79 protein-coding genes and 2 tRNA genes are annotated in these 83,301 nt (G+C 41.3%); 48 read left to right on the forward strand and 33 right to left on the reverse strand.

Going from position 1 to position 83,301, the window contains the following annotated elements; translation table 11 throughout:
• Positions 1 to 447: 447 nt before the first annotated feature.
• Both gppA and rhlB read right to left on the reverse strand, forming a co-directional pair.
• A complete protein-coding gene (gene gppA / locus L1D46_RS02095; RefSeq protein WP_178926480.1) occupies positions 448 to 1,941 on the reverse strand; it encodes a guanosine-5'-triphosphate,3'-diphosphate diphosphatase in 1,494 nt (497 codons plus the stop codon).
• Positions 1,942 to 1,986: 45 nt separating this feature from the next.
• Positions 1,987 to 3,264, reverse strand: coding sequence for an ATP-dependent RNA helicase RhlB (rhlB, locus tag L1D46_RS02100; RefSeq protein WP_130050027.1), 1,278 nt, complete (start codon positions 3,262 to 3,264; stop codon positions 1,987 to 1,989).
• 90 nt (positions 3,265 to 3,354) lie between these two features.
• Between rhlB and trxA the strand changes: the two genes are divergently transcribed.
• The 3 genes from trxA to L1D46_RS02115 all read left to right on the forward strand — a co-directional run bounded on the left by trxA (position 3,355) and on the right by L1D46_RS02115 (position 6,535).
• Positions 3,355 to 3,681: a thioredoxin TrxA gene (trxA, locus tag L1D46_RS02105; RefSeq protein WP_054554679.1), complete on the forward strand. Its 327-nt coding sequence runs from the start codon at positions 3,355 to 3,357 to the stop codon at positions 3,679 to 3,681.
• A 181-nt stretch (positions 3,682 to 3,862) separates the two neighbouring features.
• Complete coding sequence (gene rho, locus L1D46_RS02110; protein WP_062566226.1) at positions 3,863 to 5,122, forward strand: transcription termination factor Rho; 1,260 nt, start codon at positions 3,863 to 3,865, stop codon at positions 5,120 to 5,122.
• Positions 5,123 to 5,284: 162 nt separating this feature from the next.
• Positions 5,285 to 6,535, forward strand: a complete 1,251-nt coding sequence (locus L1D46_RS02115) for a methyl-accepting chemotaxis protein (protein ID WP_239976686.1) — start codon at positions 5,285 to 5,287, stop codon at positions 6,533 to 6,535.
• On the opposite strand, the gene L1D46_RS02120 is transcribed toward L1D46_RS02115, so the two are convergent.
• The gene (locus L1D46_RS02120; protein ID WP_239976687.1) at positions 6,508 to 9,342 is read right to left on the reverse strand and encodes a tetratricopeptide repeat protein; all 2,835 of its coding nucleotides are present in this window, start codon (positions 9,340 to 9,342) and stop codon (positions 6,508 to 6,510) included. The two genes, L1D46_RS02115 and L1D46_RS02120, sit on opposite strands and share 28 nt — an antisense overlap.
• Before the next feature lie 158 nt (positions 9,343 to 9,500).
• Between L1D46_RS02120 and L1D46_RS02125 the strand changes: the two genes are divergently transcribed.
• Positions 9,501 to 10,082 carry a DNA-J related domain-containing protein gene (locus L1D46_RS02125; RefSeq protein WP_239976689.1) on the forward strand — a complete coding sequence of 194 codons (582 nt, stop codon included), beginning with the start codon at positions 9,501 to 9,503 and terminating at the stop codon, positions 10,080 to 10,082.
• 9 nt (positions 10,083 to 10,091) lie between these two features.
• Here the strand turns inward: L1D46_RS02125 and dbpA are convergent, their stop codons facing one another.
• Positions 10,092 to 11,480 carry an ATP-dependent RNA helicase DbpA gene (dbpA, locus tag L1D46_RS02130; protein ID WP_178926476.1) on the reverse strand — a complete coding sequence of 463 codons (1,389 nt, stop codon included), beginning with the start codon at positions 11,478 to 11,480 and terminating at the stop codon, positions 10,092 to 10,094.
• A 187-nt stretch (positions 11,481 to 11,667) separates the two neighbouring features.
• Here dbpA and L1D46_RS02135 point away from each other — a divergent pair, with 187 nt between their 5' ends.
• Positions 11,668 to 12,624 (forward strand): tetratricopeptide repeat protein, encoded by a 957-nt coding sequence (locus L1D46_RS02135; RefSeq protein ID WP_130050032.1) that lies wholly within the window; start codon positions 11,668 to 11,670, stop codon positions 12,622 to 12,624.
• Between the two features lie 278 nt (positions 12,625 to 12,902).
• On the opposite strand, the gene L1D46_RS02140 is transcribed toward L1D46_RS02135, so the two are convergent.
• Both L1D46_RS02140 and L1D46_RS02145 read right to left on the reverse strand, forming a co-directional pair.
• Positions 12,903 to 14,861, reverse strand: a complete 1,959-nt coding sequence (locus L1D46_RS02140; protein WP_239976690.1) for a S9 family peptidase — start codon at positions 14,859 to 14,861, stop codon at positions 12,903 to 12,905.
• 108 nt (positions 14,862 to 14,969) lie between these two features.
• A complete protein-coding gene (locus L1D46_RS02145) occupies positions 14,970 to 15,875 on the reverse strand; it encodes a DUF808 domain-containing protein (protein WP_239976691.1) in 906 nt (301 codons plus the stop codon).
• Positions 15,876 to 15,988: 113 nt separating this feature from the next.
• On the opposite strand from L1D46_RS02145, the gene L1D46_RS02150 reads away from it, so the two are divergent.
• The 4 genes from L1D46_RS02150 to L1D46_RS02165 all read left to right on the forward strand — a co-directional run bounded on the left by L1D46_RS02150 (position 15,989) and on the right by L1D46_RS02165 (position 19,191).
• Positions 15,989 to 16,279, forward strand: coding sequence for an MliC family protein (locus tag L1D46_RS02150; RefSeq protein WP_239976692.1), 291 nt, complete (start codon positions 15,989 to 15,991; stop codon positions 16,277 to 16,279).
• A gap of 82 nt (positions 16,280 to 16,361) precedes the next feature.
• Positions 16,362 to 17,828: a 4-hydroxy-3-polyprenylbenzoate decarboxylase gene (gene ubiD, locus L1D46_RS02155; RefSeq protein ID WP_130050036.1), complete on the forward strand. Its 1,467-nt coding sequence runs from the start codon at positions 16,362 to 16,364 to the stop codon at positions 17,826 to 17,828.
• A gap of 87 nt (positions 17,829 to 17,915) precedes the next feature.
• Positions 17,916 to 18,629 carry an NAD(P)H-flavin reductase gene (gene fre, locus L1D46_RS02160; RefSeq protein ID WP_167658816.1) on the forward strand — a complete coding sequence of 238 codons (714 nt, stop codon included), beginning with the start codon at positions 17,916 to 17,918 and terminating at the stop codon, positions 18,627 to 18,629.
• A 145-nt stretch (positions 18,630 to 18,774) separates the two neighbouring features.
• Positions 18,775 to 19,191, forward strand: a complete 417-nt coding sequence (locus L1D46_RS02165) for a CBS domain-containing protein (RefSeq protein ID WP_054563674.1) — start codon at positions 18,775 to 18,777, stop codon at positions 19,189 to 19,191.
• A 9-nt stretch (positions 19,192 to 19,200) separates the two neighbouring features.
• Here the strand turns inward: L1D46_RS02165 and add are convergent, their stop codons facing one another.
• From add to cyaY, 8 genes are all read right to left on the reverse strand, one after another.
• Positions 19,201 to 20,202 carry an adenosine deaminase gene (add, locus tag L1D46_RS02170; protein ID WP_130050038.1) on the reverse strand — a complete coding sequence of 334 codons (1,002 nt, stop codon included), beginning with the start codon at positions 20,200 to 20,202 and terminating at the stop codon, positions 19,201 to 19,203.
• A gap of 103 nt (positions 20,203 to 20,305) precedes the next feature.
• Entirely contained in the window at positions 20,306 to 23,002 is a 2,697-nt protein-coding gene (locus L1D46_RS02175) for an ATP-binding protein (protein ID WP_239976693.1), read from the reverse strand.
• A 30-nt stretch (positions 23,003 to 23,032) separates the two neighbouring features.
• A complete protein-coding gene (locus L1D46_RS02180; protein ID WP_239976694.1) occupies positions 23,033 to 24,142 on the reverse strand; it encodes a heme biosynthesis HemY N-terminal domain-containing protein in 1,110 nt (369 codons plus the stop codon).
• Positions 24,139 to 25,959 (reverse strand): uroporphyrinogen-III synthase, encoded by a 1,821-nt coding sequence (locus L1D46_RS02185; RefSeq protein ID WP_239976695.1) that lies wholly within the window; start codon positions 25,957 to 25,959, stop codon positions 24,139 to 24,141. Before L1D46_RS02185 ends, L1D46_RS02180 begins: the two co-directional genes overlap by 4 nt.
• Position 25,960: 1 nt before the next feature.
• Entirely contained in the window at positions 25,961 to 26,899 is a 939-nt protein-coding gene (gene hemC, locus L1D46_RS02190) for a hydroxymethylbilane synthase (protein WP_130050042.1), read from the reverse strand.
• Between the two features lie 36 nt (positions 26,900 to 26,935).
• On the reverse strand, positions 26,936 to 27,826 hold the full coding sequence (locus L1D46_RS02195) for a DUF2914 domain-containing protein (protein WP_239976697.1): 891 nt from the start codon (positions 27,824 to 27,826) through the stop codon (positions 26,936 to 26,938).
• A 21-nt stretch (positions 27,827 to 27,847) separates the two neighbouring features.
• Positions 27,848 to 28,504, reverse strand: coding sequence for an alpha/beta fold hydrolase (locus tag L1D46_RS02200; protein ID WP_130050044.1), 657 nt, complete (start codon positions 28,502 to 28,504; stop codon positions 27,848 to 27,850).
• Entirely contained in the window at positions 28,501 to 28,824 is a 324-nt protein-coding gene (cyaY, locus tag L1D46_RS02205; protein WP_036974421.1) for an iron donor protein CyaY, read from the reverse strand. The genes L1D46_RS02200 and cyaY overlap by 4 nt, the downstream gene beginning before the upstream one ends.
• Before the next feature lie 148 nt (positions 28,825 to 28,972).
• On the opposite strand from cyaY, the gene L1D46_RS02210 reads away from it, so the two are divergent.
• The 8 genes from L1D46_RS02210 (at position 28,973) to L1D46_RS02245 (ending at position 35,130) form a co-directional block, all read left to right on the forward strand.
• Positions 28,973 to 29,152, forward strand: a complete 180-nt coding sequence (locus tag L1D46_RS02210; protein ID WP_130050045.1) for a lipoprotein — start codon at positions 28,973 to 28,975, stop codon at positions 29,150 to 29,152.
• A complete protein-coding gene (gene lysA, locus L1D46_RS02215) occupies positions 29,153 to 30,406 on the forward strand; it encodes a diaminopimelate decarboxylase (protein ID WP_239976698.1) in 1,254 nt (417 codons plus the stop codon).
• A gap of 64 nt (positions 30,407 to 30,470) precedes the next feature.
• Complete coding sequence (dapF, locus tag L1D46_RS02220; RefSeq protein WP_130050047.1) at positions 30,471 to 31,301, forward strand: diaminopimelate epimerase; 831 nt, start codon at positions 30,471 to 30,473, stop codon at positions 31,299 to 31,301.
• The gene (locus L1D46_RS02225) at positions 31,298 to 31,909 is read left to right on the forward strand and encodes a DUF484 family protein (RefSeq protein ID WP_239976699.1); all 612 of its coding nucleotides are present in this window, start codon (positions 31,298 to 31,300) and stop codon (positions 31,907 to 31,909) included. The genes dapF and L1D46_RS02225 overlap by 4 nt, the downstream gene beginning before the upstream one ends.
• Positions 31,906 to 32,859: a tyrosine recombinase XerC gene (locus L1D46_RS02230; protein WP_178926468.1), complete on the forward strand. Its 954-nt coding sequence runs from the start codon at positions 31,906 to 31,908 to the stop codon at positions 32,857 to 32,859. The genes L1D46_RS02225 and L1D46_RS02230 overlap by 4 nt, the downstream gene beginning before the upstream one ends.
• A gap of 12 nt (positions 32,860 to 32,871) precedes the next feature.
• Entirely contained in the window at positions 32,872 to 33,582 is a 711-nt protein-coding gene (locus L1D46_RS02235) for an HAD-IA family hydrolase (RefSeq protein WP_167658810.1), read from the forward strand.
• Between the two features lie 66 nt (positions 33,583 to 33,648).
• A complete protein-coding gene (locus L1D46_RS02240; RefSeq protein ID WP_239976700.1) occupies positions 33,649 to 34,761 on the forward strand; it encodes a retropepsin-like aspartic protease in 1,113 nt (370 codons plus the stop codon).
• 9 nt (positions 34,762 to 34,770) lie between these two features.
• A complete protein-coding gene (locus L1D46_RS02245; RefSeq protein ID WP_130050052.1) occupies positions 34,771 to 35,130 on the forward strand; it encodes a HopJ type III effector protein in 360 nt (119 codons plus the stop codon).
• 14 nt (positions 35,131 to 35,144) lie between these two features.
• On the opposite strand, the gene L1D46_RS02250 is transcribed toward L1D46_RS02245, so the two are convergent.
• Positions 35,145 to 35,552 (reverse strand): GNAT family N-acetyltransferase, encoded by a 408-nt coding sequence (locus tag L1D46_RS02250; protein ID WP_178926466.1) that lies wholly within the window; start codon positions 35,550 to 35,552, stop codon positions 35,145 to 35,147.
• Positions 35,553 to 35,599: 47 nt separating this feature from the next.
• Positions 35,600 to 35,905, reverse strand: a complete 306-nt coding sequence (locus L1D46_RS02255; protein ID WP_063700650.1) for a DUF6482 family protein — start codon at positions 35,903 to 35,905, stop codon at positions 35,600 to 35,602.
• Between the two features lie 81 nt (positions 35,906 to 35,986).
• Between L1D46_RS02255 and L1D46_RS02260 the strand changes: the two genes are divergently transcribed.
• The 3 genes from L1D46_RS02260 (at position 35,987) to L1D46_RS02270 (ending at position 38,331) form a co-directional block, all read left to right on the forward strand.
• Positions 35,987 to 36,673 (forward strand): pseudouridine synthase, encoded by a 687-nt coding sequence (locus L1D46_RS02260; RefSeq protein WP_130052216.1) that lies wholly within the window; start codon positions 35,987 to 35,989, stop codon positions 36,671 to 36,673.
• A gap of 68 nt (positions 36,674 to 36,741) precedes the next feature.
• Positions 36,742 to 37,116 carry a BlaI/MecI/CopY family transcriptional regulator gene (locus tag L1D46_RS02265; protein WP_054554650.1) on the forward strand — a complete coding sequence of 125 codons (375 nt, stop codon included), beginning with the start codon at positions 36,742 to 36,744 and terminating at the stop codon, positions 37,114 to 37,116.
• 9 nt (positions 37,117 to 37,125) lie between these two features.
• Positions 37,126 to 38,331: a TonB family protein gene (locus L1D46_RS02270; protein ID WP_239976701.1), complete on the forward strand. Its 1,206-nt coding sequence runs from the start codon at positions 37,126 to 37,128 to the stop codon at positions 38,329 to 38,331.
• A gap of 79 nt (positions 38,332 to 38,410) precedes the next feature.
• On the opposite strand, the gene L1D46_RS02275 is transcribed toward L1D46_RS02270, so the two are convergent.
• The gene (locus L1D46_RS02275) at positions 38,411 to 38,794 is read right to left on the reverse strand and encodes an MAPEG family protein (protein WP_178926464.1); all 384 of its coding nucleotides are present in this window, start codon (positions 38,792 to 38,794) and stop codon (positions 38,411 to 38,413) included.
• Between the two features lie 235 nt (positions 38,795 to 39,029).
• On the opposite strand from L1D46_RS02275, the gene L1D46_RS02280 reads away from it, so the two are divergent.
• Positions 39,030 to 39,908 (forward strand): DMT family transporter, encoded by an 879-nt coding sequence (locus tag L1D46_RS02280; protein ID WP_239976702.1) that lies wholly within the window; start codon positions 39,030 to 39,032, stop codon positions 39,906 to 39,908.
• Between the two features lie 46 nt (positions 39,909 to 39,954).
• On the opposite strand, the gene L1D46_RS02285 is transcribed toward L1D46_RS02280, so the two are convergent.
• Together L1D46_RS02285 and L1D46_RS02290 are read right to left on the reverse strand one after the other, a co-directional pair.
• Complete coding sequence (locus L1D46_RS02285) at positions 39,955 to 40,272, reverse strand: multidrug efflux SMR transporter (protein ID WP_130050057.1); 318 nt, start codon at positions 40,270 to 40,272, stop codon at positions 39,955 to 39,957.
• On the reverse strand, positions 40,272 to 41,804 hold the full coding sequence (locus L1D46_RS02290) for a carbon-nitrogen hydrolase family protein (RefSeq protein WP_239976703.1): 1,533 nt from the start codon (positions 41,802 to 41,804) through the stop codon (positions 40,272 to 40,274). Before L1D46_RS02290 ends, L1D46_RS02285 begins: the two co-directional genes overlap by 1 nt.
• 263 nt (positions 41,805 to 42,067) lie before the next feature.
• Here L1D46_RS02290 and L1D46_RS02295 point away from each other — a divergent pair, with 263 nt between their 5' ends.
• On the forward strand, positions 42,068 to 43,168 hold the full coding sequence (locus L1D46_RS02295; protein ID WP_175580476.1) for a GGDEF domain-containing protein: 1,101 nt from the start codon (positions 42,068 to 42,070) through the stop codon (positions 43,166 to 43,168).
• Here L1D46_RS02295 and L1D46_RS02300 read toward each other — a convergent pair.
• Positions 43,161 to 45,443, reverse strand: coding sequence for a penicillin acylase family protein (locus tag L1D46_RS02300; protein WP_239976704.1), 2,283 nt, complete (start codon positions 45,441 to 45,443; stop codon positions 43,161 to 43,163). The two genes, L1D46_RS02295 and L1D46_RS02300, sit on opposite strands and share 8 nt — an antisense overlap.
• Before the next feature lie 178 nt (positions 45,444 to 45,621).
• On the opposite strand from L1D46_RS02300, the gene L1D46_RS02305 reads away from it, so the two are divergent.
• The 3 genes from L1D46_RS02305 (at position 45,622) to nadE (ending at position 50,535) form a co-directional block, all read left to right on the forward strand.
• Positions 45,622 to 48,987 (forward strand): ATP-binding protein, encoded by a 3,366-nt coding sequence (locus L1D46_RS02305; protein WP_239976705.1) that lies wholly within the window; start codon positions 45,622 to 45,624, stop codon positions 48,985 to 48,987.
• A gap of 17 nt (positions 48,988 to 49,004) precedes the next feature.
• Positions 49,005 to 49,631, forward strand: coding sequence for a DUF480 domain-containing protein (locus L1D46_RS02310; protein WP_130050061.1), 627 nt, complete (start codon positions 49,005 to 49,007; stop codon positions 49,629 to 49,631).
• A gap of 67 nt (positions 49,632 to 49,698) precedes the next feature.
• Positions 49,699 to 50,535, forward strand: a complete 837-nt coding sequence (nadE, locus tag L1D46_RS02315; protein WP_130050062.1) for an ammonia-dependent NAD(+) synthetase — start codon at positions 49,699 to 49,701, stop codon at positions 50,533 to 50,535.
• Here nadE and L1D46_RS02320 read toward each other — a convergent pair.
• Entirely contained in the window at positions 50,532 to 51,326 is a 795-nt protein-coding gene (locus L1D46_RS02320) for a sulfite exporter TauE/SafE family protein (RefSeq protein WP_239976706.1), read from the reverse strand. The genes nadE and L1D46_RS02320 overlap by 4 nt on opposite strands.
• A 305-nt stretch (positions 51,327 to 51,631) precedes the next feature.
• On the opposite strand from L1D46_RS02320, the gene folM reads away from it, so the two are divergent.
• Genes folM through folX form a run of 3 tightly spaced genes read left to right on the forward strand, consistent with a single transcriptional unit; the run spans position 51,632 to position 53,286 of the window.
• Positions 51,632 to 52,351 (forward strand): dihydromonapterin reductase, encoded by a 720-nt coding sequence (gene folM, locus L1D46_RS02325; RefSeq protein ID WP_130050063.1) that lies wholly within the window; start codon positions 51,632 to 51,634, stop codon positions 52,349 to 52,351.
• 18 nt (positions 52,352 to 52,369) lie between these two features.
• Entirely contained in the window at positions 52,370 to 52,924 is a 555-nt protein-coding gene (gene folE / locus L1D46_RS02330) for a GTP cyclohydrolase I FolE (RefSeq protein ID WP_063700628.1), read from the forward strand.
• A gap of 2 nt (positions 52,925 to 52,926) precedes the next feature.
• On the forward strand, positions 52,927 to 53,286 hold the full coding sequence (folX, locus tag L1D46_RS02335; RefSeq protein ID WP_054554637.1) for a dihydroneopterin triphosphate 2'-epimerase: 360 nt from the start codon (positions 52,927 to 52,929) through the stop codon (positions 53,284 to 53,286).
• On the opposite strand, the gene L1D46_RS02340 is transcribed toward folX, so the two are convergent.
• Both L1D46_RS02340 and L1D46_RS02345 read right to left on the reverse strand, forming a co-directional pair.
• Positions 53,283 to 53,717, reverse strand: a complete 435-nt coding sequence (locus L1D46_RS02340; RefSeq protein ID WP_167658820.1) for a YqaA family protein — start codon at positions 53,715 to 53,717, stop codon at positions 53,283 to 53,285. The genes folX and L1D46_RS02340 overlap by 4 nt on opposite strands.
• 57 nt (positions 53,718 to 53,774) lie before the next feature.
• On the reverse strand, positions 53,775 to 54,146 hold the full coding sequence (locus L1D46_RS02345; protein WP_130050064.1) for a DUF4870 domain-containing protein: 372 nt from the start codon (positions 54,144 to 54,146) through the stop codon (positions 53,775 to 53,777).
• Between the two features lie 205 nt (positions 54,147 to 54,351).
• Here L1D46_RS02345 and L1D46_RS02350 point away from each other — a divergent pair, with 205 nt between their 5' ends.
• Genes L1D46_RS02350 through L1D46_RS02365 form a run of 4 tightly spaced genes read left to right on the forward strand, consistent with a single transcriptional unit; the run spans position 54,352 to position 58,050 of the window.
• Positions 54,352 to 55,053 (forward strand): spondin domain-containing protein, encoded by a 702-nt coding sequence (locus tag L1D46_RS02350; RefSeq protein ID WP_239976707.1) that lies wholly within the window; start codon positions 54,352 to 54,354, stop codon positions 55,051 to 55,053.
• Positions 55,054 to 55,062: 9 nt separating this feature from the next.
• The gene (locus L1D46_RS02355; RefSeq protein WP_130050066.1) at positions 55,063 to 55,791 is read left to right on the forward strand and encodes a spondin domain-containing protein; all 729 of its coding nucleotides are present in this window, start codon (positions 55,063 to 55,065) and stop codon (positions 55,789 to 55,791) included.
• A gap of 58 nt (positions 55,792 to 55,849) precedes the next feature.
• Positions 55,850 to 56,575 carry a response regulator transcription factor gene (locus tag L1D46_RS02360; RefSeq protein WP_130050067.1) on the forward strand — a complete coding sequence of 242 codons (726 nt, stop codon included), beginning with the start codon at positions 55,850 to 55,852 and terminating at the stop codon, positions 56,573 to 56,575.
• Positions 56,575 to 58,050 carry a HAMP domain-containing sensor histidine kinase gene (locus L1D46_RS02365; RefSeq protein ID WP_239976708.1) on the forward strand — a complete coding sequence of 492 codons (1,476 nt, stop codon included), beginning with the start codon at positions 56,575 to 56,577 and terminating at the stop codon, positions 58,048 to 58,050. Before L1D46_RS02360 ends, L1D46_RS02365 begins: the two co-directional genes overlap by 1 nt.
• 21 nt (positions 58,051 to 58,071) lie before the next feature.
• On the opposite strand, the gene L1D46_RS02370 is transcribed toward L1D46_RS02365, so the two are convergent.
• On the reverse strand, positions 58,072 to 60,237 hold the full coding sequence (locus tag L1D46_RS02370; RefSeq protein ID WP_239976709.1) for a S9 family peptidase: 2,166 nt from the start codon (positions 60,235 to 60,237) through the stop codon (positions 58,072 to 58,074).
• A 129-nt stretch (positions 60,238 to 60,366) separates the two neighbouring features.
• Complete coding sequence (locus L1D46_RS02375) at positions 60,367 to 64,068, reverse strand: S8 family serine peptidase (RefSeq protein WP_239976710.1); 3,702 nt, start codon at positions 64,066 to 64,068, stop codon at positions 60,367 to 60,369.
• A 248-nt stretch (positions 64,069 to 64,316) separates the two neighbouring features.
• Between L1D46_RS02375 and L1D46_RS02380 the strand changes: the two genes are divergently transcribed.
• Together L1D46_RS02380 and L1D46_RS02385 are read left to right on the forward strand one after the other, a co-directional pair.
• A complete protein-coding gene (locus L1D46_RS02380) occupies positions 64,317 to 64,787 on the forward strand; it encodes a DUF2721 domain-containing protein (RefSeq protein ID WP_063700612.1) in 471 nt (156 codons plus the stop codon).
• Between the two features lie 158 nt (positions 64,788 to 64,945).
• Complete coding sequence (locus tag L1D46_RS02385; protein WP_239976711.1) at positions 64,946 to 65,398, forward strand: cytochrome c; 453 nt, start codon at positions 64,946 to 64,948, stop codon at positions 65,396 to 65,398.
• Positions 65,399 to 65,459: 61 nt separating this feature from the next.
• On the opposite strand, the gene L1D46_RS02390 is transcribed toward L1D46_RS02385, so the two are convergent.
• Positions 65,460 to 66,110: a cytochrome b/b6 domain-containing protein gene (locus tag L1D46_RS02390; RefSeq protein WP_130050072.1), complete on the reverse strand. Its 651-nt coding sequence runs from the start codon at positions 66,108 to 66,110 to the stop codon at positions 65,460 to 65,462.
• Positions 66,111 to 66,261: 151 nt separating this feature from the next.
• On the opposite strand from L1D46_RS02390, the gene L1D46_RS02395 reads away from it, so the two are divergent.
• A complete protein-coding gene (locus L1D46_RS02395; protein WP_239976713.1) occupies positions 66,262 to 66,969 on the forward strand; it encodes an AzlC family ABC transporter permease in 708 nt (235 codons plus the stop codon).
• Positions 66,966 to 67,265: an AzlD domain-containing protein gene (locus L1D46_RS02400; protein WP_130050074.1), complete on the forward strand. Its 300-nt coding sequence runs from the start codon at positions 66,966 to 66,968 to the stop codon at positions 67,263 to 67,265. The genes L1D46_RS02395 and L1D46_RS02400 overlap by 4 nt, the downstream gene beginning before the upstream one ends.
• On the opposite strand, the gene L1D46_RS02405 is transcribed toward L1D46_RS02400, so the two are convergent.
• Entirely contained in the window at positions 67,262 to 68,416 is a 1,155-nt protein-coding gene (locus L1D46_RS02405) for an iron-containing alcohol dehydrogenase (protein WP_130050075.1), read from the reverse strand. The two genes, L1D46_RS02400 and L1D46_RS02405, sit on opposite strands and share 4 nt — an antisense overlap.
• Positions 68,417 to 68,576: 160 nt before the next feature.
• Here L1D46_RS02405 and L1D46_RS02410 point away from each other — a divergent pair, with 160 nt between their 5' ends.
• Positions 68,577 to 69,443 carry a LysR family transcriptional regulator gene (locus tag L1D46_RS02410; protein ID WP_167658795.1) on the forward strand — a complete coding sequence of 289 codons (867 nt, stop codon included), beginning with the start codon at positions 68,577 to 68,579 and terminating at the stop codon, positions 69,441 to 69,443.
• A 67-nt stretch (positions 69,444 to 69,510) separates the two neighbouring features.
• On the forward strand, positions 69,511 to 69,993 hold the full coding sequence (locus tag L1D46_RS02415) for a glutathione peroxidase (protein ID WP_167658794.1): 483 nt from the start codon (positions 69,511 to 69,513) through the stop codon (positions 69,991 to 69,993).
• Between the two features lie 52 nt (positions 69,994 to 70,045).
• On the opposite strand, the gene L1D46_RS02420 is transcribed toward L1D46_RS02415, so the two are convergent.
• Positions 70,046 to 70,234: a hypothetical protein gene (locus L1D46_RS02420; RefSeq protein WP_082389337.1), complete on the reverse strand. Its 189-nt coding sequence runs from the start codon at positions 70,232 to 70,234 to the stop codon at positions 70,046 to 70,048.
• Between the two features lie 391 nt (positions 70,235 to 70,625).
• Here L1D46_RS02420 and L1D46_RS02425 point away from each other — a divergent pair, with 391 nt between their 5' ends.
• The gene (locus L1D46_RS02425; RefSeq protein ID WP_167658793.1) at positions 70,626 to 71,426 is read left to right on the forward strand and encodes a YggN family protein; all 801 of its coding nucleotides are present in this window, start codon (positions 70,626 to 70,628) and stop codon (positions 71,424 to 71,426) included.
• 74 nt (positions 71,427 to 71,500) lie between these two features.
• Here L1D46_RS02425 and L1D46_RS02430 read toward each other — a convergent pair whose 3' ends face one another.
• The gene (locus tag L1D46_RS02430; protein ID WP_130050079.1) at positions 71,501 to 72,943 is read right to left on the reverse strand and encodes a PLP-dependent aminotransferase family protein; all 1,443 of its coding nucleotides are present in this window, start codon (positions 72,941 to 72,943) and stop codon (positions 71,501 to 71,503) included.
• A 101-nt stretch (positions 72,944 to 73,044) separates the two neighbouring features.
• On the opposite strand from L1D46_RS02430, the gene L1D46_RS02435 reads away from it, so the two are divergent.
• A complete protein-coding gene (locus L1D46_RS02435) occupies positions 73,045 to 73,974 on the forward strand; it encodes an EamA family transporter (RefSeq protein ID WP_239976715.1) in 930 nt (309 codons plus the stop codon).
• Positions 73,975 to 74,028: 54 nt separating this feature from the next.
• On the opposite strand, the gene L1D46_RS02440 is transcribed toward L1D46_RS02435, so the two are convergent.
• Positions 74,029 to 74,877: a YegS/Rv2252/BmrU family lipid kinase gene (locus L1D46_RS02440; protein ID WP_239976717.1), complete on the reverse strand. Its 849-nt coding sequence runs from the start codon at positions 74,875 to 74,877 to the stop codon at positions 74,029 to 74,031.
• A 323-nt stretch (positions 74,878 to 75,200) separates the two neighbouring features.
• Here L1D46_RS02440 and L1D46_RS02445 point away from each other — a divergent pair, with 323 nt between their 5' ends.
• The 5 genes from L1D46_RS02445 to L1D46_RS02465 all read left to right on the forward strand — a co-directional run bounded on the left by L1D46_RS02445 (position 75,201) and on the right by L1D46_RS02465 (position 77,248).
• Positions 75,201 to 75,341, forward strand: coding sequence for a hypothetical protein (locus tag L1D46_RS02445; RefSeq protein WP_166341396.1), 141 nt, complete (start codon positions 75,201 to 75,203; stop codon positions 75,339 to 75,341).
• A 227-nt stretch (positions 75,342 to 75,568) separates the two neighbouring features.
• A tRNA-Ser gene (locus L1D46_RS02450) sits at positions 75,569 to 75,659 on the forward strand.
• Positions 75,660 to 75,712: 53 nt separating this feature from the next.
• Positions 75,713 to 75,805 (forward strand) — tRNA-Ser (locus L1D46_RS02455).
• A gap of 109 nt (positions 75,806 to 75,914) precedes the next feature.
• Positions 75,915 to 76,415 (forward strand): DUF4124 domain-containing protein, encoded by a 501-nt coding sequence (locus L1D46_RS02460; RefSeq protein ID WP_239976719.1) that lies wholly within the window; start codon positions 75,915 to 75,917, stop codon positions 76,413 to 76,415.
• A 68-nt stretch (positions 76,416 to 76,483) separates the two neighbouring features.
• Positions 76,484 to 77,248 carry an MBL fold metallo-hydrolase gene (locus L1D46_RS02465; RefSeq protein ID WP_130050083.1) on the forward strand — a complete coding sequence of 255 codons (765 nt, stop codon included), beginning with the start codon at positions 76,484 to 76,486 and terminating at the stop codon, positions 77,246 to 77,248.
• On the opposite strand, the gene L1D46_RS02470 is transcribed toward L1D46_RS02465, so the two are convergent.
• Both L1D46_RS02470 and L1D46_RS02475 read right to left on the reverse strand, forming a co-directional pair.
• Positions 77,220 to 78,338 (reverse strand): aminotransferase class V-fold PLP-dependent enzyme, encoded by a 1,119-nt coding sequence (locus L1D46_RS02470; RefSeq protein ID WP_167658789.1) that lies wholly within the window; start codon positions 78,336 to 78,338, stop codon positions 77,220 to 77,222. The two genes, L1D46_RS02465 and L1D46_RS02470, sit on opposite strands and share 29 nt — an antisense overlap.
• Positions 78,338 to 79,507 carry a monodechloroaminopyrrolnitrin synthase PrnB family protein gene (locus L1D46_RS02475; protein WP_239976721.1) on the reverse strand — a complete coding sequence of 390 codons (1,170 nt, stop codon included), beginning with the start codon at positions 79,505 to 79,507 and terminating at the stop codon, positions 78,338 to 78,340. Before L1D46_RS02475 ends, L1D46_RS02470 begins: the two co-directional genes overlap by 1 nt.
• A gap of 113 nt (positions 79,508 to 79,620) precedes the next feature.
• On the opposite strand from L1D46_RS02475, the gene L1D46_RS02480 reads away from it, so the two are divergent.
• The 3 genes from L1D46_RS02480 to L1D46_RS02490 all read left to right on the forward strand — a co-directional run bounded on the left by L1D46_RS02480 (position 79,621) and on the right by L1D46_RS02490 (position 82,654).
• Entirely contained in the window at positions 79,621 to 80,082 is a 462-nt protein-coding gene (locus L1D46_RS02480; protein ID WP_130050086.1) for an Lrp/AsnC family transcriptional regulator, read from the forward strand.
• A gap of 68 nt (positions 80,083 to 80,150) precedes the next feature.
• Entirely contained in the window at positions 80,151 to 81,518 is a 1,368-nt protein-coding gene (locus L1D46_RS02485; protein WP_239976722.1) for an alpha/beta fold hydrolase, read from the forward strand.
• Positions 81,515 to 82,654 (forward strand): GNAT family N-acetyltransferase, encoded by a 1,140-nt coding sequence (locus tag L1D46_RS02490; RefSeq protein ID WP_239976724.1) that lies wholly within the window; start codon positions 81,515 to 81,517, stop codon positions 82,652 to 82,654. The genes L1D46_RS02485 and L1D46_RS02490 overlap by 4 nt, the downstream gene beginning before the upstream one ends.
• Here L1D46_RS02490 and L1D46_RS02495 read toward each other — a convergent pair.
• A complete protein-coding gene (locus L1D46_RS02495) occupies positions 82,631 to 83,221 on the reverse strand; it encodes a DUF938 domain-containing protein (protein WP_130050089.1) in 591 nt (196 codons plus the stop codon). The two genes, L1D46_RS02490 and L1D46_RS02495, sit on opposite strands and share 24 nt — an antisense overlap.
• Between the last annotated feature and the right edge of the window lie 80 nt (positions 83,222 to 83,301).

Raw genomic sequence — 83,301 nt, forward strand, 5'->3', positions numbered from 1 at the left:
GTGCTGAAACAAGTAAACTTGTTTCCGTTGGTCACTCAGTTCAATTGAGACTCTAAATTTGTTTGTGTCATCTAGCGAACTAGAATCGGCTGTTAGAACTCAATCTGTACGAGTGCCCACACAGATGATTGCTTTATATTGTTAAAGAACGTTTGAGATACTTTCGCGTCTCAAGGGCTGTGCATTCTACGCAAGCCGTTATTTTTGTCAACACTTAATTTTGAGAAAAGTTTATTTTTTCAAAACTCAGTTTTACTTGACTCAACCAACTCGTCGTTTTGCTTTTTTGTAAGCAGTCCGCCGTGTCGGTGGATGCGCATTATAGGGAGATCCGAATTCAGATCAACTGTTTTTTGCAGTTTTTATTAAAAAAATGACTGTTCGCGCAAAATACGACCGAAACGCGTAAAAACAATACTAAAAAAGGCCCCAAAGGGCCTTTTGACGTTATTTTACTATGAGCTTCCAACCTACTTTTGCTTGTAGCTTGGACTCTAGTTGCAGCTCACTGGCCATTAATGGGTGATATTTTAACCAATCACCATCAAATGTCAGTGTTAGGGTGTTTTCATTAACACTGAGATCGATTGCTGGCAGTACATCATCTTGGCGGCGCATTGATAAGATTACTGCAATCCGCAAGACTCTTGTTAAACATTCAGCTAACTGCTGATGGCAACCTAAATGAGCAAAGCTGTTTTTTAGCAGATCAGCACGATGTTCATTAGCAACAGCCGTTATCAATTTATGTTCAGATTGTGAGAAACCTGGCAAATCGGTATTTTCTATAATGTAAGCTGTGTGCTTATGATAAAGCTTATACTCTATTAACAAGCCAATCTCATGCAGTTTTGCTACCGTTCTTAATAATGCTATTGCGTTATCATCGATTGATTGCCATTGCTGCGCTACATTTTTTGCCAGTTGCTCTGCAAGTTGCGCAACGCGACAGGCTTGTTTTTGATCAACATGATAGCGATTCATTAAACCATCAACAGTACGCTTACGAATATCGTGGTTATGAAGCTCTGGCACCATGCTGTATAAAACACCTTCACGCAAGGCACCGCGAGCAAGGCCCATTTGCTTAATATCTAGCGATTCAAACAATGCGATTAAAATAGCGAGGCCAGATACAAACACCAAACGGCGCTCTTCACTCAACCCTGGAAGCTCAAGATCAGCAATTGTTGCAAATTGCACTGATTGTTCTTTAATGGCGAGTAGTTTATTGAGAGTTAATAGCTCATCTTGATTTTGTGCAACCATGATCTCTTGAATCGCTTGCACAGTACCCGATGCGCCACTCGCTATTTGCCACCCGCTCGCTTGGTATTCATCAACAATTTCTGAAACGACTTCACTGGCAGCTTTAATTGCAGCTGCAAAGTTTTCGTTGCTGAGTTTTTGATCTTTGAAATAACGCTCTAAAAAGGTGACACAACCCATATGCAGGCTTTTATAGTGCAATGCATCAAAACCCTTACCGATAACGACTTCGGTACTTGCCCCACCGATATCAATAACGAGTTGTTTTCCGCTACAGGCAGAGGTATGCGCCACACCTTTATAAATTGTCTTAGCTTCTAACTCACCGCTGATAACATTGATTTTATGACCAAGGATCTGTTCGGCTTTTTCCTTGAATACATCAGCATTGATAGCAAGACGTAAAGTTGCGGTCGCAACAATTGTGATGTTTTTCTGTGGTATGTCTTGCAAACGTTCAGCGAACAAGGCTAAGCATTCCCAACCTCGTTGCATGGCTTCTGTGCTTAGGACGTTATTTTCATCAAGCCCTGCAGCAAGCCTTACTTTACGTTTAACTCGACCGATCGTTTGTAGACCGCCAGCAATCGATTTAGCGATCAGCATATGAAAGCTATTTGATCCTAAGTCGATTACTGCATACACATTTTTTTGCGGTTGAAGTTGCCCCACCGTTCAAAAACCTCTAGTTACTACTAAGTCTTCAATAACGGTCGTTTATTGCGACCGCGATTTCTGGTAACTATTATTTGGTCGACGTCCGTTGTTATTACGATTACGTGGGCCTGTAGAATAGTTCCGCTTTTTCTGAATAGTAGGCTTAGTTAAATCATCAAGCAATGCACTTTTATCATAATGTGATAATGGAATGCTGTGTTCTATATATTGCTCAATTTCGTGGAGATTATAGGCATACTGCTCACAGGCAAAGCTAATAGCGTGTCCTGATGCACCAGCACGTCCAGTACGGCCAATACGGTGTACATAGTCTTCACAATCATCTGGCAAATCAAAATTAAATACATGACTTACTTCTGGGATATGTAAACCACGTGCAGCAACATCTGTTGCAACTAAGAAATCTAAATCACCTTTGGTAAATTGAGCCAAAATTGATTGACGCTTTTTCTGGTTTACATCACCGGTTAATAAACCAACTCGGTGACCATCTGCTTTCATCCATGCATAAACATTCTCACAACTGTGTTTCGTGTTTGCAAACACAATTGCTTTATCTGGCCATTCTTCTTCAATCAATGTTAACAGTAACTTAATTTTGTCATCTTGTGATGGATGGAATAGCTCTTCTTGAATTCGCTTACCTGTTTTTACATCAGGTTCAACTTGAACATGCTCTGGGTTAGTCATATGTTCAAATGCTAATTCCTGAACACGATAAGACAAGGTTGCTGAGAATAGTAGATTTAAACGCTCAGACGCTTCTGGCATACGTCTAAACATATAACGGATATCTTTTATGAAGCCTAAATCGAACATTCGATCTGCCTCATCAAGCACCACAACTTCAATTTCGTTCAGGGTATAGCAGCCCTGTTTATATAAATCGATAAGGCGTCCAGTGGTACCAATTAAAATATCAACACCTTTTTCTAGTTGTGCACGTTGTTTTTCGTAATCTTCGCCACCATATACTAAACCTAAGTTAAGATTACAGTGTGGCGCTAAAATTTTTGCATCTTTGTGTATCTGAATCGCCAGCTCCCTTGTTGGGGCCATGATCAGGGCTCTTGGATGTTTACTAGGTGCTTTGCTAGATTGTAATAACCGATGGCACGTGGCAGTTAAAAACGCCAACGTTTTGCCCGTACCTGTTTGTGCCTGGCCCGCAATATCGCGGCCTTCACAAATAAAAGGTAGGCATTTCGCTTGAATGGGTGTGCAATATTCAAACCCATTTTCGGTTAAACCGGCAACCACTTCCGGTGCGATAGCAAAGTCTGAAAACTTTTTATCGGTCAAATGTGTCTTAGTCATAGCGTTTAAGCATAACGTTTAAACTTGCAATAAGAAACAAGAGTGTTTAAATACGCATTAAATATTTCGCCTAACTAATCGGAGATCGCAATGAGCGAGAAAATTATTCAATTAACTGACGATAGCTTTGAAGCTGACGTACTACAATCAGACAAACCTGTACTTGTTGATTTTTGGGCTGAATGGTGCGGACCTTGTAAAATGATCGCCCCTATTCTTGACGAAGTAGCTGGCGAGTTTGATGGCCGTGTTACCGTTGGTAAACTTAACATCGATCAAAACGCAGGCACACCACCTAAATTTGGTATTCGTGGTATCCCTACGTTACTTCTTTTCAAAGATGGTCAGGTTGCAGCAACCAAAGTTGGTGCACTTTCTAAGACTCAATTAGTAGAGTTTTTAGAAAACAACATCTAATGAAAATATAAAAAAAGGGCTTTTTGCCCTTTTTTTAGCTTTATTTTGTTTAAAGACTGGACGCCTTGCTAGTGACCTGCTAGTTTATAAAGCCAACTAATCCTTAGTTATACCAACAAACCTCACTCATGTATCAAACGATGATTTTGAGTATGACAATTGTAATAAAGAACCCACCAATATGCATTTACGCGAATTAAAAGACAAGTCTATTAAAGAGCTTGTAAACTTAGCTGAGTCCATGGGGCTCGAAAACGTAGCCCGTTTAAGAAAACAAGATATTATTTTCGCCATCCTAAAAGCGCATGCTAAAAGCGGTGAAAACATCTACGGCGGCGGTGTACTAGAGATCTTACAAGATGGTTTTGGTTTCTTAAGATCATCAGAAGCATCTTACTTAGCCGGCCCAGATGATATTTATGTATCACCGAGTCAAATCCGTCGATTCAGCATGCGTACTGGTGACTCAATTTCAGGCCTTATTCGCCCACCTAAAGACGGTGAGCGTTACTTCGCACTATTAAAAGTAAATGAAGTAAACTTCGACAAACCTGAAAATTCTCGCACTAAAATCCTATTTGAAAACCTTACCCCACTTCACGCTAACGAACGTTTACGTATGGAGCGTGGTAATGGTAGTACTGAAGACATCACGGCTCGTGTACTAGATTTAGCATCACCAATTGGTAAAGGCCAACGTGCACTCATCGTTGCTCCACCAAAAGCGGGTAAAACGATGCTACTGCAAAACATTGCGCAGTCAATCAGCTACAACCAGCCTGATTGTGAGCTAATGGTGCTTCTAATTGACGAACGTCCAGAAGAAGTTACAGAGATGCAGCGCCTTGTTAAAGGTGAAGTAATTGCCTCAACGTTCGATGAGCCAGCAAGCCGTCACGTTCAAGTTGCTGAGATGGTAATTGAAAAAGCGAAGCGTCTTGTTGAACACAAGAAAGATGTAGTTATCTTACTTGACTCAATTACACGCCTTGCTCGTGCCTATAATACTGTTATCCCATCATCAGGTAAGGTATTAACCGGTGGTGTTGATGCGAATGCATTACACAAGCCAAAACGTTTCTTTGGTGCGGCTCGTAACGTAGAAGAAGGCGGTAGCTTAACAATTATCGCAACAGCGCTTATCGACACTGGTTCGAAGATGGATGAAGTTATCTACGAAGAGTTCAAAGGCACAGGTAATATGGAATTACACTTAAATCGTAAGATTGCTGAAAAGCGTGTATTCCCAGCGATTGATTTTAACCGTTCAGGTACCCGTCGTGAAGAATTACTAACTAAACCTGATGAACTACAAAAAATGTGGATCTTACGAAAAATCGTTCATGAGATGTCAGAAATTGACGCAATGGAGTTCTTAATTGATAAGCTCTCAATGAGCAAAACCAATGATGAATTCTTTGACTCAATGAAACGTCAGTAAAAATTACTTTGTTTTTACAAATGCCTGTCTAATACAGGCATTTTTTTTATGTAAAACTAGGACATAACTCTTTAAAAGTTATACTTTTAAAGTGTTAGTTTATTGGTAATTTATAGAAATTTGTTCTATATATTAAAGGATTAAACGCTAAGGATTTCCTCAATGACTCGCATTAGAGTAGTTGTAGCTCTATTTATAATAAGCTTACTTAGTTGTATTGCTAGTTTTGCCATATTTGATTTTTCTATCACTGTTATGGCTGTACTTATGCTTGTTGTTGTAATCCCATGGCTTGTTCTAATTAGCTTTATTTATACAACTGATAAAAAGCAACAAGATTATTTAAGCTACTTTATTACGCATACCGCTTCTGAAAAGGGGATCGATTTTACTTTTCGCTTTGACGAAAATGACACCCAATTACCAAAAGAGTGTCATGCACTTAACGCAGGTTTAACAATGGCTGAGCATATGATAAGTGAAATATATGTATCATCAGCCCGCTTGTTACCAATGGCCGATGCATTACGTGATACTTATGCGTCAATGACTCAAAAAGCGACAATTCAAGATGCCCATGGCATTGACCTAGCAAACACAATTAATCGTATGATTGAGGTATCTAAAGAACTGGATAGAAGTCTTGAACAAATATTAAGCTCGGTATCAGATGCGACTAAATCAGTTCAACAAACTCGTTTAGACACTGATAAAAGCCAAGCAAGTCTCATAAAACTTGCCGATAATATCAACCTCACCAGTGAACAGATTATTTTACTTAAACAAGATAGTGATGCGATAGGCTCCGTTATTGACGTTATCAATAGTATTGCAGAGCAAACTAACTTACTTGCGCTAAACGCTGCAATCGAAGCCGCTCGAGCTGGTGAACAAGGCCGCGGTTTTGCAGTGGTTGCTGATGAGGTACGAAACCTAGCTGCTCGTACTAGTAAGTCGACACAAGAAGTGCGTGAGATGGTATCTAAAATTCAACATAGTACTGAACAAGCAAACTTATTAATGCAAACAGCACTTAAAGAAACGGAGCGCACGGTTGAGCTTTCTGAGGCTTCTACTAAAGAAACCAATAAAATTGAGCAAGCAATGCTAGAAATTAATGCGTTTTCTGAGAGTGTCCATGAGCAGGTAGCTATGCAAAGCCAGATGTCAGATGAAGCACAAGTTAGTATAGATGCAATGGTTGAGCTTAACTCTGATGCACTTTCAAGTTCACAAATACAAGCGGTGTCGAGTAAAGACTTAGTGCGCCTTGCACACTCTCTGGACGAAAAACTGTCAATGTTTCTTATCACTCCACCTGAAACCGATCAAGAGCAGCGTATTGATCATTCTAGGTTTGAAATGACTCAAGAGGTTGAACAAGTTCAAGACGGTGATATTGAGCTGTTTTGATCAACCGAAGCGTTGTGTAGATGCTCTAGTAATTGAGCAACCAAACTAGTTAAGTCAGCAGTTTTATCTTGCTTCAATGCCGATTCAAGTGCCATAGCACTATCCGCGATATCATCCAGCGCAAACATTTTCGCAGCACCACCGATTCGGTGAGCATCCTGTTGTAAATTAAATAGCTCATGGGCTGCAAAGTGCTGCTGTATCAACGCGCTTTCATGCTCAAAGCTATTAATAAAGCTTGCAACCAAATCACTCATATCTTGCTGAGATTTAGCTACTGCGCTGTCCTTTTTACAATGCTTAGCAAGTTGCGTATAAAATACTTTCTTATCAATTGGTTTAGCAAGGTAACCGGTGAACCCTGCTTGAAGATAACTGTCGATTTCGTGGCTAATAGCATTAGCCGTTAACGCATATACTGGCTGTGTAAAGCCGCACTCTTGTAATAACTTGAGCGCTTTTAAACCATCAAGTACTGGCATTTGAATATCCAGCAGTACCACATCAGGAAATTCCTTAAGGCACTGCTCTACAGCTTGCTCACCATTTTCTACCGCAATTACTTCAAGGCCCATAGATTCTAAATAACGAGAAATTAAACGGCGATTATCAGGGTGATCTTCAGCGAGTAGAACTTTCCCAGATAAACCTTTTACAACTGGCTGTACAAACTTTTCAGACTCTATCACATCAGAGCTTGGAGTACGTTCTTTACATGGTAAGTAAAACGAAAATATGCTGCCTTTATTTAGCTCACTTTCAACACTAATATAACCCCCCATCATCATTGCAAGCTGTTGCGATAAGCTTAACCCAAGCCCTGTCCCACCAAAGCGTCGGCTAATACTGTTATCTCCTTGCCTAAAACACTCAAATATTTGTTTTAGTTGCTCGGTATTCATACCAATACCGGTATCAGTTACACGAAACCACACGCCTTGCTCTACTTTAGAGACTTTTAACTCTACTTCGCCTTGGTTAGTGAATTTAATTGCATTTGCACATAGGTTGATGAGTATCTGTTTTATGCGGGTAAAATCTAGCTGACAGTAAAACTGCTCGCCAAGCACATTATGAAAAGTAAAGTTAAGGCCTTTATCTTTAGCCTGGCCACTGAGCATCGAGTGGACGTCGGTGAGTAATCGAACTAAATCACCTTCTTTTAGGCTTAACTCAAGCTTGTTAGCCTCGATTTTACTAATATCGAGAACGTCGTTAATCAGCTCTTTTAAATGATCGCTTTGTTTTTGAATCACGGCAAGCTCATCGTTTAACTGCTCTGGTTTATAATAACCATTCATTAAATTATCGGTTTGGCCCAGTATTGCGGTTAAAGGAGTACGAATTTCATGACTAATATTTGCTAAAAACTGACTTTTAATTTCGTTAGCACTACGTAGTTGCTCTGCCGTTTCTTCAAGCTCCTTGGTCCGCTTAGCAACCATTAACGAAAGTTGCTCTTTTGCACCTTTTTCAATACTGCGACGGTAAATAGTAATACCCGTTACCACTATCATCACAAATAAGATAAACAACATAATGCCCAACTGACGCTGTTTTGACATTTCGAGCTCTTGTACATGCTGTAGCTGCTTCAACTCAACTATTTCTTGACTGAGCTGACTTGCTTGGATTTGGCTTTGTAGCTCGCTCATTGACTTTAATAATCTGATGCTTTGCTCACTTTTAAATGAACGAACAAACTCATCAAAACTAGCAACAGCTCCGGCATAATCTCCTTTTCCGGATTTAATCAGGGCCATCATTCCGGCGCCATCTTGCACTCTAAGATCGTCTTTATATTGTTTAGCCATAGAAACAGAGGTGGTGAGAGTTGCTTCAGCTTTATTTAGCTTACCTTGTAATAACTCGATTTTTGCCTGTGACAATAAGCCTGCAAGCTCTAAGGTTTTATTATCAATACTTTTTGCAAATTCAACTGCTTTTTCTGCATGACTTAAGGCAAGCTCTAAATCACCGGTGCGTAAATATACATTGGCGATATTAGCGTGGCGAGATGAGAGAAAGTAAGCATTATTCGTTTCTTGGTAGTATCTCAAGGCTCGCTGATAGTAGTGCAAAGAAAGTTGATACTGACCAAGTTCAGAATACGCAACCCCCATATTGCCATAAGACTGAGCTATGCCATCTTCATCGCCTAACTTTTGGAAAATCTCTAGCGTTTCTCGATACATTTCTAATGCAGTATCATAACTAGATAAACGAATATAAATACCTGCAATGTTGTGTAATATATCGGCTTTATCTTGTGCATTACCATGTTCTTCGTAAATATCTTTCGCTTCTTTGTAATATTTCAGCGCTTGCTCCATATTGAACATATCAAAGTAGGCAAGGCCAATATTACTTAGCAAATTAGCCTCAGCAATTGGTTCAGGTAGCTTTTTGGCAATACTTAATGCTCTGCTGTAAGCAATTACCGCTTGCTGCATCAAGCCTTGATAATAATAAGTTACGCCCTGCATTTTTAGGGCAAGGAAATAGCGCTTTGGGGTCGCAGCAAAACTAGTTGCTTGCTCTGCCAATTGGTAATTTTTTACTGCCGCTGAGAAATTACCTTTAGCTAGAGCAAAGTCCCCAAGCTGCATGTATATATCGAGGCTTTGTTCTTGATTTGTTGTATTTTGATTAAGCAGTTTTTTGGCAAGCTGTTGCTTTTCTTGCCATTGCTCGGATTGGCTAAATTGCTCAAGTAACGAAGTGGATGCAAAGCTAGACTGCGAAAAAAACAAACTACAACTGAACATTAAAGCAGTGAGCAAGCTAACACGCAGTGATGTGAACATATGGCGAAATCCCTTAATATCAACTTAGCCTGAAAATGAGGTTATTTAAGCTCGGCTAAATGCATTCCCTAGTATCTAAAAACATTAGCGTAGTTTCAAAAAAGCAGCTGTGATAGCGTATACCACTGTAGATTACACTAAAGATAGGCTTGCGAACAATGGTTAACCCACTGATTGATGAGATTTTTTACCTTCTTTTGGAACAACCTGTTTGGAAGGTTCATACGCTTACCAGCGCACTTAGCGAATCAGGAAAAATTGAGCAATTAGATAATGACCCACAAAAAGATCTGTTTAAGCGCAACTTTCTAGTTATGAATGCTCTATATCAGCTGCAAACACAACTTGCACCAGAGCAACAGCTACAAATTGCCTCATTACATATTGAGCTTGTTAATGAGCAGATAAGTAACGCATTAGAAAATCACGATCCGCTGCGAGATTATTATTTAGATTGGCAAAACTATGATACAACGAGCGATGAGATTGATGCGATGTTAACTGATTTTTGGCAGCGCTTTTCATCATATAGTCCAAAAAGGGTCATTCTCTCGCTATCTCAGCAGCAGCTGTTGGAATTACAACAGGCGTGGCAGCTACCTACTAATTTTTCGGAAAAACAGTTACAAAAGCGTTGGCGACAACTGGCGCTAAAACACCACCCAGACCGCCAAGGCTGTGCAATTGAGTTTAAGAAAATACAACTTGAATATGAGCAACTTAAAGCTAGCTGCTCATAACTCAACAATTTATCTGCTCAAACGTCGCGCACGAATTTTACGCTTTTTAATATTACCTTCAGTCAATTTACGTAATGCAGGTTTTGCAGCAGCTCGCTCCACAGCAATAAAAGCCACATTATCAAGTACGTTAATTTTACCTACCTGATGACCTGCAATCCCTTCTTTGCCTGTTAATGCACCTAAAATATCACCGGCACGAATTTTTTGCTTTTTACCGGCATCAATCATAATCGTTGCCATAGTAGGCTTATAAGCGGGTTTTTCGAGCAAGCTAAATGGAGGAATCGGTTCTGGGTCAAAATCACGCTCATAGTGGTCACCAATTTGTGCCACTTTAAATTGCTCAGCTTCACCATAAATAGAACATGCTATGCCCTTTTTACCTGCTCGACCAGTACGGCCAACACGGTGAACATGGGTTTGTGGGTCATGTGCTAGATGATAGTTCACTACCATGTCCATGTCATTGATATCTAAGCCTCGTGCTGCAACATCCGTTGCCACCAAAATACAGGCGCTTTTATTAGCAAAGCGGATTAAGGTACGTTCACGTTCACGTTGTTCTAAATCACCGTGTAAGGCAACCGCACTAAACCCTTCAGCATAAAGGTCATCACAAATCTGTTGTGTTTCAACCTTGGTGTTACAAAAAACCACACAGCTTTCTGGCTGGAACTTCAATAACAACAGCTTCAATGTATTAAAGCGCTGTTTGTTGTTATCTAGCTTGTAAAAGTATTGTTTGATTGTGCTTTTGGTTTGCTCTTCTTCTACCTTAATCATTTCAGGATTGCTAAGTACTCTCTCAGCAACAGCTGCTATTGATTTTGGATAAGTCGCACTAAACAATAACGTTTGACGTTGATTTGGAATGCACTCAACAATAGCATCAAGGGTATCTTGAAAGCCCATATCTAACATTTGGTCAGCTTCGTCTAACACTAAGGTTTCGACATCATCTAAGCGTAATGTGCCTTTGCGAATGTGGTCGTCAACACGACCAGGGGTACCGACAATAATATGTGCGCCATGTTCTAGCGAACCAATTTGTGGACCAATAGAGACACCACCACATAAAGTTAAAACTTTAATATTATGGATACCACGTGCAAGCTTACGCACTTCTTCAGCTACCTGCTCTGCTAGCTCTCGAGTAGGGCACAAAATTAGAGACTGAATTCGAAACCGTTTCACATTTAACTTAGCCAACACACCTAAACTAAATGCAGCCGTTTTACCCGACCCCGTTTTTGCTTGGGCAATAATATCTTTGCCTTGTAAGATCACTGGCAAACTTTGCGCTTGTACTGGCGTCATTTGCGTATAACCTAAAGTTGATAAGTTATCGGTTAACTCTCGCGGCAAAGCCAAAGATGAAAAAGCAGTAGCAGTCACAGTAATATTCCAAACTTGATAATTGAGGGACATCCTCGAAGATGCTGTGGATCATAGCAGAGAATGTGCTGTTTCTCTAAACGAAAACACCGTTCGACATGTTTAATTCATATTTGCTTACAGTTTGCCGCTTTCTAACTCTCTGCATTTGTTCTAGTTTATTGATAGCAATCTTCAGGAAGAAACTATGCTTCTATTTAATACCGCTGCAGCTGATGTTGTTTATAAAAAACAAAAAACGTGCCCTCACTGCCATAGCGAACATTACTCTTTAAGCAATCATAGTAAAGTTTTACGCTTTACTATTTTGCCCATCATCCCATTATCTATTAATTATCAAAGACAATGTGATGACTGTGGCTATGTTACTCCTGCACCTTGGTATTCATTGCCAGCCTTAGAATTAGTGTCGTTTATAAAATACTTTATTGGTCTATTCTTCATCGTTTACCTATTAACAAATGCATTTATCGGTGCGAATGAACAAACTGAAAATGAGCAAACTTACTTAAACGAGCCAAAGTTATTTGATACCTATTTTGTCTATTCAGATAAATTTACTGGCAAACCAAAACGTATTAACAACTTAAAAGTAGCTCAGCTCGTTGAATTTGATGATAAAAACATGACTTTTAGAGTTGCTAACTACACTTACAAGTACAATAAAGACATCGAAATTGCCATGCGTACCAGCATGCTAGTTCAAGATGATTACTTTTCTAGTAAAACCCTGACTTTCAGTAAGTCACAAATAAAGCAGCTTTATGATGAAGGCAGTATTTATAAAATTATGCGACCTGAACTTTATAGTTTATTTGGTGGTTTTGTTATGCACCCGCCTAGACCTAAGCCTTTATATACGGGCGTTAAGCTCGATAAACATAATCAGGAAGGGATTACTTACTTCAAAGATGGCCTATACGAGGAAGCGTTGAAAAGTTTTACGCTGTCTGCGGAAGATGGTTATGCATGGGGGCAATTAAACTTGGGTCAGATGTATCGTGATGGCCAAGGGACAGAAGTGAATAACGAAAAAGCAGCTTACTGGCTTAACAAAGCCACCTTACAAGGAAATCCTAAAGCAAAGATTGAGCTCGCAGAGCTATGCTTGAGTTACGATTGTAGTAAATTGAATACTCAATAATCTATTACCCATAAACATCACTCAGCAGAAACCATCCTAATAACATGACACTCGCTATTTACTTTTAATTTGTTATGTTATAACATTTTTGTACTGGCGTAATATTTATACTCTTTTAAAGCCGAGTTACTCTCCCTGCTCTGTTTTTGAGATTACGCAGCCTGATGAAAGAATCATCTTTTGAGTTTGTTTAACTTGAAGGAAGACCTTGCACACTAGCACGCTTACGTTCCCGTGCTAAATCCTTGCCGGCGAGCTTGCTCGCCGGCATTTTTCTTTTAAAGCTTTAAATGTTCATCTAAGAAGGCCAATACTTTTTTGTAGTATAAAGCACGGTGCTCTTCTTTATAAAAACCGTGACCTTCATCATCAAGAATAGTTATTTCATATGGATGCTTAGCTTTTTTCAAAGCTGCTTCTAATGATTCAGCTTGCTCAATGGGCGCACGTTCATCTTCACCACCATGTACAATAAGAACAGGTGCTTTTAGCTTATCGACATTATAAGCAGGCGAGAATGCTTTTAGTTCTGCCTCATCAGTACCAATCACTGTTTTTAGGTAATTAAGTCCATGACTGCGCGCTTGCGTGTCACCCTCTTCATACATAAGAGGCAAGTCGTAAACCCCCATCAGGCCTATTGCACACTTGAACATATCTGGTTCGATTATCGCGCTTTGTAGAGCAGAGTAACCACCAAAGCTGGCACCCATAATACAAATGTTATCTTTATCAACCGTGCCATCTTTTATTAATAATTTTACACCATCAATAATATCGTGCTGAACATTTTGTCCCCACTGGCGATAACCGGCTTCTTGGAAGTTCATACCAAACCCCTCTGAACCACGGAAGTTAACCTTTAATACTGCCATACCTTTATTCGCTAACATTTGTACTTCTGGGTCGTAACCCCAGTAATCACGTTCAATTGGGCCACCATGCGGCATAACAACTAAAGGTAAGTTTTTCTCAGCTTTGCCATTTGGCACAGTTAAATAAGCAAGAATTGTTAAACCATCGCGGCTTTTAAAACGCAGTGGTGTGGTTTGCGCCATTTCATCTTGATTTATCCAGCCTCGCGCAGAGAAAAGCGCTCTTAACTTATTGGTATTCGCATCATAAAGATAATATTGCCCAGGGTTTATATCGCTCGATGCGAAAATAATATTTTTTGAGTCGTCTTCTGTACTACTAACTAGCTGTACTTGACTGCCTGGCAGTGCGCCCAATAAATCTTTAAGACGCTGTGATTTAGGCGAATTACTATCAACAAACGCATAGCTTGGGTAGTCAGCCTCAGTTTCTATTGCAAATAACTCTTTAGAGATTTCATCAACCCAAATATGCGACGGCGAAACATGCTTATCTTGGAAGATTTTCGTCACTTCTTTGGTTTTTAGGTTAATTTTAATAAGGCTTTCTGCTTCTCCACCTTTTGATGCAGTGGCATAGACAGACTCACCAGATTTATCAAACGCCTTTAATGAGATATCGGTGTAATTAATACCTTCTAAATCAAGCTCTTTCCAAAAACCACCTTCAGGCTCTCGAACATGAATTGTCGCATTGAGGTAATCGTCACTTGATACAGCGATACGAACATTGCCATCATGGTCTGTTAAAAAACGTCCCATAGGTGCAGGTGATCGCGTAATTAGGGTGCGCAGACCGCGATAAACATCGACTTCATATACAACGGTAGTTGGTTCATTGGTTGCAGTCCATGGGTAAGTGACAACCAAAACTTTTTTATCATCATGCAGTAAAGGATCTAAAAGGTATGAAGTTCCTTGGACTGGAGTTTGTTTTTTTAACCGAGTACCCGTTTGCTGCTCACCATGATAACCAATTACATATGCGCCACGGCTACCATCAACATTCACAGCAAATAACTCACCATAATAGATGGGGGTATCTTGCCAGCCTTTTAAATACTCCTTTTCAAGAATAACACGCTCATTGTTAACCCAGTGGTATTCGCCAACCTGCGCATTGCCCGGAAAAGCAACCGCATGGGTTACTGCAAACTTGCTTGCATCAACAATAATGAGTGAATTTTTACCTTCATGTTTTTTTATAGCTGCGACGTAGTTGCCATCAGGAGAGATGGTTACACGACTAAAGTCATTACCTTTACTAAAGTCTTCTACCGATAATTTTGCAGGTTTAGCGAAGCTGGTAAATGACAGCGTAAATAACGCGAGCCCCAGCATAAAAGTGAGGTATCGAGACATGATTAACTCCATTTAACGATTTAATTGTTATATTTAGCTGAGCAATAATAAAGCAAAGCCCCTATTTTATATACAAAAAATCAACAAAAATGGTTAATTTGATACTTTCTAATGACGAATTTTATGCCAAAATTCAACCACTAACACAACGATAATTCCGGCAACAACGCCCAATAAACCATCAAATATAATTGGCGTAGCCAACTCACCTGTTTTACCAAGTAAACCTGTTACAAACTCAGCGCTACCCTGTTGGGCGTGATGCAAAACGGGGATCCCATGTACCAATATGCCTCCGCCAACTAAAAACATAGCTACCGTTCCTGCAAAGGCTAAAAAGCGCATTAACTTAGGTGCTGACGCAAGTAAAAACTTACCCACTAGCTCTTTAAATTTACCACCACTTTGCTGCGCTTTTTGCAGTAGATACAAACCAGCATCATCAAGTTTAACAATCCCTGCAACTAACCCATACACACCAATGGTCATAATAATTGCAATTACACTTAGCACTAAAGCTTGATTAACCAGCGTTGCGCCAGCAACCGTGCCTAGCGTTATCACAATGATTTCTGCTGAAAGGATAAAGTCAGTACGGATCGCCCCTTTCACTTTTTGCTTTTCGTATTCTTGTAAGTCCAGTTGTTCAGCCAAAGTTTCATCTTCTTGTTGAGCATGACCAAACAGCTTTTCGATAATTTTCTCTGCACCTTCAAAGCACAAAAACAGCCCGCCAACCATTAACAGCGGAGTGATTAACCAAGGTAACCAAACACTAATCAATAACGCTGCCGGCACTAAGATGGCTTTGTTGATAAACGAGCCTTTTGCTACAGCCCAAACCACGGGCAACTCTCTATCGGCGGTTACCCCAGTGACTTGCTGAGCATTCAGAGCGAGGTCATCACCTAACACCCCTGCTGTTTTTTTTGTTGCGACTTTACTCATCGTCGCAATATCGTCTAAAAGTGTTGTAATATCATCAAGTAAGGTTAGTAAATTAGTGCCTGCCATGGTGGTTCCTTGCCCATTAAATACACTATCAACATAACTTATCCTGTCATTTTCACCAACGGTTAATTTTTCTTTGTTAGGCTTATAGCTCATTCAAAAATAAAGGTGTTTCTATGATTAAACCACTTCTCTCGGGGCTCGCTTTAGTTACCTTGTGCGCGTGTGCTGAGCAAAGTGCACCAAGCAATTATCTGTGCGATGGGACCCTTAGTGCCAGTATTGTTGAAAACAATGATGAGGAAGCAAGATTGACATTTAAGGACAATGAATTTTTACTCAATCGCCAAGTAAGTGGCTCAGGAGTTAAATACAGTGCCGATAATGTGCTGTTTTGGTCTAAAGGCGATGAAGCTATGCTGATTTTAAAAGGTAAAAAGTACCAATGTAGCTTAATTAAGCAATAGCAAAACCTATCGCGGCTAAATTAGCTTAATCAGTGGTTTTGAGTATAATAGCGACAGTTTATTCAGCGTTTAAGCGGCTATAATGAAATACAAAGATCTTCGCGAATTTATCGAGTTATTAGAACAAAAAGGTGAACTAAAACGGATCAAACAAGAAATTGATCCTTACCTTGAAATGACCGAAATTGCCGACCGCACGTTACGTGCCGAAGGCCCAGCTCTGTTATTCGAAAACCCTAAAGGCCACACTATTCCCGTTCTTGCCAACCTTTTTGGTACACCCAAACGCGTTGCCATGGGTATGGGACAAGATGATGTTAGTGAACTGCGCGAAGTCGGTAAGTTATTAGCTTTTCTAAAAGAGCCTGAGCCACCTAAAGGCATTAAAGAGGCATTAGGGCAAATCCCAGTATTCAAACAAGTATTGAATATGCCTGCAAAAGAAGTAAAAAAAGCGCCTTGTCAGCAAGTCATACTTGAAGGTGATAATGTCGACTTAACCAAGCTGCCTATCCAACATTGCTGGCCGGGTGATGCAGCCCCATTGATTACATGGGGCTTAACGGTTACCAAAGGGCCTTATAAAAAGCGTCAAAACTTAGGTATTTACCGTCAGCAACTACTGGGTAAAAACAAAATTATTATGCGTTGGTTATCGCATCGCGGTGGCGCATTAGATTTTCGTGAATGGTGTAAAGAGCACCCTGGTGAACCCTACCCAGTGTCTGTGGCATTAGGTGCCGATCCTGCGACAATCTTAGGCGCTGTAACACCAGTCCCTGATACCCTAAGTGAATATGCGTTTGCTGGTTTACTACGCGGTAGTAAAACTGAAGTTGTTAAATCGATTTCAAATGACCTACAAGTGCCAGCTACTGCAGAGTTCGTGCTTGAAGGTTATATTATGCCGGGTGAAACAGCCCCTGAGGGCCCTTATGGCGATCACACAGGTTACTACAACGAAGTAGACGAGTTTCCGGTGATGACGGTCACTCACATTACACATCGTGAAAACCCAATTTATCACAGCACTTACACTGGCCGCCCACCAGATGAGCCAGCAGTACTCGGGGTTGCATTGAACGAAGTGTTCGTGCCAATTCTGCAAAAGCAGTTCCCTGAAATTGTAGATTTTTATCTACCGCCTGAAGGCTGCTCTTATCGCATGGCCGTGGTCACGATGAAGAAACAATACCCAGGTCATGCCAAGCGCGTAATGATGGGTGTGTGGTCTTTCTTGCGTCAATTTATGTATACCAAGTTCGTGATCGTTTGCGATGATGATGTAAATGCACGCGACTGGAACGACGTGATATGGGCAATCACCACACGTATGGACCCTGCTCGTGATACGACAATGATCGAAAACACACCAATTGATTATTTAGATTTTGCATCGCCAGTATCTGGCCTTGGCTCAAAGATGGGCATGGATGCGACTAATAAATGGCCTGGTGAAACAGACCGCGAATGGGGTGAACCCATTGTCATGGACCCAAAAATCAAAGAACGTGTTGATGAATTATGGGACAGCTTAGATATTCTCTAGGCTGTGTCTATGTTAAACTGCTCAAAATTTAACGGTTATGAGTGCGATTCATAACCGAATTTGCTTCTGTGCTTATAAAGGTAAACTATGCAAACATTACTCGCTGACGTGGTTGCGATCAGCCCGCTTACAGACCACGTACATAAGGTCATTTTGAAACCACAGCAACCTGTGTCATTCGAGGCAGGCCAATATATGCAACTAGTATTAGGCGAAAAAGATAAGCGTGCCTTTTCTATTGCAAGCCGCCCGTCGCAAACTGACCAAATTGAACTACACATTGGTGCCGCGGGTGCTGATTCGTATGCAATGCAAGCGCTTGATCATTTACGTCAAGCACATACAGAGCAACAGCAAGTTAATGTTGAAGTGGGCTTAGGTATATCACAGTTGCGAGTTGAGGGTGAGCGCCCAATTATTCTACTTGCTGGCGGTACTGGTTTTTCTTATGCCAAATCAATGGCTGATCACCTTGCTGAAATTGGCTGTGAGCGTCCTGTATTATTTTACTGGGGTGTACGTGAGCAAGCTGCACTTTATGCACATGATGAAATGCAAGCATGGGCAAACAGCAACCCACATTTCCAATATATTCCTGTGGTTGAAAATGCACCGCAAAGCTGGACAGGCAAAACCGGTTACGTCCACAAAGCCGTTATGGAAGATATCGTGTCTTTAGAACCATACGATATTTACATGGCAGGCCGCTTCGACATGATTGGCGTGGTTCGCGATGATTTTATCAATCATGGTGCGGTACGTGAGAACATGTACGCCGACGCATTTGCATTCATTAAATAACTAACTCATACAGGTTATTGTTAAGGCATCCAATTGGATGCCTTTTTTATTTGTTTTACCTATCGCCTTAATCCATCTAAACGATTTCACAAACTGCATTTCCTTGACCATACTTTGTTTAGAATAATGATGGGGAGAGACCCAAATGCTAAATACAAAAGTACAAGACTTTATGCAACGTAAGTTGCCACACATTACGCCTGAAACTGAAATGACCACCGCGATTAGCGAGCTGCAAAAGTTTAAATTACTAGGCGCACCAGTATTCGATGACAACAAAAGCCTAGTTGGCTTTATTTCTGAACAAGAGCTGCTACAACCGCTTATGCAAAACAGTTATTTCTGCGATGGCGTGGTAAAGGTAAAACAACTAATGCGCACCGATGTTGTCACGGTGAGTAGCGATCAAAACATCATTGAGCTGGCAGATGGTATGCAAACTGGTAAGCCAAAAAATTACCCGGTTATTGAGGATGGTAAGGTTGTTGGCATGATCAGCCGAGGAGATGTGCTCAAGGCATTGTATGAAAACTATGTCTCATGCCAAGAGCACCAAGTATAAGTTAGCTGCTTAACGATTAGCAGCTAACTGTTTTAAAGCAGCTTTATCTGCATCGCTTAAATAAGCAATTTCAAGCGCATTAGCTTGTGCTTTTTCCATATCGGCTTGGCTTAAACCTGCCGCAGGTGCTGCTACTTGATACTCATACGCTATTTCAATACCTTCAACTGCTGGATCATCAGTATTAATTGATGCCAAAATACCATGGTCTAAGAAGGTTTTTAACGGGTGCTTTGCAAGCTCAGCAACAGTACTGGTTTGAATGTTACTGGTTAAGCAAGACTCAATACCAATGCGCTTATCACGTAAGTAATCCATTAGCGCAGCATCTTCAATCGCTTTTACACCATGACCAATACGCGTTGCACCAAGCTCGTTAATTGCCTGCCAAATGCTTTCGCTACCTCGCGCTTCACCAGCGTGAATAGTGGCAGCTAAGTATGCATCATGAACTTGCTTAAAGTGATCAACAAATAACTCACCAGGAAAACCAATTTCATCGCCAGCTAAATCAACAGCCACTAAATCATTTTTAAAAGCAAGCAGAGCATCAAGCTCTTGCTGACAAATTTTAGTACCATAAGTACGCGACATAATACCAATTAGGTTGGCTTTAATTGGTGCGTTTTGACACGCACTTTTAACACCATCAACTACCGCTTCGACAACACCTTGCGGGTGTAGACCTTGGCTTTGCGCCATATAATATGGGCTAAAACGAAGCTCTACGTAATCGAGGTTTTGGGCAATAGCATCTTCAACGTTCTCGATAGCAATACGACGACATGCATCGTAATCACCCAATACTTTTACACCCCAATCTAACTTTTGCAAAAATGCCATTAGATTAGGTTCAGGGTCGATAACCTGTACGTGTGGAATAAGCGCTTCAATGTTATCAGCTGGTAATTCTAGGTTGAACTGACGACCAAGTTCTAAGATCGTTTGTGGGCGAACATTACCATCTAGATGACGGTGAATATCAAGCAATGGAAGTTTGTTATTGATCATAATTAGCACTCAGGTTCAGTAAAATTGCGCGGATCATACGTACCCACGACGATATTTCAAGTTTAGATGATTTTATTTACTTTTTTGAGGTCAAATGTCTGCTTTAATGACCGCTATCATTATGCAAGAAATGCCACAAAGTTTTAAAAAGTTTATCAGCATCAATTGGCTTCGTTAAATAACCATTCATACCACTGGCTAAGCCTTTCTTTTGGTCATCATCTTGGGCATTTGCCGATAAGCCAATGATCGGTAAATCAGTGATCAGCAACTCATTGCGAATAACTTTGGTTGCTTCTAAGCCATCCATATTCGGCATTTGAATATCCATGAGCACAAGGTCATAGCTTTTTTCACTGATCATCTTAATAGCCTCGCGGCCATCTTTAGCAATATCAGGTTGGCAGCCTTTGGTTTTTAAAATAGAACTCGCCACATGTTGATTCAATGGGTTATCTTCAACCAATAGAATTGCATCATCGGCAAATGAAACAGTAGTCACATCTATATCAGCTAACTCATCATCACTATGAACCACCTCTTCAAGAGGAGACTCAAAAGGCAGCGAAATTGTAAATGTTGAGCCTTGTCCCTCAGTACTACTGAGGCTTATCTCGCCTCCCATCATAACAATGAGTTTTTGGCAAATACTCAAGCCTAAACCTGTACCACCGAAGCGACGAGAGGTTGAGCTATCAGCTTGTGAGAATGGTTTAAACAGGCGCTGCTGGGCCTCTTTACTGATGCCAATACCTGTATCAATAACACTAAAGTAAGTAAATTCACCCTGCTGCCAAATCCGCACTGTAATCGTTCCCTCTTGAGTGAACTTCACCGCATTATTTAGCAGATTCAATAATATTTGTTTTAAACGGATTGGATCGGTATGGATCAGTAGGTGTTCAGAAGCATCAAACTCAACTCTAAATTCTAAAGAGCGAGAGTTAAGTTCAAACTGCAGTAAGTTCGTTAATTCACTCACAAGCGCATTCACATCAATAGGCTCTTGATGTAACTCCAGACGCCCTGCTTCAATTTTAGAAAAATCTAAAACATCATTTATCACCCGTAATAGAACATTCAATGCACCGTCTGCTTGATCGATATAACTACGCGCTTGTTGCCAATCTTGCTCTTGCATTGCTAAGTAATGCAGCCCCTTAATACCATTAATAGGCGTGCGTATTTCGTGACTCATATTAGCTAAGAACTCACTTTTAATTTGGCTAGCTTTATCGGCTTTTTGTTTTTCTTCGCGAAGGCTTTGGGTTTGCTTTGCTACTTGCTGACGAATTTGAATATTAGTGCCTGTTACCGATATCAAAAAGGTAATTAATAACCACACAAACAGCATTCCGACTATTTGCGCAAGCCAATAAGACAGCCAAGATGACTGGGCTACTGATTCCCATAGTTTCACCTGCCAAACACGCTCACCAATAATAAAATTAAAGCTTGCGATTGCTGTAGTGCCAACACGATGAGGGCTGTAAATTTCAACAGGGTTAGTACCATCGGTAACATCAAAAAAACTGGCATCAATCTCGGTGTTTTGATTAAAGTTAAGTGTTTGCGCCAACACTTCCAGATTGACCACAGCAACAACATAACCTCTAAAACCTACTTGATGGTTAATGTCTGAATAAACAGGGTTAAAGAACAAAACGCCCTTTTCGCTGCCATCTCCTTGCATAAGGGTGATTGGTTCACTCACAGTGACATTTTTAATTAACCGAGAGTCTGTAAGCGCTTGTTTACGTAATTCGTTTGAGGCCAAATCAAAACCTTGAGCGGGTTGGTTGCCCTCTAAAGGGTGAACATATTGCACCGGAAAATACACCGCTCGCTTACTCACCGGCTGCCATTGCCCTGCAGCATTTTTTTCTTTCACGTAATAGTGGGTGCCTAGTTCATCACGCAGTAGATTTTGATAATTAGTTAGTTGCGAGTGAATAACCTTTGGCGCCCATTCAAAGGCAAGTATCTCTTCACTGTATTGCAATTGACGTGCTGTAAAGCGCTTAAATTCATCAAAATCAACTGCATCGCTACTAGCAAAAAAGGTCGCTAATAAAGCTAAGTGTGACTTAATTTCATCAACTTGGTGCTCAAGATTAGTATGAATCGCACTGACTTTGGCTTGCTGGCGCTGTAAGTCTTTATCTTTTTTTACACTGGCTGCGCCATAAAAACTGACACAAATAACCATATAGATTAATAGCGACGGCACAATTATTTGTAGCCGCTGGCGAGTGTGATGGTAACTAAATGCAGCTAAAACTAATGGCGTGAAAATCAGCACTCCAATACTGTCACCAATCCACCATGCAATAAAATTATTAAGTGCCGCATAACTCGGAATAACATTATTTATGACCAGTAAAGCTGTGCCAATTGATGCCGCAATCAAGCTACACAAAGGGCCGCCAATCATTAAACCAAGCATACTTTGCTTTAATGACGATAACTCAATCGGGCGTTTAACTAGATGAATAATAATGTAATAGGCAAGCCAAGCTTGGAATGTTGAGGCACTTGTCACGCCAATAGCCTGCAGCATCATTTGCCAATGGAAAATATCAGTGGCTTTATCAAGGTGAATGAGGTTTACAAAGAACGCCCCTAGCAAAACTCCTGGTAGGGCACGATTTCGAAATAGCAAGATACTGGCAAGAGCAATACCTGAAGGCGGCCATGCAGCAACCGCATAACCATCAATCGCCAGCAAAGAATTACTTAAATACCCTGTAAGAAAGTAAGCAAGTGCGATACTTATGGTCAGTGTAAATAAGTTCTTCAAGCCATCGCTCCTTTGCTGGCTGGAGTAAAATTATTGATAGAGTACCAATGCTTTTTCTGGCTGGGCACTTTTACTATAACTGAGTACAGCTTGCTGCAAATAGGCATTACGATTATCAGCATTAAGTGCTTTATCAAATACCCGCGCAGCTAAATCGTACTCACCATGAGCATTCGCTAAACATGCTAGGGCTAGAAGTAAATCTGTATTCTCGGTGTCTTTTTTCAATACATCTTGCAAACTTGCTTGCAGCTTGAGTGCATCGCCAGGGCCACTGGTACGTAAAATACGTGCTAAATCTTTATGCTGCAGCGGTTTTTTAACCATTTTAATTAAGCTTAACTCTATTTTATTTAATTCGCCCGCCTTTGCCATCGCTGCCAAATAACTTACTTCAGCGTGTGGTTTAAGGTTTTTCGCTAATTGCTCATAGCGCGCAGTTAAATCCTCGCTTGACTGCGCTGCAAAGTAGCGATCAAACAGTTGCTGCCATTCCTGCTCTGAAAGTGCTTTTTTGCGTAATAAGCGAGGCATGAAGTCATTAAGTGCAGCCCATTTTTGCTCTTGCACTAAAACATGGGCATACATTTTGAGCTCTAAACGGGTAGCTTTTTTGCGTTCAGCTGAGGCTTTTAGATCAGCAAAAATAGTGCTGGTTTCACCGCTGGCAATCCATAACTTAGCCACATTTAGTTGATTATTTTGACTTATGTTATCAAGGTAGCTAATCGCCTTTTCGTTCTCATTACTCGCTAATGCCGCTTTAGCAAGAAGCGCATAACGTATATCGGTCCACTGGTCTGCAACACTGTTATTATCAAGGGCTAGCTCCAGCTCTGCATAATCGTTATTTATTAAGCTCCATACACCTTGCTCAATAGCCGCTTGTTTAAGTTCTTCACTACGAGCAAAAAAGCGATGGCGTGTGTGGCTATACAAAGACCATAAATAACGAACTAGTTTATAAAGCACATATATTGCAGTAAGTGCTAACAGTAAGAGTGCTGTAACGCCCCAAATAGTACCTTCAATGGTTGTTTTATTAAAGGCAATTAATACATAACCCTTTTGATCAATAAAAAAGGGGGCAATTCCCAAACAGACGGCTATCGCAAAAATGATTAATAAAAAGCGGATCATTGTGCCCACTCCTTCACCTGCTCAGTACTTTGCAGTGACACTTTTGGGCTGAAATCAAGTTGCTCTTTTGAAAGCTCAGCGAGGCTTTTTAATGCCGCTTTTGTTTGCGCATCATCTTGCTTAAAGTAATCTTTTACCAAGCTATGTGCAGCATCAACAGCGCTAAAATACACACTGCTTTGTTTACTTAATACAGCATCTTGCGCTTGAGCTAAGTATAAGCTTAAGCGCTGTTTAACTAAGTGGCGCTCTTGCTCACTTAAAAATGGTGCGATAACCATATCTTCACGTGTGCGTACTTCTACAAAGAAGTCTTTAAACTGCTGCCATGATTTCGCAAGGTTCTGACGCCATTCACTGACATTTTCGCTCAATTGATTTGGATCTTCTTTGACGACTTCTTCAGGTAGTGAAATAGCATTAAATACTAGTTCATCAACTTTTTGATTAATGCCATGCAGTTTTAAATAAATTGCTTCAACTGCAACAGGCTCTATGGCATTCAAGGTTTGCAAGTCTTGGTGAATTGCTTGGCGAATAGCTCCTGTACCCGGGTGTTCTGCTAGCAAGCTATCTAAGCGAGATAGCACAGCGGCAGCTCCTTGGTAATCGTGCTCTGCCCACAATTTAAACTCGGCCATACGTTGCAGGCTTGTAACCTCTTGCGGATTAAGCGTGAAAGTTTGCTGCTCAGCGCGCTTTAAAGCCGCTTGTAATTGCTGCTGAGTTTGCTCAGCACTTTCATTTAGCGCCTCAGAGACTTTTTGTTCACTATTATAAAGCGAATGTTGTAATGTTTGCTGCGCACTTTTTAATGCATCAATCTGCTGTTGTAAGCGTTGGTTTTCATCTGTCAGCTCAGTAAATGCAACAGCTGATTGCTGATCACTATTTAATTTGTGATAAAACTCATAGCCAACAGTAGAAGCCACTAAAAGTGAAATAAGTAACGCTAAGCTACCTGATTTGCTGATACCTTTTTTTGCTTGCACAGGCGCTTTCGTCCCAGTATTTACCGTTTGCGCTTTTTTATCTGGCTGTGCAGTCACTGGCTTTGCGGGTTGTTTTGATTCTGCTTCACTCATTTTGCTACCTTGCTGATTAATGCAGGTGAACATAGCGCTATCGCTCGCCCCTGCAGCAATATGTATCTGTGTTCTTGCGACCTTTTGTTGCTTTAAATAGTCAGCAATACGCTCACTAGCAACGAAAAATTGTCGCTCTTTCAACCATGTAAGCTGAGGCTCATTTAAGCCATTAAAAATGGCATCCACCGCTGCATTACTAGTAATGACTATACCTTCTACATCAACTGTTTGCCAGTGGTCCATCCACTTACCAGGCTCGCTCTCAATTGCGCTACGCTTGTAAACAACCAACTGATTCAATAAAGCACCACGTTGTTTTAAGGTTTTCGCTATCGTCGTGCGCCCGCCTACACCTTTCACTAATACAATGTTACTCAGCTCTACATCTTGCAGCGTTTTTAGCTCGAGCAGACCTTCTGAATCATGTTTTTTTGGCAAAGCAGCTCGACGTCCAAACGCCTCATAAACCGCATCAGCAGTTTGCTGACCAACCGCATAAAGTTGGGCTGCTTTGTTAATTGTTGGTGTGAGTTTTAACAAGGCATGTACGGCATCTTGCGAGATAAAAATAACTTTATCGGCATTTTCTAGCGGCGCAAGCTCACTACTATTAACCGTGAGGTAATCTAAGGTAAGGACTGGACATTGGGTTGTTTGATAACCCGCCTGCTGAAGCTCAAGAGCAAGCTCAGTGCCTTTTCCTTCTGGACGAGTTATCAAAATATGCATATTAAGCGTCTCTATATACTTCAGCTAAAATTTTATCGGCACCTTGCTCAAGTAGCTTTTCAGCAAGTGTAATACCTAACTGCTCTGCGTCAGCCACTGGACCTGTCACTTCATCACGCAGCATTTGGCTGCCATCAATAGCGCCCACTAAACCACGTAAATGCACTTGCTCACCCTCAACTAGTGCAAATGCACCAATTGGTACCTGACAGCCACCTTCTAAATGGCGGTTCATCGCACGCTCGGCATTTACACGAATCCGTGTTTCATTATGCTCAAGCGGAGCTAGTAGCGCTTTTGTAACCTCATCGTCAATACGACATTCAATACCTACTGCGCCTTGACCATTTGCAGGTAATGATACTTCAGGCTCAATAAAGGCAGTGATGCGTTCTGGCATTTCTAAACGAATTAATCCCGCAGCAGCTAGGATAATTGCATCATATTGACCATCATCTAGTTTTGCTAAACGGGTGTTAACATTACCGCGTAAATCACGAATATCTAAATCAGGACGCGCTTCGCGAATTTGGCATTGGCGGCGTAAGCTTGACGTACCAACAATAGCACCTTGTGGTAACTCATCTAAGCTTTTGTAGTTGTTAGATACAAATGCATCACGAGGGTCTTCACGCTCACAAATTGTGTTTAAGGCTAAGCCTTCAGGAAACTCAACAGGTACATCTTTCATCGAATGCACCGCAATATCTGCGCGGCCATCAAGCATGGCTTGTTCAAGCTCTTTTACGAATAAACCCTTACCACCAATCTTTGCCAGTGGCGTATCAAGGATAATATCGCCTTGCGTCGACATAGGAACCAACTCTACCGTTACGTCGTCATGGAAGTGCTCTAATTGAGCTTTAACAAATTCTGCCTGCCATAAAGCAAGCGCACTTTTACGGGTAGCGATACGAACTAGTTTTGTTGTCTGTGTCATGAAAAATCCAATTAATTATCAGGCTGATACTAAATGTTACTCAGCTAAAATTCTAAACTCTTTTTGGGCCAGCAAGTTGCCATCTGCGTCAATAACCTCAACACGCCAATCACCGAGCTGCTCTGGCATGATGTTTTTTGTTGAATAAGTACGAAAACGCGGGCTACTTACAGCTAATTCAATAGAAGCAAGCTGCTGGCCTTGGTAATACCATTGATGACGAACAGTTTGCCCCTGCATATTTCTAAGCTCACTAAAAAAGCTTAAGCTATTACTAATTTGCGCTAATTTTACATCGTTTTTTAGAACATTGACTGGTTCTCGATCAACAACATCGGTTGTTAATACTGCGCGACTTACTTTGTCTGTATCTATTTTAGCGCCAATTGCAACACTGGCAATATGTGCTGAGTGTGAAAACTGCTGCTGAACATCGGGTACTGCAGCAACCTCTATTTGCTCTTCAGTTTGCAGTGGTTCTTCATCGGGAGTGACAGCTGATGTTTCAGGCAGCTGTTGCCCATCAAAAACCTGCTCACTCACGATCTCTATATCTACTGTATTTGCTTCAGGTTCAGCTACGTCTGAGATAGCGACCTCTGTAATAGCACTTTGTTTACTATCAGTAACCGCTGGTTGCTCATTTACTGGTGATGCAGTCACTTCTTTTGGTTCTTCTTGTTTGGCATCATTTAAAGGAGCTTGTAACTCAACACTTGCAAGCTCCGATTGCGGCTCATCCTGTGCTGATTGCTCAGCATTTACAGCCCCAATAAAGCTATACACTAATATAGCCAGTGCAACTAAGATGACACTGCTGACCATAAAAATACGTCGCCAATGCCATTGATAAGTGACCGCCGTAGAAGTTGAATTAACTGCTTCAACGGTATTCATATTTGCTGTAATTACAAGTTTCTTTGTCATGTTGGCCTCTAAAACCAAAAATTAACTCAAGCGAGCAATTAACCACTCACGAATAGCGATTAGTTCTTCACCACAAACTTGGTGCGCCATCGGGTAATCTTGCCAGCTTACTTCCATGTTGTTAGCGCTAAGCACATCAAATGCCTGCCTACCTGCATTATGTGGTACCACATCGTCAAATCGACCATGGGCCATAAAGATGTTTAAGCCTTGCTGCTTGATTTCATCGGCTAATTTATCTGGCACGCACATATAGGTTGATAGTGCCATTACACCCGCTAATTTATAGTCGAGTCGTGGCGCTAAGTGTAGCGATACCACACCACCTTGAGAAAAACCTGCAAGAATAATTTTGTTAGCAGCAATCCCTTTTGCAATTTCTTGATCAATAATCGCAGCCACTTTTGCAGCGGATTCACGAACCCCTTGCTCATCGGCACGCTTATCTAAATCCATTGATTTAATATCGTACCAAGAGCGCATCGCCATACCACCATTAATGGTGACTGGTTGCACAGGAGCATGAGGAAACACAAAACGCACTCCAAGCTCTGCTGGTAGTGCTAGTTGTGGTGCCACTGGCGCAAAACCATCGCCTGAATCACCTAACCCGTGTAACCAAATGACTGTTGCTTTATGTTCACTCTGTGCTGGATATTCAACAAACTCTAAACTCATAGTTCTGAGCGCCACTCGATAGGTTGCCCCGCTTGACGTGTTGCTGCATCACACATAAATTGCCAAAACTCAGCACCCGAGCGGTTATCAATCCACTTATCATCGCGTAGTTCAAAATGGTGACCATTAAATTTCGTCGCAACCCAAACTTGATGAAGTGGTGCTTGCTTGTTGATCACTATTTTACTGCGATCTGGGAAGATGATTTCTAAAATACCTGACGCTGATTCATAATCTAAGTCGGCATCACATTCATCGATTTGCTCTTCAATAGTTAGCATTAATGCATCGGCTAGTGTGTGGTATTCATGATCAGTCATTTTAATGTCCTTTAACTGGCTTTAAGCCTAGATCTGGAGGCAGATTGTGTACATCAAGTGTAACAGGAATAAATTCATCCGCGAATAGCTGCATTTTTTAAATATTCTGTTACTCTGCGATTATAAAGCCAGCAATCGTATTAATCTAATGAAAGAGACTCATAGCCAAAAATTAAAAACAATCTTACCACTTAGCGCCCTACTTCTAACCCTCGCCGGTTGCGGACAAAGTGGTGCTCTTTATCTACCAGATGATACTGCACAGCCTAAAGAATCTCAGCCGCAGGCTGATCCATCCGAACAACCAGAGCAAAAACAGGACCAATAGATGGACTTTTTTAACTACAATAATAATCAGCTGTTCGCTGAAGACATCGCTGTCAAAGAGCTGGCAGAGCAATACGGTACACCGTGTTATATCTATTCGCGTAAAACCTTTGAGCGCCATTACCATGCCTTTGCTGATGCAGCAAAATCGCATAAAAGTTTGGTGTGCTATGCCGTAAAAGCCAACTCTAATATTGCAGTGCTCAATATTTTAGCGCGGCTTGGTTCAGGTTTTGACATCGTCTCAAAGGGTGAGCTTGCTCGTGTAATCCAAGCTGGAGGGGACGCCAGTAAAGTGGTATTTTCTGGCGTTGCAAAAACAGCCGATGAAATTGCGTATGCACTTGAATTGGGGATCAAATGTTTTAACGTTGAGTCAGTGGCTGAGCTTGAGCGTATTTCAGAAGTGGCTACTTCTCTTAACCATTTAGCGCCTATTTCGATTCGTGTAAACCCAGATATTGATGCTAAAACGCATCCTTATATCTCAACAGGTTTAAAAGAGAATAAATTTGGTATTGATATTCAAACTGCGGTGACAGTATATCAACACGCTGCATCTCTGCCTGGTTTAAAAATTACCGGTGTAGATTGCCACATTGGTTCGCAGCTAACAGAAATTAAACCTTTCTTAGCTGCACTTGAAAAAGTGCTAACACTTATCGAAGAGTTAAAAGCCGCTGGCATAACACTTTCACACCTCGATATTGGTGGCGGACTGGGTGTGCCATATAACGGCGAAACACCACCTCATCCAAGTGAATATGTTGATAAAATTACCGCTCGATTAGCAAATTACCAAGATTTAGAGCTGATTTTTGAGCCTGGTCGTGCAATTGCTGCAAACGCAGGCATTTTAGTCACCAAAGTTGAGTTTATTAAACAAAACCAAGATAAGTTCTTTGCTATTGTTGATGCGGGTATGAACGATATGTTACGTCCATCGCTATATCAAGCTTGGCAAAATATTGTGCCGGTTGAACCTCGCGTAGATGATACGCCTCCTCACAACTACGACATTGTAGGCCCTGTTTGTGAAACCGGTGACTTTTTGGGTAAAGACCGCGAACTAGCGCTACAAGCCGGTGACCTTTTAGCGCAGCGCAGCGCTGGTGCGTATGGTTTTACCATGAGCTCTAACTACAACTCGCGCCCTCGTGTTGCAGAGATTATGGTGGATGGTCAGCAAAGTCATTTAATTCGTCAACGTGAAACCTTAGAAAGCCTATGGCAAGGCGAGAAAATTTTACCATAAACGTTTTTATAACCGGGCAGCTCTGTGGCATGATTAGCTCAGAGCAATCCTGAATTAGAGCGTTATGTTAGTTAATTTCTCAAAAATGCACGGCCTAGGTAATGACTTTGTTGTTATTGATAACATTACTCAAAATGTTTTCTTATCTCGTGACCAAATAAAAAAGCTGGCAGATCGCCATTTCGGCATTGGCTTCGATCAACTACTTATGGTTGAAGCCCCTTACTCTCCTGATCTAGATTTCCATTATCGTATTTTTAATGCCGATGGTAACGAAGTTGAACAGTGTGGCAATGGTGCGCGTTGTTTCGCCCGCTTTGTTCGTATGAAAGGTCTTACCAATAAGCATAAGATTTCAGTTTCAACAAAATCTGGCAACCTCACTCTTTATATTGAAAAAGATGGCCAAGTTACGGTAAATATGGGCCACCCAAATTTTGAGCCGAACAAAATCCCATTTAAAGCCAGCAAGCGTGAGCTAACTTATATTCTTCGCACTGAGGAACATACTGTATTTAGCGGCGCAGTTTCAATGGGTAATCCACATTGCGTTTTAGAAGTTGATGACATTCATACAGCAGAAGTTACCACTCTAGGACCACTGCTTGAAAATCATGAACGTTTTCCACAACGCGCAAATGTTGGTTTTATGCAGGTAATTTCACAAGATCACATTAAACTTAGAGTGTGGGAGCGTGGCGTAAGTGAAACATTAGCATGTGGTACAGGTGCCTGTGCCGCAGTCGTGGTTGGACAAATTCAAAGTAAACTCGCAAGTACCGTACAAGTCGACTTACCAGGCGGGAGTTTGCAAGTACGCTGGCAAGGCGAAGGCCATCCTGTTCGGATGACTGGCCCTGCTGAGCATGTATTTGATGGACAAGTGGCATTATGAGCAAACTAACAGAACAACAAATTGCTGAATATTTAAAAGCACACCCTGATTTTTTTATTAAAAATCCTGATGTACTCGCTGAAGTTGAACTACAACAGCAAACAGTTGGTGCAACGTCTTTGGTGCATATTCAACAGCGCCAATTACGTGAACACAATACGTTATTAAAAAATAAGATTGAGCAGCTCGTTGAACAAGCAAAAGAAAACGAGTTAATTTACCGCTTATTTAGCGACTGTCATCGTCAGTTATGGACTAACTATGACTTTACGACACTGGCTAGCAACTTGCGCAATATTATCTGCACAAATCCATCCATTAACGAATGCCACTTAGTTAAGTACGATAAAAAGTTTGATGAGTTAATTGCTCACCGCCTGCAAAACGACGGCATTTACTTGGGCCGAGTAAGTCAGCAAGAAAGAGACTTACTATTCTCAGACACGACTCAATCGACTGCTTTATATCTAATAGGTAACACGAAACACCCTGTCGCAATTTTGGCGTTTGGTAGCGATGACGTAAGTCACTTTGAACCGGCAAAAGACAGCTTTTTTGTCCTTGAGTTTGTGCGCTCATTACAACTGCGCTTATTGGAACTTGCATGAGCGATGTGAAGACGCCAGACATTGATGAATTAAGTGATGCTTGGCGAACACCCATCCAACTTTTTGCAGACTACTTACGCTACGAAAAACAATACTCAGCGCACACAGTTAACCAATACACGAGCCAACTAGGCTTTGCAGCGTTGTACTTTAGTAAACTCTGTGAAAACTGGTTTGCGGTACAAGGTGAGCATATTCGTCGTTACAGCATGCAAATGCGTAGCAAACAATTAAGCGGCCGCACAATCAGTTTAAAACTGAGCTGTATTCGCAGTTTATATAAATTTTTAAAAGCCAAAAATATTGCCAGTCAGGCACATTATCATAATCCGGCAGAAGCCATTAAAGGGCCTAAATTTTCCAAGCCTTTACCCAAAAATTTAGACGTTGATCAAATGGCTAAACTACTAGAATTGCCAGATGATGATCCTTTAGCTATTCGTGACAAAGCTATGATGGAATTAATGTATTCATCAGGTCTGCGAATTAGCGAGTTAGTTGGCGCTAACATACAGGATATAAACCCTACTGAAGGTGAAATTTTAGTCCGTGGTAAAGGTAACAAAGAACGTTTATTACCTGTTGGCAGTAAAGCACTCAGTGCATTAAAAGCATGGTTGAAAATTCGTCCTCAATTTGCGCATCCAGATGAAATAGCGGTATTTGTTAGCAGCCAAAAGAAGCGAATTTCCGTGCGCCAAGTTCGCCTTCGTATGCAAGAATGGGGTATCAAACAAGGGATCAGCTCGCAAGTGCATCCACATAAGTTACGCCACTCTTTTGCTTCACATATCTTAGAGTCGTCAGGAGATCTACGTGCCGTACAAGAATTATTAGGACACAGTAGTTTGTCTGCAACTCAAGTTTATACGCATTTAGATTTTCAACATTTAGCTAAAGTGTACGATAACACCCATCCACGCGCTAAAAAGCGCCCAACATCAGAGTAAACTCTTGTAATTATGATCCGATTTAACCGTGCCTTATCGCCAGTTTCTGTTTTAAGTTTTGATTTAGACGACACACTTTATAACAACCATCCGATCATTAAATCAGCCTTGCAAGCACAAGCTGATTACCTTGAGGCGTTAGAACAATGGCCAGCGGATAGCATGAGCTATTGGTTAGAATGCCGCGATAATGCTTTAAGACAAGATGCGACTCTAATCGATGACGTTACGCGCTGGCGACAAACAGCCTTACACTATGCCATGACCAACCTTGGTTTTTCTGCTGAGCAAGCTAAGTTTCATGCCGAAAATGCATATCAGGCATTCGCTGATGCCCGTAGTAAAATAACCGTATCTGATGAGGTACTTGAATTACTTACTAATCTCAGCAAACACTACCGCCTCATCGCCATCACCAATGGCAATGTCGAGGTAGAAAAGTTTAACCTTCATGGCATTTTTGAGTTAGTACTACAAGCCGGTCCACACGGAAAAGCGAAGCCGCACAGCGCTTTATTTGATAACGCTGCAAAACAGTTAGAGGTTACTCATAATGAAATTTTACATATCGGCGATAGCCTAGATACTGACGTACAAGGTGCAAATAATGCAGGTTGCCAAAGTGTTTGGCTAAACAACCAAGCAACTCAATATCGTTATCTTGGGTTAGCTGATATTGAGATACGCAATATCATGGCACTCAATCATTTAGTTAAAAAGTAACTTCTTTCAAAATTTGCTTTATGCTGAGTAAATAACAAACAAAAATAGAAAGCTTATGGCAGAAGAATGAAGGCTCTACTTAAATTAATATTACTGTGTTCTCTTAGCTTAAATGGTTACTTCATATGGCAGTTATTTTCCCCTGAAAAACCAGTAATACTAGAGGCAGACGCACCAACGCCTAAAGTAAAGAAAAGCGCTGTTTTACCAGCCCACTTTCAGCAAGCGGTTGTGTTGTTTAGTAACCACTTATTCGACAAAGCTGTTGCTGAATACACGCAACTACTCACCAATGATCCACACTATGCAAAACAACTTAAACAAGCTTGGCAACAGCAACTTGAGTCATGGCTTTCCCATAAAAATTTCACCTTAAGTGAGCTATTTTTAACGGCTTTTTTAAATAGCCACCCATACGATGTCAGCATGCTTGAATTTGATGCTAAGCGTTTAATAGCACAAGGTGATACCCAACAGGGAATTATCAATTTACTGGCTCTTAGCAACCAGTTAGACAGCAATAAAAAGCAACAACTTAGCAAACAAATAGACGAGCTAAGCACATCCTTTATTGGTGAGCTTATAGCGGCACAACAGTGGCAGGTATTACATAGTAGCAGTCAACACTGGCTTGATTACGCCCCAGGTAACGCACATTACCTATATGCCAATGCATTAGCAAACTACCATTTAGAAGATTATGTAGCTAGTCAAATCACCCTAGATCAACTTCCTGAAAATCATGAATTTAAACAGCAAGCTGAGCAATTACGCCAATTGATACAACAAGCCTTAGCAGGTGTTGACGTTATAAAATTAACCGCTCGAGGTTCACACTATCTAATAACCGGCATCATCAATGATGATGTCGAAACCGAGCTAATGATCGACACTGGCGCTAGTTTTACGGTCATAAACCAAACATTATTAAACTCGCTTAATACCCCTCCTAATTACCTTGGCACATTGCAAGTAAACACAGCTAACGGCGTTATTGAAGCTCAGCGTTATCAGCTCGAGTCATTTCAAATCGGACAACAGCGCATCAGTAATTTTGAAGTGTTGGTAATAGAAAATCATGCTGGTTATGGCTTACTAGGTATGAACTTTTTAGAGAATTTTAAGTTTAATATCAATCAGCAAGTGAATGAGTTAGAGTTAACAAAGAACAATTTTTAAGGACAAGCAATGACTCTTAATGAATTTCTTTCGAAATTAGCAAGCTCACCGCAACAGATTGAGTTTACCGATACAATGGCAGTAATAGACAACAATTATGACTTTATTCCAAGCGGTTTTAACAATCATGGGCTGCTTAGCGAAGCAAATGAAAATAATGGCTCGTGCAAAATTTTTGCCTTTGCAAAACTTAATCAACTAAGTAAGCAAAATACCCTAGATTGTTTTGGCGCATTTTATCGTGAAGAAGTATTAAAGAACCCTGAAGGGCAAGACCACATGAACATTCGTACCTTTATGCTTGCTCCTGAAGCCACCCCTTTCTTAGGAATTACATTTACCGAGCAAGAAGTACTTAAAGCGAAGTAATCTAAGCACAATAATCAAAGGCTTTTTTCCATAAAATAACGGCAACCGTCGAGCGGGTAATTTCTCATCTCATACTTTACTTGGTAGCCGTTCTTTTCGTAGAAAGGTTTGGCTTGAAAATCGAGAGTATCGAGTTGCGCGGTGTTTGCACCAAGCGCTTTAGCCTTACTCTCTAATTCGGCTAACAATCGTGTCGCAAGCCCTTTACCACGCGTCTTATCATCACACCAAAGCCAACTTATTATCAGCCAGTTGCCAAACACTTGGCCGTGAATACCTGCTACAACACTGCTGTTTTTAGCTATGAACTTAAAACCAAGAGGAATACGTTCGGCATTAAAATGCCCAGCATTGTAAGCAACAATATGTTCTCTTAGCTGGTTGTTTAGTTCAGCTGAGTCATCACTTTTTAATTGATACATAGCATACCTTTAAAATGTTATGACTCAGTATACGCTTATATCCTTAATCAGTATAAGTGGTTCTTACCATAAGGAACTTCGAGCATATTACTAGCCAGCTTTTCTGGCTGACCACACATTTCATCATAAGCACTTGTGTGGCGTAATACCATGTCACCATAACTTAAATGATCGAGACGCTTTTGAATGTGCAACGGGCTAATATCGCGGATAAACTCACCTTGCTCATCAGTAACATAATATTCAACGTTATTGATCACCACAGACACCTGATACAGCGCCATTTCCAACGAATGAAGGATAACCTTTTGCAGTGGTTGGTGCGCTGCAAGTTCAGATAACTTAATTGCCATGTCGAACCCCTTTTGTATGGTAGTACTTCTTATACGCGGGTTTGATATACTGTGATCAAATTAATTGTACAAAAATCACTCATGACTGAAAAAGTACGACTTGCCAAATTTATTGCCCATGCAGGTGTTTGCTCTCGAAAACAAGCATCGCGCTTGATAGATCAAGGTGAGGTAACAGTAAATGGCCGTGCTGCAAATCATATAGATCACGTTGATGAACATGATGATGTGATTGTACGTGGCGAAAAAATTTCAGAAAAAGCGCCACTAACCTACTTTGCGTATCACAAACCCGTTGGTATTGATTGCAAATTAAATGCTGACGACCCAACCAGTCTTATTCATAGTCTGCCTAAAACCACTCGCGTTTACCCAATTGGCCGGCTCGACAAAGACTCCCGAGGTTTGTTAATTTTGACCAATGACGGTGAGTTTTGTAATCAACTGATCCACCCTGATTATCATCAACCCAAACGCTATTTAGTTACGGTAGATAAGCCTCTTGATAGCGTCTTCTGTGACAAAATGGCAGATGGCGTACCCGTAGATAAGCAAATAACCCTTCCTTGTGAGGTGACTCAAGTGACCGAAACGCAGTTTTACATCGTCTTAAAACAAGGCTTAAACCGGCAAATACGAAAAATGACACGTTATTGTGGCTACAAAGTCATAGACCTTTACCGCACAGATATCGCAAAGCTTTCACTCACCACGCTGAATTTGCCCGAAGGGCACATAGTCAGTATCAAAAAAAGTGACATTCTCTAACAAAAAAGTTTGCATTAATTGATTACAAGTGTAATCTTAAAATAAAGATTACATCTGTAGGTATAAAAATGATTGAACTTTCTAAAGCAGAATTCGAAGTATTAGATGCGGTATGGCTTGGCTACCCTGCCACTGCAAGTGAAGTAATTGCGCGTTTAAGTGACGATAAAGAATGGCACGAAAAAACCATTAAAACACTGTTGAGCCGTTTAGTTAAAAAAGGCGCACTAAGCTTCGAAAAACAAGGTCGCCAATATAACTACACCCCTTGCATCGCCCGTGAAGAATACACATTAAAAGAAAGCCAAAGCTTTATTGAACGCTTCTTTAATGGCCGTATTGCGCCATTAGTGAGTGGTTTTGCTAAATCAGAGCAACTCTCGCAACATGATATTGATGAGCTAAAAAAGGTCATTGATGATTGGGAAAAACAGCAAAAGTAAGGCTTTGTTATGTTAGATGCATTTTTTAATTGGCTGTTAGATCAACAGCTTTTGATCTCATCTGCAATTATGTTTTTATTGCTGCTAGAGCGAAAGCTACTAAGTCAGCTGTCGGCTCGCTTGGTTTATACACTTTGGGCGCTTTTACCTATTGGTTTATTTTTAGCGAACCTACCAGATCACTTAAAGCCGATACAAAACAACTTTATCAGTAAGCTGACTATCACGCCAAACACAGCAATAATGCCGCAATTTACACCAACTTGGTTCGCTGTTTATGTCCTTGTAACTGCTGCGCTGCTACTCACTGCCGTTTACTTTCATTACCGCTTTTTAGCCAAACTGCAATTAGAGCAGATTACAGTCGACCATCACAGTATCCAAAGTCTGTGCTTATATCAAAGTAAACAAATAAGTTCACCTATGGTTGTGGGCGTTATTAACACCAAGTTAGTGCTGCCAACAAATTACCATAGTCACTACGACAACCTTGCTTTAGCACTTATTTTAGAACATGAATCAGTGCACATTAAACGCAAAGACAACCTAATAAACGCCATCGCTTTAAGTGCCACTATTTTGCTGTGGTTTAACCCTCTTGCGTGGCTTGGTTATGCGAGCTTGCGCCGTATACAAGAGCTTTCATGTGATGAGCAAGTGCTCAAAAATAAATCGACAGAACAACGAATTTTATACAGTAAGGCATTAGTGCACTGTGCAAGCTTTAGTAGAGCAGGCTTAATGGCTTATTCACAATACGGAGATAAAAACACCATGTTACAACGTCTAAATCAAATAAAGCAGATCGATAACAGCTCATTTATTGCAAAAACAGCGTTAGTTATTTTTACAGCGGGCATGCTTAGCAGCTTTGCCATTGCAAAACAGCCTATGTCAGTTGAAAAGACAAAAGACTATCAAGCGGTTATGCGCGTAGAGCCGATATACCCAATTCGAGCTGCAGAGCAAGGCATTAGCGGTTCAGTCGTTTTGAAATACGATATTTTACCAAGTGGCGCCACCAGCAATGTTAGTGTGGTAAGTGCGGAGCCTGAAGATGTTTTCAATCGAGAAGCGAAAAGAGCCTTAAAACAATGGCAATATGCGCCATCTGAATCTGGCTTTAAAAACGCCTTAGTACAACTCGACTTTGCCTTAGACGAAAACTATCAAGCAAATGATTTAATTGAGAAAATTAAAGTTAGTTCGAAATAAGCAGTAACAACTTAAGACCCTAAAGCAAGCGCCTTATTTAAGCCGCTTGCTTTGTGGTTTTTAACTCATAGCCTTGTGACTAGAGGCAAAGTGCAATCATAGCCACAGCACAAACATAACCCACTAGCCAGACTAGTGAGCGCAAAATATCCTGGTTTATGTAGTAAAAAATACAATACAACACACGGGCAATAACATGCATAATCGCAAGGGTTTCAGTCACCTGATAGATATTATTGCTACCGATTACGACCGCCAGCGCTACTGCAAAAATAATCAACGATTCAAAGCTATTTTGGTGTGCAGCCAATGCACGAGCACCAAAGCCGGTTAGTTTTGCTTGTTGTTCACGTGGGTGCTTGTTGTCATAGCCTGACAACTTATTTTGTGCAAAAGCCACAGGTGCTTTAGCTAAATAGGGAATGAGTACTGCGATGAGTGCGCAGATAATCAGTGTTGTCATGATATTTCCTTATCTTGTTTAAATTACTCTCTACCCTATCGTAAACAAAAAAAAGCCGCTACTTATAACAGCAGCGGCCAGCAATAGCATCATTGTCACTATAGCCTAATGCTTACCTAAAAGCCCTGCGGCATATTGTCACAGCTGAGTTTTTCTCAAGTTGGTCGATAAGCTAATGCTCTCATTCTTTGGTTTTGTTACTCTAATTGCCTCTCCTAATTAATTTATTTTCAATATGACTTGGATTTTCTTAACCATTTTTGCAGCATTTATGCAGTCATGGCGCAATGCGCTGCAAAGTAAACTCAGTGCGACGGTCAGTGTTGCTGGGGTAACACTTGCTCGCTTCATTGTTGCCAGTCCTATAGCGGCCCTTTATTTATTAGCACTATATCAATACCAAGATGCAGCTATTCCTGACTTTAACTTAGCTTTTATTAGCTACATTGTTGGTGCCAGTATTGTTCAAATCGTTGCCACTGGTTTGATGGTAAAGCTTTTTAAAATGAATAACTTTGCTGTGGGTGCCGGGCTTGCCAAAAGTGAAGCGCTAATGGCAGCGATTTTAGGTGTTATGTTTTTTGGCTCTGCACTTTCATTACTTGGCTGGATTGGGGTATTTATTGGTGCTATCGCCGTACTGCTATTGAGTGGCATCGCGAATGTTAAACACTTTAATTTAGGCACTGCCCTACTTGGGCTGGCTTGTGGCACTTCATTTGCGCTTTCATCTTCATGGATCCGTGAGGCAAGCTTAAATTCAGGACTGACTTTCCCGTACTCAGCTGCGTGGGTATTGCTGCTGATAATTAGCTTACAAACGTTGATGCTGTGCGTGTATATTGCATTCAAAGAGCGCGATACGTTTAAAAAGATGTGGCATCACAAAGGCACTACCACGGCAGTCAGTGTTTGTAGCTGCTTAGGCTCGATAGGTTGGTTTAGTGCTATGAGTTTGCAGCACGTTGCTTATGTAAAAACACTAGGACAAGTTGAAGTTTTCTTTACCATTATGGTATCGATACTTTGGCTAAAGCAGCCATTAAAACGCCAAGATACAGCAGGGCTTCTGTTAATTGCACTGGCAGCCATTCTTGTTATGCTACCTAGTTAGTTACATTTTTGTCATTAAAAAAGCGGCTATGCCGCTTTTAATTTAGTTAATGACTAATTTTAAGAGTTATCACACCACTTATTATTAAAAGTACTCCGGCAATGCGGCCAAATGTCGCAGCATCACCATAAAATAAAATACCCACCAAGAAGGTGCCTGCTGCCCCTATACCAGTCCATACAGCATAGGATGTTCCCATTGGGATATCTTTTTGCGCCAACCACAACATAAAGCCACTTGCGACCATAAAGGCAACGGCTATCGCAATACCTAACCAGCGACTGTCAGCTTCTTGAGACATTTTAAGACCAACTGGCCAGCCAATCTCTAGCAGTCCAGCAACAATTAAATACAACCACGCCATTATTGGTCTCGTTTTTTCAAGATCACGTCATATAAGTCTTCACGGCGGTCTTTTAAGTTTCTAACTGTACCTTCACTGTGAAGGATTTTCAGCTTATCCATATCTAGATCACTGAATAACAGCATTTCAGTATTAGGTGTTGCTTCATTCAAGGTTGCATCATGCGGAAACGAAAAATCAGAAGGGGTAAGAACAGCCGATTGAGAATACTGTACATCTAAACTCTCTACCTCAGGTAAATTACCAACAGAACCCGCAATCACAACATAACATTCATTTTCAATTGCACGCGCTTGTGCACAATGACGAACACGTAGGTAACTGTTTTTAGTATCAGTCCAAAATGGCACAAATAAGATATCCAACCCTTGCTTTGCAAGAATACGTGAAAGCTCAGGAAACTCGACATCGTAACAAATTTGAATACCGACACGACCTGCATCTGTTTCAAATACAGCAATTTTGTCACCCCCTTGGATCACCCAGTCATTTTGTTCGTGAGGCGTAATATGAATTTTACGCTGCTCATCAATCTTACCGCTTCGGTGACATAAATAGCTGACATTATAAATCTTATCGCCTTCAGCTAGCGGCATAGACCCGGTGATAATATTGGCATTATATTCAACTGCCATACGCGACATTGCATCACGAAAAGTTTCTGTGTACTCCGCTAAATAACGAATTGCCTCAGTTTGATTACTTTGCTCAGTGAGGCCCATTAATGGCGCATTGAAGAATTCCGGAAACAGAATAAAGTCACTTTTATAATCAGATACCGTATCAACAAAATACTCCACCTGTTTGAGAAGCTCTTCAACAGACTCAACACAACGCATTTGCCATTGTACGGCACCGACTCGGACAATTGACTTGGTTGACTCAAGTACCGTATCAGTCGGCTCAAACATAATGTTATTCCACTCTAGTAAAGTGGCATAACCGACAGATTCTTGATCTTCAGGAAGGTACTTTTTGAGTAAACGTTTTACTTGGAAGTCATTAGAAAGCTGAAAACTTAAAATCGGATCATAAAGCTCTTTGTGGTCAACTTTTTCGATGTACTCCATTGGCGACATTTCTGTACTGTGATTGTAATAACGCGGAATTCGCCCACCCGCTAAAATAGCGCGTAAGTTATACTGACGGCACAGCTCTTTACGTGCATCGTATAAACGGCGCCCAAGTCGCATCCCTCGGTGAGTTGATGATATAACCACATCTAAACCATAAAGCGCATCGCCTTCAGGGTCACTAAATACTCTGTCATGGCCATCAACAATATCTTCATAGGTATGCGGGTTCGAAAAACGCGCGTAATCTACCTGAACACTTAACGCGATGCCCACTAAAACACCATCGTCAACAATGCCTATTTGTCCTTCTGGAAACTGATCTATCAGCCTAAAAATGGTGTGGCTTGGCCATGCACCGCCAAGCCCTGGATATGCTTGGTCCATAAGAGTTTTTATTTGTGGGTACTGTTCTTTAGTTAGATTACAGATCTCTAAATGCGTTTTTTCGGCCGGCATAGATACTCCTTTTTTAGGCACGAGATAACAAGCAAAGCAAACATTCAGTCAGCATGTTTCTAGATTAGCTTTAACTAGAGTGGCATCAAATCCCCACTCTGCCAAGACCCAAAGCTTAACAAACGTGATGTGAACAAACGCTTATCTTCACTGATAAACATTCGCTGCAAGCGTTTACACAGCAAAAGCGATCAATTATAAACCTGCATTGCTCAACTTTTCATCTATAATTACGCTACACTCCATGTGTATTTGAGGTGGGATTGATCAAACGTCTACTAAAACAATCAAAGCAATCTGGCTTAGAAGAGATTGAGCACGTTAAGTTTCTAATTATTTGTAAAATTGCCTATTTCGCGCTCATTGTTCATGTCTTGCTAATCCCCGCGTTTGCCCATATAGGTGCAAACATGCTTGCTTTAGTTAATATTTTGAGTGTTCTCGCTTGGGCCAGCGGCATCTTTTTAATTAAGCAAGGACTGACTTCCCTGGCACTTCGAGTATTTTGCCTTGAAGTAATTATTCATGCTGTGATTGTCTGTGCCACCCTTGGTTTAGGTGCGGGGTTTCAGTTTTACTTGTGGACAGTCTCTTGTATTTTAATGATCGACTACCAATTAACTTTTAAACGAGCGGCAATCTATAGCTTAGTAATGATTGCCACATTCGCCCTTCTCTATGTGTTTTTTGCGGACGTTCAGTACAGCTTTGCTTACCCAGAATTACTTCCACACGTTAATGTGATAAATATTATTATTGCTGGCTTACCCATGGTATACGGCATGGGTTTAATTAGAGAAATCACCATATCACAACGAATTGAGTTAACAGAAATGGCAGCCCGCGATCCTCTCACCAAACTTTATAATCGTCGTTTTGCAAAAAAATTAATTACCTCAGCACATAAGAAAAGTATTGAGCAAGATAGCAATATTTGTATTGTTATGGCAGATATCGATAAGTTTAAAAATATCAATGACAACTACGGCCATGATAAGGGTGATACGATACTCATTAATGTTGCCAAACTAATTAGCCAATTCATCAATGATGAAGATATTGCTGTACGCTGGGGCGGCGAAGAATTTTTATTATTATTAACCAATACAGATGCAAAACAAGCCTACGCAAAAATTGAAACTTTGCGTATAAAAATCGCCGAGCTAGAAGCGCATCCTGATTTCCCTGATATCAATGTAACTATGAGCTTTGGACTCATTGAGTGGCAACCACTCGCTTCGATAGAAAAAATGTTGCAACATGCCGATGAGGCTCTTTATAGAAGCAAGCATGCAGGACGCAACCAAACGACCGTTGCCAAGGGAGAATGTCCTGCTTTTAAGGATGCTGATGCGGTTAATTAACCGCATCAATGGTGATACTGTGAGCAATCTCTTGAGGCAATAATGGCGTTAAACCATTGCTGACATAGTCGTTGAATCCAGCTCTATAAAATTCCGACAATGGATGTCCCGATTGACCACCAGGTATAGCCATAATGGCATTATCTAAGTGTCCTGGTTGTACAATAAAACGCTGCGAAGCACCAAAGCTACGCCCTTGTACCGCAGGCATAAAGGTATCACCAAAACCAGGGGCTACAGGCATATTTAACAAGCTTTTAAGTACGGGTATTTGTTTGGCAAACGGGTGCTCAATCACTAATTCGTTGACCTTACCCCATTGCCAACTGTGTGGATTGTTGCCGTACTGCTCTGTGAGTTTAGTAATCACGCGATCAAAGGCGCCTAACATTTGTTGCTGCCAATTTTCGTACTTAGGATTTAACCATGTTTGAGGCTGAGCTTTGATAAGTTGCCAAACGGCAGGCTCTAAGTCTCGTTTTACTGGCTTTAAGCTACTATCGAGAGCTTTTAGCTTATTCTCAATTGGACTAAATAAACCATTGATCACTTCACTGCGATAACGTTTTACCAAGGTATAGCCAACTGAGTCACTACAAGCGCACGCCTGCCAATTGTTTAATTCATTTAAATATAAGGCATATTTATCGCCTGCAGCGCTAAGCTGTTTGACTAGTAATTGATGCCAAGCAGTTAAGAAGCGTGCTTCGTTATCATGTTGTAAGTCATAAAAATCTTGTTCGTTGAACTGCTGTTTTTCAAATAAGCGATCGCGAATTTGTGCAGAGCGAGCCCCCATTGCATAGCCACCATTACCAAAACGCTGATTATCTTGCGCAGAAACAACCCGTGAGTTTCCTGTCCATAACCGACCACTTTCTGGGTTTTTTACAAATGGACGCTGCCTTTCGTTTTCATGCCAAGCAGCAGGATACGCTTGCTCAGAAACAGCTAATTGATGCGGTATTTTACGAGCGGGAACTGCTCCCATATTTTTCCAAGCAGCATTACCTTTATCATCAACAACTATCAGGTTTTGTACTGGAATACCAACGTCCGCAGCAAGCGTTAATGCATCATCAACATTGTTTGCTTGCTCAAGCTTAAGCAACTCCATATCAACCGCATACTCATGGTGAGCAACCCAACTTAAGGCATAAGGTTTGCCGTTAATTTCTTTAACAGGGCCATACTCACTCATGGTTAAAGCATAATTTTCAACGTTGCCATCATTAAGTAAGATGGGTTCATCTATCAGCCAAGTTTTCTCTTTACTCTCAAGAGCAATCCAATCGGCAGTATCTAGATAACCATTAGTAAATCCCCAAGCTATTTTATTATTGGTCCCAACAACAATGGCTGGAGCCCCGGGTAATGACACACCAGTTATTTGTTGCATTTCACCATTTAATGGGTAATTAAGCTGCGCACGATACCAAATAATTGGCACTGCAAATGATAAGTGCATATCGTCAGATAGCATTGCAGCACCCGTTTCAGTTAGCTGCCCAGTGACTGCCCAGTTATTACTACCAAGCTCTTTACGGTTTGCAATCTCGGTCGAAGCCCATAAAGCGTCTTTAAGCGCAGGAATACCGCCGTTATAAGGTGCAAGCTGACTGTTATCGAGCGCGGCTTGATATTGGCTTGGCTGAGTAATAAAGTCGACCATCGCTTTGCCATATAGGTCTTCGATTTCGATCAGCGTTTGGTCACGCTCAAACGTAGCAGTTTGTAAATCTAAGTACATGCTAAAAATGATTAGTAAGCTGTCTTCACTTTGCCAAGGTTTTGCTTCAGCGCCAGTGAGCAAATATTCAAAGCTATCATAGCCAACTTGTGCATGGCCTTCATTGACTCCATTTGCATATGCTTGCAATAGCACTTTATCTTTAGCAGGTAATTGCGCGACTGCAATCTGGCTACGTTTTCGTAATTGATGAAAACGCATTTTTTTATCAAGCCCAACAGCAGCTTTACCAAATAACTCACTAAGTTCACCTGCCGCATTGCGGCGCAGTAAGTCCATTTGAAAGAATCGGTCCTGACCATGAGCAAAGCCTAAGGCATAGGCCGCATCTAAACGGTTCTCGGCATGAATAACAGCCTGCCCTAAGGAGTCCCGTTCAATCTTTACTGATTGCGAAATAGCATCACTTTTACCCCGGCCATCAAGTGTCGGTAGACTTAAATTTAATACGCCATAAACAAGCCCGGTTGCCAGTAACACCAATACAAACAGGCCTATGAGTAGCCATTTGATTATCTTAAACATGCCAATTTTCCTTGCGCTGAAGTAACACTGTATTAACCTGGTATATTAACCTGAGTTTTATGAAAAAATAGTGTTGCGATACAAATAATTAAATTTAACGTCCTAGGTTAGCTGTTCATTGTTAATTACCACAGAAATTGTCTATAGTAGGTAGATAGTATAAAACCTGATATTTCTCATGCCGCTAGCGACCGAAGCAGATAATAAAAAACTACAAAAATTGAAGCTAGCCTTCTGGTTATCACTTGCCTGTATCGTGGTAATTGGTCTTTTAATCGAGCAAATTAATTACAATCGTGAAAAAGATGCTTTTCGCTCTCAAGAACTAGCGAAAATAAGCGCTTATCGCGCAGAACTCGAAGCAAAGATGGTTTCTAACATTCAACTTGTGCGCGGCCTTGCTGTTGCCGTTGCTGCCGAGCCAAATTTAGACCAAGCTCGCTTTACGCAAATAGCTAGCCCCTTATTTTCAACCTCCTCAGAGCTCAGAAACATCGGCGCAGCCCCAGATATGATTATCCAGATGACTTACCCTCTTGCGGGGAATGAGAAATCTATTGGACTAAACTTTTTAGAAGCCCCTCGGCAACGCGATGATGCAATTAGAGCACGAGATGAAAACCGTATTGTTATGGCTGGCCCATTAGAGCTGGTGCAAGGTGGCCAAGCGCTGATAGCAAGAATGCCCGTATTCACACCACCCGAGCTCACTTTTTGGGGGTTACTCTCGGTGGTACTCGATATAGATAAGATCTACAGTAACTCAGGTTTAATTGCACTGAGTCAACATTATGAAGTTGCGCTGCAAGGGCGCAACGGCCGCGGTTCAAAAGGTGACTTTTTTTACGGTTCTAAAGACGTGCTCAACACCAACCCTCTGAGTTTTAGAATTAACTTTCCAGGTGGTGAGTGGCAAATGTATGTCACACCTAAATCTGGATGGCAGCCTCCAAGCTCTGCAATTTGGCCACTGAGACTAGCCATTATTTCATTCTGTATTTTGTTTGCTGGCGCTTCAGTATTCTTCTTACGTATGGTTGAACGACAGCACAAGAGCGAGCGAATGCTAGAAACCATGAGTAGCCTCGCCAAAGTCGGTGCTTGGTCATTCAACCTTGAGAAAAAAACCGTATATTGGTCTGACATGACCAAGCAAATATTTAAGCTTCCCCTAAATGTCCAGCCTGAATGGCCTACGAACTATACTCTTTTCAAAGCCGGTGAAAGTCGTGAAAAAATTCGCCGCCTTAACGAGCGCGCAATTAAGTATGGTGAAAGTTTTGAAACACAAGTAGAGATTATCACTGCTGAAGGTGATGAAGTTTGGGTACTGTTACACGGAGAAGCTGAGCATAAAAATGGCCGCTGTATAAAATTATTTGGCTCACTGCAAAATATTGATACCCGTAAGCGAGTAGAGCTCGAAAATAACAAGATCGCCTTACATAACGAGATCCTTGCATCATTAACCGTCAATGATGCTGTACTGACAGGTAACCTTAACCTTTCTAAACATGTCATTGTGCAAGCTATTTGCCATGCATTCGATATTGATCGCGCGAGTATTTGGTTATTCAGTGACGATCGCCAATCGCTCAACACCTTTGCGATTCACGACCAGAGTCAGCCTGAATTTAGTGAAGCAATATCACTACAACAAATTGAATTTCAAAATTATTTTGATGCCATTAATAATCACGCTGTGATAAATGCCAGTGATGCACAGCAACACCCACTGACTAGCGATTTACGTAGCAATTACCTAGATTGGTTTAATATACGCTCAATGCTCACCGTGATAATTCCAACAGGAAGCAAAACGATGGGGGTAGTGTGCGCTGAAAAATGCCATAACCGCAGACATTGGAGTAAAAATGAAGAGAGCTTTTTAATCGCTGTTGCTGCGTTAATTGGAAGTTTACACGCAAGTCAGCGCCGTATAGAGACTGAGCATCAGCTAGTCCAAGCAAAAGAGGCAGCTGAACAAGCAGTAAAAGCCAAAAGTGAATTTTTAGCGAGCATGAGTCATGAGATCCGCACACCCATGAATGGCGTGATTGGGATGCTCAATATCATTAAGCAAACCAAATTAGACAACCAGCAAAGCCATCATATCGATTTGGCGCAATCATCGGCTGAGTCTTTACTGCATATCATTAATGATATTCTAGACTTTTCTAAAATTGAGGCTGGTAAACTCGATATTGAAAATGTGAGCTTCAACGTATTAAAACTACTTGGCGATACGATTGAATCGTTTGCTATCAAAGCAGAGCAAAACAATACCAAGTTACTGTTAGATACTACACAACTTAATCATGGGTTTATTATTAGTGACCCGAATCGTATTAGACAAATCATCAATAATTTAGTGAGTAATGCCGTTAAATTCACCAAAGATGGTGAGATTATCGTCATCGCCAAACTCGAAACAAGCGACGAAGAGTTGTTTTTGAACTGCTCTGTTATTGATTCTGGCGTTGGGATTAAACCTGAAAAACAAGCCACCTTATTTGACTCATTCACACAAGCAGATGCATCAACCACACGTCAATACGGCGGGACAGGACTTGGGCTTGCGATTGTAAAACAGCTCTGCCAGTTAATGGAGGGGGATGTCAGTGTAATTAGCTCATATGGGGAAGGCAGCACCTTTAATTTTTCTGTAAAAGTTAAACGTGATCACACAAAACAAGCACCTGAACCTAGCCACATCTTAGATAAAAAGCATATTTTAATTGCTGATAACTGTAGGCTAAGTATCAATATCACCAAAAAACAGTTGCAGTTGTGGGGTGCTGAAGTAGAAGCATATAGCGATATGTCGAGCTTAATCAATTTTGCTTCAATGCCTGACAATAAAGGTTGTGATGCAATTTTAGTTGATTATCAGTTTTATAGCAGCGCAACAAAAGAGCACCAACAAGCGTTCTTAAAGTACTTTAATGCCACTAGCTGCAAACGAATTCTGATGGCACCAATGAACCTTACGGAAAAACAAACAAGACAAACAATAAAAGTTGAGAGTATTATCTTCAAACCATTAACACAGTCTGATTTATTTAATTCACTAGTAAATGACAAGTACATTGAACAGCAGCAAGTCAGTAAAGAAACGTTAATAACCAAGGCTGTAACCAATAACAGTAATACAGAGTCACAGGTTTTGCTCGTTGAAGATAATAAAGTGAATCAGATGGTCGCCGGCTCATTATTAAAACAAGCAGGCTTTAGTTTTGATATTGCCGAAAATGGTCTTGAAGCAATTGCAAAACTTTCAAGTCGTGAGCAAAGGCCTTATCTTTTAGTGTTAATGGATTGCCAAATGCCAGAAATGGATGGTTACCAAGCAACACGGGCCATTCGTGCTGGTAAAGCAGGTGCAGCTCATCAAGGGGTTAATATCGTCGCACTGACAGCAAATGCAATGCAAGGTGACAAAGAACGTTGTTTAAACGCTGGTATGAACGACTACATCACCAAGCCCCTTAAATTTGACTCGCTCAATAAAAAGTTAACAGTGTGGCTAAGCACTGAAGAATAAAGAAAGAGAGTAAAACCATGCAATTATCATCAATTCAACAACGCGTTATTGGCTGTTTACTCGAAAAGCAAAGTACAACACCCGAACATTACCCATTATCTTTAAACTCACTTACTAATGCATGTAATCAAAAATCTAACCGTGAGCCAGTAATGTCTCTAACTGAAGCGCAAGTCCAAGATACCCTTGATGAACTTATTGCATCACGCTTGGTAACGGTTGATGAAGGACTGTCAGGGCGTGTAAATAAATATGCTCATCGCTTTTGTAATACCGAATTTGGCAGTTTGCAATTTAGTGAGCAGCAACGCGCCATTATTTGTTTGTTACTATTACGAGGCCCGCAAACACCGGGAGAACTAAGAACTCGCAGCAACCGACTGGCTGAGTTTAGTAATGTCAATGAAGTCGAAGCAGCATTAAATGCACTCATCGAGCAAGAATATGTTGCACGCTTAGCACGAGAGCCTGGCAAACGAGAAAGCCGTTACATGCACTTATTTGTAGACCCAGACAGCATTACTGAAGACATGGCAGCTAATGAGCCTTTTCAGGACAACAGTAGTGAAGTGCAACAATTACGAAGCGAAATCGAAGATCTTAAGCAACAAATTAACGCAATAAAAGCGCATTTAGGTCTTTAATAAAAATCACGCCCGTAACATAATGTATAAAACGCTGACAACCACAACGAAAAATAGGAGCTCTACCATGCGTGCCGACATTCTGGCGGAAATGAAAGTCCAACCAACTATTGATGTAAAAGCGGAAATTACCCGTCGCGTTAACTTTCTTAAAAGCCGACTTATTGCTGCGCACTCTCGCTCACTTGTATTAGGGATCAGTGGTGGTGTTGACTCATCAACCTGTGGCCGTTTATGCCAATTAGCTGTTGATGAACTAAACCAAGAGCACAACACCAACGAATATCAATTTATTGCTGTACGCTTACCTTATGGCGTACAAGCAGACGAAGACGAAGCACAACTCGCGGTTGATTTTATTCAACCGAGTAAGCGTATGACGGTTAATATCAAAGCTGCTGTAGATGGCATGCATGAGCAAGCAATGGCTGCAGTTGTTGGTGGTAATGCTGAATTACCAGAGCAAGCTAAAATCGACTTTATCAAAGGTAATGTAAAAGCGCGCCAACGCATGGTTGCGCAATACGAAATTGCCGGTTTCTGTCAAGGCTTAGTGGTTGGTACCGATCACAGTGCAGAAAACATCACTGGCTTTTACACTAAATTTGGTGACGGAGCGTGTGATTTAGCACCGTTATTTGGTTTATCAAAACGCCAAGTTCGTGCGCTTGCTGAGCACTTAGGTGCGCCAGCTGTACTAGTACATAAAGCCCCAACCGCTGACTTAGAGTGTGACCGCCCAGGCCTTACCGATGAAGAAGCGCTTGGCTTAACTTACGATCAAATTGATGATTTCTTAGAAGGTAAAGATGTCAGCAATGAAGTCGAAGAAAAGCTAACAGCTATTTACTTACGTACTCAGCATAAGCGCCAAGCAATCCCAACGGTTTACGATGCGCTTTAAATAACGATCAATAATTCATAAATAGTAAACGACACTTCTAGGGCAATGAGTAGCAGTAAAAAGCTAATGAGTTGCCCACTTTTCACTCTTGCACACACATAAGCACCTAGCGGTGCGCCCAGTACCACAACAGGAATAGCAGCTAATAGATAGGCTTGAATTTGTGGGTTAATAGTCTCGAGGTAAAAATAATTCATAACACTTGCTACGACAGACGTCACAGCCATAATGATCACTGTGGTTGCCGTTGCACGTTGAATATTCGCGTTATATGCAATAACTAACAGCGCAAAAACAGCAATATCGGCGCCCGACCCAACCAATCCTGATGCAACACCACCAAGCGTAGCTATCAACGCGACTCGCGTTTTATTTACGGTGATCTTTGTCTGGCTACAAATATGCTGAGCTCGCCGATAAATACGCCACGCTAAGGTCAACGCAAAACATAATAATAGTGCACTAAAGACCGCTTTCACCGCTAACCTTGGTAAGTGATCAGCAATGAAAAATAAACTCAATATAGCGCCGAAAATAGCCATTGGCGTCGCGATTAATACCACTTGTTTGTAATAAGGGATACGGCTAAAAATAATTGTTAAAGCAGCAGCTATCATACCAAAGCTTTGTATAGCAAGAGAAAACACTTTCGCTGTCGCAGGTTCTATCGCTAATATTTTGGTCATTACCGGAAACGCTACCGCACCGCCTCCCAGAGCAGTGCCACCAGCGACAAATGAGCCAACCGCCATCGTTGCAGCAATACTCAATTGCGTCACAAAATTACTCACTGCATTAGCGGGGCCTTGCAAAAGCAATAAAGTACAATAAACAGCGATAATAAATAGCCATGGTACGGTTCGTAGCCAGCTAAATGATTTAATGACAGCAAGCATAATGAAAAAGAAAAGTATCAAGTATGGCTATTATGCCTGAGACTGAAAACCGGGCAACTGATCTATGATTGCCAGTATTGCGTAGAATGTTTGGCAACATGAATGCAGTAAAGGTGAAATAGTTCTGTAATTTGGTTTATAGTTGTTACAGTTAAATACATTACTTTTCAAATCAAAAATCTAAGGTTTTATATTAGTTTATGTCATCGCCCATTTTAATTACTGGCGCAGGCCAACGTATTGGACTCGCTGTGGCCGAGCACTTTTTAGCGCAAGGGCAAGAAATAATAGTAACTTACCGTACCCGTCATGAAGCGATTGATGTGCTTGCAGGTAAAGGTGCCATTTGTATCCATGCCGATTTTAACAATGACCAAGCTATCGGGCATTTTATTGAAGAATTAAAAACCCATACCAACCAACTCAAAGCAATTATCCATAATGCGTCTAGCTGGGACTGTGAAGCAAATAACCACGATTACGCAGACCTATTTGACAACATGATGCGTATTCACGCCAAAGCGCCCTATTTAATCAATTTAGCAGCCTCTGACTTGCTATTACATTATCAGCAAAACAGTGGCCAAGCCGCAGATATTATTCATTTAACCGATTATGTCGTTGAGAAAGGCAGTCCTAAACACCTAGCTTATGCTGCAAGTAAAGCGGCGCTTGATAATTTAACCAAGTCGTTTGCTGCTAAATTCGCACCTGCCATTAAAGTAAATGCAATTGCGCCTTCGTTGATCATTTTTAACGAACACGACAGCGACGAGTACAAAGCAAAAACATTAAAGAAATCGCTAATGGGCATTGAGCCCGGCTGCGCCGAGATTATTAACAGCGTAGAACTATTACTAAACAGTCACTACATCACAGGTCGTTCTATGCCTGTTGATGGTGGCAGACATTTAAAATAACGAATTACTGAGAAAGCTATGCACGATGATTTAAAAAACAGTTACCAGCAAATAATTAGCGCAGTGGGTGAAGATCCTGCTCGTGAAGGATTACTCGACACACCAAAGCGCGCTGCAAAAGCGATGGAGTATCTGACTAAAGGCTATCGTCAAACATTAGATGAAATCACCAACAATGCGGTATTTACTTCAGATGCCGATGATATGGTATTGATCCAAGACATTGAGCTTTACTCTATGTGTGAACATCACTTACTGCCGTTCGTTGGCCGCTGTCATATTGCTTATATCCCAAACGGTAAAGTACTTGGCTTGTCAAAGTTTGCTCGTATTGTTGACATGTATGCTCGCCGTTTTCAAATTCAAGAACAGCTAACCCACCAAATTGCTAAAGCGGTTGAAGAAGTGACTGGTGCGAAAGGCGTTGGCGTAATTGTTGAAGCAAAGCACATGTGTATGATGATGCGCGGTGTTGAAAAGCAAAACTCGAGTATGCGTACATCAGTTATGTTAGGTAACTTCAGAGCCGATCCAAAAACCCGTAACGAGTTCTTACAACTAGTTAGAGGGTAACGATGGCCAACGCAATTATTAATGTCACTAATCTCAGGCTACGAACCTTTATTGGTTTTAACCCTGAGGAACGTGAGAAAAAGCAAGATGTAGTGATTAATTTAGAAATTCATTACCCTGCTGATCAAGCTTGTGAGACTGATGCGGTTGATAAAGCGCTAAACTACAAGACCATCACCAAAGAAGTGATCAGCCTTGTCGAAGAAGGCCACTTTTTGCTGTTAGAAAAATTGGTTGCTGAAATTTTAGCAATTTGCCACCAGCATCAAAGTGTTCACTATGCCAAAGTGCGCGTCGATAAACCTCATGCGCTGCGTTTTGCTGATTCAGTATCACTGACACTTGATTGGCAAAAAAGCTAAAATAGTTTTTCTAGCCCTACCGCAAAGGCAAGCACAGCTAAATAACGTGCGCCTTTGCCTAGGGTTACGAGAAACAAAAAGAGCGAAAACTTGACCCTAAAAATTCCGCCAACAACCGTTAAAGGGTCCCCGACAATAGGCAGCCAAGCAAACAACAAACTGTAAATACCGTACTTATTGAATTGCTTTTCGGCTTTGTCTATCGACTTTTCTGAAACGGGAAACCATTTGCGGTCTTTAAATCGCATGACTTGCGTGCCCAGCCAATAATTCACGCAACTCCCAAGCACATTGCCCACGGTTGCACTTAGCCATAATAACCAAAGTAGATAGTCACCACTGGCTATCATAGCAGTCATCACTAATTCTGAAGAGCTAGGTAATAAGGTTGCGGAAATAAACGCGCTGAGAAATAACGATAAATAGGCCATAAACATCACATAAAAAAGCTCAGCAAACGGCTGAGCTTTTAATATACCCAAACCACCTTACTTTATAAATTCTATCGCCATTGGGTATTTAACTTCTTTACCATCGTTGGCTTTAATCGCCGATACTACCACCATAATTAATGAGAATAGCGCTACCAATGGCAGCAGAATGACACCAATGACAACAAACATCAGCATGAAGCAGACAATGTAGGCGATCATCATGGTTAATTGAAAGTTTAATGACTTGCGGCCATGCTCTGCAACGAGCGGCATTTCTTCTTTTTTTACAAGCCAAACAATCAAAGGCCCAATTACCGAGCCGAACGGGAAAAGCAAGCCAGCTAAGGCACTTAAGTGACAAAACATTGCCCACATGCGCTGCTCTTTATCTGCCACAATTATTTCAACTTTTTGATTATCATCCATTTTAAATTCCTTGTTATGGGTCTGTTTATTTCTCTACTATAAACCTTAATGACCTTTTACCCTAGCTAAATTGATTAAATTTAAAGCTCTCAACCAACACAAAAGGCTGTAATCAACGTTGTGATAAAAATGTGATAACTTCGTGAAGGTTTCTGGATATTGCTATTCGATACTGATTTTGAATCATCAAAAACAGGAATCTAATATGAAAGCTTTACCTTTAACTTTGTTCGCTGCATCCGCAGTAACCAGCCTTGCAAGCCACGCTGCTGAGCTTGATATAAAACTAACTAACCTCACGCAAGGTTTACACTTTACCCCTATTCTCATTACTGCTCATAACAGTGACAATAAACTTTTCAGCGTTGCAATGCCTGCTTCTACAGCCTTACAAACGATGGCTGAGGGCGGCAATCTCGAGCCGTTAATGAGTGAAGCCACAGCCGCAAACAGCGATATGGTTGCCAACCCAGCTGAGGGTTTACTGGCACCAGCAAGCTCAACGATGGCTAGCTTATCCACCAAGGATGGCAATAACTACTTATCTCTAACAGCAATGCTACTGCCTACCAATGATGGCTTTGTAGGTTTAGATAGTTGGATGATCCCAGCAGAAGCTGGTACCTACACTGTTTATCTCAATGCGTATGATGCGGGTACCGAAGCCAATGATGAGCTTGTTGTTGAGGGCTCAGGCATGCCGGGCACGCCAGGCATCCCTGCTGCACCGGGTGGCAATGCGGGTATGAATGGCAGCGGCGTCACCAGTAGCGAAACAAATATGATGGTGCATATTCATCCGGGTAATTTAGGTGACGACGATTTAGAAGCGGGGATGAGCGATCTCGATAACACAGTACACAGATGGTTAAACCCAGTTGCGATGCTAACAGTTACGGTTAAATAGGAGGTTATTATGCGCTTTTCAAAAAGCTTAATTATCCTCGCATTGAGCGCCGGCCTTGCAGCCTGTGGGGATTCAGATAAATCATCAGACAACATGGATGAAGCGCTTGAAGAAATGACAATGGAAATGGGTGAGATGGCGACAAATCATCAATTTATGGTGGAGGTAGTCAACCTCACTGCTGCCCAGCCATTTTCTCCCATTGCTGTGATTGCTCACACAGAAGGCATGCTTTGGCAAATTGGCGAGCCAGCATCTGAAGCTCTTGAAATTATGGCTGAAGGCGGCGATAACAGCGAGCTACTCGCTGCAGAAATGACAATGCAAGCAGCTTCCGACGAAAGCCCATTACCACCTGGGGAGCAAGTCACATTGACCCTGACGACAGGTGAGCTTGATTCATTAAAAATCAGCTTAGCAACCATGTTGGTGAATACAAATGACGCGTTTACCGGTCTTAATGCTATAGACGTGTCTTCGTTAGCGGTTAATGAGTCACTGTCTCGCACTAGTTTTGCCTATGATGCAGGCACAGAAGCTAACTCTGAAGCACAAGGCACGATCCCTGGTCCTGCTGACTCAGGCGAAGGTTACAACGAAATGCGCGACGATACTAACCGTGTTGCAATGCACCCAGGTGTGGTTAGTCAAGATGATGGCCTTGCAAACTCAGTGCTCACTAGCCAGCATAAGTTTGATAACCCGGTTGCTCGGATCAAGATAACGCGGACGCAATAATAATCGCACTCCTTACACCGAGGTCATAAGGATGTGCCTCTGTGATTTGGAGTAAGCAATGCGCCAAGAAAAATTATTAATCGTCGAAGATGATAGAGCAATACGCCAACTTATCAGCACGCAATTACACTGCCTAAATTTACATATTGATGAAGCATCGAGCGCAGAGGCTGCAATAAAGAAGCTTGCCAGTTCGAGCTATGGCTTAGTACTGCTCGATATCAACCTACCACAAATGGATGGCTTGAGCTTATGTCGCAAAATTAAAGAGCACTACCCAAGCATTGCCGTTATTTTACTAACCGCACTCAGTAGTGACATGGACAGAGTGATTGGTCTGGAAATGGGCGCTGATGATTACATTTGCAAACCTTTTTTCGCTAGAGAGTTACAAGCACGAATAAAAACTCAATTACGGCATAGGTCGCAACTGATAGCAGCCCAATCACATCATGAAGACAGCGCTCAAGCGGCAATTCAACTTGGAGAGCTTCACATTGAATTTACCAGCCACCAAGCATTTTTAGCTGATAAGGCAATTAACTTAACCGCTACCGAATTTGATTTACTCGTTTACTTTGCCAAGCACCCAAATCATGTTTTTAGTCGCCAACAGTTACTTGACCAAGTATGGGGTTATCAACACAGCGGCTACGAGCATACAGTCAATTCTCATATAAACCGTTTACGTAGTAAATTTGAGCAGCATCACCCAGCAACCTTTATAGAAACAGTCTGGGGTGTAGGTTATAAACTAAATCCAGGTCAGTTGAGTGCAAGCTAATGAAATCAATGACGCTTTATCAAAAACTTGCTTGGTCATTGGTGCTTATTTTTAGCCTGTTGTGTGCGCTGGTTTTAAATTGGAGCAAGCAATTAGAGCAAAGCTCTGTACACCATGCCCAGCAAAACTTGCACCTCCAACTAGCCGAGCATTTAGTGCACGACAATCCACTGATCAAACAAGGTGTGTATGACTATGATGCGCTAGAAAACCTATTCCACACACTGATGATACTTGGCCCAGCTTTTGAGTTTTATTTTGTAGACCCTGAAGGTCATTTACTGACTTATTCAGCCAAGCCGGGGCAAGTCGTTAGGCAACAAATAAACTTAAGCCCGATACAGCAGCTGCTCGACAACCCCACGGCCACACCGATTTATGGTGATGATCCACGTAGCAACGGTGGCGTAAAAATTTTTTCGACCGCACCAGTTTATAATCAGCAACAACTGCAAGGCTATTTGTACGTGATAATTGGCGGGCAAGCTTACGATACAACCCTTAAAAACATTAAAGCCAATGATAACCTTTGGCTTGCCGCAATGTGGTTTGTAGCCGCCTTAGTTGCGCTCTTTATTGCGATGTTGCTGTTATTTCGGTTTTTCACCTTACCACTAAAAAAACTCAATAAAGAGCTTAATAAAATAGAAGCGGCTAACTACAGCCTAACCAAAATGTCATTGGATTCTAGCTACACAGCTCATGATGAAATAGGCAATTTAAGTAAAGGCGTCAACGCCATGCTGGCGCGTATTGATGAGCAGTTTCAGTCATTACAGCAAGCCGATAAACAACGCCGAGAGTTACTCACTCACTTATCACACGATTTACGTACGCCGCTATCTTCACTGCACGGCTTTCTGGAGGTGATCAATAAACCGAATAGCCACTTAAACGAGCCTGAGCAACGTCATTATCTCAACCTTGCAATGGATAATTGCCAGCAACTAAAACAGCTGATTGAGCAAATTTTTGAATTGGCTAATTTAGAATGCGGCCAAGTAAAAATACAATCCGAGACCTTTAATTTGGGCGAGTTGATTTATGATTGTGTAGCAAAGCTTGCTCTAACAGCGCAATCAGCAGGAATTTCACTCAAGGTTATTCCCGAAATTTGCGATTTTACCGTGACGGCAGACATCGCAAAATTAGAGCGGGTGCTTACAAACTTAATCGAAAATGCCATTCGGCACACACCAAATGGCGGTGAAATTGCCGTTAAGGTTAGCCAACAAAGTGATCAGTTATACGTGGCAGTGTCTGATACCGGGGTTGGTATTCATGAGGATGAACTCAATGCGATTTTCGAACCTCACTATCAGGCGCGTAATAGTATAAAACGAGGCTCAACAGGCTTAGGGCTCGCTATTTGCAAGCAACTGCTCACCCTAATGGATAGTGAAATAAACGTAAAAAGTACCTTAGGAAAAGGCAGTGAATTTCGTTTTAATTTAGCTATGCAGGCACCCGCTTAATCACGGATGCCTGTGTTGTTATTATTTTTCGATACCCGCCAAATCGAGCATAAAGGCGTAATATAAAGCGGTATCTTGCAAGCTTTTAAAGCGCCCAGAAGCACCGCCATGCCCTGCTTCCATGTCAGTTTTGAACAGCAACAGGTTATCATCGGTTTTATATTCACGTAGCTTAGCAACCCATTTTGCCGGCTCAAAATACTGCACTTGTGAGTCGTGCAAACCGGTAGTAACTAACATATTTGGGTAAGCCTGCTTCTTAACTTGGTCGTACGGCGAATATGACAGCATGTAATCATAATAGACTTTATCGTTCGGGTTACCCCACTCGTCATACTCATTCGTTGTGAGTGGTAAGCTGGCATCAAGCATAGTCGTAACTACATCAACAAAGGGTACTGCGGCAATCACCCCTTTATATAGCTCAGGCGCTTGATTAACAACAGCCCCCATTAGCAAGCCACCCGCACTGCCACCCATGGCAAAAATATTATCTTTATCAGCATACTTTTGAGCAGCTAGAGACTTAGTCACATCTATAAAATCATTAAAGGTGTTTTGTTTCTTCAGCAACTTGCCGTCTTCGTACCAAGGGCGACCCAGCATTTGCGAGCCACGAATATGCGCAATCGCAAACACAAAACCACGATCAAGCAAACTTAAGCGTGAACTTGAAAAGCTCGGATCCATGGTCGCACCATACGAACCATAACCATATTGCATAAGCGGATTAGAGCCGTCTTTTTTGAACTTGTCTTTACGATAAACAAGGCTAACAGGAACATCGACACCATCTCGGGTAGTCACATAAACTCGCTCAGAGGCATAGTTGTCAGGGTTAAAATCACCTAACACTTTACGCTGTTTAAGCAGTGTTTTTTCGCCACTTTCTAGGTTGATATCGTAGCTGCTGCCTGGCGTCGTCATACTTGAATAGTAAACACGTAAGTTAGGGTTACCTAACTCACGATTACCATAACTAAAGACCATATAAGTTGGGTCATTAAACGCAACGACTTGCTCTTGTTGGTTACGAAGGTCGCGAATAGTGATTCGGGTTTGCCCCATTTCTCGCTCTTCGTAAACTAAATGATTGTTAAATAACTCAATGCCTTCAAGTTTCACGTTATCACGACCAGCAATTATCGTTTGCCATTGTGCTTTATCATGAGCTTTATCGCGATGCACTTTCATCAGTTGGAAGTTAACAGCATTTAAATTAGTAACGATGTAATACCAATCACCTAACTTTTTGATGTCATATTCAAGCCCTGTTTCGCGTTCAATAAAACGTTTTGGCATTGCTTTGACATCATTAGCATCAATAACCGATACACCCGAAGCACTGGTGCTGCCATGACTAATATAGATTTCTTGTTGGTCTTTACTCTTATAAATACTGGTGTAGTAACTGGTGTTTTTCTCTTCGTAAACGAGTTCGTCGTCGGCTTGCGGGGTGCCTAGCGTATGGCGATATACTTGGTAGCCTAACAGCGTTTGTAGGTCTTTTTTGATGTAGTAAAAGGTTTTGTTGTCATTTGCCCAGACTACATCACCTTCCGTGCCTTCAAGGCTTTCTGTGAGCATTTTACCTGTGGTTAAATCTTTTACTTTAATTGTGTAAATACGGCGACTCACAGTGTCTTCACCATAAGCCAGCAAATTGCCATTTGGGCTGACAGCTAAACCTGTTACGGCAAAATAGTCATGATTTTTAGCCAGCTCATTCACATTTAAGATAACCTGCTTATCCTCTCCTTGGCTATCTTTGCTGCGCACATACACTGGGTATTCGTCATCACCGCGCGTTTGTGAGAAGTAGTAATATTCGCCTTTTTTTGTCGGTACGGTATCGTCATCCTTTTCAATACGTCCTTTAAGCTCTTCGAACAAGGTGTTTTGTAGCGTTTGAGTATGTGCCAGCTTGCTTTCAACATACGCATTTTCTGCATTTAAATGGGTAATAACAGCGGCATCTTTGCGCTCATCATCACGCATCCAGTAGTAGTTATCGATACGTGTGTCACCATGAATGGTCATTTCATGAGGTATTTTTTTAGCAAGCGGAGCTACAACCTGAACTTGCTCTGTTATAACGGCTTGCTCTTTATTATCTGGGACTTTATTACACGCTGATAGAACAGCTAAAGAGAGTGCCGCAAGGCAAAGTGAATGGCCAACTTTCATGGGATTCCTGTATTAGTTTTATTATTCTGTCTCCAATATAAGTAAAAAAACGGCAACATATAAGTAGCCTTTGTGAAGCAATGTAAAAAGGGAGCCGAAGCTCCCTTTTATTGTTTACTTATCAAGTAATTACTTTTGCTTACGACGACGCATAAATGCGAACGGTGCAGCAAGTAATGTTAACCATGCTAGTGAACCTGAAGAAGATTTTTTCTTCGCTGGTTCTTCAGCTACAACATCTTCTGCCGGGTCTTGTGTCACTGCAATAGTAATAGTAACCGCTTCTGACATGTTGCCTGCAGAGTCAACCGCAGTTACTGATACTTCGATAGAGGTTGTTTGCTCATAATCGATAGCGCCAGCAACCATTAACTCACCCGCATCACTGATGCTGATGCTATCACTACCTGTCACTTCATATGTTGCGATAGGAGTCAGGTCTGCATCTGGGTCAGTCGCAGTCACAGTGCCAATTACAGTACCTTCCGCAGCGTTTTCTTGAACCGTGAATTCACCAAGCTCAGCATCGATCACAGGGTTAACTTCTTCTGGCTCGTCAGCAACGTTCATTACCTCAACAGTCACCATCGCTGGCTCAGAGATATTGCCTGCAGAATCTACTGCAACAACTTCAAGTTCAATACTCATCATGCCAGCATCGTAGTCAAGCATGTCGCTATTCATAACAACAACATCACCTGATGCAGTCACTGAAACAGCTGTAGAAGTAGAATTAACTACAATATATTCAGCGATTGGGTTAGCAAGCTCAGCACCATAAGTTGCTTCTAGTGAACCAATCACAGTATCTACCGCTGTGTTTTCGTCTACAGAGAATGACGCGTCAGCAAGAACTGGAGCAACGTTAGCATCTTCGCTTGGTGTTGCTGCGAACGCTTTTGAACCTGAGTCAGATAAGATCATGAAGTCTGCACCAGCATTCAATAATGTTGCAGAAGCACCAGGTTCTAATGAGCTAACGACTTCACCAGCTTCATCAACAAGTGCTGCATATACATCACTTGATGCATCAGTAAATGTATATGTACCCATTGCAACATCACCTTCACCTGATGCAATTGGCGTCCACGTTTCTTCTTCTGTACGGAAACGTACATTTGCAGTCGCTTTACCAATATCATCAGCAGTTAGGCCAAATGCGCCTAGACAGCTTTGCATTGTAAGGTGGTTGTTACCAATAATTTGATAAACATTGTTGAGGTTACCCGAAGAGCTGCCATAGCCGTGAGTAAAGGTAATCGCAGTACCCGGCTCTACATCATAGAACCACTCTAGTTTACCATTTTGCACTGTAACATCGTATGTACCATCTTGGTCAATATCGAAGTCAGCCATGAAACCACCCACGTAAGAGTGTGTAATACCTTCATTCATAACCATCGTGGTTAATGTAACATAGCCGCTATCACAGATATCTGTTGGTACTGCAAATGTTTCAATAGATGCACCCACTAAATCAAAACGTTGGTCTTCATCTACATCATCAGTCATTACAGTAGGAGCAAACACTGGTTCAAGTGCTACCGCACCTGTATTTGTTATCTGATGAGCAACACCATTGTCTGTCATTACAGGCATGAAGCTCATCGCAGCATTTGCTTTTGGTAATACATGGTAAACAAGGTGGAATGCTTCATCGCTACCATCAGAGAAGATTAGCGCACCATCAAGCTCTAGTTTGGTTAAATCAGCCGTTGCATCTTGTGAGCCGATATTATCATCCGTTAATGTCCATTCTGGTAACGTTGCCGGATCAATTGTTGCAGTCACATCAAATGACATAGTTTGACCCGCAGGAACAGTGATTGAATCTGGGTAATCAAGTGAGAATGAACCACGCTCAACGTCATCTGCATAACGTTGTTCAAGAGAAAGTGTGTAAACTTTGTCTTCATTAGAGAAGTTCTTAACTTGAACAGTTTTCGTTAGCTCAACAGTTTCTGATGCACTTACTAAACCAAACGAAAGTGCCGCTTGCTTAGTATCAGCTGCCCACGCAGCTACAGGTAAATTTGCAGCTTTGTTTACATCAACAAGACCCGCACCGATGTAACTAATTGGCGCAAGTTCTGCATCCGGGTTAATTGCTAACGGCTCCATAGTCACATTTAGGTTAGCAGTGTTCATTAACGTCGCTTTGATTTCAAGCGCATTACGCTCTGGTAGCGCTTCTTTTAATAAGCTCACCGCACCTGCTGTGATAGGACCAGAGAATGAAGTACCTGTTGCGCCAGTAAGGCCATCACCTAGACCAGGATGAGCAGTCATGATGTTTACGCCTGGTGCTGTAATTTCAGGTTTTAATAGACCACCCATTGAAGGGCCACGCGATGTGAAGTCTGCAATTGCACCAGATAGAACTAAACGCTCAACTGTTAGGTTGAATGTACCACCCGCTTTTAAAGCAGTACCCGCTGCAAACGTTACACCTATTGAAGGTATAGTAACAGCAGGATCTGAACCACCCATAGGTGCTGGCGTGCCATCATCAGTGTTGTTTGCAATAATAACAAACTCAGCGCCTTTAGCTTGTGCAGCTAATACCTTAACTGTAAATGCACATGCACCACGGTCGATGATAACGCCTTTACCTGTGAAATCTACGTCATCAGCAAACGCTTCACACGCTGTCTGGTTTGCATCTGGGTAAACAAGATCCAAGTTTTCATTAGTGTAGCTAAATGCAGTTTGCGGACCAAAGCTTGCAGGCTGAACAATTGCTTCTTCGCCATTAATTGTACCGCTACCAATTGACTCAGCACCTGTAGGGTGAGTCATCGCACCTACTGAAAGTGCGTTCTCAGTGGTACTTGGGCCACCAACGATGAAAGGATATGCACCGTCATTACCCGCTGAAATTACAACGTTTGTGCCAAGCTTAACAGCTTGGTTGATGAATAGACCAACAGCATCATTGGCAATATCACCGTAGTCACCACCTAAAGACATGTTAATTACATCAACACGGTCGCTAATGTCACCATTACCATCAGGGTCCATTGCGCTTTCAAGCGCGAGAAGTTGTGCAAGACCAGGACAACCACTGTTACATACAGAGTAAACGAATAGATCTACGTTTGGCGCAATACCGTTAACAGAGTGAGAAACGTGTGTACCGTGGTTAGTTGTCACATCAATTGGATCGTTGTCATAATTGATGTAGTCATAACCGCCTAATACTTTACCTTGTGGCCAATCTACAGAAGCAGGATCAGCAATTGCAGCAGCATAAGCTTCATCAGTACCCGCACCACCAAAGGCTTTATGGGTGTAATCGATACCCGTATCAAGAACAGCAACACGAACACCTTCACCTGTCGCTAATCCATTAGATACTAATGGAGTCGCTTCAATATAGTCAGCGCTGTCAGCAACATGCAATTCATAATCGTATACTGGGTAAATACCCTCTACTTGAGAGTTTGATAATAACTTAGCAACATCTTGCTTGTTACCATTAACTACGATTGAGCTTACTAGTGTTGATGTTTTTGCAACAACCTCAAGTGGTAAGTCCATGCTATTAATAGCTTGTTCTACGCTTGCTTGCGCTACTTTTGCTTGTGCTTGAACAGAGGCTACATCAACACCCATTGTTTTAGCATTAATTGATGCTGGAGCATTTAACTTAACTAGCCAACTAGTCGCTTCACTGCGTACTTTTTGTTCTTTTTTTGTTACCGCACTCGCTTTAATTAATTTTTTACCAGCAAGGTTATACTTAGAAAAATCATTGGCTTGCGCACTAGCGCACATAGCACTCGTTACAGCCAAAGCAACTGCAGTTCTTTTTATTAGATTATTAGACATGGGTTTCCCTGGGATATGTTATGTTATCGTCTAAATAGTGATTGAAACAAAGTTTCAGCACCAATATAAAACGGAAACACAAACAAGAACAACATTACAGTTACAAAACTATTACATTTCATTCGACATAAAGCACGTTTAAAACCCCAACCAATTGTTTATTAAGTGCTTTATTGTGAAATCTCGAGTTGTAAATATTTGTAAATGAATATGATATATTGAGTTTTGATAAAGTAGAGTACTGTCAAATGAATTCAGAAGTAATCAACATTCTTACCATGGCAAAAGTGATTCAAACAGCGGTTGCACCGGTCTTTTTAATTACAGGTATTGCAGCAACGTTAGGGGTACTTTCTAACCGCTTAGCGCGTATTACAGATCGAGCGAGACAGTTAGAACGTAAGCTTAAAGTCAGTACCGATGAAGACTTCAATAAGTCACTTACAACAGAACTAAGGGCATTGTTGAAACGCTCACGCTGCATCCATATCGCGTTTAGTTTAAGCGTGCTCAGTGCCTTATTAGTGTGCGCTGTGGTTATGTGTCTATTTTTATCACATATCCAATCAATTAACTTGAGTGTGACAATTGCAAGCTGCTTTGTCGCTGCTATGGCACTGTTAATCTGTGGCTTTTTATCATTACTAGGCGAGGTTTTCTTAGCAACGAGAAGCATGCGCCGAGGTATGATCTTCGCCGATATTGATATAAATGATTAGGCCGTATTGACCTTTTATGATTAATTTTAATCCACAAAGGTAAACACGCCCTAAATTAAACTTAAGTTAAGATTAACCGCAATACACTTGAATAATACACTAAGCTAAGATACAAACTCAGTTAGTTTATCTTTATGACACCTTAAGGGGCAAAAGGAATGAAATTAAAACAATTAGTATTAGGTGCTATGCTATCGACAATGGCGCTAAGTGCATCTGCAAACTCAGTTTTTGAAGAACCAAGCGATGCAATTGAGTACCGTCAGGCTGCATTTTCAATGATCCGTGTGCAAATTGGCGATATGGGCGATATGTTAAAAGGAAAAGTACCTTTTGATGCAGAACGTTTTCAAAAGCGTGCAAACAATGCAGCAGCGCTATCAAAAATGCCTTGGGAAGCTTTTGTAGCGGGTTCTGATAAAGGTGATACTTCTGCGCTTGCAGCTGTTTGGAGCGACAACGAAACCTTTATGAAAAAAGCGGTTGCTTTCCAGCAATACGCCGATGAATTAGCTGTCGCAGCACAAAGTGGCGATAAAAAAGTTATTGGTAAAGCATTCAGCGCATGGGCTAAAGGCTGTAAAGATTGCCATAAGTCTTTCAAAGACTAGTCTAGTAATAATTTAAACTAAAAAGGCGCTAAGAAGCGCCTTTTTAATGCCTTATAGCAACTTACCCAAGTAAATAGCTGAGCGGCTCAGCACCCCAAGTCGTAAATAACACCACTAAACACACTGCAAAGATAATAAAAGCAATCACTGGTGATTTAGTAACTGGCTCAGTGATTGAGACTTGCTCGCTATTTCCGGTCAACATAGGTTTCACTAAGTTTTTACCCTTAATACGGTAAATAACAATCGCCAAAACGTGCAGCACAATTGCGTACAACAAAATATCAAAATTTAAATGATGTAACCAACCCGCAAACTCTACAGTATCTGAAGAAACATGCTCTACTAGAGGGCCATCCGTTAAAATATCGTCACTGGTCATTAGACCCGAAGTTAACTGCACAATGAGTAAAGCAAAAAAGGCTATCACCATATAACTACCCGCAGCACCATGACCCGCTTTGTGCTCATTGCTTGTAAACGACTTAATAGCAGCAACAGGAGAATGAATGAGCGCAGAGAGCTTCGCCGTTTGACTACCAATAAAACCCCAAATAATACGTGTGATAATAAGCGCCAAGGTAAAGTAGCCTGCAGCAAAATGCAGCTCCAACATACCTTCTTCAGCACTAAAATAGAGTGTTGCGATGGCCGCAACTAATAACCAATGGAAGCTTCTTATAAAGCCATCCCAAACTTTAACTTTAGACATTGTAACTTTCCCTTTAAAAGACGCTAATGACTTGCAGACAGAAATTTCAATAACGGGTTCGGCTATACATTATTACAAACTTCAGTTATTTTGACACACCTCTATTTCAGCTGTTTTGATCTGAGCCATAACAACAAACATGAGCGATAAGATGCATAATTCAACATTAAGAGCCTTACTAAAAGGGTTTTTCGACATGCTTCCTTTATGTCTTGCGGTGTTACCTTGGGGGATTTTATGTGGTTCTTTAGCCGTTCAAAATGGTTTTAGTGCTTTTGAAACACAAGCTATGTCGCTATTGGTATTTGCTGGTTCTGCTCAGCTCGTCGCAATTGAGTTAATGGCTGGAAATACCCCGCTATTAACAATTTTGTTTACTACACTCATTATTAGCTCGCGGCACTTTTTGTATGGTTTAGCTATTCGTCACAAAGTCATAGACCAGCCCTTTCGTTGGCGACTTCCAGTTAGCTTTGTACTTACTGATGAATTGTTTGCTTTTTCGCATCATCACAGAGCGTATAAAACGAAAGTGCGCTTGATTTACGCGCTAAGTGCCGGGTTTAGCTTTTATATTGCTTGGAATATATGGACTCTGCTTGGTATCGTCGCAGGTAGCTTACTACCTGATTTAACGCACCTGGGGCTTGATTTTGCTATCGCTGCCACTTTTATTGCTTTAGTTATTCCTGGTGTAAAAAACCTAGCGACACTAGCTACTGTGATCACAGCAGGTGTTGTTGCAACGCTATTAAAAAGTCAGGGCTTTCAACTTTGGCTTGTCACAGCAGCCCTTATTGCCATGACTGTCGGTTACCTAATTAGTCGCTGGCAAGCAAAAGAGGAGCATACACAATGATGACCACTATTTTATTGATGGCGTGTATCACCTTCTTCACACGTTACTTATTTTTGCACCGCGCATTACCATTTAAAGTTGGCCCGAAAATGCAGCAATTCTTAAGTTTTAGCGCCCCAGCAGTACTTACCGCGATTTGGGTACCCATTGTGTTTATTAATGACGAAGGGATAAATTTAGATTGGCAAAATCCCTACCTAAGTGCTGCAGTAGTATCTGTTATAGTGGCTTATAGAACACATAACATTTACTACACAACACTAGCAGGTATGGGATTATTTATAATCTTAAGTTAAACACTGGCAAGTAAAATTGCGTGGCTTTTCTCAAGTGTAACTTGCTCACGCTCACCTAGAGCCGTCATACCGTGGCGTTCCAGCTGAGCGACAAGTTTATCTGCGACACTTTCATCGAGCTTATAGTCGCTTAAACGAGTTGGCATTTTAACACTATGGAAAAATGCTTCTGTCGCAGCAATTGCGCTATCAATAGCCGCATCTTCATCGCTGATATCAAGGCCTAATACTCGCTCAGCATATTGTAATAACTTGCCACGCTTGGTGTCTTTTTGTTCAGCCATCATACGAGGTAATACAATCGCTAATGTTTGTGCATGGTCCAAACCGTACACCGCGGTCATTTCATGACCAATCATATGAGTCGCCCAGTCTTGTGGCACACCAGCACCAATCAAACCATTAAGTGCCATAGTCGCTGACCACATAATATTCGCGCGTACTTGATAGTTATCTGGCTCAGAGAATGCCTTCGGACCTTCTTCAATAAGGGTCATTAAAATCCCCTCAGCAAAGCGGTCTTGTAATTTGGCACCGACATCATAAGTAAGGTATTGCTCCATTGTGTGCACAAACGCATCAACAATCCCATTAGTTACCTGACGCTCAGGCAATGAGAATGTCACCGCGGGATCTAAGACAGCAAAGCGAGGCCGCACAAACTCACTTGCAAACGGCAACTTATCTTGAGTATCTAAGTTTGATACCACACTGAAAGTGTTTGATTCAGAACCTGTTGCAGGCAGTGTTAGAACAACGCCCAGTGCCACTGCTGATTTCACTTCAGCACCTTTTGCTAAAATATCCCATGGTTCGCCAGCAAACTCAGCCGCAGCAGCAATAAATTTACTTCCGTCCACGACAGAGCCACCGCCGACAGCAAGGATATAGTCAATTTGCTGCTCTTTAACTAGCTCTACAGCTTTCATGCATGTTTGGTAGCTTGGATTTGGCTCAATTCCCGCAAATTCAAACCAAGTATGTTCAATCAATGCGGCTTTAACTTGATCATAAACGCCATTTTTCTTAATGCTGCCGCCACCATAAGTAACAAGTACCTTGGCATTCTTTGGGATCTCGTTTTGAATTTCTTTAATTTGCTGCTCACCAAAATGAATTTTGGTTGGATTCTCAAAGCTAAAATTTAACATGCTTACTCCCTTATATTTGTGAGTATTAATCAGTGACACAACTATTGTAGTTATTTTTATACAGGGATAAAGGGAGCAAATAAATAATCACTTTTGCAGACATGCAATAATAAACCACTTAAACTGCTTTAAATTTACTGAAAAACTTAGGGTAAAGATAATGTGGCAAGGCTTAGAGGAATTTTTATATGTTGTTGAGCACGGCAGTTTTACACACGCAGCTAAAGCTATGGAAGTATCAACTTCACATATCAGTCGGCAAGTACAACAACTTGAAAATCGTTTAGGTTCTGTGCTATTTCAGCGCACCACTCGTAAAATTAGTCTCACTGATGCAGGGCGTGAATACGCTGTTAAGTTAAAAGCTATACGCCAAGAGTTAATTGATGCAAACAATCAATTACAAGGTGAGCAGCGCCAACCAAAAGGACTAATAAGAATAACGGGTGCGGGCGAGTTTGTAGCTAACCAAATCGCCCCCAAAGTCGCAGAATTTGTAAAACGCTACCCTGAGGTAGAGGTCGATCTCGACTTTAATAGTCGCAATGTCAACTTAGTTGAAGAAGGCTTTGATTTAGCCATTCGCTTTGGCAGGATGCAAGACTCAAACTTAATTGCACGCCCTTTATGTAAGCGCGTCATGACCCTCGTTGCTAGCCCTGAATACATAGCCAGTCACCCTTCTCTTAAAACGCCTTATGACCTTGCTGAGCATAACTGCTTAATTACCATGCGAAAGCGCTGGCGATTTAATATTGACGATCAAATTAAAGAAGTTCGTATCGATGGTAATTGGCGTAGCAACCACCCGCAGGCTATTTTAAATGCCGCAGTAGCAGGAGTTGGCATTGCCCATTTAGCGTTAGATATCGTGGAACCTTTTTTAAATAGTGGGCAATTAGTAAGCATTCTTGAAGAGTTTCAGGTTGGCGATAACGCATCTTGGTTAGTCTACCCAAGAAAAGATCTATTACCGTTTCGTGTACGTTTACTAATAGAACATTTAACCAATGCATTTGCTGATTAATATTTGCTCTTTTAGAAATATGACAAGCAAGTTAGAATCAGTGTAACAATAATAAAAAGTTATCATTATGAGCGAATTTCACCAACTCTCTGCCACCAGCCTACAAGGCCAAACTGTCGATTTTTCTGATTTTGAAAATAAGGTCGTACTTGTTGTAAATACAGCGAGTAAATGCGGTTTCACCCCGCAATACGAAGGCTTACAAGTACTTCATGATAAGTACCATGAACAAGGCTTGGTAATAATTGGCTTTCCATGTAATCAATTTGGTAAACAAGAACCTGGTGATGCTAAAGAAATAAAAGAAGGCTGCTTAATTAACTATGGTGTGAGCTTTTTGATGATGAGTAAGGTTGACGTAAATGGCGAGCATGCTCACCCTGTGTTTAGATATCTAAAATCAGAGCTGCCTGGTTTTATTACCCGCAAAATAAAATGGAACTTCACCAAATTTTTAATTGGTAAAGACGGCAAAGCAATTAAACGATACGCGCCACTTACAAAACCTGAGCAGTTCGAATCAGACATTCTTGCCGCTTTGAGCAAGTAATAAGGCCTTAAAGCAATAAAGAGGCAAATAGCCTCTTTATTTAAATTTATGCTTAGTCGTTCAAGTACTCATCAAAGTCGTCATCGCCTAAGTTTCTACGCAAGCGTTTTTGTTCAAGATAGTCTTCCAACTTCTTCTTAACGCGTTGCTTTTTCTTGTCGTGTTGATTACGCCCGACCATTTCGTACTCGTCTTCAACAAAATCGTCATCTAGCGCGTCATAACTAAATGTCTTACCCACAACCCACTCCATAAAGTGTTTGAGACCAATTCTTGAGATTAAAATTTGCTCGATGAATTGGCAAAGATTAAAAAGCTCAGTAGTTATTTAGTATCTAAAAAACCACCAAAATAAAGCCATACACCCATGCTAAATAGGTCATATGTCAATATTGTGAATAAATAGCGCTAAATTTGATTTCTGAAAAGTGAGAGTTTTTTATCGTTTCGATAAAAGTCATTTATGCATGTGTATTTTTTAGTTAATTTGACTAAAAAATGGTTAAAAAATTATTCCGTGCACTTCCAACAAAAACCCTAAAAAACCATAAGCCAATGAAATAAATGAATTTATAATATTTGGCATCCTATTTGATTATATTTTTATGTCATTTCAAACAGGAAAGAAAAAAATGAAAAAGTTATTGTTACTAAGTTCTTTATTTATCGCTACCAGCGCAATGGCTCATAACGATAATGATACAAATATTTCATTCAGCGGTGAGCAATGTGATGTCGAATTTATAAATGATGTGCGTATCACTCCAAGTGAGTTAGAAGTATACACAGCCGATAATCGCAGCATGAAAATCATCGACCAACATACTTTATATATCGATGGCCAAAGCGTATCCCTTAATGCTTCACAACAGCAAGCAATTGCAGATTACTCAGACAGCTTGCGCAGCCAACTTCCTGAAGTAGCTAATATCGCACTTGATGGTGTAAAAATAGCCGGCGTAGCAATCGAAGAAGTATCAAATGCTTTCAACATTGATGGCCTAAGTGACATTTCAGAATTAATGGACGATATCAGCGTAGAAGTGCAAAACGCTTTCTACCAACAAGGTGCGTTCACAATGGGTCAACAAAACTTTGAAAAATTTGGCCAAAACTTTGAAGATCAATTCGATGAGCAAATCGAATCAGCAGTAGAGTCAGCCATGATGCAATCGATGGGCAGTATTTTAGTGGCTCTTGGCTCTGAGCTTTTAGGTTCGGGTGGCGACATGGATGAGTTTGAGCAACGTATGGAAAACATGGGCGCACAAATCGAAGCTCGCGTAGAAACCCAAGCAGCTCAGCTAGAAGAGCGAGCAGATGCATTATGTGGCAGTTTTGCTGATATCGCTCATAAAGAACAAGAATTAGTGGTTCTAGTACCACAGCTAAAAGAATATCAATTATTTACTTTTAAACAGAACGCAGAGTAATTGACCAGTTAAGAAATTAACATCCCTGAACCAAAACACTTGGTCCTTTCGCGCAGAGCTTGCTCTGCGCTTTTTTATTTTTTGGCCAGCACGGTCAGTTGCGATAACGTTTTAATCGCCTGTTCCAAACTTTCAGACCAAGGCAAACCATAGCTTAAGCGAAAACAACTACGGTACTTTTTACCCGCTGAGAATATCAACCCAGGGGTAATACTAATCCCTGCCTCAAGTGCCAAATGAAATAGTTTTACCGCATCATATTGGCTACCAAGATCAACCCAGATAACACAGCCCCCTTGCGGGTTACTAATACGCGCACAACTTGGCATATATTGCTGCAGGCACCAAATCATACGCTCTTTGTTGGTACTTAAGCGCTGTCTAAGCAAACGAATGTTACGGTCGTACTCACCACTGGCTATAAACTCATACAAGGTCCACTGATTTATAAGCGGCGCAGAGCAACTAAGCGCGCGTTTGTGTCGCCTTGCTTGTTCAGCAAACTTACCTGCAATGATCCAACCTATGCGGTAACTAGGTGCGGCTGTTTTTGAAAACGACGCACAGGTGATCACTAACCCCTTTTTTGAATAAGCTTGTGCAGGAGTGGCACGCTTAGCTGTAAAATGTAGGTCGCCATAAACATCATCTTCAATGAGCACCACCTCGCGCTGCTCTAAAAGTGCCACTAATTGCTCACGCTTGGCATCAGGCATAAAACTGCCAACTGGGTTATTTAATGAGGTTGAAAACACACACGCTTTTATATCATGCTCATCGAGTGCTTGAACCAAGTCATCTAGCCATATTCCTTCATCGGGGCACAGCGGTATTTCCAGTGCCTTCAAGCCTAAGCTCTCAATTAATTCAATAATGCCAAAATAACAAGGCGACTCGATAGCAATAACATCCCCGGGTTTAGCAACGCACTTCAGGGCAATAGCCAACGCCTCTTGGGCACCATTGGTGATCACTAACTCATCGCTATCAACCCCAATGCCAAAGTCCAAATAGCGATGAATGAGTTGTTTTTTAAGTGGTGCAAAACCATCCATCGGGCCGTAATTAATTGCCGATGCGCCAGCCAGTGTCATTACTCGGCGCATTGTTCTTGCAAGCGCTTTATCAGTTGGAGCAGCGGCTACTGGGTTAGCAATGCCAAATGGCACCACATTGGCTTTATGGATGGCACCATAAACTTGCTCAATCAATCCTTGCTTGTTTACTGTGGTTGGCTCTCGACTAAGCCTGACTCGCTTTGGCCGAGACTGATTTAACTGAGAAGACTTTAAAAAGTACCCAGACTTTTCTCTCGCTTCAATCAATCCTTGCCCTTCAAGTAATTGATAAGCTTGTTTTACCGTAGGAATGCTAATGTTTAGCTTATCTGCCATTTTTCTGAGCGAAGGTAATTTCTCACCCGGTAATAGCGAGCCCTGCAAGCAAAGATCTCTAACTAGCTGAATAACTTGTTGATATAAGAACTCACTGTTACTGCGACTGATAACTTGTGACATAGCCCACCAAACTGTATAGGTTGCATTTTTAGTTTTCTGTATATGTTAAGTATACAGAAGCAGATTAAAATGAACATACTTTCAATTTTTAGGTACTAACTATGAAAAGCGCCGCTCTCTACCTTGCTACAGTGCTGATCTGGGGATCGACTTGGCTAGCTATTGAGTTTCAACTAGGTGATGTCGCAGTTGAGGTCTCTTTATTTTATCGTTTTGCCATTGCAGCCATTTTAATGTGGACCTTTGTGCTAGCGAAAAAACTACCTATGCAATATTCACTGCGTGATCACGGATTTTTTGCATTATTGGCTTTATTTAACTTTGGTTTAAATTATTTAGTACTGTATTGGGCGCAGAACTACCTCAGCTCTGCAATGGCCTCAATTGCGTTCTCTATGTTGCTATTAATGAACATTATTAATACCAGACTATTCTTCGCAAAGCCGATTGCTAAACGAATTTACTTTGGCGCTTTATTGGGCGTATTAGGTATTGCCATTTTGTTTTGGCCACAAATTCAGCAATTCGACTTGAGTAATGGTGCGTTGGTCGGGTTACTACTTGCGCTATCTGGGACCTTTGTGGCTTCATTGGGTAATATGGTCAGCGTCCGAAATTCTCAGCGCAATATTGGCGTACTTCAGGGCAATGCCTGGGGTATGTTATACAGCGCTTTAAGCCTAGCAGCTTACGTTTTAGTGAGCGATGTTGAGCTTACATTGAATGCCCCGGCCAGTTATTGGATATCGCTCTTGTACTTAGCAGTGTTTGGTACCGTAATCGCATTTGCTTGTTACTTTGCACTACTAAAAAATATCGGCCCTGAGCGCGCAAGCTATGTCATTGTATTATTCCCGCTGGTTGCGGTGGTATTAAGTACCTTATTTGAAGGATTCGAATGGCAAGCGAACACCTTTATGGGATTTAGCCTAGTGTTATTTGGTAATGCTATCGTGCTGACTCCAACTCGACAAATTAAAGCATTTTTTGCTGCACGTAACCTGCAACAAAAAAGCACCGTCCCCAGTTAGAAGTGACTATGTCGCCTCTAACACCAAGCGCTGGCAAATATTGCCGGCGCTTTTTTATGGTACATGAAAACGTAACGCTTGTTTGTGTACCTTAACTTTAGCAGGTGTAAAACCCACAAACTCACCATCGGCTTCAATAACCAACCCTTTCGTGGTTACTTCAGCACTTGTTAAACGGGTATATTCCAGTGCTTGCAAGCGGTGGTGCTTCACTAGCAGTAAATATAAAAAGCTGATCAGGTTTTTCAACAAGCCGCCAGCTGGCATGCAGTAACAGTCCAGTTGACCATCGTTTAACTTTGCCTGAGGGGCAATTTTCAAACCACCTCCAAAGTAGTGATGATTGGCAAAAATCGTCGCTAAATTACTGTAAGAGAGAGCTTTACCATTAAACTTTCCCTGAAGAGGCTGAGCCTGAAATGAAAATAGCTGTTTAATGCCCTGCCATGTATAACCAAACGAGCTAAAATGACCAGCTTTGTTTAATTCGACGACCACTTCAGCGTCAAAACCAATACCCGCAACATTAACAAAATAGCGCTGATTGATTTGGCCAATATCAATTAACTTAGTACGGCTATTGAAAATAGCCTCATACCAAGCCTGTTGCTGACAAGCAAAGCCACGAGCAAAATCATTTCCCGTGCCAGCCGGAATTAGCGCAATAGAACAGCTACTCGTCATTAATGCATTAACAGCTAAATGCAAAGTCCCATCACCACCAATCACCACAACTTGAGTCTGGCTCCTAGCTAAAAGAGCAATTTCAGCGCAATCATTCTCAAAGTTGCCTGTAGTTAAATATAGCTCTGGTTCTATCTCTCTTTTTTTACATTCGTTTAGTAGCCAATCAACACTGTTTTTATGATTTTTTTTGTCACTTGGCTTTATTATTATCAACATCAACGGTTACTTCTTTTCTTACGTGGCGAAAACCCAAGCTCACTCAAATTATATTAATCTGAATAATTAGTCACTTTCTCACTTTAAAAACGCATAAATAAAAATACAAAAAGTTAAAAACCTTTATTTACCTGCACTTCACTACAAACACAACTGCATAACCATGCAAACAAGAGTAAATGCAAAAGCTTAACCCTATGTTAATAAAACACTTTCGGATTAGAAAAAGTTATCTGGCAGACTCAATTTTTATCGTTTTATTTTTGTCCAGTTTGATTGCAAAATACCCACGTTTTCAACCAAACACAACCCGGAGCAAAGTAATGAACCCAATTAATACATTAAACCAAAACGCTGCAACTCATGTTGCCGTAAAACCAACAAACCGCAAAGCTAAAATGTTGGCAAAACTTAATCGCTACGGCAAAAAGTTAGCACTTGGCGGCGCAGTACAACATAAGTAATCCCCAACCATGGTTACTTTTTAGGTGCAGTAAACACCCAACCACTAACGAAGATCCTTCTTTAGCTCCTCCGTTTACTGCCCCATCCCCTTCTTTTCAGTGAAAAACAGCAAAAAATTAAACCTTTTTACAAAAAAACGCCCTCTTTACGCTCAAAAAACAAGCAAACAAACTTTTTCCTATTTACACAGCCGATTCAGCTAAGTATTATTCTCGCATCACGACGTGGAGAGATGGCAGAGTGGTCGAATGCACCGGTCTTGAAAACCGGCAGGGGTTTGTAGCCCCTCTAGGGTTCAAATCCCTATCTCTCCACCACTTATTTTTATTTGCTGATTTATTTCAGCAAATTACAATCAGAATTATGCGTTGGAGAGGTGGCCGAGTGGCCGAAGGCGCTCCCCTGCTAAGGGAGTATAGGGTTTGTAGCTCTATCGAGGGTTCGAATCCCTCCTTCTCCACCATTTTATTGTTAAAAACCGCTTTTAAGCGGTTTTTTTATGCCCAAAAAACTTGCACACCTCATTATATTTCATGCATGCTAAGTATCTATTTGCTACACAAAGTGATGCTATGTTTCGTTTTGCTCTGTTTACTCTTGCTCTATTTGCCAGCACCTACAGCCAAGCCACTATTTATAAGTGCATGATTGACGGGGTTGCCACCTTTACAGAGAAGCCTTGTGGTAAGGATGCTGAAATCGTAAAAATTACACCATCACCAGTAAGTAATCTCACTCCAGCCACAGAGCAAGAACAGAAACAACAAAAACCAACCGACTTAAGTGTCGAGGGTTACTTAAAAATTCAAAAAGCGGATCGCGAAATAGAACGCCTTCAGTTAGAAATCAAAGAGCTGCAAAAACAGCAAAATGAGCGTATTAACAGACTTAATAATATGACCCAAGATGCTGCGAACAGGTTAGGTGCAAAGTCTATTGATGACGCTATAAGTAAACAAAGCAAACGTATTAACACCTACTATAAAAGCCAAATAGCTATCCTCGAAAAGCAAGTAGCACAACTAGAAGAACACAAAAAATTACTCAAAGAACAGAGCACACAGTCCAATTAGCTTAACTTACTAAAACTGGTCAGACATGATATAACAAGTTTGCTGACTAAGTTTAGGAATCAATTGTTTTGCAAATTCACACGCTCGAAGGCTATATTCAAAATATCTATTTGATTGAATATTCAGATAAATTGATGCTACTTGATGGTTGTTGTCGCGCGGATGTTAATACCGTGTTTGACTATATCACCGAGCAACTAAAGCGCCCGATCACAAACTTAAAACTGATTGTAGTAACCCATATGCATCCAGATCATGCAGGTGGGGCGCATGCATTAAGAAAGTTAAGCGGCGCCAAAATTGCCACATCAAATGCCCCTGGACAATGGTATCGAGGCATTGATGGTTTCTTAATGCACTTAACCGATATCGCTTTGGCTTGGTGGGTCGCTGGAAGATTAAATAAAAAGCGTCATAACCTTTGGTATAGTCGTCACCTCGATGCTGATTACTACCTTACAACAGATGAAACCCTACCCGGCTTTGAGGATTGGCAGGCGCTACATAGCCCAGGTCATACCGACCGAGATATTAGTCTATACCATATCCCCAGTGAGCGAATTTACATTGCTGATTTACTAGTAAAAGTAAAAGGACAGCTAGTGCCGCCCTTTCCTGTTTTTTATCCTAAGCTGTATTTGAACTCTTTGCTGATGCTAAAAGCGCTGCAACCAAAACGAATTATGTTTGCCCACAGTAATGAAGTCAGTATTGATGACATCGACTTTGAGCAAATTTTGGCGCTGGTCCCCGAAAAACCAATGACTCATTGGCGTTCAGTAAAAGCAAAAGCCCGGCAAGCACTTAATCTAAAACGCTTTTCACAGTCGTAATAAAAGTGTTTATATCCTGCTGATCATTATAAATATGAGCAGAGACTCTTAAACCTAAGTGACGCTCATCAACAGCAATATTCGCAGCCTCAAGCGCTGCTTTAACAGCCGCTTGTTGCTCACCAAAATGCATAATAGCAGTTCCAGAGCATTTATCAGCTTGCTTTGGAGAGCGCATATAATCAGCTAATTGCTCATGAAACTGTGCGAGCATTGCTAAGTTATGCGCTCGTACTTTCGCAATACCCAGCTCTGCAAAGTAATTAATACTATGCGAAGCCAAAATATAAGGTGCAACTGAAGGTGTTCCCCCCCAAAAGCGCAACGCGGTTTGATGATAAGCAAAGTGCTTAATATCAAATTCAAATGGGTTTTGATGAGAAAACCAGCCAACATCTTGTGGCCGACAAAATGAAAGTTGGTTGCTGTTAACCCATAAATAAGCAGCACCAGGTCCACCACATAACCATTTCACGCTTGAGCCCAGCATAAAATCGGCATCAAGCTTAGTTAAGTCAACCTCTAGAATCCCCGCAGACTGTGCAACATCAAGCAAAGTCAATGTGTTGTGTTGCTTTGCTATATTTATAATTTCACGGATAGGTGCTTGCTGGCCTGTGTTTGAATAAACATGGCTAATGAAGACTAAATCAATTTCATTATTCGCTAAATATGACTGCCAAACGTGAGCATCGGTTAAATCTTCATGTTTTCCAATAAACACGATTTCTGCACTTTCAGGTAAAGCTTTTTGCATTGCAAAGCCCATACTTGGAAAATCACTTTCTGCCATCAACACTTTGCAGTTTTCTTGCTGAAGTCGCGGGTGTGACATCAAAAGCTTGGTTAAGCCACTCGATAAATTAACTTGCGGGCAAAACAACTCCTTTTGCGAGTTAAATAACTTAGCGAGACTGCTTGTAAATGCCTCGACACCTTGCAGCCACTGTTGCCATGGTTCTTTATTTTCATTTTGCCAAGCTGCAAAAAACTGCTGATGGAAGTGCTGCTCAGCTGATTTTAAAGGTCGCCCAACAGAGTGGTTAAGCAAATAGCCGCCTTGTGGAATTACAAAATCGTCTTTGTTCATTACTTAATCCACTGTTTTAATTTAGTTAAATCATCAAAACGGGTGCGAATATCATCACGTTTTGCTGCCGCACGACGATCTCGTAACTGCTCTAGTGAGTTAAGTAACATGTGTAAAGGAGGCCCACTGGCTGTGACTTTATCCATATGCTGTTGCTGCATTTTCTGTGAAGGTTGTGCAATGTATTTACTAACCAATTGATTATGATGCCCAATCGCAGTATCACCATGCAGTTTGCACACTTGAATAAACAGCTTTAAATTAGTTTGTAGCCATTCGCTATCGCGCTCAGCTTCTGCAGCTAAAAAATCATCCATAATACTTGTCATACGCATGCTTTCACGCAAAATTTGCTGATCTTCAGGCATCATATACAAGAATTTATCCACCAGCATTTGCGAGTAGCTAGGTTCATTTGCAAAACAAAGACCAAGTAATAAATCAATGACATTTATGCCCGCAAAATCACCAGCATTAGCACCACGATACACCTCTTTTCCTACTCGATACGGCTTGTAATAAGGGCGCACACAATAGAAGAAGCGGTCTGTATCAAGCTTGTTGTATAACGCATTGTTCGACTCAATAACATCTAGCAGTGCTTGCTTTGCCACTGCGAGTAAATCTGCTGCTATGGGGTGCGATATGCCCAATGGTTGAATTTTTAATAAAGCATCCGCCGCACGCTTATACGCTAAAATACCCTTGGTATTGTAATCAACAAAGATTTTCTCATCTTCAAGGTCAGTAAAGCGCTTATACAAGCCATCAACAGCTTTATTGTGCGTGGTTAAATGCGCAGTTGCGAAACGAGGAGTTACACCAATAGATGCACCAATATGCATTGCCAGTGCTGAGGCTTCGACAAGGGGGGAGGTTGTTTCACGAGAAGGCTCTGTAATCTCATGACGACGGCATGCCGCCATATACAAACCAACATTACCTAATAAATCGAAGGCGTTGTCAAAGCCTTCATCGGTATTACCTTCTGCAAGTAAGGCACGAATATGCTCATTACCTTCTTGCTCTAATTGACGTTTAAGGTCTTCACCTACACCTTCTACATTCGCTTTATCGTCTTGTTGCCAATATAGTTTTTCTAGCGCGCTATTGATCTCAACAAAACGGGTGCGAAGCCAGCTATCAAATGCCTTTGTGTTCTCAGTCACAGGCTCACTCCAAAATAATTATATTGCGATAATGTTAACAGAGTTCAATGAGTGCTAATCGCCAAAATATAGACTAGAATCCATCTAGATTAGTGAAAATCACTCAAATAAAAATGAAATTAGATAAAAAAGACCAACAATTACTTAATGCTTTACAAGATAATGCAAGAACTTCTGTCTCGGAGCTAGCCCATTCTGTCAGCCTGTCAGATACTCCTTGCCTGCGCCGTATTAAAAAACTCGAATCAGCGAATGTGATCAGTGGCTACCATGCTGCCATCAATCCTAAAGCGGTTGATTTAAATGTGTCTGTGTATGCCTTTGTACGCCTAAACCAAAACTCAGTTGCCGCTGCTGAGCAATTTGAACAACAAGTTGAGAAACTTGATCATGTACTTGAGTGTTCTGTTATCTCAGGTAGTTATGATTATCTTCTAAAGATTATTGCCGCTGATTTAGAAAGTTATGAAAGCTTTGTGAAACATAAGCTAGGTAGTATTGATTGTATTGCTAACATCGAGTCGACGGTGGTCTTAAAACAAGCTTTCACTAAGCGTCATTTACCGCTAGCTTGACGCAGCTTGCTTACAAATCAAAGATAACTCGATAAGCTAAAAACAGGCTTTAAAAGGATGCTTAAAATATGAAATTCATCAACTTAGTTGCTATCTCTTGGGCCATCAGTGGGCTATTTAGCAGCCCATTAATGGCACAGCAACAAACCTGCCTTACTCAGCTTGAAGACCAAGCACTAATGATGAAAAGTAAACGCGAAGGGCTGTTTAGAGAGCCATTACCACGCACCCATAGCACCTTTAGCTATAATATCGAGCAAGCATTTAGTGACTATTTAACCGCTGCGTACCTGCAAATTAGCAGCGAAAATCCGCGTGCTAGTTTGCCATGCCCTGTTTATACCGACACCTATCAGCAGCTTGTTGCACAAGGCGCTCGACCAGCAAACGCGACTGTTGCCGATTTAATAAGCCCATTCGAACTAAAACAGGCCGATAGCCGTAAAGCCGTACTCTTAATCCATGGTTTGACCGACTCACCCTTTACCTATCACGACCTTGCACAAGTGTATTATCAACAAGGGTATACGGTACGCACAATTTTACTACCAGGGCATGGTACCGCTCCCGCAGCACTCAGAGACATAAATGCCGATGATTGGCAAAAGGCCAGTGTGTATGCCATTGAACGCACATTAAAAGACTTTGATCAGGTGATTTTAGGGGGCTACTCAACCGGTGCTGCACTGGTTATTGATTACTTAACTCAAGGCCCTGTAGATAATAAAATTACAGCTGCTATGTTGTTTTCACCCGCGAGCGAGCCACACAATAAAAACGGTTGGCTGGCTAAATGGGTCGATGCAATTCCATTTGTGAATTGGATTGATAAAGACGCGGATCTTGATTTTGCCAAGTATGAGTCGTTTCCATTTAGTGCAGCCTCAGCTAGCCACGAAGCAATGAGCCGTATCAGCCTTGATGAGCTTCGTTATCGTCAACAGCCTAATGTAGCAATATTTAGCACCTTTAGTGATGTTGACACCACGATAGATAACCAGGCAACCTTTAAATTACTAGCTAAACTGCACGACCCAAAAACGCGCAAAAATAATCAGCTTGATCGCCTTGTATACTATGGTGACGACAATAACATCCCAGCCAGCTTTCCTGCTGATTACCACATAATCCGTGATGACTGCGATACAGATGATTGTAAAAAAATCAAAGGGATGTCACATATTGGTATCGTTAATAAACCCAGTAACCCTTACTATGGCCGTAAAGCTTTGTACCGAAATTGCGGCAGCTATTTAGATGACGATACGCTTTATACAGCCTGCAAATACCAAGAAGACATTGTGATGGGTGAGCGCACAGCCGAAAATTTACAAGCACACAAACCCTTTGCACGACTCACGTTTAACCCTTATTTCGATAAGCTCGCTATGCATATCAGCAGTTTCATTAAAGATATTGAATCGGCAGCACAATGAGTGAGTTTAACCACCGCTGGTTTAATCAAATAAGCGAGATTGATGCTGCTCTTTGGCAGTCATTTTTTGATGATACACCCTTTACTGATCACGCTTTTTTAGCGGCTCTAGAACAAAGTGGCTGTGTGAGTGAAGAGTCGGGCTGGCAACCCATGCACTTAGCAATTTACCAGCAAGAACAGGTCATAGCCTTACTACCCGGGTATCTAAAACATCATTCTTATGGTGAATATGTATTTGACTGGGCTTGGGCTGAAGCCTACCAACAGCATGGCTTAGGGTATTACCCTAAATGGCTTTGCGGCGTGCCATTCACGCCTATTGCTGGGCAAAGAGTTAGTATTAACTATGCTGATCCTACTGAAGTCTATGCTTACATTCAGCACATACTCACGACAACAGCAGCGCAGTTAGACTGGTCAGGTTGGCATATAAATTTTTGCCACCAGCAGCAAGCGACTGCATTAACTAGCGACACCGTAATGCAACGTCATGGCGTGCAGTTTCAGTGGTTTAATGAAGGCTATAAATGCTTCGAGGATTTTTTAGCTTCACTCACCGCAAGAAAGCGTAAATCGCTCAAAAAAGAACGCGCTAAAATAACTGAACAGCAGATAGCCGTAGAATGGATCGAAGGTGCTGACATCAGCAAACAGCACATGCAGCAATTTAGTCATTTTTACCGCCAAACCTATTTGAAGCGCTCAGGCCACAATGGTTATTTGAATACCGCTTTTTTCGAGTTATTACAGCAAAGCATGGCCGACAAACTGGTGCTAATGTTCGCTAAATATCAAGGAGAGGTGATTGCCGCCACACTCAGCTTTAAAGATCAGAACTGTTTATATGGTCGTTACTGGGGAACGAACTATGAGCTCGATAGTTTGCACTTTGAGCTTTGCTATTACCAAGGCATTGAATACTGCATTACCAACAAACTAAAACAGTTCCACTCTGGCGCGCAAGGTGAGCATAAAATAAGTCGAGGTTTTAAACCTGTATATACCTATTCACTGCATCATATTCAGCACGGTGATTTTGCAGCTGCCATCAGTGATTTTATAATTAGAGAACGCCAACATATGGCGCTCTATAAAGCCCAATGCGAAAGCTTACTGCCTTTTAAACAGCAATAATTGGTTGTTTGCAGGCATTTGCACATCTTCAACAAAGGTTAAGCCAGCTTGCTCAGCGAGTTGGCAAATCGCTTCAAAATCACGAATGGCACTATTTTCATCTTGCTGTTTTAAAAAAGCATCAAATTCAGCATTGCTGGCACTGGTATACTTACCTTGATACTTAAATGGCCCATAAATACACAATTTACCTTTAGCCGCTAAATGCTTTGCTACACCTTGGAAAAAGCTCTCCACAAGCGGCCAGCTAATAATGTGCATCGTATTCGCAGTAAAAATAGCATTCACTGTTTCAACAGGCCAAGGATCATTGAGGTCGAGTGTTAATGGCGCATGCAAGTTAGATAGTTCAGCTTCTTGATGCCACTCTAAAATCCCAGGGTGATTAACCTCGCGATCACTACAATGCCACTGCAAATGTGCTAAATGCGTTGCAAAATGCACACTATGTTGCCCCGTACCAGAGCCTACCTCTAATACATTCGTCACATCAGAAAAGAACTCTTCTAATACGTTTAAAATAGGTAATTTGTTGTTTTCACAGGCTTGAGAGAAGGGTTTATCCATATAAATTAATGCACCATGTTTGGTAATTCGTGCACAACAGTAAAGCAAAAATAAATAGCAAAGTCGCGATGTATTTATTA

Origin of the sequence: Pseudoalteromonas sp. Isolate3, assembly GCF_022398505.1 — a bacterium.
Lineage (GTDB): Bacteria > Pseudomonadota > Gammaproteobacteria > Enterobacterales > Alteromonadaceae > Pseudoalteromonas > Pseudoalteromonas apostichopi.

Coding starts and splice junctions, on each gene's coding strand:
- L1D46_RS02345 (WP_130050064.1), bottom strand. CDS start 54,146: ATGGATGATAATCAAAAAGTTGAAATAATTGTGGCAGATAAAGAGCAG.
- lysA (WP_239976698.1), top strand. CDS start 29,153: ATGGACTTTTTTAACTACAATAATAATCAGCTGTTCGCTGAAGACATC.
- hemC (WP_130050042.1), bottom strand. CDS start 26,899: ATGACACAGACAACAAAACTAGTTCGTATCGCTACCCGTAAAAGTGCG.
- L1D46_RS02300 (WP_239976704.1), bottom strand. CDS start 45,443: ATGTTTAAGATAATCAAATGGCTACTCATAGGCCTGTTTGTATTGGTG.
- L1D46_RS02275 (WP_178926464.1), bottom strand. CDS start 38,794: ATGACAACACTGATTATCTGCGCACTCATCGCAGTACTCATTCCCTAT.
- L1D46_RS02400 (WP_130050074.1), top strand. CDS start 66,966: ATGATGACCACTATTTTATTGATGGCGTGTATCACCTTCTTCACACGT.
- L1D46_RS02125 (WP_239976689.1), top strand. CDS start 9,501: ATGGTTAACCCACTGATTGATGAGATTTTTTACCTTCTTTTGGAACAA.
- L1D46_RS02480 (WP_130050086.1), top strand. CDS start 79,621: ATGAAATTAGATAAAAAAGACCAACAATTACTTAATGCTTTACAAGAT.
- L1D46_RS02410 (WP_167658795.1), top strand. CDS start 68,577: ATGTGGCAAGGCTTAGAGGAATTTTTATATGTTGTTGAGCACGGCAGT.
- L1D46_RS02150 (WP_239976692.1), top strand. CDS start 15,989: ATGATTAAACCACTTCTCTCGGGGCTCGCTTTAGTTACCTTGTGCGCG.
- folM (WP_130050063.1), top strand. CDS start 51,632: ATGTCATCGCCCATTTTAATTACTGGCGCAGGCCAACGTATTGGACTC.
- L1D46_RS02350 (WP_239976707.1), top strand. CDS start 54,352: ATGAAAGCTTTACCTTTAACTTTGTTCGCTGCATCCGCAGTAACCAGC.
- L1D46_RS02375 (WP_239976710.1), bottom strand. CDS start 64,068: ATGTCTAATAATCTAATAAAAAGAACTGCAGTTGCTTTGGCTGTAACG.
- dapF (WP_130050047.1), top strand. CDS start 30,471: ATGTTAGTTAATTTCTCAAAAATGCACGGCCTAGGTAATGACTTTGTT.
- L1D46_RS02165 (WP_054563674.1), top strand. CDS start 18,775: ATGCTAAATACAAAAGTACAAGACTTTATGCAACGTAAGTTGCCACAC.
- L1D46_RS02255 (WP_063700650.1), bottom strand. CDS start 35,905: ATGGCAATTAAGTTATCTGAACTTGCAGCGCACCAACCACTGCAAAAG.
- L1D46_RS02195 (WP_239976697.1), bottom strand. CDS start 27,826: ATGACAAAGAAACTTGTAATTACAGCAAATATGAATACCGTTGAAGCA.
- L1D46_RS02270 (WP_239976701.1), top strand. CDS start 37,126: ATGTTAGATGCATTTTTTAATTGGCTGTTAGATCAACAGCTTTTGATC.
- L1D46_RS02425 (WP_167658793.1), top strand. CDS start 70,626: ATGAAAAAGTTATTGTTACTAAGTTCTTTATTTATCGCTACCAGCGCA.
- L1D46_RS02370 (WP_239976709.1), bottom strand. CDS start 60,237: ATGAAAGTTGGCCATTCACTTTGCCTTGCGGCACTCTCTTTAGCTGTT.
- L1D46_RS02405 (WP_130050075.1), bottom strand. CDS start 68,416: ATGTTAAATTTTAGCTTTGAGAATCCAACCAAAATTCATTTTGGTGAG.
- L1D46_RS02395 (WP_239976713.1), top strand. CDS start 66,262: ATGCATAATTCAACATTAAGAGCCTTACTAAAAGGGTTTTTCGACATG.
- L1D46_RS02115 (WP_239976686.1), top strand. CDS start 5,285: ATGACTCGCATTAGAGTAGTTGTAGCTCTATTTATAATAAGCTTACTT.
- L1D46_RS02445 (WP_166341396.1), top strand. CDS start 75,201: ATGAACCCAATTAATACATTAAACCAAAACGCTGCAACTCATGTTGCC.
- L1D46_RS02305 (WP_239976705.1), top strand. CDS start 45,622: ATGCCGCTAGCGACCGAAGCAGATAATAAAAAACTACAAAAATTGAAG.
- L1D46_RS02340 (WP_167658820.1), bottom strand. CDS start 53,717: ATGGCCTATTTATCGTTATTTCTCAGCGCGTTTATTTCCGCAACCTTA.
- L1D46_RS02385 (WP_239976711.1), top strand. CDS start 64,946: ATGAAATTAAAACAATTAGTATTAGGTGCTATGCTATCGACAATGGCG.
- L1D46_RS02365 (WP_239976708.1), top strand. CDS start 56,575: ATGAAATCAATGACGCTTTATCAAAAACTTGCTTGGTCATTGGTGCTT.
- L1D46_RS02460 (WP_239976719.1), top strand. CDS start 75,915: ATGTTTCGTTTTGCTCTGTTTACTCTTGCTCTATTTGCCAGCACCTAC.
- L1D46_RS02440 (WP_239976717.1), bottom strand. CDS start 74,877: ATGTTGATAATAATAAAGCCAAGTGACAAAAAAAATCATAAAAACAGT.
- L1D46_RS02185 (WP_239976695.1), bottom strand. CDS start 25,959: ATGCATATTTTGATAACTCGTCCAGAAGGAAAAGGCACTGAGCTTGCT.
- L1D46_RS02240 (WP_239976700.1), top strand. CDS start 33,649: ATGAAGGCTCTACTTAAATTAATATTACTGTGTTCTCTTAGCTTAAAT.
- L1D46_RS02285 (WP_130050057.1), bottom strand. CDS start 40,272: ATGGCGTGGTTGTATTTAATTGTTGCTGGACTGCTAGAGATTGGCTGG.
- trxA (WP_054554679.1), top strand. CDS start 3,355: ATGAGCGAGAAAATTATTCAATTAACTGACGATAGCTTTGAAGCTGAC.
- cyaY (WP_036974421.1), bottom strand. CDS start 28,824: ATGACTGATCATGAATACCACACACTAGCCGATGCATTAATGCTAACT.
- L1D46_RS02180 (WP_239976694.1), bottom strand. CDS start 24,142: ATGATCCGCTTTTTATTAATCATTTTTGCGATAGCCGTCTGTTTGGGA.
- L1D46_RS02235 (WP_167658810.1), top strand. CDS start 32,872: ATGATCCGATTTAACCGTGCCTTATCGCCAGTTTCTGTTTTAAGTTTT.
- L1D46_RS02140 (WP_239976690.1), bottom strand. CDS start 14,861: ATGTCTCGATACCTCACTTTTATGCTGGGGCTCGCGTTATTTACGCTG.
- rho (WP_062566226.1), top strand. CDS start 3,863: ATGCATTTACGCGAATTAAAAGACAAGTCTATTAAAGAGCTTGTAAAC.
- L1D46_RS02280 (WP_239976702.1), top strand. CDS start 39,030: ATGACTTGGATTTTCTTAACCATTTTTGCAGCATTTATGCAGTCATGG.
- L1D46_RS02230 (WP_178926468.1), top strand. CDS start 31,906: ATGAGCGATGTGAAGACGCCAGACATTGATGAATTAAGTGATGCTTGG.
- L1D46_RS02260 (WP_130052216.1), top strand. CDS start 35,987: ATGACTGAAAAAGTACGACTTGCCAAATTTATTGCCCATGCAGGTGTT.
- L1D46_RS02360 (WP_130050067.1), top strand. CDS start 55,850: ATGCGCCAAGAAAAATTATTAATCGTCGAAGATGATAGAGCAATACGC.
- L1D46_RS02310 (WP_130050061.1), top strand. CDS start 49,005: ATGCAATTATCATCAATTCAACAACGCGTTATTGGCTGTTTACTCGAA.
- L1D46_RS02490 (WP_239976724.1), top strand. CDS start 81,515: ATGAGTGAGTTTAACCACCGCTGGTTTAATCAAATAAGCGAGATTGAT.
- L1D46_RS02250 (WP_178926466.1), bottom strand. CDS start 35,552: ATGTATCAATTAAAAAGTGATGACTCAGCTGAACTAAACAACCAGCTA.
- L1D46_RS02415 (WP_167658794.1), top strand. CDS start 69,511: ATGAGCGAATTTCACCAACTCTCTGCCACCAGCCTACAAGGCCAAACT.
- L1D46_RS02120 (WP_239976687.1), bottom strand. CDS start 9,342: ATGTTCACATCACTGCGTGTTAGCTTGCTCACTGCTTTAATGTTCAGT.
- add (WP_130050038.1), bottom strand. CDS start 20,202: ATGATCAATAACAAACTTCCATTGCTTGATATTCACCGTCATCTAGAT.
- L1D46_RS02290 (WP_239976703.1), bottom strand. CDS start 41,804: ATGCCGGCCGAAAAAACGCATTTAGAGATCTGTAATCTAACTAAAGAA.
- L1D46_RS02200 (WP_130050044.1), bottom strand. CDS start 28,504: ATGAGTTTAGAGTTTGTTGAATATCCAGCACAGAGTGAACATAAAGCA.
- nadE (WP_130050062.1), top strand. CDS start 49,699: ATGCGTGCCGACATTCTGGCGGAAATGAAAGTCCAACCAACTATTGAT.
- folE (WP_063700628.1), top strand. CDS start 52,370: ATGCACGATGATTTAAAAAACAGTTACCAGCAAATAATTAGCGCAGTG.
- L1D46_RS02470 (WP_167658789.1), bottom strand. CDS start 78,338: ATGAACAAAGACGATTTTGTAATTCCACAAGGCGGCTATTTGCTTAAC.
- L1D46_RS02245 (WP_130050052.1), top strand. CDS start 34,771: ATGACTCTTAATGAATTTCTTTCGAAATTAGCAAGCTCACCGCAACAG.
- L1D46_RS02145 (WP_239976691.1), bottom strand. CDS start 15,875: ATGGCAGGCACTAATTTACTAACCTTACTTGATGATATTACAACACTT.
- folX (WP_054554637.1), top strand. CDS start 52,927: ATGGCCAACGCAATTATTAATGTCACTAATCTCAGGCTACGAACCTTT.
- L1D46_RS02210 (WP_130050045.1), top strand. CDS start 28,973: ATGAAAGAGACTCATAGCCAAAAATTAAAAACAATCTTACCACTTAGC.
- L1D46_RS02435 (WP_239976715.1), top strand. CDS start 73,045: ATGAAAAGCGCCGCTCTCTACCTTGCTACAGTGCTGATCTGGGGATCG.
- L1D46_RS02265 (WP_054554650.1), top strand. CDS start 36,742: ATGATTGAACTTTCTAAAGCAGAATTCGAAGTATTAGATGCGGTATGG.
- L1D46_RS02380 (WP_063700612.1), top strand. CDS start 64,317: ATGAATTCAGAAGTAATCAACATTCTTACCATGGCAAAAGTGATTCAA.
- rhlB (WP_130050027.1), bottom strand. CDS start 3,264: ATGACTAAGACACATTTGACCGATAAAAAGTTTTCAGACTTTGCTATC.
- L1D46_RS02485 (WP_239976722.1), top strand. CDS start 80,151: ATGAAATTCATCAACTTAGTTGCTATCTCTTGGGCCATCAGTGGGCTA.
- fre (WP_167658816.1), top strand. CDS start 17,916: ATGCAAACATTACTCGCTGACGTGGTTGCGATCAGCCCGCTTACAGAC.
- L1D46_RS02430 (WP_130050079.1), bottom strand. CDS start 72,943: ATGTCACAAGTTATCAGTCGCAGTAACAGTGAGTTCTTATATCAACAA.
- ubiD (WP_130050036.1), top strand. CDS start 16,362: ATGAAATACAAAGATCTTCGCGAATTTATCGAGTTATTAGAACAAAAA.
- L1D46_RS02495 (WP_130050089.1), bottom strand. CDS start 83,221: ATGGATAAACCCTTCTCTCAAGCCTGTGAAAACAACAAATTACCTATT.
- L1D46_RS02135 (WP_130050032.1), top strand. CDS start 11,668: ATGCTTCTATTTAATACCGCTGCAGCTGATGTTGTTTATAAAAAACAA.
- L1D46_RS02355 (WP_130050066.1), top strand. CDS start 55,063: ATGCGCTTTTCAAAAAGCTTAATTATCCTCGCATTGAGCGCCGGCCTT.
- L1D46_RS02225 (WP_239976699.1), top strand. CDS start 31,298: ATGAGCAAACTAACAGAACAACAAATTGCTGAATATTTAAAAGCACAC.
- L1D46_RS02390 (WP_130050072.1), bottom strand. CDS start 66,110: ATGTCTAAAGTTAAAGTTTGGGATGGCTTTATAAGAAGCTTCCATTGG.